Here is a 111195-nt window from a genome sequence, read left to right on the forward strand (position 1 = left end):
GGCAGGCGTTGTCGAAAATTGGCATCCAGGGCATTCACAACGGCCCGTTGAAAAAGTCCGGCGGGCTCGACGGTACGCGGCATACGCCGACCATCGATGGCAATTTCGACCGCATCAGCTTCGAGATCGACCCGCAACTGGGCACCGAGGCGCAGTTGCAGGCCCTGACGCGCATGGCCGCCGCGCACAATGCGGTGATCATCGATGATGTGATCCCATCCCACACCGGCAAGGGCGCGGACTTCCGCCTGGCCGAGATGGCGTATGAGGACTATCCGGGGCTCTACCACATGGTCGAGATCCGCGAGGAAGACTGGTCGCTGTTACCTGACGTCGCCGAAGGGCGTGATGCGCAGAACCTCAGCCCTGCGCAGGTGGATGCACTGCGCGACAAGCATTACATCGTCGGCCAGTTGCAGCGGGTGATTTTCTTCGAGCCGGGCGTCAAGGAAACCGACTGGAGCGCAACCCCGGTGGTCATTGGCGTGGACGCCAAGCCGCGCCGCTGGGTGTACCTGCATTACTTCAAGGAAGGCCAGCCGTCGCTGAACTGGCTGGACCCTTCGTTCGCCGCGCAGCAGATGATCATCGGCGACGCCCTGCATGCCATTGATGTAATGGGCGCCAAGATCTTGCGCTTGGACGCCAATGGCTTTCTCGGCGTGGAACGCAAGCTGGACGGCACCGCCTGGTCGGAAAGCCACCCACTGTCGATCACCGGTAACCAGTTGCTGGGCGGGGCGATTCGCAAGGCGGGCGGCTTCAGCTTTCAAGAGTTGAACCTCACCGTCGACGATATCGCCGCCATGTCCCATGGCGGTGCCGACCTGTCCTATGACTTCATCACGCGCCCGGCGTATCAGCACGCGTTGCTGATGGGCGACACCGAGTTTTTGCGCCTGATGCTGCGCGAGATGCACAGCCAGGGCATCGACCCTGGCTCCTTGATTCATGCGCTGCAAAACCACGATGAACTGACCCTGGAACTGGTGCATTTCTGGACCCTGCATGCCCACGACAGCTACCTCTACCAGGGCCAGACGTTCCCCGGCAACAGCCTGCGTGAGCATATCCGCGAGCAAATGTATGAGCGCCTGGCCGGCGAGCATGCGCCGTATAACCTCAAATTCGTCACCAATGGGGTTTCCTGCACCACCGCCAGCATCATCACGGCAGCCTTGGGCATCCGTGACCTGGAGGCGATCACGCCGGCCGATATCGAGCAGATCCGCCGTATCCATGTACTGCTGGTGATGTACAACGCCATGCAGCCTGGGGTGTTTGCCTTGTCCGGCTGGGACTTGGTCGGCGCGTTGCCGTTGGCGGCCGATGCAGTTTCTCACTTGATGGGCGATGGCGACACCCGCTGGATTCATCGCGGCGCCTATGACCTGGTGGATTTAAACCCGGATGCCGAACTGTCCGCGGGCCAGATGCCACGGGCGAAAACCCTCTACGGCAGCCTCAACAGCCAGTTGCAGGACCCGGACTCGTTCGCGTCCCAGTTGCAGAAAATTCTCGCCGTGCGCAACGCCTACGGAATCGCTGCCAGCCGCCAGATCCTGGTGCCGGATGTGGAGCATCCGGGGCTGCTGATCATGGTTCACGAGTTGCCGGCCGGGAAGGGCACGCAAATCACCGCGCTCAACTTCGGCAGTACCGCGCTGACCGAAACCCTGCACCTGCCCGACATTGCGCCAGGGCCGGTGGTGGACATTATCAATGAGCGGGTCGAGGGCGATCTTACTGCTGAGGGTGAGTTCACCATCACGTTGGACGCGTATGAGGGGCTGGCGCTGCGGGTGGTCAGCCTGTCGCCGATGCTTTAGGGGCCGAAGGCGTTCATGACCTGATCGATAAAATGCCGCAGCTTCGCCGTGCGCTGGCGGTCTGCCGGATAGATCAGGCTCATGGGTTTTGATGGCCCTTCATAGTTGGGCAACACCCGCACCAGTTGCCCACTGGCCAGCGCCGGGGCGAGCAGGTCGAGGGCGGCCATCACCATGCCGAAACCGGCGATGGCGGCCTTGAGTTGGGCATCGGCACTGTTGACCCGTAAACGGCTGGCGACCGATACCGGAAAGGCTTTGCCGTGGCGGGTGAACACCCATTCTTTGTCCATCACCCGGTCGGTGAACACATAGCCCAGGCACGCGTGGCTGGACAAATCACTGGGATGCACCGGTGTGCCGTGTGCCTGCAAGTAAGCCGGGGAAGCGCACACCAGCAGTTGGTAGGGGCGCAATGGGCGTACCACCAGGCTGGTGCTGTCGGCCACACCTGGCTCACCAATCCGAAAGGCGGCTTCGACGCCTTCGGCGATCAGGTCGACGTAGCGGTCCGTGAGGTCAAGGTCGATCTCCACCAAGGGGTGCTCGGCCAGGAACTGATTGATCACTGGCATCAGGCTTTGCGCCCCAAAGTTTTGCGGTGCGCTGATCTTCAGTGCGCCCATGGGCTGGGCATGGGTGTCCAGCGCCAGCGCATCAGCGGCTTCGACATCGGCCAACACACGCACGCAACGGGCGTAGTACGCGCGGCCGAACTCGGTGAGTTGCTGGCGTCGGGTGGTGCGGTTGAGCAGGCGCACTTGCAGGTGCTGTTCGAGGTGCTCGATGTAGCGCGCGATCATTTGCGGCGACAGCTGAAGCAGGTTGGCAGCGGCGGCGAAGGAGCCGGCATCGGTGGCGGTGACAAACACCTGCATGGCGCGAAACTTGTCCATCAGTCATCACTTTTGGTTGTGAATGTGACAATCATCGGTGCATTTATCCTTATAAGCGTGGTGAATAAGCTAGCACCTTTTCCAGGAGAGCTTCGATGAACGCGCCAGACATTTTCCAAGACATCGCCCGCAGCCGCCGTGTTACCCGTCAGTTTTTACCGACGCCCGTGAGCGAGCATCAACTCAATCGTGTCCTGCTGGATGCCCAGCACAGCCCGTCGAACTGCAACACTCAGCCATGGCAGGTGCACGTGGTGAGCGGCGCGGCCCGTGAGCGTCTCTCTGCAGCATTGCTGGCAGCCGATGATCGCCAACATTTCACCCCGGATTTTGAGTTCGATATGGCGGCCTACACCGGCGTGTTTGCCGAGCGTGCGCAGGCGAGTGGCCGCGCACGCTACGAGGCGATTGATATTGGCCGTGACGACCATGCCGCCCGCGCCGCCTGCTTGCGTCACAACCTGACCTTTTTCGATGCGCCCCATGTGGCCTTTCTGTTCATGCCCAAGATCAGCGATTACGTGCGCGCGGCGGGCGATATCGGCATGTATGCGCAGACTTTCCTGCTGTCGCTGCAGGCGCGCGGCCTGGGCGGGATTCCCCAGACGCTGTTGGGTATGTACGCCGAAACCGTGCGGGAAGTGCTGGGGGTGAGTGATGAATTGAAGCTAATGTTCGGCATTTCCTTCGGGCATGCCGACCCGCATTCGGCCTCGAACTTTGTCGACGTTGGGCGCGTGGCGCTGCAAGACAGTGTGGTGCGGCACAGCTGAATGCATGCTCTTACGGGGCATATGCGTGCTTATTACGGCTTTGTGCTGGAGAGTATTTAAAATGCGTAATTCGCATAATTAAATATAAAAATATGCGCTTGATGTATTTTGATGTTCGAGCTAGCGTAGTGCCAATGGCCACGTTTGAGCACCGGCCACTGACCTGCCGAGGAATTTCCCATGCCTTTAGTTCGAATCGACCTGGCCGCCGACACTTCCACTGAAACCGCCGCTGCGATTGGCGATGTGGTCTATGCCGCCATGACCAGCGTGGCCAACGTGCCTGAGCACGACAAATTCCAGATCATCAACCGTCACGCCAAGGATGAGCTGGTGTATCCGGCGGCGGGTTATCTGGGGATTACCTACACGCCGAACATCGTATTTATCCAGGTGACCTGGAGTGCCGGGCGCAGCATCGAGGTGAAAAAGGCTTTTTATAAATTTATCGCTGAGGGCATCCACGCCAAAACCGGGCTGCGCAAAGAAGATGTGTGGATCAGCCTTGTTGATGTAAAACGCGAAGATTGGTCGTTTGGCAACGGTGAGATGCAGTACGCGCCGACCGAGTGAGGCCAACAGGCACAAAAGGCGGCGACTCGTGAACGGGTCGCCGCCTTTTTTATTGGGCGTTCAACGCTTGTAGAAACTGGGTGTGTTTCAGCGTTTGCGAGAACATCGGCAGGGTGAAATTCTCGGCGGCTTGTTGTTGCTCATCACTGAAGGTGGCGGTGCAGTCGGTCAACGTCACCACGTCGTAGCCTTTCTCATAACCCGATCGAACCGTGCCTTCGACGCAGCAATTGGTCAAAAAGCCTGCGACGACTAGGTTCTGGATGCCGTTGTTGCGCAGCACCAGGTCAAGGCCGGTGGTGGCAAACGCATCCAGGCCACGTTTGCCCTCGATCAGGATGTCAGCCGGCTCACGGCTCAGCGCTTCGGTGATTTCGGCGCCCCAGCTGCCGGCGCGGAAGGCGCTGCCGTCTGCCACACCCTTGAGAATGCCGTAGGAACGGTGCGTCAGCTCAGGGTAGCCGTCAGCGAACTGGATCGGCATATGGATGATCTTCACACCGAGTTTTCGTGCTTGCTCAACCGTGGTTGCAGTGTTCGCCAGCATGTCGGTGCTGTGCATGACGCCTTTGACTGCGTCGTGAAACACGCCATCCGCAGTGGTGAAGTCGTTTTGGAATTCAATCAGGACCAGTGCGGTTTTTGTCGGGTTCATAGTGAGGCTCCGTCAGGTGGTTTTTTCACTACAGCAGTTATAGGCGCCAAATCCAAGGGCTGCACGCATCGTGTGGGAGCGGGCTTGCCCGCGAATGCGATGGATCAGTCAATACCCAGGTGTCTGGCACACCGTATTCGCGAGCAAGCCCGCTCCCACATGAAAGCAGAATCCCGACCGTTGACCGCATTCATTTGGCATCGTGAAAAATGATCCCCAACGTATGGCGCTCTCCACGATGCAGACGGCTCACACCATGACGTACGCTGACTTTGCAAAAACCACGCGCGGAACGTGCCGGGCGGCTGTTGACGGCAAAGATCAGTGCCTGGCCTTGTTCAAGGGGGACCACCTCAGCCCGTGCGGCTTTGCTGGAACCGGAGTGGGTGAGGACGAACTCACCGCCTTCGAAGTCCACACCTGGCTGGTCCAGCAGAAACACCACCTGAAACGGAAACACCTGCTCGCCATACAAGTCCTGATGCAGGCAGGTGTAGTCATCTTGCCGATAACGCAGCATCAGCGGCGTGGGCCTGCATTGGCCGGCCTGGTGACAGATCGCTTTGAACTCGACATGGGTGTCGGGGAATCGTTGATTGATCTTCAGCGCCGCGTGCCAGCGGTTGGCGACCGGTGCGAGGCGCTCGTACAGGCGCGAGCGCAGGCTGTCGACGAGTGCCGGCAGCGGGTAGCGAAAGTATTGGTATTCACCGCGCCCGAAAGCGTAGCGCTGCATGACAATGCGGCTGCGGAAATGGGTTTCATCGGCATAGAGTGCCGCGAGTTGCTGGCACGTTTGCCGAGTCAACAGTCGTGGCAACAGCGCGAAACCGTCGTTCATCAAGGCCGCTTCTATCGTTGGCCAATCGAGGTGTTCCAGGTGAGTGTTCATAAAGGCTGCTGAAGTTTCCATAGGCGATACTCGGCCGGCATGCACACGGCGCAAGGGCGATAGCCCGCAGCGATGGCGCTGGCTTGATTGAGGAAAAACACCCGGTGCTGCACATAGCCGCCACGGGCGATGGCGTGCAGCGCCGCGCGGCAATCCAGCAGGCCGTAGCGTTTGCCGCGTCGATGGCCACCCAGCGTGCCGGCTTGGGTGCTTGAGTAGGGTTGACCATCGCTGCCCAACAACCGCCATACACGCTCAGCTGTCATGGGGCGCCCCAGGGCCGAAGTGAAAACTGAGCAAAAAACCGCGCCGTTCGCCGCTTCGGACCGGGCTGATCGCGTGTTTTATATTCACCCGGTAGTAACCCTTGCTGCCCTTGAACGGTCGGTGCGCCGTGGTGATCACGGCCAGGTCGCCACGCTGCAACGGCAGCACCATCGGCCGCGATTGCATTCTGGGGCGTTGCTCGGTGAGGATAAATTCACCGCCGGTGAAGTCCTCGCCTGGAGCAGACAGCACGCCGACCAGTTGAAACGGAAATAGGTACTCACCCTCGGCATCCTGCCCCAGCGCCAGGTGTTCGTCTTCATGTAGGCACGTCAACCGAGACAGCTCTCGTTGCTGGCCGACGGCCCGGCACTGCGTGTGAAAGTCGGTGAGTTGTGGAGGGAAGCGGTAGGGCAGTTGCAGGATGTCATTCCACTGGTTGGAAACCTGTGCCAATGGCGGATAAAAGCTGTTTAGAAGGTTGCCGAACAAACCTGGAGCCTCAAGCCCGAACAGGCCGGGAAGCACGATAAACCCTTCGCGGTCGAGTTCCAGGCCGATGGATTGCCAGTCCAGGCGTTCCAGGGTGGCGGCAAGTGTGGTCATCAAAACCTCGGTCACTGTGCATTTGCGCCAGTGTAGGCGGGCGCCAAGTCGCTGAAACTCCGGTTCTTGCGACGCAATTCCCCACAGGCTGACCGAAGATTGATCTCGATCATGTGCCCCGCCTGGCAGGCCTTTTAACCTTGTGCTTCCATCAAAGGCCAGGGACGGCTCAATGCGAGCCTGTGGCCGTGCACCTCAAGGAAGAGTCTGCCATGCGATCATTGAAGATCATCTTGTTGTCCTCAGCATTCAACGGTCTGACCCAGCGGGCCTGGCTGGACTTGCGCCAGTCGGGGTTTGACCCTAGCGTGGTGCTGTTCACCGATGAAGCCTCGGTGTGCCGGCAAATCGAGGAATCCGACGCCGACCTGGTGATCTGCCCTTTCCTCAAGGACCGCGTGCCGCAGCAACTGTGGAGCAACCTCGACCGCCCGCTGGTGATCATTCATCCGGGGATTGTCGGTGACCGTGGCGCCAGCGCGCTGGACTGGGCCATCACCCAGCAGGCGCGTCGCTGGGGCGTCACCGCATTGCAGGCGGTGGAGGAGATGGACGCGGGGCCGGTGTGGTCAACCTGTGAATTCGACATGCCCGCCGAGGTGCGAAAGGCCGAGTTGTATAACGGCCTGGTGAGTGATGCGGCGATCACTTGCATCCGCGAGGTGGTGGAAAAATTCACCCGTGGTGTGCTCCCTGCGCCACTGGATTACACGCAACCCAGCGTCATCGGGCGCTTGCAGCCGAACATGAAGCAGGTAGACCGTGCCTTCAGCTGGCACGACTGCGCACGCTTCATCAAACGCAGCATCGACGCCGCCGACGGCCAGCCGGGTGTATTGGCCAGTATTCACGGCGAGCAGTATTACCTGTACGACGCGCACCTGGATGCACGCCGGGGCCTGCCGGGTGAAATGCTTGCGGTACAGGATGATGCGGTATTGGTCGCGGCCGGCGATCAAAGCGTGTGGGTCGGCTCACTTAAACGCAAGGCTCAGCCAGGCGAGGAAACCTTTAAGTTGCCGGCCCGTCACGTACTGGCCGGGCGCCTGGCGGGTGTGCCCGTACTGGACAGCTCGATTGCCCACCAAGCCTTCAATGCACAGGCCTATCAACCGATTCGCTACCGTGAATGCGGCCCTGTCGGCGAATTGACCTTCGAGTTCTACAACGGCGCCATGAGCACTGAACAATGCCAGCGGCTGGTCGTTGCACTGCGCTGGGCCAAGGCACGGAACACCCAGGTGCTGCTGATCAAAGGCGGGCGCGGCAGCTTTTCCAATGGCGTACACCTCAACGTCATCCAGGCCGCACCCGTGCCGGGGCTGGAGGCTTGGGCGAATATCCAGGCGATCGATGATGTGTGCCAGGAACTGCTGACCGCCCGGCAACTGGTGGTCAGTGGCCTGACTGGCAGTGCCGGTGCCGGCGGTGTGATGCTGGCCCTGGCGGCCGATATTGTTTTCGCCCGCGCCGGTGTGGTGCTTAACCCGCATTACAAGAGCATGGGGCTGTATGGCTCCGAATACTGGACCTACAGCCTGCCCCGCGCGGTGGGCAGTGAAATTGCCCATAAGCTCACCGAAGAGTGCCTGCCGATCAGCGCTATTCAGGCACAGCAGTGGGGCATGGTGCAGGACATTGGGCCACGTTGCCCGGAGGAGTTCAGTGCATGGTTGCTGCAAGCGGCCCAAGGCGCGCTGAGCGATGAGAAATACGCCGCGCAACGCGTGCGCAAAGCCACTATCGACCTTGAACCAATGGACCGCTGCCGCCAAAACGAGTTGGCCCAGATGGAACTGGACATGGTGCACAACCGCCAGCAGTTTGCCGAGAAGTGCCGCAACTTTGTGTTTAAGCGTAAAGCCTGCCAGACGCCGCAACGGTTGGTTGCGCCGTGGGCGTTGGCGCGTAAGGGCGAACTGGTTGACTGAGCGGTACTGCGGTTTTAGTCCCAGTCCTATTTGTTTCTGTTTTGGCGCTGATAAGCTTTTTTCCTGAAACAATCTCAGGAAATTTTTGTCATGATCCAAAATGCCGTCGTGCCCAACGAGTTCAGCGCGCTACGTGTCGTCACTTTGGCATCCGATGCTGCCTGTGCGCATCGGCTCGCCTTCGCCTTGAGCAGCATGGGGGTTACGCCGATCGCCAATATTGGCACCTTGAGCGCCGTTGAGGCTTGGCTGCGCGAGTCCCCGATCGACGTCATTGTCTGCGAAATTCGCCCAGAGTGCGGTGATGGGCTGATGTTGCCGAGCCTGCTCAGGGGGCTGCACGAAGCAGGCACACTGGCCCGGTTGCCCTGCATCTTCTGGACCGGAGAGACGGCCTTGGACGCGCCCGCGGGCGAGGTCGACGTGACCCGTAAAACGCCTGCAAGCCCGCTCTGGATCAAGTACATGGGCGGGGTTGCGGTCAGTGCGCTGGAGTCCCATGCGCGGTTGGCGCGAACGGCGGGGATCTCCGTGCAAATCCTGCGCGAAGGCGCAACCCTGGCGCTGGGCGACGCGTTGCGCGCGGTCGTGCTGACGCGTACGCAGCCGGACGCAAGGCTGAACATGAACACGTTCGATGACTTGGCCGAAGATGAGGTGATCAACGCGCTGACCACAGGCGAGGGCTTGCGCTTTGTGTTCCAACCGCAATTTGAGCTGCTGAGCCGGCGTATCGTGGGAGCCGAAGCGCTGGTGCGTTGGAAGCATCCACGGTTTGGGGAAATCCCTCCTTCGGTATTGATGCCCTTGGTCAACCGCCTGGGTCTGGACCTGCTGCTGTTCAGCCTGGTGGAGATGTGGACGATCAAGGCCATGCTCGCGCTCAAACGCGAACATATCGGCATTCCCATTGCTGTAAACGCGTCGGCAAAAACCATTTGCACCCCCGACTTCTCCGAGCGCCTGGCCGCGCGGATGCGCCAGGCCGGCCTGCCGAACCGGCTGCTGAAAATCGAACTTACAGAAGATGTGCCCGAACCGGATGAACTCTACCTGTCCGCCTCGTTGACGGCGATTCGGGCCAAGGGGTTCCAGGTATCGATGGACGACTTCGGCACGGGCGCGGCTACGTTGAACCTGTTGGCGAACCTTTCGTTTGATGAGATGAAAATTGACGGATCGTTTGTGCGTGGGGTTGAACAGCACTCGTCTTCACGCAAAGTCATTGCCGGTATCGTCAATTGGGCGCGACTGCTCAGTTTGAATTTGGTGGCTGAGGGCATCGAAGACGAGTCGACGATTGCGTTGCTCTATCGTTTGGGTTGCCGAGTGGGGCAGGGTTACGCGTTGGCTCGCCCAATGGAAATGGACGATTTCTTGAACTTTGTTATTCAGCGGGAAAATAGTGCTGGTGCTGGGCGCTTTTAGGAGTGATCTGATACCCGAATGAGTGCCCGTGCATTAACTTTCGCATCCACTCACTGTTTGAAAACTAGCGGTCACTGAGTGGGTTTGGCTGTTGTTATGTGTGTTATGTGCGATTGTTCAATATCACGGATGCCGTTGATTTTATAGGTTCGTCTGCGATGACGAGAACTTACTAAAGATGAGAATGTTGCAGGCCTCATCCTTTTGCTCGTTATAAAGAGTGCCTTCCACGTTATGAAATGCTTAAGAATCGCTTTGCTCGATGATCATGCAATCGTGCGGCACGGGTTAATCAATCGATTGCAGCAGGAACCTGATTTTGAGGTGGTGGGTGTCTACGCCCGCAGCCGTGAAGCGATGGCTGGGCTCGCGTTGCTGCCCGCCGATGTGCTGTTGCTGGATTTTGTGCTCGGGCCCAGTGAACTGGACGGCATCTTGTTGATTCGTGCGTTGCGAGTGAAGTACCCGCAATGCCGCATTCTGATGTTCTCCACGCATCACGATGCCGCCACTGTGATCCTGGCCCTGCGTGTCGGCGCGCGCGGGTTTCTTGGCAAAGGTGAAGATATCAACCAGTTGATCAGTGCGGTTCGGTTGGTGGCATCCGGGGAGGTCTACCTGAGCCCGGACATGGCCTACCGGGTAGCTGAAGCGACGGCGGTGAACCATATCGGTGACGAGCAAAACCGTGATGAAGCTTTGCGTTTTGTCAGTCTTTCCGCGCGTGAACAGGACGTGATTCGCTGTTACTTGACGGGTATGACCATTACCGATATCGCCGAAAAATTCAATCGCAGCATCAAGACCATCAGCTCACAAAAAGCCTCGGCGTTTCGCAAGTTGGGTGTGGTGTCGAACAATGAGTTGTTCAGGATCAAACACATTATTGATGGTATTTGATCCTCGTTCCCGACACCCAGGCACTAGCGGGGTGTGATTTACCGATCCTTGCTTATACTCAAAGACGGGTTGAACGTTGTAGCGGTGGGGTATCCCAGTATTCCGACAGCGTTGTGCCGAGTGGGTCGATCACGATGAAACCAATACGTATTGCTTTGCTGGATGATCACGCAGTTGTTCGACACGGGCTAGCCGCCACGTTGGCGGCCGAGGCGAACTTTGAAGTGGTTGGCATTTATGCGCGCAGCCGCGACCTGATCGCCGGCCTCGCCTCGGCGCCAGCAGACCTGCTGCTGCTGGACTTCTCCCTGAACCCTGACGAGCTGGACGGGGTCTCACTGATCCGCGCCTTGCGGGTCAAATTTCCCAGCTGTCATATCCTTGTTTTGTCCACGCATCACGACCCGGCGACGGTCAGCCTGGCCATGCGTGTCGGTGCCCGTGGCTTTGTCGGCAAGGGTGAAGAAATGGCGCAGTTGGTCAAGGCCATCCGCAAGGTGGCGGCGGGTGCGGTGTACCTGAGTACCGACATGACCTACCGCCTGGCGGAGACGGTGACCAGCGATACTGGCCAAGCCCGTGGCGATACGCCTGACGCGTTGGTGCAGGCGGAGTTGACCAGCCGTGAGCAGGAAGTCATTCGCTGTTACCTGGCGGGAATGACGGTGAGTGAGATTGCCGAGAAATTCAACCGCAGCATCAAAACCATCAGCACCCAGAAAACCGCAGCGTTTCGCAAGCTGGGGGTCACCTCGAACAACGAGCTGTTCAAGCTGAATAAACTCATCGGCACGCCATGACAATCGGGTTGTGCAAGGCAGTGCTACTGGCATTGATAATGCTGGGCTCGCCGCTCGCCTGGGCCGGTTCTGTCGCGTTGAGCGACGCGCAACTGCAGTGGATAGCGCTGCACCCGGTGCTGCGCGTCGGGGTGGTGGAGGGCTTGATTCCGTTCGAGTACATGAACGGTGGAGAACTGCGCGGGCGGTCCATGCAGTATTTACAGTTCGTGACGGCCGCTACGGGCCTTCGTTTCAGCTACGTGCCCGGAAATACAATGGCCGCACGCGAAAACATGCTGCTGGCAGGTCAGGTCGACCTGCTGTCCTCATACTTGCGCTTTCGCTCTGAGCCTGCAACCAAGGGCATTGTTGCGCTGGTTTACCACACCACCTCGCCGATCATCGTCACGCGTGTCGACAGCCCGGGTGTCTTCGACCTTGAACAACTACAGGGCAAAAACGTGATGATTCCCGATGTGGAATATTACGAGACGATATTCCGGGACAAGGCGACCAAGTCCCATCTGATCAGAAGCACCTCGGCTCTGCAGATGCTGACCATGGTGAAGGAGGGCAAGGCCGATGCGGTAGTGGCCTCGGAAACCTTTTTAATGCCTTACCTGTATCGACAATTCCAGGGCGTGCTGGAAGTTTCCGGCGTGGTCGGCAGCCAGATGCTGGATGTAAGCATGGCCGTGCGCGCTGATGACGTCATGCTGCGCTCCATACTTGAAAAGGTACTGGGCTCCATAACGGCGGAGCAGCGCAATGATATTTATGAGAATTGGTATCACGACCTGGAAGTGGACGTGCCGTCCCTGTCAAACATCTTCAATCATTATGCGCATGTGTTCATCCTCGGCGTGTTGGCGTTGGCCAGCTTGTGCGCGCTGGTCTATCGCGGTCATCGGTTGCGCCGGCGGGCGTTGCGCAACGAGCAAGAAAAATCCATGTTTCTGGCGGTCATGAACCATCAAATACGTTCGCCCATGAACGCAGTGCTGGCGGCGATGGAGTTACTGGGGCACACACGGCTCAATCAGCAACAACGCCACTTTGCGCAGCTGGCAAATAGTGGTGCCGACGCGATGCTGCATTTGCTGGACGATGTCCTTGAAACCTCCGGGTCGCAGGTCAAGCCGAAACGCCTGAAGGTCGAGTCGACCGATGTGACAGCGTTGGTGCAGGCAGTCGTCGGGCTGCATCGCCTGCGGGCCAGGGAAAAACGCCTGGAACTGAATGCGCATATCCAAGAGGCGTTGCCCCTGTTGATACTCGACAGTGCGCGCCTGACGCAAATCCTGCATAACCTGCTCTCAAATGCGATCAAGTTTACCGATGCGGGCAGTATTGATATCGACGTGCGCCAAGTTGGCCTGGACGCGAGCAACGGCCGCTTGCAGATCGAGGTCCGCGACACCGGCATCGGTATTTCGGCGGCGGTGCAGGCGTCGTTGTTTCGACCCTACGCGCAGCATAGCCAGTCATACAAACGCGCGGGCGGCTCAGGGTTGGGGCTGGTGATCTGCCAGCAGTTGGTCACCTTGATGCACGGGACGTTGACGCTCAGGAGCGCGCCGGGCACAGGCACCACGGTGACGATCTGCTTGCCCGCGGTATACGCCCCGCAACCCAGTGCATCGCAACCGCCAGAGGTGCCATTAACGGCAAAAGCGGGCAGGGCATTGCACATTCTTGTGGTGGAGGACACCCGGGCGAACCAGCAGGTGTTGGGCGCGCAAATCAACAGCTTCGGCAGCCTGCCGGTGATAGCCGGCGATGCCGCCCAAGCCCGCGCTTTGTTTGTGCACACCCGTTACGACCTGGTCCTGATGGACTGTGATCTGCCGGACCAGGATGGCTACAGCCTGACCCACGCGCTGCGCGCACACGAACAGCAAGTGGGCCGCCTGCGTTGCCCGATCATTGCCATCTCTGCCCTCACGGGCGAGCAACACCTTCAGCGCTGCCTGGCGGCGGGAATGGACGCGGTGTTGAGCAAGCCTATTCGCCTGGAGCCATTGCGCGGGGTGATTGAGCGTTGGTGCGACGTCACACTGGCAGACCCTCGGTTAAACCTGATGGCTCCCGTGTTGGACCAAGCCGGAATCAATCGCGAAGTAGCCGCTGACCTGGGCAGCCTGATCAAGGCGTTAGCGCTGTGCGATCGCTCATCCGCTCTGCACGTGACCCACCGTTTGCACGGCGCAGCGCTGATCATGGAATGGTCGGCGATGGGTGAGACTGCCGAGAACCTGCAGAACCTGCTGCGCGTGCAGACGGGATGGGATGACCCGGCGTATGCGCAGGCTTTGCGGTTGTTGCTCCAGCAATGGCGTGACTTGGGCGACGATATGCAGGTTGATGCACTGCCTGCCACTCGTTCGCACCGGATGCTGCCTTGATGTGGCGCTTGTTGGCGGTGTTGGCGCTGATGGGCCAGATTGGTCTGTGTGTTGCGCAGTCCAACGCGCCGGCGTTGGCGTTGGCGTTGACACCACAGGAACTCGATTGGATTGCAGCCCACCCGGTATTGCGTGTGGGGGTGTTCGATAACCTGTTGCCCTTTGAGTACATCAGCGGTGGCGAACTGCGAGGGCTGTCGGCCAAGTACCTGGACTTGATCGCACGGCGCACGGGGCTGCGTTTCAAGTCTGTGCCGACCACCTCACGCAGTGCGCGCAAAGACATGCTGCTCAGTGGCGAGGTGGATATCTTGTCCACCCGGCGCCGGTCGGACGACCCTATAGAAGATCGCGGCGTCCTCTATACCGCGCCTTACAACACCAGTTCGACCATCCTTATCAGCCGTTTTGACGATCAGCCGTTTGCCGAACTGGGCCAGCTCGCCGGCAAACGCCTGGTGATGTTGGGGCGTGAAGGCTATTCGGCGTTTTTACGTGAGCGGGTGCCGGGCATCACGATCATTTCGGCGCAGAATGCGATCGACATGATGGCAATGGTCAAGGACGGCGATGCGGACGCCGCCATTGCCTCGGAGTGGTTGCTGATCCCGTATCTGTCTCGTCAGTACCAGGGCGTGCTGCAGGTTTCCGGTGTGGTGCCCGAGCAGCGTACCGGGGTAAGCATGGCGGTGCGCGACAACGACGTGATTTTGCTATCGATTTTGCAGAAGGTACTGGGGTCCATCTCGGGCGATGAGCGCCAGGCGATCTACGATGCCTGGTTCGCGGACATGAACCTCGATATCCCGCCCATCAAGGCCATCCTTGATCACTACAAAAGTGAGTTGTGGTTGCTGCTCAGCAGCGTGCTGATACTCATCACGCTGGTGTGGCAAAGCCGCGTGCAACGCCGGCGCGCCATCCATAACGAACGAGAGAAGGCGATGTTCCTGGCGGTTATGAGCCACGAAGTTCGTTCGCCGATGAACGCGATACTGGCCGCTGTTGAGTTGCTGGAGCACACCGCACTTGATGAACAGCAACATCACTTTGCAGCCCTTGCGAACGACGGCGCCAATACCCTGTTGCGGTTGGTGGACGATGTGCTGGATATCTCCAGGATGGAGGCCGGGCAATTGACGCTGAATGTGGAGGCCGTGGACCTGGGCGCGCTGGTCCAGCGCGTGGTGGACAGCCAGCGCGCGTCTGCCGAGGCAAAAGGTCTTGAACTGACGGTAACGAGTGAGCACCTGCATGCCCCGTTATTGCTAGATGAACTGCGCGTGGCGCAGGTCTTGCGCAACCTGATCGTCAATGCCATCAAATTCTCCGACAGTGGCCAGGTAGAGGTTCGGCTTCAGGTACTTGAGGGCGATCAGCAACTGATGATTGAGGTCATCGACAATGGGATCGGGTTGCCCGACCAGGCACACGCCTCATTGCTGAGTGCATCCGCGCGTGCCAGGGGCAGTAACGGGCTGGGGTGGGTGATCTGCCAGCGGCTAGTGCAGTTGATGCGGGGCGAGTTGACGCTCAGCAGCCTCCAGGGCAAAGGCACCCGCGTGGGTGTGAGGTTGCCGGTTGAATGGGCTGCGCCGCTTGATTCACCCGCGCAGGCGATGCCTTCGCGCGATGAACCTGTGGGCTTGAGGGTGTTGGTGGTGGGAGCCAACAGGATCGATCAGCAGGGGCTGGTAACGCAACTGCATGCGTTAGGTTGCCAGCCATTGCCGATGGGCGACGCCAACCAGGGTTTAAGGTTTTTCAATACACACAAGGTTGATCTGATACTGATCGACTGCGACCTGCCAGCAGGCGATGGCTATAACCTGGCCGGCGAATTTCGGCAGGTGCAGAACCAACAACAGCGGCCACATTGCCCGATCATCGCTATCTCATCGGTTACCGGCAATGAGCTACTGGAGCGCTGCTTTGATGCGGGCATGGATGGCGCGCTGAGCAAGCCAATTGGCAAGGGCCTTCTGCGCGAAACCATTGAGCTGTGGTGCGAGGTCAATCTGCTGCAACCCGCATCGGCGCACGATACCAGCGGGCCTGAAATACTGCGCAAGCAGCTTGGCGAATTGCTTGAGGCGGTGGCTCTGCGTGATCGCGGCCTGGCGTTGCACGCCTCACATAACCTGCAGGCTGTCGCGTTAGCGGCGGGGTGGATGGATATCGCGACCACGGCCGACAGGGTCGATGTGGCGTTGCAGGATGAAGCCGCGTGGCCCACTGCAGTTATAGCCGGTCATCTGAGCCGTATGGTTGAACAGTGGGCAGCATTAAGCGCTTGAGTGTTGCCCTTGACTTGTTGGGGCGACGGCGTTGTTTTTAGGAGCACTCCTATTGACCAGAAAGTTGTCTGCGGAATAAAAAAACCTCATCGGTAGATAAATTTTATTGCGCCGCTATCACCAAGTTAATTAATTAAAATCTGCAGGGCTTAGTTGCTTTTTCGGAGCAGTCCTATTTGGGCAGCTCGGTGACTTCCTTACACTTAACTCCGCAACAACACAGCAGTTCTCCTGCAACAGGGAACTCACTCTCTTCTCAGCATCTTGCGCTCTTGGAGTTATTCATGGATTACAAAGCCCGCGTCCTCGCTGTACTGGTCGCCGCCACTGCCACCTCCGCCGCCATGGCGTCGGACGGTACTATCAACTTCAACGGTGAACTGAAAGCCGAAACTTGCCAAGTCGCAGTCAATGGTGCGGCAGGCTCAGCAGGCAGCACCGTCACGCTGCCGACGATTTCGACCGCTTCGCTGGCTGCACTGGGCCAAGTGGCGGGCCAGACCGGGTTCAGCATTCAACTGAGCAAGTGCTCTGCGGCGCTTAAAACCGCCTCTGCGTTCTTTGAAGCAGGTGGCTCGGTGGACCCGGCCAGCGGCAACTTGAAGAACTTGAGCGGCACCGCCACCAAGGCGCAACTGCAATTGGTTGACGCCTCGAATGGTAAAGCCATCAAAGCCGGTGATACCGGGCAAGTGGCGTCTACCAGCCGTATCAGCATCGATACAACAACACTGAGTGCCGACCTGCCTTACGCCGTTCAGTACTACGCCCAGGCCGCAACTACGCCAGGGACGGTTATCAGTAACGTGACGTACTCCATTAATTATCAGTAAGTCGTTCGCCAATGAACACACGCCCTGTGTGGTCGGTAAGGGCGTGTTTTCTGGCGGCGATGGGACACTGTCATGCTTTGCAAACTTCCACTTAAACAGATGCTGCTGACAAGCCTTATGGCCCTGGCAAGCGCCCAGGCCATTGCGGGTGTGGTGATTACCGGCACGCGGGTGATCTACCCGGCTGGCCAGAAGGAAGTCACCGTCAAACTCAATAACAACGGCACGCAGCCCGCGCTGATGCAAGCCTGGATCGATACTGGCAGTGTCGAGTCCACGCCCACCAGTTCCAAGGCGCCGTTTCTGCTTTCGCCGCCGGTGGCACGTATCGACCCGGCCAAAGGCCAAAGCCTGCGGGTATTGTTCACGGGGGCGGCGTTGGCCTCGGACAAGGAGTCGGTGTTCTGGCTGAACGTACTGGAAATTCCGCCCAAGCCCGAGGCGGGTGAGGACCTTAACACCCTGCAAATGGCATTTCGCTCGCGAATCAAGCTGTTCTATCGCCCCACCGAGTTGCCCGGAACCGCCACTGAAGCGATTGAACAGGTGCAATGGCAAGTGGTTTCCAGCCGTGATGGCTTGGGCCTGGCCTTGCAGGCGTTCAACCCGTCGGCCTTTTACGTGTCGCTGGTTGAACTGGAACTGGTGTCGGGCTCAGTACGTGATCGCAGTGAGGACGGCATGGTCGCTCCGGGTGAAACCCGACACTTCCCGCTGCCGACTCTCAAGACTCGGCCTGCCGCCGATGCCCAAGTGGAGTTCAACGCCATCAACGATTACGGCGCGCTGATCCCGACTCGGAAAGCACTCAAGCCTTGATCAACTCCTGACGTCTTTACACGCGAGTTAATTATGCAAACCTCTTCCAGCTCCAGGCTTGCCCTGCGGGCGCAGCCTCGCTTTGCCTTGAATCCGCTTACTACCTTGGTATTCAAGGTGCTGGCCATCGCGCCTGGTGCATGGGGCATACAGGGCGCATGGGCGCAAGAGGTGCAGTTCAACGACGCATTCCTGCCTGAGGACTCGCGTAACCTCGACCTTGATAAATACCAGACCGGCAATCCGGTGACGCCGGGGCAATACCGCGCCGATGTGTTGCTCAACGGCCAGTTGAACAGCCGCCAGGACATCCGCATCGAAGCGCAGCCCGACGGCAGCAAACCGGTGGTGTGCATGGACCATGGGTTGCTTGAACGTCAGGGCGTGGACATGTCCAAGCTGTCCGAACCGCTGGACACCACAGGCTGCGTGTCTTTGGGCAGTTTGATCCAACGTGCCAGTGCGAGTTTTTCACCGGAGAACCAGGCGCTCGACCTCAGCATTCCTCAGGCCGCCTTGAAGCGTAATTCCCGGGGTTACGTCAGCCCTGAGTTATGGGACCGCGGTGTAACCGCCGGCATGCTCAGTTATACCTTCAACGCCAACCGTAATCGCACCCGTACGGGCGACTATGACTCGGCGTTCATGGGCCTTAATGCCGGTCTCAACCTGGGCGACTGGCGCTTGCGCCACAACGCGTCGATGAGCTGGCAGTCGCGCCAGGGCAACAAGTACCAGGCTCTGGACACCTACGCTCAACGTGATGTGACGGCGCTGAAAAGCCAGTTGACGGTGGGGGAGTCCAACACCAGCGGCGAGATCTTCGACACCTTGTCGTTTCGCGGCGTGCAGTTGGCCAGCGATGACCGCATGCTGCCTGATTCCATGCGCGGTTATGCCCCGGTCATCCGTGGCATTGCCCGCACCAACGCTCGCGTGACCATTCGCCAGGCCGGCAACGTCCTGTTGGAGACTACCGTAGCGCCGGGTGCTTTCGTGATCGATGACCTGTACTCCACCGGCTACGGCGGTGACCTTAACGTGAGCGTTGCCGAGGCAGACGGCACCGAACAGAACTTTATCGTGCCCTATGCCTCGGTCAGCCAGTTGTTGCGCCCCGGTACCTCGCGGTTCAGCTTCACCGCCGGTGAAACCCGCAACAACTTTGTCGACCAACAGGCACGCGTGCTGCAAGGCACGCTGCAGTACGGCCTGAACAACACGTTCACAGGCTTCGGTGGCCTGCAGTCGAGCGACCACTACACGGCGCTGCTCACGGGCCTGGCGTTTGGCACGCCCATCGGCGCCATGGCGGTGGACGTGACTCACGCACAGACCGAGCTGGCTGCCGGGACGGCCAAAGGGCAGAGCATGCGCGTGTCCTATAGCAAGAATGTACTCAGTACCGGCAGCAACTTCTCGGTGGCGGCTTACCGTTTTTCTACCGGTGACTACCTGGATTTCAGCAATGCCGTGCAACTGGTGGATGCCGAGAAAAATGGTTGGGACACCCGCATGTTCGGGCGCCCGCGCAGCCGCCTGTCCATCACCGCAGACCAGACGTTGGGGCCTTGGGGCCAAGTGACCCTCAGCGGCTATGCGCAGAATTACTGGAACCAGCCGGGCAGTGATGTGCAGTACCAGTTCAGCTACAGCAAGCAATTCAATCGCGTGAGTTTCAGCGTGAACGCCAATCGCAGCCGCATGGGCCTGGGCGATATGGAGAACAGCTTCCTGCTGACTATGAGCATGCCCCTGGAGTTTGGTGGGTCTGGTTATGGCCCACAGGTGACGGCGCAGGTTGGCCGTGACACGCGCGGCAACTACAGCGAGCAGGCCGGCATCAGCGGCACCGCGGGCGACGATCGCCAGTACGGCTACGGCGCAACCTTCGGGCATGACGGTGGCAGCAATACCAAGAGTGTGGCGCTTAATGGGCAGTACACCGGCGCCCGGTCGATGCTCAGTGCCGCACTGGGGCGTGGCGACGGCTACACCAGTGCTTCCGTGGGTGCCAGCGGCACGCTGGTGGCCCATGCCGACGGTATGACCATGACGCCTTATCGCGGCGAGACCATGGCGGTGATCAGCGCGCCGGGTGCGCAGGGTGCCAAGGTGTCGGGCTATCCAGGTCTGAGGCTTGATGCAAGCGGTAACGCCGTGGTGCCGTATTTGCGCCCCTATGAATTGAACGAGGTCGCCATCGACCCGATCGGCAGTTCCCTGGACGTTGAATTCAACGAAACCAGCCAGCAGGTCGCGCCGCGTGCCGGCGCCGTAGTGCACCTCAAATACACCACCAACCAGGGGCGGGCAGTACTGCTCAATGTGCGCCTGGACGATGGCAACAGTTTGCCGTTCGGTGCCGGCGTAACGGACGGCGAAGGCGCCACGGTGGGCGTGGTCGGGCAGGGCGGTCAGCTCTACGCACGCATCAAGCCGGACACCCGCCAGTTGCTGATCAACTGGGGCAGCAAAGCGCATCAGCAGTGTGCGTTGGTCATTCCACCGGGCCCGGGCGAGGGCCAGCAGTTGCAGCAGCTGGACGCCGTGTGTGCGGCAGGCAAACAGGTCGCTGACCGCGTGCGGCCCAACACTATGCAAAAGGTACCGTTATGAACATCAGGGCGTTGATCAACTCGGGATTGGCAGTTATGGCGTTGTGGGCTGCAGCCAACACGGCCATGGCGGTCACGTGCACCTACATGAATGGCATCCAGCCAGCGAATGGCTCCATGCCGTTGCAAATATCGGCGATCACCGTCGGGCGCGATGTGCCGGTAGGCGCCGAAGTTTATCGACAGAAGTTCAGCATGGCCGCGGGCCAGGCGGTAAAGCTGGAGTGCCTGTATGCCCCATATGAACAGTCGACCGAGTTTACGGTTGATTCGGGCTATGGCCTGGCCAATGTGACCAGCGGGGTGTATGCCAACAAAGTCTACAGAACCAGCATTCAAGGACTAGGGGTCGCCTTCACTAGCACGGGCGGCCCTCTGCCAAGGGCAACGAGCAAAATTTGGACCTCGTGTACGCCGGGCTGGCGGTGCCTGGTCCCGTTTGACGGACCTTCCAATTTTGAATTGGTATTAATCAAACTGGGCGATGTGGAACCGGGCGTGTTGGTGGGCAATACGTTGCCGACCGTGAGCCTATTTGGCAGTTTTGGCGACGCCAGAATGCTGGGCTTCAAAATGGGTATCTCCGGCACTATCCAGATTGTCTCGCGCACCTGCAGCACGCCGGATGTGAACGTACCTATGGGTACACATCAGACCAAGACGTTTACCGGAGTAAACACTGCCAGCGCCTGGGTCGATTTTGCCATTCGATTAAATGATTGCCCGGCGTTTACGGGGACCTTCAGGACCACAGGTCCCGGTTGGATTTCCCAGAGTGGCAATTCACCCTCCGGCAGCAGCACGCCTGGCACCGTGGTCAATAACACCCTGCAATATCGCGTCGACCCAGCACGGGCAGCGATCAACGGCGGAAATGGCGTACTGAGCCTCGACCCTACAACGGGCCGCAGTGCACCCGCCGCCACAGGCGTAGGTGTGCAGGTCGCAACCCCCAACGGAATCGGCTTGCCTTTAGCGACGAATCAAAACAGTGGCCTGGCCCTGCGAGTGACCGAAAGCAGCTATTCAATCCCGTTGCGCGCCCGTTATCTGCAAACCCAGTCCAAGGTCACGCCGGGGCCGGCCAACGCGTCGGCGACGTTTACGATTATTTATCAGTGATGGAGTACGTAAGACTAATCGCGAGGATGCGAAAGATGCCAAATAAAGCACTCAGGATTCTGATCGCAGATGACCAGCATTTCTCCCGGTTGAGGATCGAGCGTGCCCTGAACCATCTGGGTTACTACCGGATTGCGCCGATGCACCGGCTGGAGGAGGTATTAAGCGCGCTGGAGTATGACTGCGAACCCTTGGACCTGCTGATCATCAACGCTTCACTGGTGAAAGGCGTGAAATTTGATCTGTTTTCGTTCTGCATGGACAACCCGTACTTGCGTTACGCATTGATCTACGATGAAAGGCAATCGGGTATCCCGGCGTTTCTGGTGTGCCGTCAGGACAAGGTATTGATCAGTGCATTGCCGTTGCCGGACCTCGACACGCTCACCCAGCTCATGGCCAGGGTTGATCCCAGCCTTGTGATACCTGCACGCAACAGAGAAGTGGGGGCGTAACTTCACTGTGGCTCTCCAGCTCTTGCGAGGGCCATATCCCCTGCGCGATGATCTGGCACCCTCAGCGCCTGGAGAACAGTGATGCAATCGCTACCCATCCCGCCCTCCATCAAGGGTGCGTTACTTGAGCTGCGCCCGCTGGAAGCCGGGGATTTCGAGGCCCTGTATGGCGTCGCCTGTGATCCGTTGATCTGGGCCCAGCACCCCAACCCAACGCGCTATCAGGAACTAGTGTTTCGCGAATGGTTCGAGCAGGCGCTGACTTCACCCAGCGTACTGGTGGTGATCGACCGTGAGAGCAGCAGGGTGGTGGGCAGCTCTCGTTACTACGACTTCAGTGAGCAGCAACGTGAGGTAGCCATCGGGTACACGTTTCTGGCGCGTGAAAAATGGGGCGGCGGGGCCAATGGCGAGCTTAAGCGCCTGATGCTCAAGCACGCCTTTCAGTGGGTCGATACCGTATGGTTCCACGTCGGCGCCGGCAACATTCGCTCGCAACGGGCAATGGAGAAAATCGGCGGGCAGCTTTCGCATACCTCAATAAAAACCTTCGCAGGGCGTTCGCAAGAGAATCGTTTTTATAAAGTTGAGCGGGCTGCATTTGAGCGGGCCGAAACAGGCAATTGAAACCAAAACCTGACGCCAGCCTAAATGGCAGGGCCTTTGAGCTCGATCCGATTATCATCCGGGTCATTGAAATATATCGACCAGCCTGTCCCGTCTGCGCCATAGCGCTTCTGCGCCTTTTCCGCGAACACACCCGCTTCAGCCAAGTGGCTGATAATGGCTGATTCATCAAAAGGCTCAACCCTGAGGCAGACGTGATCGACATTATGCCTTTGCTTGCCCGCCGGCTCGCCGCCTTCACGACCGATCGACCCATTCACATCGACCAGGTCAATCAGGGACGTCCCGGCACTCAGGTGGATCATGCCGAGGTCATCACGGCGCTTTTTGACCTCACAGCCCAGTACCGAGGTGTAAAACGCCAGGCTGCGGGTGATGTCTTTCACGCGTAAAACAACATGATCTATATGTTGGATTGAAAAAGTGCGCATTGCGATCATTCCTGTTTGATCATTGGTTTTGGTGTCGCCAAAGTCTTCAACTTAGCTGATTCTGGAAAACGAGTGCTGCATTTAACCCGTGGCATCGGCCCAGGACAGTCAGCCAACCCGCTTGGTGAATGCCAGGTTGGCTGCGTAGATCACTGATCTGACAAGGTTTTTCAGCTCAGGATGAGCACGATAAAGGTGCGCCTCGACCTTGCATCCAAGCGCCGGGGTCTATATATTCCCAACCCTGAAACACCGCGCTACCGCCCGAATGGCGAAACTGGTAGACGCATGGGACTTAAAATCCCCCGCTCGTAAGGGCGTCCCGGTTCGATTCCGGGTTCGGGCACCATATTACATTCCACTGGAAGCTGTTAAGTTCCCTGGAAGCCTTGAAAAACCTGCCTTCTGGCGGGTTTTTTTGTTTCTGCGTTCCGTCGAACTTTCGTCCGGTCTTCAGAAATCCGATGGTTTTAGGATGCGGAAAAGCGGATTGAAGACGTTAAGTCCACTATTAGTGACTGCACGCCGCTCCCTCCAAAGCCCGAAGACGAAGATGGCGAGTTCCCCTTGTAACTGAAGTATGAGATTTGCGAGCCCCGCCCTGCGCGGGGTTTTTATTGCCTCAAATTTGGCTGTAGCAGGAAAGCTCTCGGGAGGTCTGGACGCGGTATCGCCGGTAATGCAGCGGTATGAGAACTCGGCGGCCTAGCATCAATTGCCTGCTTCTAGCTTCAGTCTTTCAATTGCGCGAGTGCATCCATATTCGACGGCTTTATTGAGATAGGTGAGTTGTTCTTGTTTGAGATGCTGTCGTGACATCTCGGTCGAAACACTCATATAGAGGTTGGCGCGAAAACCCTTCTCATCAAGCAATGCAATTACATTGTTGTCGGAGGCGCGACTGCGATCGCAGCCTGGCATCAACGTTGGCAGGGGGTAGTACTTGCTGAACAAGGTATCACTGCCAGGCAGTGCGTCGATTAGCGATCGGAATCCTGGTGTTTTTGCTTCATCAAGGCAGTAATTGATCATTTGTACTCCGGCTGGAGTAAAGCCCTGGCTCAGGCTAGCCCTTAGAAGGGGGCAGACTTGATCGACAGCTTGCTCGTAAGGTTCAAAAAGCGAAGATATCCATGCTAACCGGTACTGCGCTGCTGGATTTCCCTCAGCTGCTGAACGCCGGAGCAGAGGCATTCCTGCCTCGAAGAGTGGCTTAATCTCACTCCTGAATTTTTCTTTTGTCTGCTCAGAGAGCGGCGTGCTGGCAGGTAGCTTGTTTCGAGTGTTCATGAGTTCATTTTGTGCATCGTCGATCTGTTTCAAGTAGGGCAATGCTTTGAAATAGAACTCTTCACTTTCGAGTGGGTGAATGACGTTTTCTGCGTATGTGAATGTTGAGAAAGACAACAGAAGCGCTAGCGAGAGGTGCTCGACGTTTGTTATTGCCACGGCTCCATCCTTTTCATGTTTGCATGGGCTAAGACAGTAAGGCGGGCCAGTTGCTCGCCACTGAAGTGGGTGCTTAATCACGCGGGTTCAACAGACAAGCCTAAACGCTTGCCCAGAGCCGCAAGGGCTTTCTCGATAGCTTCCATCTTGGACGAGTGGAGGAAGTCCACCAGGCGATCACCTTGTGTCTGAGCCAGGCCTAGGAGTCGGCACAGATCGGCCTTGCGCATATCTCGCGCCATCATCTCGTTCCAGAGGATGATCTTCGCCACGGTGACGGCTGGCAAGTAGATGACTTGTTCACCTGGCTCTGGTGCGGACGCCTCTGGAATAGCTCGGCGCTGATCCACGTAGATGGACAGAGTTGTTTCAATCGCGTCCACCGCTTCACTGATGGCGTGTTCTTTGTCGTCGCCGTAGCTGTTCAGCTCTGGCAGGTCGCGGCAGAACACGGCCAGCCCTGGTGCGCTGTCTTGCTCAAAGCGGGTTGCGTAGTTGTACATGGTCACTCCTTGGAGGTGATCGCCCAGCGTTCAGATGTGGTGAAGGGGCTCTCGGAGCCCCAGTTGTTTAATGAACGCCTTGCGGGTCGGTTTTGGCATTTCTTTACTGCCGTGATCCGCGAAGGTGCCTCTGTTGCCGTTTGGGGCGATGACTTTGAAGTGGCTCCCTTTGCCTGCTTCGAAGGTCACCCCTTGGGCCTTCAACCATCTTCTGAATTCGCTGGACTTCATCACCTCGCCTGGTTGTTTGGATGAATCCAGCATACAACGTTTTTGTGGTGGTACTACAATTTTGATTTATTTGAATTTGGAGTAACGATGGATCCTACTGACCTCGGCCCAGGCACAGCTACCTGGCTGGGCGGTAGCGCCACCGTAGTGCTGGGCGGCTTGCTTTGGCTGCGCCGATTCCTTTCCAAGGATGGGACCGATCGGGCAATGGACAGCGCCGACATCGGCACCCTAAAGCGGCTAAACGAACTCCTGAACCAGGAGCGCGCCGCCCGTAAAGAGGCCGAGGCCCTCGCCGATCAGTTTGCGAAGGAGCGGAATGACCTAGCCGCCGCAGTAGGCCGCATGGAAGGCAAGATCGAGGCCCTGACCAGTCAGGTCGCCCAATTCACTGACCGCGTTACGCAGCAGAGTGACGAAATCACTCGCCTGCGTACCAAGCTGGGAGGTATCGCCTGATGGAAAGATGCGCATTGGAATTTATCGCCCGCCGCTGGTGGCGCCGGACTGAGGTCTGGGCCATTGCCGTCGCGCTGGTGGGTGGCGGGTTGGTGCTGGGCTATCAGGCCGCCTACTGGTCGCTCGCCGAAAAGCAGAGCGACCAGGTGCGGGACATCCGCAAGGCCCACGACGCCGCGATGACCGAGCGCGACCGGTTGCTGGAAGAGCTGACCCGCAAGGCCGGAACTGCCGCTGACAAAGCCAACAAGGCCGCAACCACTGCCGCGCAGGCTGCCGATAAGGCAGATGAAGCCCTCAACCGGGCAACGCAGTAATCCGCGCCACGTTTTCGTAACTCACAAATTGTGGCGCGGAATGCACCGAGGACATCGCCATGGCTTCGAATACCAATTCCTCCAAGACTGTCACCCTGTTGGGCGGGATCGCGCCTGTGATCATCGTCCTGGCAGTGGCGGCCTTCAGCTTCGTGTGACGCTACGAAAGTAATCGTAACCAAGCTTCTGGGGGCGGCTGAGGTCGAGTTCCTGCGTAAGGGGGTGGTTGTTCACCGCGAGTGGTTCACCGGTAAGACCAACTCCCGGTAGCCATCCTGACATTTCCCCGATCCTTCGCGACCTTTGCTTTTACTCAGAGCAAAGCGGCAACGCGTTGATGCTTTGGTCGGTTTTTGTAACAGATTGTTTGCGGCGGGCGCAGAAACCTATAAAGTTAACCTTTCGGTCAGCTTTGCACTGTCAACTCCAGCCTTTTGCTTCCAGCGAAAGCGCTCCTGCAAGATCGAAACCCCAGAACATAACTAAAAGGGCGGACCCATAACCGCCCAGAGGATGATCCATGTCCAACCGTGATATTTCCCGGCGTTCGTTCCTTCAGGGCGGGCTGGTGGCGGGTGTGAGCGTGACGCTTACACCGCTCAGCACCCAGGCGCTGGCTGCCTTGATGGAAAACAGCGTGACCGTGCCGTCCGAGCAATGGCTCGGTAACAACGGCAAGGCGCGCTCGCGTAACGACGCCTTGTCCAAGGTCTGCGGCAGCAAGGTGTTTGCCCGCGACATCCGCGCCAAGGACATGCCAGGCTGGCCGCAGCAGCAGGGCCACGCCATGTTGCTGAAGATAACCAAGGCCGATCGCATCTACGCCGGCTACGATTTGTCGTGGCTCGGTGCTGACTTGCAGCCTGACCGCATTGTGACCGCCGCCGACCTGGACAAGGACGGTATCGTCTTCCCGGAAGAACACGCGCCGGATCCGCTGCTGCCGGAAGGCAAAGTGCCGATGTTCATCGGTCACCCTGTGGCGATCCTGATCTGGAACGACTTCGAGCGTTTCCGTCAGGCCAAGGCCAAACTCAAATTCAATGATAAAGCCATCCGTTACGGCGCCCAGGCGCCGTACTACGAACGTGACCCTTACGGCAGCTTCCGCTACGTGCGCGTCGGCGGTGCGACCTCGGCGGACGAGGATGAATTCGCCAGCCTCAAGGATTCGATCCTGTTCCCGATGCTGAAAAACCGTCGCCCGGTATGGAATTCCCAGCCGGACCTGCACGGCAACCTGACCGAGCGCGGGCTGTTTTACGCCGACCGGATGCAGCAGCAAATCGATGCGCCGCCCGACAACTGGCTGGTGTTCGACGAGCGCTACAAAACCCCGTCGATTGAACCGGCCGCGATGGAACCGGACAACGGCAACGGCTGGTACGACCCGGCCACCAAAACTTTGCACTTTGTTGTCGCGACCCAATGCCCGCTGGAAGCCGCCACCGAAACCGCGAAGATGATCGCCCCATCGCGCTTCGGCCTGGCGAATCTGAATATGCACCCGGGCTACACCGTCGGTTATGGTTCCAAGGACCACAACATTTTTGTCTACTACGCAGCCCTCGCGGCGTTGTACGGCGCCGGCGTGCCGGTGCGCCTGGCCAACGACCGCTATGAGCAGTTCCAGAGTGGCATCAAGCGTCACCCGTTCGACATCCGCTACCAATTGGCGGTGGACAAAAACGATCACAGTTTCCAGATTTTTCGCGCCGAGATGAATGTCGATGGCGGCGGGCGGATCAACTACAGCCCTTCGGTGGCAGCGGTTGGCGCCACGGCAGCGCAGTCTATCTACTATGTGCCGCAGAACGATTTGCAGGTCACTGCCTACCATTCCCGCGCGGTTGAAGCGGGTTCGATGCGCGGTTACGGCACCCTGCAGAGCATGGCCTCGACCGAGATGATGGTCGACGAAATCGCCGGGCGTCTGGGCATCGACGCCATCGACCTGCGCAAGAAAAACGCCCTGCTGTCGGGCATGAAAAACACCCAGGGCGCGGTGCCTGCCGGGGCGTTGCGCTTACACGAGATTCTCGACAAAGCGGCTGCCCACGACGTCTGGAAAAACCGCGACCAAATCAAAAAGACGCGCGAAGCCGCTGACCCGGATAACTGGTATGGCGTGGGTTTTGCCATCTGCCAAAAAGACTTCGGCACCGGTTCCGAGGCTCCGATGGCCAGCATCGAGTTCACCGCCGAAGGCCACGTGACGTTGCGCCATATCGGCATTGAAATCGGCACCGGCATGTCCACTTCGCAAGCGCTGGTGGTGGCGGATTTCATCGGCATCCCGGCCACGCAAGTGAAGACCGGCGAAACCGAATGGGAAGAGTTGCAACTGATCACGGGCGGCAACCCTTACGTGATGAGCCAGGCCGAACAGGATGGTTTCCTGCGCAACCCGCGTTGGGTCGGCAAATTGGCGTCGGCCTCGTCGGCGACCAACTCGGCGTACTACTTCAGCCACGCCACCCGTGAAGCCTCACGGGTGCTGTTCAACCACGGCCTGTGGCCGGCGGCGTTGCAGATCTGGGGCCAAGGCCCTTACGGCGGCCAGGCCAACCCGTATGTGGTGCGCCGCGAAGACGCGCATTGGGTTGACGGCAAGCTCACCGCCAATGGCATGCAGCCGCTGAGTTTTGCGCAATTAGCTAAACACGCGCATGAAAAAGGTCTGGTGACCGGCGCTACCGTGCACGGCTTCAACCGCTGGAGCTGGGCCGAGGCCGACTACAGCATCGACGGCGTGCGCGAGCGCCTGCCGCTCGACGGTCTGGCCGTGAAGTACGGCGACGGCGCGCCGAAGGCGAAACTGGCGCAGATGACCAGCAACGGTTTCCACTTGCTGGATCGCCAGAACGTCCACTACCCGGACACCCAGTTGAACAACGCGGCGGTGACTTACTACAGCCCGGTCGCAACACTGGTGGAATTGAAAGTGAACAAGGGCTCGGCCGAAGTGCAAGTGCTCAACCATCACTCGTGGGTCGAGTGCGGTCGGGTGCTGGTGGAAGAACTGGTCAAGGGCCAGCTTGAAGGCGGGATCGCCATGGGCATTGGCCATGCGTTGATGGAAGAGATGCCGCTGTATGAAGGCGGGCCGGGCGAGGGGGACTGGAATTTCAACCGTTACCGTTTGCCGATGGCCCGCCACGTTGCGGTGTGGAACCAGACGGCCGAAATCCTGCCGCCGCTGTCGCCGAGTGACCCGTCCAAGGGCATTGCCGAAGTGGTGATGATCCCGATTGTCGGCGCCATCGGTAACGCCGTGGCCCACGCCATTGGCAAACGTGTCCGCGACCTGCCTATCACTTCTGCGCGCATCAAGGAGGCCCTCAATGGCTAACCGTCCGTTTCAACTGACCCTCAACGGTCAATCCGTCGGCCCGGTGGACATCCCTGATGACCTGCCGATGATCGATTACCTGCACGAATACAAAAACCTCACCGGCTCGCGGCTCGGCTGTGGCCAGGGTATTTGCCACGCCTGTGTGGTGATCGTCGACAACCCGGACGGCACCAGCGAAGAAGTGCGCACCTGCATCACGGGAGCACACTATTTCGAAGGCAAAAAAGTCCGCACCATCGAAGGCCACGCAACCCGCGACGAGCAGGGCAAAGTCACTGAGCTGAACCCGATCCAGCAGCGTTTTGTCGATGAATTCGCCTTCCAGTGCAGCTACTGCGCGCCGGGTTTCGTGAATGCCGCGACCGTGCTGGTCGAGAAGCTGCAGCGTCAGCCCATCGTCAAAAGCCAGCTGGAAAAAGTCATCGAGGACAGCCTCGGCCACCACATCTGTCGCTGCACCGGCTACGTGCGTTACTACAACGCGACCCGCAATGTGCTGACCGATCTCGGCCTGGTCAAGGAGGGTTGAGCATGAAGCAACTACTTTCCCGCCTTGCGTTGGCGGTTGGCCTGGCTGCGCCTATGTTGTTGGCGCACGCGGACGATCAAGTCAAACGCGGTGAATACCTGGCCCGCGCCGCTGACTGCATGGCCTGCCACACCGCACCGGGTGGCGCACCGTTTGCAGGCGGTCTGCCGATTGTTTCGCCGTTCGGCACGATCTATGGCACCAACATCACCCCGAGCAAAGAGCACGGCATTGGTCTGTACAACGATGACGAATTCTTCGCCGCGCTCACCGAAGGCAAACGCCGGGATGGCGCGAATCTGTACCCGGCGATGCCGTACACCTCGTACCACCTGATGCCCCGTGCAGATTCGGACGCGATTCATGCGTACCTGAAAACCGTCGAGCCCATCGAGCGTGCGGCGCCGGTTACCCGCCTGAGCTTTCCGTTCAACGTGCGTCTGGGCTTGATGGGCTGGAACATGCTCTACGGCAAGGATGTGAAGCTTGCGCCGACCGAGGGCAAAAGCGCAGCGTTCCAGCGTGGCCAATACATGGTCGAAGTGCTCGGCCACTGCGGTGAATGCCACACGCCACGGGGGTTGCCCGGCGCAATGCAGCAGGATAAGCGCCTGAGCGGCGGTGTGCTCAATGGCTATCTGGCACCCAGCCTGTTAGCCACTGACCTGGCCGCTCGTGGCTGGAATCATCAGGACCTGAGCACGTTCCTCAAGCACGGCATGAGTGCCCAGGGCACGATGTTCAACGAGATGTTCCCGGTGTTCCACAACAGCACCCAGGGGCTCAGCGATCCGGACCTGGCCGCCATGGCGACCTTCCTGCTGGGCGATCAACCACCGGTGGCCAAGGTGCTGAGCGAGACTTCGCTGGACGCCATGAGCCCAAGCGCCCAGCGTGGTCGTCAGGACTACCTGAACGTGTGCGCCGGTTGCCACGCGCCGAACGGCGAGGGCAAGCCGCACATCGCGGTGGCCATGCGCGGCAACACCACATTGCGCCTGGAAGATCCGCGCAACCTGCTGCGGGTGATCGAGGACGGCATCGGCGAGCAGCAATTCACCGGGTTCGAACGCATGCAACCGATGCCGGGTTTTGCTGACAAGCTCAATCATCAACAGCTGACCGATCTGCTCAACTATCTGCGCCAGGGTTGGGGCGGCCAGTCGGGTGAGCTGGCGGTCAGCGACGTGCAGAAGCTTGCGGCCGATGCGCCGCCCGCCGAGCACAAGGCGCACTGACATGCAGCATCTCGATCTGCAAGTCATTCGCCGGGCGCTGGAATGGTCGACAGCGGGCCAGCAGGTTTGGCTGTGCACGGTACTCGCCACCTACGGTTCGGCGCCCCGTGCGCCGGGCTCGCTGTTGGCGGTGAACACTGGCGGGCAATGGATCGGCTCGCTGTCCGGTGGTTGCGTTGAGGAAGACTTCCTTGAACGGGTTGCCGAGGGCGCGTTTGCAGAGGCGGTGAGCGTTGTACGTTATGGCGACGGCGAGGCACCGCGCTCGCACGTGAGCCTGCCCTGTGGCGGCGTGCTTGATGTGCTGGTGGAGAAGCTTGAGCCCGATTGCTCGGTTCAGGTCCACTTGCGCGAGTTGCAAGCCGCGTTGCTGGGCCAGCGCCGATTAATTCGCGAGGTCGATCTGGCCAGCGGTGCGCGCAGTGTGTTTGCAGACAGTGAGCAAGGCGTGCGCGTCGAGCGTGAGATCGACCGGGTCCGTGTGCGCATTGGCGCGGCGCAGCGTTTACTGCTGGCAGGCTACTCCAGTGTTGCCCAGGCCTGCGCCGAGTTTGCCGTGGGCCTGGGTTTTGAGGTGATTCTGTGCGACCCCCGCGACGAAGTGCTGGAAGGCGTGGTGCTGCACCACGTCGAAATTCGTCGCCAGTTGCCGTCGGTGTTCATTGCCGAAGGCGGCTGCCATAGCGACACGGCGGTGGTCGCGTTGACGCATGATCCGCGCATTGATGATCTGGCCATGATGGAAGCCGTGCGCACCGACGCGTTTTACATCGGTGTCATGGGTTCGATGCAGACGTCACAAAAGCGCTTTGAGCGCTTGCGCCGAATTGGCGGCTTGGGCGAGGTCGAATTGGCGCGCATTCACGCGCCTATCGGTCTGAACCTGGGCAGCAAGACCCCGGCGGAAATCGCGTTGGCAGTGCTGGCCGATATTCTTCGGATTCGCAGCGGCATCGCGCGGGATCGACTCTGAGCGACCCGCGCGGCTCGCTCCCGCCACTTTTGCCAACAGTCCTGACAAAAACTGACACTGCCCTGAATTAAGGTACGCCCTCACATTCAGTGCAGGTCACGCCCATGAAATTCGCCTCTGTGCGCCTCGTCACCCAGCAATTCGAACAACTCGTACAGTTCTACCAGAACCTGTCCACCCTCGAGCCTCGGCGCCTTGCCGAGGGTTTTGCCGAGATTCACTTCGAGGGTGTGGTCCTGGCGATCAGCGATGAACGCTTGATCCGCCTGCACAACCAAGGTTTGGCCGTCGCGGCGAGTAATCGCTCGGCGATTCTGGAGTTTGAGGTGGCGGATGTGGCGGCGATGTTGCTCAAATTGCGCAGCGCAGACGTGTTGATGCCGGTGACGAAAATGCCTTGGGGCAATACGTCTGCGCTGCTGCAGGATCCCGATGGGAACCGGGTTAATCTGTTTTCAAAGCCTGATTAGCTCAGACAAATGGCTGCCCGCTGAAACCGCGTGGCAGGCGCTGCAGCCCAGGCAGGTCGGTGAGGCGTTGCGTCCAGGCACTGCGCCAGTCAACAGCGGTATGGGTTTTGGCCTTGCGCGCGGAACGGCGGGCGGCATTGCGCTGGGTGCGGCGCGCTTCTTTGTAGGCGTCGGTATTGCGGCAGGTGCGGCATTTGACTCGGTTCAGCTCCGTGCTGGACGTGAGGTTGGTGCCGTGATGGCCGCAAGCCAAATGCCCGGCGACCTTGAAGTGAGTGACCATGTAAGCGTCTCCTTCTTATGGGGGTACGCGCGGCCATGAAGCAGCGGCGGCGCGTGGGCAGGGCGCGGGCAAACAACCCGAGCCCTCAGGGTTGTGACCTCGCCCGCGGCGCGGCGTTCGGTTTTATTCCACGGCGGGTTCACGCTACCCTGTGGTGCCAACAATCATAAAAAGGAGTGAGTGATGAGCGTCGAAACCTTGCCGCTGGAAGGCAGTTGCCGTTGTAACCGGGTGCGTTTCAGTGTGAGTTTGCCGCCGGTAATCACCATGGCGTGCCATTGCAACGGCTGCCAGAAGATGACCGCCAGTGCGTTTTCCCTTAGCGCGTTGATTCCGGCCGCTGGCTTCACCGTGATCCAGGGTTGCCCGGTGATAGGTGGCTTGCACGGCGTGGACCGCCATTATTGCTGCCCGCACTGCATGAGCTGGCTGTTTACGCGCCCCCATGGCATTGATGAGTTCGTCAATGTGCGCGCGACTTTGCTGGAAAATGCCCGTGATTACGTGCCGTTCATGGAAACCTGGACCAGCGAAAAACTGCCGTGGGCCGCCACGCCGGCTGTCGAAAGCTTTGCGCAGTTGCCCGAGCCGCAGGACTTCCCGCGTTTGATGCAAGCCTACGCCGCGTTCAGTGCCAACTGAGTTCAATCAATCAGTGCCAGCAGGTCGGTATCACCGACGTCCACGCCCGCCTGGGTCAGCAACGTAGTTGCCTGACCTCGGTGGTGGGTCTGGTGGTTGAAAAAATGCACCAGCAGCGCGAAGAACGGCTTGTGGTGCGCCACGCCGCGCATGTTGTGGTAATGCAAGCGCTGGTCCAGATCGGGCTCGCGCAGGCTGTTGGCCCAGTCGATGATCAACTGGTCCAGCCAGGCGCGGCGGGCCGCCAGTTCGCGCAGATCGGCGAAAGCCAGTTGCTTCAAGTCAGAGGGCGTGGCAATCGACGTTAATGGCGCCAACTGGGCAAAGCCTGCCGGGTGCTCGGCAAATCGCTTGAGCCATACCGTATCACCCAGCGTCAGGTGGTTCAGTGTGCCAAGGATCGAGCCGAAGAAAGCCTGTCGATCCGCCGTCAACTCTGCGTCTGTAAGCCGGCCTGCGGCGTCATAGACCTTGCGGTTCATCCACTGGTTGTAGCGGGCCATCAACGTAATGTGCTCAAGACGGTTCACGTGGTTTCTCCTTCAACGTGGTGAGCCCATCATAAGGCGTGCCCGCCCGGCGGTCTTGGTGTTCCTGCGGTAGCGGGCTATGGTTGTTGAACGCTAATACTACGCTGCGGGAGAGTGACACCATGAATACCAGCAATTTACTTGAACAGCTGCTGCGCGCCAGCCAGCAAGGCGGCTCAGGCGGTGTGCAGGGCGGTGGGCTGGGTGGCCTGGGTGGTTTGCTGGGAGGTTTGTTGAACAGCTCCGGCAGCGGCAGCAACGCTGCGTCAGGTGGTGGTCTGGGTGGTTTGTTAGGTGGTCTGGGCGGATTGTTGGGCGGTGCGCCCGCCAGTGGCACTTCCCAAACACGCTCCGGCGGGATGAACTATGCGGCATTGGCCTCCTTGGGGATGGCGGCTTTCCAGGCGTATCAGGCCTGGCAACGCCAGCAGGCCAGCGCACCGCAGCAAGCCATCCAGACGGTTGACCAGCTTGACGGGCAGGAAGCTGAGGCCCATAGCCATGCGGTGTTACGCGCTCTGATTGCGGCAGCCAAAGCCGATGGCAGGATTGATGAAAACGAGCAGCAAATGATCTCAACCGAGATAGGCCGCCATACCGATGAGCCGCAGTTGAAGCAGTGGCTCGACGACGAAGTCGCCAAACCGCTGAATGCCGCCGATTTCGCCGAATATGCCGCTGATCCAGGGTTGGCGACCGAGGTCTACCTGGCCAGCTTGATGATGGTCAATGACCAGGCGCCAAAAGAACGCAGCTACCTGGACGATCTGGCGGCGCAGTTGCAACTCGCACCAGAGTTGCAACTGCACCTGGAGCAGCAAGTTAAAAAAGCTTAAAACCGCACAGTTGCGCCGGTGGTCAGCCATTGGTTGTGATCACCGGTAAGGCTCTGCCCAACCACCACATCCACATCCACCAGCTTGCCCACATGGAAGCGCGGCCCAGCCTGCCACGCCTGGTCACCGCCTTCCTGGCCATAGCGTTCACCGATCAGCGTGAGCGCGTCTGCCAACTGGTACTCAAAACCGGTGCCCCAAGTGAGCCGGTGGTTTTGCTCGCCGCCGTTGTAGGCATGGGTCCAGCCGCCATTGAGGCTCAGGCGCAATGCCTGCACCGGTTGCCAGGTCAACGGCACATTAAAGTCCGCGCCGTCGAATGCATGCTGGCGGTCCAGGGCAAAGTGGCTGGTGGCAGACACCGCGATCTGCAGCCCCAATGCTTCTTGCGACCACACTTGGGCCTTTACCTGCGGGCTGATCTGCGTCTCGGCTTCACCTGCATTGCTGGCGCGCGACAGTGCTGCGCTCCATTCCACGGCAGGTAGCGCGCTGAAGGTACACGCCGGGTTAAGCGTCTGGTTATGAATATTGCCTTGATGCCGATTGGCGGTGTACCAGGCGTCGACGCTGCACTCGCCCGGATCGTTGATCCCGCCGTCGTCGACCACATAGGAACCGCCGGCCGCCTGGGCTTTGGAAAACAGTGCGATGAGTAAGATAAGGCCCAGTGTGGTGCCGATAAAGATCAGGTTACGTTGCAGCGCACGACGTTTGGCCGGTGGCAGCAGCAACAGGGTATGGCGAGCGCCCCGGTAGTGACGTTCGCGGTATTTGGCAAACCCGTCCGGACGCTGTGGGCTGTGTTTTTTGTGCATGATGCACCTCGCTTGAATTCAGCTTTCTACGGTCAGCACCGAAATGCCGCTGGCTTTGGCCTGGCAGACCAGCTCCGAGGTGTCGTCACCACCCGGCAGGGCGATGATCACGTCGGGACGGCTGTCGGCGAGCATGAAATGGTTGCGCTGGCGTTCCGCCTGCTTGCCGTGGCGTTGCCAATTGGGTGGGTAGCGCACCACGTCGATGCGCATTTCCCGCGCCCATTCCTCGATGTCGCTGCCGAGGAACTGGTTGCCGCCGTGAATCAAAACCTGCACGGGGCGCAGGCGGTGGTAGGCGTCCAGCACTTGGCGGGACTTTTTGGTGTCAGCGTAATGACGACCTGCACAGATAAGCACGCGCATAGTCAGGGTCCTTGTGTTGCACGGTGGCGGCCGGGCGACCGCCACCGTTTAAACGGCGGGGGTGATCAGTACCACTGCTTGAAGCGGCGGATGTAGATCGTTTTCATCAGTTGTGCCACGCAGCAGTAGGCGAGCAGGGTGCCGACCAGCCATGGGAAGTAGGCCAGCGGCAACGGCTCCAGGCCCACCAGGGTGCCCAGCGGCGAGAACGGTACGTAGATCCCCAGCCCGATGACGATGGCGGTCATCATCAACACCGGCCAGGCGGCCGTGCTCTGGAAGAATGGGATCTTGCGGGTGCGCAACATATGCACCACCAGGGTTTGCGAGAGCAGGCCCTCGATAAACCAGCCGGACTGGAACAGCGTCTGCATTTCTACGCTGTTGGCACTGAACACGTACCACATCAGCGCAAACGTGGTGATGTCGAAGATCGACGAGGTTGGCCCGATCCAGATCATGAAGCGGCCGATGTTTTTTGCATCCCACTTGCGCGGTTTGGCCAGGTACTCCTTGTCCATTTTGTCCCATGGCAAGGCCAGCTGGGAGATGTCGTACATCAGGTTTTGCAGCAGCAGGTGAATCGCCAGCATCGGCATGAACGGGATGAACGCGCTGGCCACCAGCACCGAGAACACGTTGCCGAAGTTGGAGCTGGCGGTCATGTTCAGGTACTTCATGATGTTGCCGAAGGTTTCGCGGCCCTTGAGCACGCCTTCTTCCAGCACCATCAGGCTCTTTTCCAGCAGGATGATATCGGCCGATTCCTTGGCGATATCGGTGCCGCTGTCTACCGAGATACCCACGTCGGCATCACGCAGCGCCGGGGCATCGTTGATGCCGTCGCCGAGGAAGCCCACGGTGTGGCCGTTGGCTTGCAGGGCCTTGAGTACGCGGGATTTCTGCAGCGGCGTGAGCTTGGCGAACACTGTGCGCTCTTCCACACGGCGCAGCAGCGTGGCGTCGTCCATCGCTTCGATTTCCACGCCCAGCAGCGGCTGGCCGGGTTCCAGGCCGACTTGGCGGCAGATCTTGCTGGTGACCACCGCGTTGTCGCCGGTCAACACCTTTACGGCTACGCCGATTTGTTGCAGCGCGGCAATCGCCGGGCCCGCGGTTTCCTTGGGTGGGTCAAGGAAGGTCAGGAAGCCCTGGATCACCAGGTTGCGCTCATCGGCGGTGGTGTACTGCTGGCGCGCCATGGATTTAGGGATATTGCGCGTCGCGACCACCAAGACGCGGAAGCCGTCTTCGTTGTAGTCGTTGGCCAATGCCAACAGTTCTGCACGACGTTGATCATCCAGCGGCACGGCGGTGCCACCTTCGAGCATGTGCGTGGAGATGCTCAACATCTCTTCCACGGCGCCCTTGCACACCAGCAATTGGTCGCCGGCCGTGTCGCGCACCACAATCGACAAGCGACGGCGCACAAAGTCGAACGGCAGTTCATCGACCTTGCTGTAGGCCAGCGGCAACTGGAACTTGGGGTTCTGCTCCGAGAACTGCACCACGGCCTGGTCCATCAGGTTTTTCATACCGCTCTGGTGGAAGCTGTTGAGCCAGGCCAGGGACAGCACTGCGTCATCACGCTGGCCGAAGGCGTTGACGTGATGCTCAAGGATGATCTTGTCCTGGGTCAGCGTGCCGGTCTTATCGGTGCACAACACGTCCATCGAACCAAAGTTCTGGATCGCATTGAGGCGCTTGACCACCACTTTACGCTTGGCCATGGCCGTGGCGCCCTTGGCCAGGTTGGCACTGACGATCATCGGCAGCATTTCCGGGGTCAGGCCCACGGCAACCGCCAGGGCGAACAGGAACGCATCGCCCCAGTCGCCTTTGGAAAAGCCGTTGAGGAAGAACACGATCGGCACCATCACCAGCATGAAGCGGATCAACAGCCAGCTGACGCTGTTCACGCCACGGTCGAAGGCGGTTTGCACGCGGGAACCGACAATCGCCTTGGCCAGTGAGCCAAAGTAAGTGCGCGGCCCAGTGGCGACCACCACGGCCTTGGCGCGGCCGCTGACCACGTTGGTGCCCATAAAGCAGATGTTCGGCAGGTCCAGCAGGTTGCCTTGATCGGCCGCCAGCGTAGAGGCGGATTTTTGCGTGACATCGCCGAGGGTGTCGTACTTCTCCACCGGCAAGGCTTCGCCGGTCAACACGGCCTGGCTGATAAACAGGTCGCGGGATTCGATCAGGCGGATATCGGCCGGGATCATGTCGCCGGCAGACAGCTGCACGATGTCACCGGCGACCAGGTCACGCATCGGCACCTCGCGCAGGATCGGCTGGCTGCCGACTTGCTCGCGGCGCAATACGGTGGCGGTGGTGCGCACCATGGCTTTGAGGGCTTCGGCGGATTTGGCCGAGCGGTGTTCCTGCCAGAAACGCAGCAGGCTGCTGAGCAGCACCATGGTCATGATGATGATGACCTTGGTCAAATCGACTTCTTCACCGGCCTGCAACGGCAACCAATAGTCAGTGACAAAGCTGATCCCGGCAAGGGTCAGCAGTACATAGATGAACGGGTTGTTCAGTGCCTGCAGGAACTGGACGATGGCGTGAGGCGGCTTGTCGTGGGCCACTTCGTTGTAGCCTTCGCGTTGCAGACGCGCCGAGGCGTCCAGTTCGGTCAGGCCGTCTTGGGTGGCACGCACATTGGCGAGGGTGGCCGACAGGCCGTTCTGGGCTTCACGGGCGGCACGCATCGACAGTTTGGTGTCGGGGGCGGTGCCATTTTTCTTGTGCAGAGGCGTGTTTTTTACGGCGCTCATTGTCTGTACTCCTGTCGCCAATTCTCGACAAAACATACCCGGTACTTACCTGAATACAGGCGAGCGAAAGCATGCCGAGCCGCGGACTTCGCGATCGGTTTAAATAGGCTGTTCACATAACTTCTACAGTGCCCGCTTAGTGCGCGTTAGTTAACTGGCGCGCAGCGGGCTACTACTGGATGTGTTCATAACGAACTCCAGAATAATCATCAGGAAGTTGCTGTTTCCAGCTGGTTTAAGCGGCGCGGTTGCTCAGGTAAAACTCGAGCAACAGGCTGGCTTGAGCCAGGGTGGAAACCTGAGGTCTCTGCGGGTCTTGAGGGTCGGCGTGGTCCCAGTGCTGCAGCAATTGGCCGCTGGCAGGGCAGATACGCCAGTGCGCCAGCGGGGGAGCTGGGCGCGGTTGATCTTTGCTTGCATGAGGGAAGGGTGCAGCAAAGGTTGAGCGCGTAGGTGAAAAGCCTACAGGCTCGCGGCACAGCTTGGCGCGCAGGGCTGCGGCTAGCGTGCGAATGTCAGGCAAAACAATCAGTTGAAAGGTCATAACACACCTCGGGACCGGACGGGCGACCGGTGAGGCAGTTACGGTGGAGCATCAAGCTCTAGCGCAGCTTACCGGACCTGGAAGGCGAGTCCTGTCATATTCTGGGTTTGGCGCCCGATGCCCGCGTCAGCGGTGCTCGGACAGCGACTAGATACTGTGTCCATTGGCTTCTTTTGTGAGGTTTAAAAAAGGCCCCGGTTGTGGGCAGGGGCAATCTACTCAGCGGGCTACAAAATGTCAACGCATAGTTGGTTAAATACGTCGGTGTTCAGAGTTTATTCAGATAAGCCGCATCGACAAGTTGTGCGATATATAACTTCATATCCCGTGTGCGGCCAGAACTGCCAGATAGATCAATACCACACCGCAGGCGCCATAACTGATGCGTTGCCATAACGGTGAGGCATTCTTGCGCAGCAGGTTGACCAGCGCTGCAATCAGAAAGCACGACAACACTGAGGCCAGCATGAAACCTGCAAAAAACATCAACGTTTGCCCATGGCTGGGTGTGGTCCCAACGATGCCGGACAAGGCGCTGCCCAGCGCGCCCCAATAGACAATGTTTTTCGGATTGGCCAGGGAAATCGCCGCGCCCACCGCCAGCGCATTTTTCCCGGAGCTGGCGGGCGCGTTGCTCGCCTCCGGCAAATGCCAGGCATCGATCAAGCTGCGGATACCCAGCCAGGCCAGGTACAGCGCGCAGACCACCGTCAGCGGCACACGCACCGCGTCATGCTGGATCAGCAGGGCAATGCCGGTGAGGCCGATCACCGCCCACACCGCATCGCCTACCAATGAGCCGATCTGCACCAGCAAGGCCGGGGTAAAACCGTGCAGCAAGCCACGGCGCAACGTCTCTGCCAGCACGGCACCGGGCGAGAGGCAAAACACAAAACCGAATACCAGCGCGTAAAAGAAGATCGTCAACATGCCCGCGTTCCTTCAAGAAAGTGCAGGCAGTGTGGCGATGGGGAAAGGGTACGTCTTGAACCAGATTGCGCTGTTCAGCGCTTCAACACGCTTTGATAGCGGCCGGGCGTGATGCCATAAGCGGCGCGAAAATGCCGATTGAGGTGGCTTTGGTCAGCAAAGCCCAAGGCATGCGCGACTTCGCTGGCCGCCACCCCGTTGCGCAACAGGCCTTTGGCGCGGCGGGTGCGCAGTTGCATCGCCCATTGCCTAGGGCTGAGCCCGGTTTCCTTCTGGAAGGCGCGCAGCAGGTGAAATTTGGACAATCCCAGCTCATCGCCGAGTTGATCCAGAGGCAACACTTGATGCAAGTGCGCAGCGAGCAATTCCTGGGCGCGATTGATCATGCTTTTGCCCGTTGCTGTGCTGCCAGGCACACGCACACCACTGACACTCACCACCTCAGCCAGTCGCAACACCAACGCCTCTTCATTCAGGTCGCGCAGCAATGCGTCGGTACTTAAGGCGCCTTTCACCGCCGCAGCCAGGCGCTGCGCCAGATCAGGCTGAAAGCACATCGAGCGATCGAACTCCAGTTGCGCCAACCCAAGGTCAGCCGCCAACTGATCGGCCGTGGCATACAGGCTGACAAAGTGCCAAGGCGCGCCTTGCGCCGCGCCGCCGCCCTGAATCTGACCGGGGTTGTACAGTGTGATGCTGCCTGGCCCGGCTTCGAACTCGCGGCGGTCCAGCCAGACCTTTTCCTCACCGACCAGGTTTACGCCGATCACGCATTCATCATGGCTATGGCGGGCAAAGGTCAGGCCGGTGCAGGCGGTACTGCTGACTTCGTAGTTGCCCAGCCAGGCGTGGTGCAGAGTGCTCATGATTCAGCTCTGAATGCGGTTGGCATGAGCATACGCCAGCAGCGCCGCTCAAATCGACTGTTGGTTGACGCGCTGCGACAGCTCGTCGGCGCTTTCCTTGCGCTCCGAATAACGGTCCACCAAGTCTGGGCGATCACGCAGTAATACGGTGAACTTGACCAATTCTTCCATCACATCGACCACGCGATCGTAGAGCGCCGATGGCTTCATGCGGTCCTGGTCATCGAACTCCATGAATGCCTTGGGTACCGAGGATTGGTTGGGGATCGTGAACATGCGCATCCAGCGCCCCAGCACGCGCAGCTGATTAACAGTGTTGAACGATTGCGAGCCGCCGGACACCTGCATCACCGCCAGCGTTTTGCCCTGGGTCGGGCGAACGGCGCCGAGGGCCAGCGGCACCCAGTCGAGCTGGGCCTTGAACACCGCCGACATCGAACCGTGGCGCTCGGGTGAGCACCACACCTGGCCTTCAGACCACTGCATCAGGTCCAGCAGCTCCTGGACTTTAGGGTGATCGTTGGGTGCATCGTCGGGCAGCGGCAGGCCCGAAGGGTTGAAAATGCGCGTGTCGGCACCGAAGTGGCGCAACAGCCGCGCGGCTTCCTCCACCAGCAAACGGCTGAACGAACGCGGGCGCGTGGAGCCGTAAAGCAGCAGGATGCGCGGAGGGTGGCCGGACCCTGCAGGCAGTGGGCCTGCGAGGGTGCTGTTGAGGTTGGGCAGCGTGGTCATTATGTGCTCCGGTTAAAGCGCAGCTATGCGGGCCAGTTCTGCCTGCAACTCGGCAGCGCTGAGTTGGGCGAAGGGCAAGGCCAGGAACGCCTTGCAACGCCCTTCGATGGTGCTGAGCGTGGCCTTGAACGCGGCGTCCACGCGGGCCTCATCACCCTGAACATCCGACGGGTCTTCCAACCCCCAATGCGCCTTCACCGCCGGCCCGAAATACACCGGGCAAGCTTCGCCTGCGGCCTTGTCGCACACCGTAATCACCACATCCGGCGGGCTGCCCTCAAAGGCGTCATTGCCCTTGCTGTACAAACCTGCGGTGCTGATGCCCGCTGCCTGCAACGTGCTGAGGCTGCGCGGCAGCACCTGGCCCTTGGGGAAACTGCCGGAGCTGATCGCCTCGAAACCTGCCGGCGCCAGGTGATTGAACATTGCCTCGGACAAGATGCTGCGGCAGCTGTTGGCGGTACACATGAACAGGACTTTCACAGCGGTATCTCCTTCAGAGACTCAGGCGCAAGGCGAGGGCGGCGAGGGTGATCAACAGCACCGGCAAGGTCAGGACGATGCCGACCTTGAAGTAGTAACCCCAGGTGATGGTGATGCCTTTGCGCGCCAGGATATGCAGCCACAGCAAAGTGGCCAGGCTGCCGATCGGGGTGATTTTGGGGCCCAGGTCGCTGCCGATCACGTTGGCGTAGATCATCGCGTCCTTGACCACGCCCACGGCATGGCTGGACTCGATCGACAGTGCGCCGATCAGCACCGTCGGCAGGTTGTTCATCGCCGACGACAACAGCGCCGTCAGCACGCCGGTGCCCATGGCCGCGCCCCACACGCCATAGGTGGCAAAAGTGTCGAGCCAGGTCGCGAGGTAGGTGGTCAGGCCGGCGTTGCGCAGGCCGTAGACCACCAGGTACATGCCCAGGGAAAACACCACGATCTGCCACGGCGCTTCTTTCAACACTTTGCGCGTAGAGATCGTGTGGCCCTTGGCGGCGATCACCAGCAGCAACACGGCGCACACGGCAGAAATTGCACTGATGGGAATGCCCAGCGGCTCTAATGCGAAACAGCCCACCAGCAAGATCCCCAGCACCCACCAGCCGGCGCGAAAGGTCGCACGATCATGGATGGCGCTGGCGGGGTCTTCGAGGTCGGCCGGGTCGTAGGCTTGGGGAATGTCGCGGCGAAAGAACCACAGCAGTACCGCAAGGGTGGCCGCGACACTGACGAAGTTCACCGGCACCATCACCGCCGCGTATTCGTTGAAACCGATCTTGAAGTAATCCGCCGAGACGATGTTCACCAGGTTCGACACCACCAGCGGCAAGCTCGCGGTATCTGCGATAAACCCAGCACCCATGACAAACGCCAGGGTGGCCGCCGGGGAAAAGCGCAAGGCCAGCAGCATCGACATGACGATGGGCGTGAGGATCAACGCCGCGCCGTCGTTGGCAAACAGCGCCGAAACCAGCGCGCCGAGCAGCACCATATAGGCAAACAGCCGCCGGCCCCGCCCACGGCCCCAACGCGCCACGTGCAGGGCGGTCCAGGCAAAGAAGCCGGCTTCGTCGAGCAGCAGGCTGATGATGATCAGCGCAACAAAGGTGCCGGTGGCGTTCCAGATGATGTGCCACACCACCGGAATATCCGCCAGGCTGATCACCCCGCAGGCCAGCGCCAGAATGGCGCCCATGCTTGCACTCCAGCCGACACCGAGGCCTTTGGGCTGCCAGATGACCAGGACGATGGTGAAGATAAAAATGCCAATTGCGACAAGCATGAATAAACGCTCCGATGGCTCAGCAGCAGGTGCTGGCCCGTTGTGGTCGGTCGCCCATGGCATCAAGACGCTGCGCGTCGTGGTGCAACCAGGGTTGGTTGGCTTGCAAGGTGGTGTCCAGCACTTGAGTGACCCAGGCGGGCAGTGCCGGGTTGATGCGGTAGTAGACCCATTGGCCCTGACGACGATCCAGCAGCAACCCGCAACTGCGCAGTTGTGCCAGGTGACGGGAGATCTTTGGCTGGCTGTCGTCCAGAGCATGGATCAGTTCGCACACGCAAAGTTCGCCTTCGCGCAGGATCAATAACGTCAGGCGGGCGCGGGTGGCGTCGGCCAGGCATTTGAACAGGGTGGGCGGGGAGAAGAAGTCCGACATGATCAGGGGTCTTTTGCATATATGTGTATTCGAATATACGGATATTCGAATATGTAGGTCAATTCTTGAATTCGATTGATGTGGATCAAATCCTGCGCAATGCACCACAAGTGACTGAAATTAAAATGAAACACGAATGTCCTAAAGTGCCTGCCCATTGCTGATGAAGGATGAACCCGCGTGACCCGTGCCACTCGCAACCTGCGCAAGACCCTCGATTCCGTCGCGGACAACAACGAAACTGCGGCGTTTGACCTGATGCGCGCCGTCGAAAAACTCGGCGATGAAGTGCTGCGCCAACGCCTGCTCAATACCATTCACCGGCTCAACCAGGACGCCCATGAACTGCGTGAGGCGCGCGACTCGGTGGAGCAGGTATCGGTCAAGCTCGCCTGAGTGAGCAAGATCGTTCAAGACAACCCGCTTTAAAGGCTGGCATGCTTGTCGACTGTCTGTCGATGAGCCGTCTCCATGCATACTGCCTTACCGCATTACGCCTTCGCCCGCGGCGCCATTGCCGTTATTCCGTTATCCCTGGCCTGTGCGCCGTGGGGGCTACTCGCCGGCTCCATGGCCATTGACGCGCAATTTACCCCGCTGCAAGCCCAGGGTTTGTCCGCCATCGTGTTTGCCGGTGCTGCGCAGTTGGTGGCCATCGGCATGGTCAAGAGCGGCGCCAGCCTGATCTCGATTGTGTTGACCACGTTGCTGCTGACTTCCCAGCACTTGTTGTATGGCATGCACATGCGCCCGACACTCTCGTCACTCAACGCTCGCTGGCGCATGAGCTTGGGCTTTCTGCTGACCGATGAGTTCTTCGCGCTGGTTAACCACTATGACCGCGAGACGTTTAATCGCTGGTATGCGTTGGGGGTGGGGCTGACGTTTTACATCGCCTGGAACCTCTTTACTCTGGCCGGCATTGTGCTCGGCAAGAGCATTCCCGGGCTTGACCAGTTGGGTCTGGAGTTTTCGATTGCTGCGACCTTTATCGCGTTGATTACGCCGGTGGTGCGTGATGTGCCGACGGTGGTGTGTGTGGCGGTGTCGTTGCTGTTTTCGGTGTGGTTGAGCTTTTTGCACTGGGAATCGGCGGTGGTGGCGTCCGGGGTGTTGGGCATGACGGCGGGATTTGCATGCAAACGGCTGGGGGTAGGGCAGCGATGATCTACATCATGATTGTGGCCATGGGGCTGGTGGTCTTTCTCAACCGTTACCTGTTTATCGAGCCGCGTTTGCCGGTGCGGCTTAACCGTGGGGCGCGGGAGTTTCTGGGGTTCGCGGTGCCTGGGATGCTGACGGCGATTTGTGGGCCGATCATTTTTCTTGCCGACCATAAGTTGAATCTGAGCCTGGGTAATCCTTACTTGTTGGCGGGGGTCTGTGCGGTGGCGTTGATGTTCTGGACCCGTAGCGTGTTGATTACGGTGCTGTTGAGCATGGGGTTGTTCTATTTGTTTCGCTGGTGGTTTTGAGGGGGGGCTTTGGGGGCATATCCGTTGCTGCGGTCAGGGCTACTTAGGGTTCCGCCCTTACGGCGGGTCACTTTTGCAAGGACGCAAAAGTAACCAAAAGGTCCTCGCCCCACCACTCGGTGCCTCGCTTAGGCTCGGCATGCCCTCACTCCGGCTTGAATCCGTGGGCCGCCGCGATGGGCCATCCTTGGCCCAGCGCGGCTAACCCGGCGTCCTGCCGGGTTACCCACGGATTCAAGCCTGCGTTCGGCCAGCGTGGTTAACGGGGCGTCTCAGATCAAAATCAAGATCAAGATCTACAGCACGGCGGCCTGAAAGCCGACCTGAGTGGTTGAAGCAAAAGCCAGGTCAAGTGCAAAGCAAAAGCCTATCTGAATACACTGAAGAACTGCTTTTCTGTGGGAGCTGGCTTGCCTGCGATGCAGACACCTCGGTACATCAGGCACACTGAGTTGATGCTATCGCAGGCAAGCCAGCTCCTACCTTTGACCGAGTATGGCTCTGCTGTTGCTGTTGCTGTTGCTCTGGCCCTTACATCCTTTTCGATGACGAAGTCAGCGGTCTTTTGATCTGCGCTTTTGATCTTGATCTGAAATCGCCCCGTTAAACACGATGGCCGGAATCTGACAGGGATTTGGGGGGTAACCCGGCAGGGATGCCGGTTTAGCCGCGCTGGGCCAAGGATGGCCCATCGCGGCGGCCCCCCAAATCACTGTCGGATTGCGGGCATGCCGAGCCTAAGCGAGGCACCGAGTGTTGGGGCGAAGACTTTTTGGTTACTTTTGTGTCTTTACAAAAGTGACCCGCTGTAAGAGCGGAACCATAAGCCGCCGTTACCGCAGAAATGGATATGCCCCCAACAAACATCACCACCGCGCGCTCAACCGACCCCCAAAAAAACGCAGGCAAAAAAAAGCCCGCGGGAGAGCGGGCAGAAGGGAGACTTCTTAAAAATGAGCCTGCCGATTATAGGTGCCAAGCGCACCTTTCACAGTGAAACAAAGTTCATGCACGCATCAGACAATCAGCGGACAGTGGTAGAGTCGCAGTTTTTCCAAGGAAGCAATGGCATGCGAAAGCTGGTAATTGGCGCATTGGCAGTGGCCGCACTGTCCGGTTGTGCGGGCTCGAAGATGAAAGACGCGCGCAGCGGTCAGCCCTACAAGACCCTGGCGTCGGACAAGGCTACATTGGTGGTTGCCCAGTGCATCCAGTTCGGCTGGCAGGACGAGGCAGTGTTCGGCGTTGATGCCGGTGGCTTCAAAGAGCCGCTCGAAGCCGGTGGTTTTACCGTCTACACCACTGGCGGCGACTACTTTGCCGATGTGCGCGTAGCCGGTGCCGGTTCCAGCGTCAACTACTATGCCGCCCAGGACACGATGCCGGCCAAGCGTCGTTTGGCCGCACTGGCAACCTGTCTGTAGGCTGACTCCTTAGCATTTTTCGGAAAAGCCCGGCAGGACAGCCGCCGGGCATTGGCTTATCATTCCTCCCGCTCGCTCGACGTGATGGCTCTTTACCAGTACACGGACGTCGAGGCCTGAACGTCGAGCGGGCCTCGTTTGCTTCCTATCGCGGCATGTAGCCCAAATGCCAGCGCCGGGGAATCTTCAGTGACACCAGCCCCAGCACGGCGGCCAATGCACCACTGATCAGCAGCGCCTTGAGCCCGAGGTGATGCTCCAGCACGGCACCGATGACGGCGCCCACAAACATGCCGGCCCACGGCACCAGTTGCACCCGCCAACCATTGCGCCGCTCCCCCAGCATCCAGCGCCCCAGCCCGCGCCCAAAACGTGAGAGCGCGCCCGTCACATAAGTCAAGCCCACCGGCAAGCCGTTGACCTCTTCCACGGCGGCATTGAGCATGCCCATGGCCAGGATCGCCGCCAGCAGCGCCGGCAGAATATCCTCGAAAGGCCATAGCGCCGCGCCGCACAGCAAGGCAGCGATGCACAGCAGCAAAGGCAGCGCATGCCGGCGGCTGAAGCGGCTGACCACCACGCCCAGGGCGTTGCCCAGCACAAACACTGCCACCAGCAACAGCAGGCGCCCGGTCAGGCCCAGGTCACCGGCGCTGATCGCCACCGCCAGGCGCGTGGTGTTGCCGCTCATGAATGAAACAAAATCCCCGCTGGCCATAAAGCCAATCGCATCGGTCATGCCTGCCAGCACCGACAGGCTGGCCACCAGCATCAAGCCGACCCGCCCGCGCCAGCGTTGGCGATGGGCAAGCGCTGCATTGGCGTAAGGCCTTTGGGACGAGGGCAACATGGGACCGGGCTCCGCGTTGAGATTATTCGGCCACTACCGTAGGACGCTTCTGCAGCGTGTGCAATGACCTCAGACACTTTCCAGGCGCCAGCCGGTGGGCTGCCAGATCAAGTGGTGGGTCGGCCGGATCGCCTGAATGAACGCCTCGTCATGGGACACTGCGACAATGGCCCCGGTAAACCCGCGCAACGCCTGCTCAAAGGCCAGTACCGATTCCAGGTCCAGATGGTTGGTGGGCTCGTCCAGCAATAGCAGTTGCGCCGGGGAGTCGCGCCACAAGGCAATCGCCATGGCGGCTTTCAAGCGTTCGCCGCCGCTCAGTTGGCCGGTGGGTTGGGTGACGCGCAGGGCGTCCAGTTGCAACAAGGCCAGGCGCGTGCGCAGCTCGGCTTCGGCCAGTGGCGTGTCGAGCAAATTGAGTTGTCCGACGATGGAGCGCTCATCCGTCAGCAGTGCCAGGTGCTGATCGATATAGGCGGCGGGCACCGGCACCGTGCAGCTGCCGCTGACGGCTTGCCATTGGCCTGCCAGCAGCTTGAGCAGCGTGGACTTGCCGCAACCGTTCGGCCCCCGCACGGCCACGCGTACCGGGCCGATCAGGTTGAGCGTGAGGTAAGTCGCAGGCTGGTGCGGGTCGAGCCATGGCAGTTGGGCATGCTCCAGGGTGAGTACGTGTCGGCCATTGGGCAAGGCCGAGCCGGGCAGGGCGAGCAAGGTCGGGGTTTCATCGACGACACGCGCATAGGCTTGGCGCACCTGCGCATCCAGCTCATTCTTGTAGGCGTGGTGAGCGCTGCGCACCGTGCTGACGATTTCCTTGGCGGCGCCTTTCCAGCGGGCTTTGGTAAAGCGATCAACGTTGGCGGTTTCGGCATGCTTGCGTGAGCGGGCGGCATTGCGTTGCAGGCTGTCGTGATCTTTTTGCAGGCGCTTGCGTTCGCGGCTGCGTTGCAGGCGAGCGTGTTCAAGCGCCAGGGCGGCAGCGTGCTGTTCGGTATCGCGCTGCTGGCGATAGGCATCGTAGTTGCCGCCATACACACGCATGCCAAGGGGCGACAGTTCGACGATGCGTGACAGTGTATTGAGCAGCTGTCGATCATGGCTGACCACCACCAAACCGCCACGCCACTCGCTCAGAACGCGCAGCAGCCACTCGCGGCCATGGCTGTCGAGGTGGTTGGTGGGCTCATCCAACACTAGCAAATCCGGCGCCGCCAACAATGCGCCGATCACCGCAACCCTGGCCAGTTGGCCGCCACTCAGTTGATTGGCCGGGGCTTCAAAACCGAGCGCATGCAGGCCGGCGTCATCCAGTGCCGTGCGCAAGCGTTCGGCAAGGTCCCAGCGATCGTCAATCAGCTCAAGGTCACCGGCCCGGGCCTCGCCTCGGGCCATGCGCTCAAGTGCGGCCAATGCCTGGGCGGTGCCAGTCGCATGGGCAAGGCTTTCTCCAGAGTGCAGCGTCAGGCTCTGGGCGACGTAAGCTACGCGGGCCCTGCCGTCCAGCGTACCGGAAGAGGGCACAAGCACCCCGGCAAGCAGCTGCGCCAGGATACTTTTGCCGTGACCATTACGGCCGACAATCCCGGTGGGTGTGTAATCAATGGACAGGGTGAGGTCGTCCAGCAAGGTTTCGCCATTGGCGAACTGGAAACACACGTGTTGCAGGGAAACCAATACGGGCAGGCGTTTGACGTCAGTCATCAGCACCTCCAAAAAAATGTCGAACAGGCCAACAAGCGCGCCAGGCGGCTCGTTGCAGATACATTTTGGAAGGCTTAGTTGTTCACGTCGGCGCTCATCCCGTGAGTCAGAAGGGACCCGCAGGCTAACCCAGCTTCGCGCGCTTGGGCAAGTCGGCAGTCAATTGCTCCAGGAACATCGCCAGCGCGACTTCTTCGGCTTTAAGGCCTTTGCGCACCCGTGGCTTGGGCAGTTTGGACAGCTCGCCCAGGCTGAAATGCTCCAGTACGGCGGGGTGGATATAGCACTTGCGGCACACTGCCGGCGTATTGCCCAACTGCTTGGCGACATCTTTGACCATCGCCACCACGTGGCGCTTGGCATCGGATTCGGGCTGCCACTCCAATTCGCGCAACACCGCCAGCGCCATCGCGGTGCCGGCCCAGGTGCGGTAGTCCTTGGCGGTGAAGTCGGCGCCGGTAAGGCTGTGCAAATAGGCATTCACGTCGTGGGAACTGACGGTGTGGCGCTCGCCGTCTTCGTCCAGGTACTGAAACAGATTCTGCCCCGGCAACTCCAGGCAGCGCTTGACCACCGTGGCCAGGCGCCGGTCCTTGACGCTGATCTGATGCTCGACGCCACTCTTGCCGCGAAACTGGAACTGGATCTCGCTGCCCTTGATGTCCACATGGCGGTTGCGCAGGGTGGTCAACCCATAGGATTTGTTGTCGCGGGCGTATTGGGTGTTGCCGACGCGGATCAGCGTGGCGTCCAGCAGCATCACCACGGTGGCCAGGACTTTTTCACGGGTGAACCCCGGCGCGGCGATCTGCGCTTCCAACTGCTTGCGCAGTTTGGGCAAGGCATTGCCGAACTCTTGCAGGCGCGAGTACTTGTCGGTGTCGCGCACTTCGCGCCAGCGCGTGTGGTAGCGATACTGCTTGCGGCCTCGCGCATCACGGCCGGTGGCTTGCAGGTGGCCGTGTGGGTCGGCGCAGATCCACACGTCGGTGTAGGCCGGTGGCACGGCCAACGCATTCAGGCGCTTGATTTCATCGGCATCGGTGATGCGCTGGCCTTTGGGGTCGAGATACTGAAACTTGCCACGCAGCTTTTTACGGCGGATGCCGGGTTGGCTGTCGTCAACATAATGCAGGTCGCGGGGCAGGTCGGCAGGCAGCGCAGAGTCGGGCATGGTGCAAGTTCCTTGGCAATAGATCAGGCCGGTATACCTGATTGACCGCAGGGTTTTGCGCGCGTGCCAAATACTTACGCCAGCACCGCCACCGCCTTGATTTGCGCCCACAAGGCCTGGCCCGGATGCAGTTGCAGTTGATCGCGGGAGAAGCGTGTAATCCTCGCCAGCAACGGCGTACCGCCAGCGTCCAGGCGCACCAGTACATGGGCGCTGTTGTCCGCTGCTATTTCCTGGGTGACCGTCACCGGCAAGCGGTTGAGGATGCTGCTGGCTTCTTCGGCCTGCAGGCTGAGGCTGACGTCGCGCGCCTGCACCTTGACCCGCGAATGTTTACCCAACGCCAGCGGCGCATGGGCCACACGGATCTGCAAAGGGCTGTCGGGTAGCTGCAAGGTGAGCAATTGGTAGTGCGCGTCAAAGGCAACCACCGTGCCGTTGATGACCACACCGGCGTCATCGCCCAGCGCCATCGGCAAATCCAGGCGTGCCAGGGTTTCGCCGATGGGGCCGCTGGCCAGCGCCTTGCCGTCGCTTAATAGCACGATGTGATCGGCCAGGCGCGCGACTTCGTCCTGGGCATGGCTGACGTACAGCACGGGAATATCCAACTCATCGTGCAAGCGTTCGAGGTAGGGCAGAATCTCGCTTTTGCGCTTGCTGTCCAGGGCCGCCAGCGGCTCATCCATCAACAACAACTGCGGGCTGGTGAGCAGGGCGCGGGCGATGCCGACGCGCTGGCGTTCGCCGCCGGACAAGTGCTGCGGGTGGCGTTCAAGCAGGTGGCCGATACCCAGCAGTTCGGCGGCCTGGGCCATGTCCACACGGCGAAGCGCGCGGGCAATACGCTTGAGGCCGAACTCCAGATTGGCGCGCACCGACAGGTGAGGAAACAGGCTCGCTTCCTGGAACACATAGCCGAGTGCGCGTTTATGCGGCGGTACAAACACGCCATTGCGGCTGTCTTGCCAGACCTCTTCGTTGATCTGAATAAACCCGTCTTCAGCCCGCTCAAGCCCGGCGATACAGCGCAGGCACGTGGTCTTGCCAGAGCCGGAATGCCCGTACAGTGCGGTCACGCCACGGCCGGGCAGGTGCAGGTCCACGTCCAGAGCGAAGCCTGGGTACTTCAGGTTCAGGCGTACATCAATCATTGCGGTCAGCTCCAGCCCATCTTGGTTTTACGGCTGGAATAGAGCGCCAGCAATACGAGAAAAGCGAACACCACCATGGAACCGGCCAGCCAATGGGCCTGAGCGTATTCCATGGCTTCGACGTGGTCGTAGATCTGCACCGAGACCACACGGGTCTTGTCGGGGATATTGCCGCCGATCATCAACACCACGCCGAACTCACCGACGGTGTGGGCGAAGCCCAGAATCGAGGCGGTGATAAACCCCGGGCGGGCCAGGGGCAGGATCACCGTGAAAAACGTGTCCCAAGGATTGGCGCGCAACGTCGCCGCCACTTCCAATGGGCGCGTGCCAATGGCAGAGAAGGCGTTTTGCAACGGCTGCACCACAAATGGCATGGAATAGATCACCGAGCCGATCACCAGCCCGGCGAAACTGAAAGTCAGGGTGCCCAGGCCCAGCCATTGGGTGAACTGGCCGAAGTAGCCGTTGGGGCCCATGGTCAACAACAGGTAAAAGCCGATCACCGTCGGTGGCAACACCAACGGCAACGCGACAATCGCGCCTATGGGGCCGCGCCACCAGGAGCGGGTGCGCGCCAGCCACAGGGCGATCGGAGTGCCGATGATCAGCAGGATCACAGTCGTCAGTGACGCCAGTTTGATGGTCAACCAGATGGCGGAAAAATCGGCACTCGACAGCGGCATAGTCAGTTGGCCAATTCGTAACCGTAGGACTTGATCACCGCAGCGGCTTTTGGCCCCTTGAGGTATTCAACCAAGGCTTTGGCCGCAGCGCTGTCCTTGCCTTTGTTGAGGATCACCGCGTCTTGCTTGATCGGATCATGCATGGCCGCCGGGACGATCCACGCCGAACCGCTGGTGACCTTGCCGTCTTTGTAGATCTGCGACAACGCGACAAAACCCAGCTCGGCGTTACCGGTGGACACGAACTGATAGGCCTGGGTGATGTTCTGGCCTTCGACCAGCTTGTCCTTGACCTTCTCGGTCAGGCCTTCTTTAGCCAGCACTTGAGTGGCCGCCAGGCCATAAGGCGCGGCTTTCGGGTTGGCGATGGACAGGTGTTTGAAGTCGTTTTTCTTCAGCACGTCGCCTTTGGCATCCACGTAACCTTCTTTGGCCGACCACAGCGCCAGGGTGCCGACGGCGTAGGTGAAGCGCGAACCTTTGACCGTATCGCCTTCGGTTTCAAGTTTTTGCGGGGTGGTGTCATCGGCGCTGAGGAACACTTCAAACGGCGCACCGTTCTTGATCTGGGTATAGAACTGGCCAGTAGCGCCGTAGGCGGCGACCAGTTTGTGGCCAGTGTCTTTTTCGAAATCGGCGGCAATCGCCTGGATCGGCGCGGTGAAGTTGGCGGCGACAGCCACCTGGACTTCATCAGCGTGGGCTGAGCCAAAAGCAAAAGCGGCAATGAGGGTGGCCAGTGCAGTAGGGGCCAGGCGTGAGGCGCGGATCATCATGAAGCAGCTCCTTGGGGGTTGTACGGCTTGTTATAGGTAGAAGGCTTTACCGCTATGTATGGGAATATATAGCGGTTGGCCATTGCCGGTACAGTGCAAAGTTGCCCCAGGTGTCAGTTGCGGTTGAGCTTGGCCAGCGCCTGTTCGGCCAACTGACGGGTCAGGTCATAGCTGGAAATATCTTTACCCAGACGCAGCGCCTGGCCGGCCCAGAGATTGCTGAAGCCGGCTTCATCCTTGGCCTTGAGCGGCATCAGGGCGCCGCCAGAGGTAGGGAATGCCGGTGCCGCCTGGTTGATCGCACCGAGCTCACGCATCACTCGATTGACGATGCCGCGTGCCGGTCGGCCGGTGAACAGGTTGGTCAGCGCGGTTTCGCTGGCCTGGGCGTGACGCAGTGCATGCTGGTGGGAGGCGCTGACATTGGCTTCAGGGGTAAACAGGTAGGCAGTGCCGATTTGCACCGCCGAAGCACCCAGGGCCAATGCTGCGACGATGCCGCGAGCATCACCAATGCCGCCTGCGGCGATCACCGGCACCTTCACCGCGTCGACAATTTGCGGCACCAGCGCCATCAAGCCTATTTGCGTGTTGAGGTCGTCACTGAGGAAAATCCCTCGGTGCCCACCGGCTTCAATGCCCATCGCAATGATTGCATCGCAGCCATGCTGTTCGAGCCAAATGGCTTCTTCGACGGTGGTCGCCGAGGACAGCACTTTGGCGCCGGTGGCTTTTACCCGATCGAGCAAGGCTTGTTCCGGTAAACCAAAGTGAAAGCTCACCACCTCGGGGCGGAATTCTTCGACGACTGTGCAAGCAGCATCATTGAAGGGTGCCCGGTTGGATACGGGTGTCGGCGCGTCAAAGTCTGCGCCAAGCTCGTGGTAGTAGGGGTGCAGTAACTCTTTCCAGTGCCGGTCGCGACCTTCATCCGCCGCAGGTGATTGGTGGCAGAAAAAGTTGACGTTGATGGGGTCGGAACTGGCCTGGCGAATGGTGCTCAAGGCTTCGCGCAGTTGCTCGATGCTCAGCGCTGCGGCGGGCATTGAGCCCAAGGCGCCGGCCTGATTGGCGGCGATGACCATCGCAGGGGTGGTGGCGCCGGCCATCGGCGCCTGGATGATGGGTACGTCAATGCCCAGCAGGTCGAGAATGCGGGTGTCTGGCCAGGTGCTCATGGGATGCGTCTCCAGCGTCAGTAGGACATTGCGCTGTTTTAGCAGGGCCATTGGCACCCGGCCAGTCTGTTTTATTCACTGGACGAAGCGGTGGTTTCGTGCGCTCAGGTCAGTCGATGGCATGCCCCAGCACCGCGTGAATGCGCTCGGCAATATGCGCGGCGTGGGTTTCGAGGGCGAAGTGGCCGGTGTCCAACAGTTCGACCACGGCATTCGCGTTGTCGCCTGCGTAGGCATGGGCGCCAGGCGGAATGAAAAACGGGTCGTTCTGGCCCCAGATCACCAGCGTCGGTACCTGTGTGGCCTTGAAAAACGCCTGGAACGCCGGGTACAGCGTGAGGTTGTTGCGGTAATCAAGGAACAGGTCCAACTGGATCTCAGCGTTGCCTGGACGCTGCATCAACAGCACATCCAGCAGGTAAGACTCCGGTGCGACCAACTCAGGTTCAGTTACCCCATGCAGATACTGGTAGCGCGTGCCTTCGAGGCTGATCACCGCGTTGCGGATCACCTCGCGATTGGCCTGGCTGGGCTCGGCCCAATAGGCACGAATCGGTGCCCAGGCATCGCCCAGGCCTTCCAGGTAAGCGTTGCCATTTTGCGAGACCAGCGCGCTGACCCGTTGTGGATGCGCCACGGCCAGCCGCAGGCCAACCGGTGCGCCGTAATCGAATACGTACAGGGCGTAGCGCGTCAGGTTCAGCGCATCGACAAAATGCCCCACGGTGGTTGCCAGGTTATCGAAGTTGTAGTGGTAGTCACGTTCGGCGGGCACTTCGGTGAAGCCAAAGCCCGGCAAATCCGGCGCGATCACCCGAAAACGCGTCGCCAGCAGCGGGATCAGGTCACGGTACATATGCGAGGAACTTGGGAAGCCGTGCAGCAGCAAAATAACCGGGGCCGTGGGGTCGCCGGCTTCACGGTAGAACATGCGCACACCGTCGGCATCGACGTGGTGGTAGCGAACGACAGGGGCTTGGATAGACATGATCAGGGCGCCTTCTGTAACTTGATTGGGTGGTTATACGGGTTACTTATTAAAAAGCTGCGCCAAAATATGTAACCTGTCAAATTAATTAAACGGGTTACATTTTTGGTCTCTGTAACTATCCATAAGTGAAAATAGCGGTTACGATTGCGCGGTGATCAAGAGGACTCGTCATGGCCATTTCAACGCCCGCAACTGCACCGCCCGAACCCTATGTCTTGGCCGATGAACCGGTACTGGACATGCTCAATACCCTGGCGAACATCGACGGCGTGCCGTGGGATTTCTGGCAGGCAGACGCCGACGTGCAGCGCTGGCTGCTGCGCTTGCAGTGGGCTGAGGAGAGCGGCATGCCGGTATTTGCAGACGGCGCGTTGCTGCGTGCAGCGCGGGAGCTGCGTGAGGTGGTTCGTGAACTGGTCGCCGCGCGCAAGCTGGGCCAAGCGGCCAACCCGGCGGCCCTCAACGGCTTTTTGCGCAAGGCGGTGAGCCATCCGCAGCTGGTTTGGTCGGCATCCGGAGCGCCGCACTTGGAGCGCCAGCGCAAAGTGCAGACCGCCGAGCAATTTTTATCGCCGATTGCCGAAGCAGCGGCTGACTTATTGGTGGCCGGCGACTTCAACTTGATTCGCCGCTGCGAGCATCCGGAATGCATCCTGTGGTTTTATGATCGGACCAAGGCTCACAAGCGCCGCTGGTGCAGCATGGCGTTGTGTGGCAACCGGCATAAGGTGGCCGAATTCCGTAAACGAAAACTGGCGCTTTAAAGCAGGCAGCGCTGCAAGCGCTCAGATTGTCGCCGGTGTGTATATCGGCATTCGCTAGCGTTTCACCGACTGTTCGCGCTCCAGCAGTTGCCGCTTGCGCTCTACGCCCCAGCGGTAGCCCGACAGCGCTCCGTCGCTGCGCACCACGCGGTGGCAGGGAATCGCCACCGCCAGGCTGTTGGCGCCGCAGGCTTGGGCCACCGCACGAAACGACTTGGGCGCGCCGATCTGCGCAGCAATCTGCGCGTAGCTGGCGGTGCTGCCCACCGGGATGTCGCGCAGTGCCTGCCACACGCGCTCCTGAAAGGCGGTGCCGCGCAAATCCAGGGGCAAATTCAAACCCAGAGCAGGGGCTTCGATAAAACCCACGACCTGGGCGATCAACTGTTCGAACGCAGGGTCCGCGCCGACCAGTTCGGCATTGGGGAACTGGTCTTGCAGGTCGCGCAGCAGGGTGTCCGGGTCATCGCCCAATAAAATCGCACACACGCCGCGTTGGCTTTGCGCCACCAGAATCGCGCCCAGCGAGCATTGGCCCAGCGCAAAAAGAATCCTGCTGTTAGTGCCGCCAGCCTTGTAGTCGCTGGGCTTCATGCCGAGCAGCTGATCGGCGGATTCATAAAAGCGGCTGTTGGAATTAAAGCCCGCGTCATACAGCGCGTCTGTCACCGAATGCTCGCCCTTGAGGCTGTGGCGGACTTTGCGCGAACGCAAGGCGCTGGCGTAGGCCTTGGGTGTCAGGCCGGTGACGGCTTTGAACACGCGATGAAAATGGAATGCGCTTAACCCGGCGCCATGGGCGAGTGCTTCCAGGCTGGGCGGGGTTTCGGCCAGCTCGATCTGTCGGCACGCCTCAGCCACGAGTTGGGCATGGTGGGCGGCCAATTGAGTCTGGTCGCCGGCTGCGCGCTTGCTCGGGCGATAACCCGCTGCTTCGGCTTGCGCCGCCGTGTCGAAGAACTCGATGTTTTCCGGGCGTGGCAACCGCGAGGCGCTGCTGGGGCGGCAATACACGCCGGTGGTTTTCACACCATAGACAAACAGGCCGTCGGCCTTGGCATCACGGGCAACGATAGCGGCCCAGCGTGGGTCTTGTTCGGTGGTCATGGCCTGCACTCTTGACGGATCAGGGCCAGATTAACCGCGTTGCTGATGGCCGGCACTCTGAAGCTTGCGCTCAAATTAGCCGGCGGTGCGAAAGGTCAGGTTAATGCGTTGCGGGCCCATGATCGGATGCACGCCTTGCTTGATCGGCATCACCCCATGAAAACGCAAGCGATCGACACCGCCCCAGACCACTACGTCGCCATGGAACAGCGAGACTTTCTGGGTTTTGCTGCTGCGCTCGTGGCCGCCAAACAGGAATATCGCCGGCAAACCCAGGGAGATTGAAACGACTGGGGCGCTATAGCCACGTTCGTTTTTGTCTTGGTGCAGTGACATCTTGGCGCCCGGTACATAGCGGTTGATCAAGCAAGCGTCCGGGGCAAATGCGCTGAAGCCAGCTTCGGCTGCGGCAAGCGTGGCCAGTTCACGCAACGTCTCGGGCATTGCCGGCCACGGCTGCTGATTGCGTGGGTCGATGGGGCTGTAGCGGTAGCCGGCGCTATCGGTGGTCCAGCCCAGAGCGCCGCAACTGCTGAGTGCGGCCGACATGGTGAAGCCGCCGGGGGTGACCATTTGCCGAAACGGCGATTGGGCCAACACCCGTCGCAACTCAGGCAGCAGGCGTTCAATCCAGGGCAAGGCGAAGCCCCTTAGCACGTAGGACTCTTCGCCAATCTGCTCGCGCCCCGCCGGTTGCTGCAAGGCATCCTCAGCGAACAGATCAGCCGTCGGGCCTGGCATGGTTTAGAGCGCCTTGCTCACGGTGATGTCGGTGATTACATCGCTGGCATCGTGAATTTTTGCCAAGGCTTCTTTGGCTTCTTCAACGCTTCCCGATTGCAGCAGGGCGAATTCAAAGCGGCGTTCGCCATTGAGCTTGTATTTCATAACGTATTTGGTCACAACGGTTTTCCTGTCGAGGGTTCGGCTTAGCTCAGCTTGGTGCTGGTACGGCGAACGATACGGATCTTGTGGGACAATGCCGGTTTACGGGTCACGCTGATGGCGCGGCGCGTGACCACGTCCAGGGTGATGTTCCAGAACCCGGTGCTGGGGGCGGTGATTTTCGCCGGGAATTTGTCAAACGCGCCGCCGTGGTAAGTGTGGCGGCCACCGTTCTTGAAACTGCGGAAATTGGCATCGCTCATCAGGCGAATGTTGCAGGTCTGCGAGCATTCGATGACAACGATGTCGCCCTCGTTGAGGTGCTCGCGCTGGTGGATGAATTTCATGGGGGTGTCTCCAGAAGGGCTTTTTCTGAAAAATCAGAATGATACGTAGGTTAAGATAGAGTTTATCAGCCCTGACGTGATTATTATCGGGTCGTCGTCGACGACTTCGACAATTTAAAACAGTTATTTCCCGAGTTTTCAGAGATAAATCCTACATATGCGGGAGAAATTTCCTCTCTACGCTGTCGTAGGGTCTTTATCGGAGGTTTAAGTATGAAGTGGAGTGTGTTGGTTCTGGCCTTGGCGTTAGGTGGATGTGCTTCGGTTGCAGATATCAAGCAGACCCCGCCAACCTTAGTGGTTATTTCAGGCAAAAAACCGCCTGAATATGCCGCGTGTGTGGTCCGTAAACTGGAAGCGACCCGCAGGCCGTCGCAGATCGAACCGCATAAGGACGGCGTACAGGTAATTGTGCCGCAGAAATTCTCGGCCGACCCTTCGGCGATCTTCGAGATTGAAGATCGCTCCAGCGGCAGCAGTATCAAGCTCTATGAGAGCATGTCAAATGTGCCGATTCGCCCAGGCGATATCAAGAAAGCCGCGGAGGATTGCATCTCCGGCTAAGCCCTTGGTTTATCCGCTTACTGATCCCGATAGAAAAGCCCGACCCTGCCTTGGCAGGGTCGGGCTTTTTTTTGTGTTTATTTGAATGTTGTCGCCTAAGGATCATTGCCCTACTATTTGTAAGCTTATGCGTTTGTAGTCTAAGCATATAACTATAAGGAAGGAGCCGTGATGATGTCTCTGGAACGACTGTTGATAGGCAGCGCGTTGCTGTTGTTATTGGGCAATGCCCAGGCGCTGGAGGGAAAAAAGCTGTTTACCGAAGGCGGGTCGCAACCGGGCGCCATGCCCTGCGTGGCTTGCCACGGAGCCGATGGGTCGGGCCTGGCTGTCGCCGGTTTCCCCAGGCTCGCAGGGTTGCCGGCCGAATATGTGCGCAAACAATTGGCTGACTTCAGCAGCGGCGCGCGCAGCAATCCGGTGATGCAGCCGTTGGCCAAGGCGCTGACTGAAGAGGAAATGACGGCGGTCAGCCAGGCGGTGGCGGCGATGCCGTTTCCGGCCGTCGCAACGGCGTATCGCAGCGAAATGCCAGTGGGCGCCGCGCAAAAGCTGGCGCTGCAAGGTGCCTGGGAGCGTCAGATCCCCGCGTGCGTCAGTTGCCACGGGCCTGCCGGTGCTGGCGTGGGCGACGCATTCCCTCCGCTGGCGGGCCAGCCTGCCGCTTACCTGGCGGCGCAATTGATGGCCTGGCAGAACGGTAGCCGTCACAACGACCCGAATGACTTGATGGGCCATATCGCCAAGTCCCTGACGGCAGAAGAAGTGCAGGGCGTTGCCCAGTATTTTGCGGCGTTGAAGTTGGAGGCCAAGCCATGAAGCCATTCACGTTAGCGTCTATATTCGGCTTGCTGGCTGCATTGCCTGCCCATGCGGCACCAATTGCCATGCAAGACCAATCCCAGTTGCAGCTGTCGGCCAAGCCCGCAGCGGCCGATCAGTTCCAGCCACCGCAGGAAAGTGAGTTGCCCGATAATGCCTACGGCAAGCTGGTGCGCCAGGGCTACGCCTTGTTCGTCGACACCAAACGCCTGGCGCCACAGTTTGTCGGCAACGGGCTCAACTGCAGCAATTGCCACTTGGATCAGGGCCGCCTGGCCAACTCGGCGCCGCTATGGGGCGCATACCCGATGTACCCGGCGTATCGAAAGAAGAACGACAAGGTCAACACCTTTGCCGAGCGCTTGCAGGGCTGCTTCCAGTTCAGCATGAATGGCGGCACGCCACCGGCAGCCGACAGCCCGGAGATTACCGCGCTGTCAGTCTATTCCTATTGGTTAGCCAGCAAAGCGCCGCTGGGTGTGGAGCTTGCGGGGCGCGGCTACCCGGACGTGGCGCAACCGGCCAAGGGTTACAACCTGGGCCAGGGCGCCGACGTGTACAAGGGCCAATGCGCGGTGTGCCACGGCGGTGAAGGGCAGGGGCAAAAGGTCGGTGACAGCTATGTGATGCCGCCGCTTTGGGGGAAAGATTCGTACAACTGGGGCGCCGGCATGCATCGAATCAACACGGCTGCGTCGTTCATCAAGCACAACATGCCGTTGGGCAAGGGCGGCAGCCTGAGTGATCAGCAGGCGTGGGACGTGGCGGCCTACGTCAACAGCCATGAACGGCCGCAGGACCCGCGCCTGGTCGAAGGCTCGATAGAGAAGACCCGGGTCAAGTTCCACGCCAATGACGGGGTCAATCTTTACGGCCAGACGGTTGAGGGCGTGCTGATCGGGCAGGGCATCCGTTAAACTGTCGGCCATTCAATGCAAAGATGCCGCTCAAACCTTGGGTTTGCGCGGCATTTGTCCTTCCTGGAAAGCCCGTCATGAAAAGAGAACACGTCAAAGCCCGACATGCAGAAGGCCAAATATCGGCCACCCATGTCATCCAGAACCCCGCCGACCTGGGCGAGTGGATCGTATTTTTCAAGAAGAGCGGCGGTCGCAGTTACTTCCTGGTAGACGATCAGGACGAGGTTGAGTCATTCCCGCGCCTGGATGACCTGATCGAGACCTTGCGTGGCCTGGGCATCAAGTTCGCCGAAGTTCATCTGTAACCCGCAGGGTTACTTGCACACCACCACGACGCTGCGGCTTTTGAAGTTACCTACGTCTTTGCCCAGGGTCTTGTCGCTTTCCCTGAGTGCTGGTGTGCCTTCGGTGCCGACGATGCGGTAACCGGTGCCTGCACATGAAGCGTCAGCTTTTTCGTAGCAACTGGCCCACGAATTGGCCTCGCCCGAGCAATCGATGGTCAGGCCTTGCTCGCCGTTTTTAAGGTAGGTGTCGGACGTGGTGGTGCAGCCGGTCATCAGCGCCAGGGCCGCAGTCAGTGCCAGAATCTTGTTCATGAGTTGGGTCGTCGTCGAGGGTGTAGGAGGGGCGCAGACACTGTCGTGGGGCGTTTGCAGCAAGATTATAGCGAACGGCCATCAAGGTACAGACAAACACAAAAAAGCCCCGTCGACCGGGGCTTTGTGCGCGACGCAATAGCGCTTACTTTTTGTCCTTGGGGCGCTTGCTCGATGCATGGCCGGCTTCGTCCACAAACACTTCAGCCACCGCAATGGCCATGCTTTCGCTCGCGAATACCCCAGCGACGCTGTCGCCGTGGAAGTTGATCAGGTGCCAGCCGTCCGCTCGCTGGGTGATCAGGTAGCCGTTTACGCCTTTTGGTTCTGACATCTATCAATCTCGTGGTGTGGTTCAAGCGCGTAATGATAGCGCCAATTGGCCCTGGGGCGCGCAAGTTGTTGCAGGTCAGTGCCCTGCATCGAAAAGCATGCTAAAACCATTGAAGCCCTTTTAAGCAAAGGGGCAAAGGCTGGTTTAGCCGCGCCGTGAGTGAGTGCTCTTCGTAGGATCAGCGGAACTTACGCGCAGATTTTTTCTCTATGTTGACATCGCAACGCCAGCAGGACCCATTGTAAGGTGACTGCGGCCTGATTAGACTGCGCCGAATTCCGTACGCACAGCCCTTTGTAAGGACTTATATGATCAAGAAATGCTTGTTCCCAGCAGCCGGTTACGGCACTCGCTTCTTGCCAGCGACCAAAGCCATGCCCAAAGAGATGCTGCCGGTGGTGAACAAGCCACTGATTCAGTACGGCGTCGAAGAGGCACTGGATGCCGGCTTGAACGAAATCTCCATCGTTACCGGCCGTGGTAAGCGCGCGCTGGAAGACCACTTCGACATCAGCTACGAGCTGGAAAACCAGATCAAGGGCACCGACAAGGAAAAGTACCTGGTCGGCATCCGTAAACTGCTCGACGAGTGCTCGTTCTCCTACACCCGTCAAACCCAGATGAAAGGCCTTGGCCACGCCATCCTCACCGGCCGCCCGCTGATCGGTGACGAGCCGTTCGCCGTGGTCCTGGCTGACGACCTGTGCGTTAACCTGGAAGGCGACGGCGTACTGACCCAGATGGTCAAGCTGTACCAGAAATACCGTTGCACCATCGTTGCGGTTCAAGAGGTCGACCCTCAGGAAACCAACAAGTACGGCGTGATCGCCGGCGACGACATTGGTGATGGCCTGATTCGCGTGCGTGACATGGTTGAAAAACCAGCGCCGGAAGATGCACCTTCGAACTTGGCGATTATCGGTCGTTACATCCTGACGCCGGACATCTTCAAGTTGATCGAAGAAACCGAGCCAGGCAAAGGCGGCGAGATTCAAATCACCGACGCCCTGTTGAAGCAAGCCAAAGATGGCTGCGTGATTGCCTACAAATTCAAAGGCCGTCGCTTCGACTGCGGTGGCGCTGAAGGCTACATTGAGGCCACCAACTTCTGCTACGAGCACTTCTACAAGACCGGTAAGGCTTACTGATTCACAGTAGCTCGCCCAAAAAGCCACCTTCGGGTGGCTTTTTCGTTTTTCAGCCCCATGTAAGTCGGTATGCTGATGAGCTGCCGAGGAGAGTGAAATGGCCTACGATTTTGATCTGTATGTAATTGGCGCCGGTTCCGGCGGTGTCCGCGCGGCGCGCTTTGCCGCAGGTTTTGGCGCCAAGGTGGCGGTGGCGGAAAGCCGTTACCTGGGTGGTACGTGCGTGAACGTTGGTTGCGTGCCGAAAAAACTGCTGGTGTACGGCGCGCATTTCGCCGAAGACTTTGAACAGTCCAGCGGTTTTGGCTGGTCGTTGGGTGAAGCGAACTTTGACTGGGCGACCTTGATCGCCAACAAAGATCGTGAAATCAACCGCCTCAATGGTATCTATCGCAACCTGCTGGTGAACAGCGGCGTGACCCTGCACGAAGGGCACGCGCGTTTGGTTGATCCGCACCAAGTGGAGATCAATGGCGAGCGCTTTACGGCCAAGCACATCCTGATCGCGACAGGCGGCTGGCCGCAGATCCCGGAAATCCCGGGCCGTGAGCACGCTATAGGCTCCAACGAAGCGTTCTTCCTCAAAGAGCTGCCCAAGCGCGTGCTGGTAGTCGGCGGTGGCTACATCGCCGTTGAGTTTGCGGGCATCTTCCATGGCTTGGGCGCGCACACAACCTTGCTGTATCGCGGCGACCTGTTTCTGCGCGGGTTTGACGGCGCGGTGCGCACGCACCTGAAGGAAGAACTGACCAAGCGCGGCCTCGACCTGCAATTCAATGCTGATATCGAGCGCATCGACAAGCAGGCCGACGGCAGCCTCAAGGCCACCCTCAAAGACGGCCGCGTGCTGGAAGCCGATTGCGTGTTCTACGCCACCGGCCGCCGCCCAATGCTGGACAACCTGGGGTTGGAAAATACCGGCGTCAAATTGGATGAGCGTGGCTTTGTCGAAGTCGACGACCTGTACCAGACCGCCGAAGCCTCGATCCTGGCCATTGGTGATGTGATCGGGCGTGTGCAATTGACGCCCGTCGCGCTGGCCGAAGGCATGGCGGTTGCTCGTCGCCTGTTTAAGCCCGAGCAATACCGCCCGGTGGATTACGCGATGATCCCGACCGCGGTGTTCAGCTTGCCGAATATCGGCACGGTTGGCTTGAGCGAAGAAGACGCGAAGAAGAACGGCCATAAGGTGCAGATCTTCGAAAGCCGCTTCCGGCCGATGAAGCTGACGTTGACCGATTGCCAGGAAAAAACCTTGATGAAGCTGGTGGTCGACGCCGACACCGACAAAGTCTTGGGTTGCCACATGGTTGGGCCGGACGCCGGCGAGATCGTCCAGGGCCTGGCGATCGCGCTCAAGGCCGGCGCGACCAAGCAGCATTTCGATGAAACCATCGGCGTGCACCCTACGGCGGCGGAAGAGTTCGTCACCATGCGCACACCTGTGGCGGGCTGATCAGGGCTCGGCGGTTGCCTCTGGCGGCGTTGCAACGACGGCCGCCAGGCGCAATGCCTCGATACTGGCCTGGGCCTTGATCAGGTCCAGTTCCAGGGTTTTACTCACCTGCTGTTGCTCATTCAGCGCCGCCTGGCGCGCTTGACTTTCCTCTACCGCAACCCGCAAGCGCTCCTGAAGCAGGGTGCGTTCATTGTCTATCCGGCCCAGCTGTTCGCTGAGTGTTTGCCGCTGCGCCTGTTCCTTGCGTGATTGCTCTTGCAGGGCGGTCAACTCCTTGCTGGTCACGCGGTGCTCGATCAGTAGGCGCTCATTATCGCGATGCAGTTGGGTGATCTCATCCTGTCGCACCATGGCGCTTTGTTGCGCCTGGCGCAGTTCGGCCTGTACCTGCTGCAGTTGGCCCTCATGGCGCCGTTGTTCCTGCTCGCGTTGCTCCTTGACCGCATTGCGGTAGTGCTCGAGCGCGTCACGCGCGTGCAGGTGCTTGTCTTCCAGCGAGCGAATCTGCTCGTCCTTGTCATTAATGCGCAGCTCGTAATCGCTGCATGCCTGGCTCAGCCCCGCATTGCGGGTTTGCTCTGTTTGCAGGCTGGTGCTGGCGGTCTGCAAGGCAGCGCTTTCTTCGGCCAGTGCGGCGGCCTGGATATCCAATTGCTGCTTGAGCTGACTTTGATTCAGTTCCAGCGCTTCAATCTGAGCGAGCAGGGCGGCTTTTTGCTGTTCGAATTGCGCCAGCGCTAAGTCGATAGGCTCCTGCGCCTTCTCTTTAAGGCGCTGGGCTAAACGCGCGACCAACTCACCTAGCTCGTCGTCAATGGGCGCTTCAGTGATGGTCAGCCGGGTTTCGCTGTCATCGAGTTCCTTCAAATAGCGATGAATCGTGGTTTTCGAGCCGGTATTGCCCATCTCGATGCGCACTGCGTCGATACTGGGGTTTTCGCCGCGGGCCAGGATCGCCAGGCGTGCCGTTTGAACCACTGCTTTGTTTATGCCGCCGCGTGCCATGGGGTCTCCGTCGATTTAGTACTGTGGTACGTAGTATGTAAATACATACTCTATCACGAATAAAAAATCGTTTAAATTCATGATTTAACAGATGGGATATTGGCATATTATCCCGTGTCATCAGCGTTTTAACCGCTAATACACCCGCCAGCAGTACGAATAGGCCCTTCATGAGCGACTTGGACCGTTACCTCAACGCCGCCACCCGCGACAACACGCGGCGCAGCTATCGCGCGGCCATCGAGCATTTTGAAGTGAGTTGGGGCGGGTTCCTGCCGGCCACCAGCGACAGCGTGGCGCGCTACCTGGTGGCCCATGCCGGGGTGCTGGCGGTCAACACGCTGAAGTTGCGGCTCTCGGCATTGGCGCAATGGCACACCAGCCAGGGTTTCCCGGACCCGACCAAGGCGCCCGTGGTGCGCAAGGTGCTCAAGGGCATTCGGGCGGTGCACCCGGCACGAGAGAAGCAGGCCGAACCTTTGCAGCTCAAGCACCTTGAGCAGGTGGTGGCCTCACTGGAGGTTGACGCCAGGCAAGCACGTGAGGCGCAGGACCACCCGCGATTGCTGCGCGCCAAGCGCGACACCGCGTTAATCCTTCTGGGCTTCTGGCGTGGCTTTCGCAGCGACGAATTGTGTCGCCTGAGCATCGAACACGTGCAAGCGGTGCCCGGCGCCGGCATCAGCCTGTACCTGCCGCGCAGCAAAAGTGACCGCGACAACCTCGGCAAGACCTACCAGACCCCGGCACTGCTGCGGTTATGCCCCGTGCAGGCCTACAGCGAATGGCTGAGCGTTTCGGCCTTGGTGCGCGGCCCGGTGTTCCGTGCGGTAGACCGCTGGGGCAACCTGGGCGAGGAGGGCTTGCACCCCAACAGCGTGATCCCGCTGTTGCGCCAGGCCCTGGAGCGCGCGGGCATCCCCGCGGATCAATACACCAGCCACTCGTTGCGCCGTGGGTTTGCCACGTGGGCCCACCGCAGCGGCTGGGATTTGAAGTCGCTGATGAGTTACGTCGGCTGGAGCGACATGAAATCTGCGATGCGCTATGTTGAAGCGACACCCTTTTTGGGCATGACCTTGGCTACCCAACCGCTGCTTTGAGATTTCTTCTATTAATACAGACACCTGATAGGGAAAACCAATCATCAGCATGAGGTTTGCCAATGAGCCATCGAGGGTAAGAGTGAGTAGGATTCATCTCATCAACTTTTCAACCACTGACGGAGAGTCACCGATGCCTATCATCAACAGCCAAGTAAAACCGTTCAAAGCGACCGCCTACAAAAACGGCAACTTCGTAGATGTGACTGACGCTGACCTGAAAGGCAAATGGTCGGTAGTTTTCTTCTACCCAGCCGACTTCACCTTCGTTTGCCCAACCGAACTGGAAGACCTGGCTGACAACTACGCCGAATTCCAGAAACTGGGCGTCGAAATCTACAGTGTTTCCACCGACACCCACTTTGCTCACGCTGCCTGGCACAACACTTCGCCAGCCATCGGCAAAATCCAGTACACCATGATCGGCGACCCAACCCTGACCATCTCGCGCAACTTCGACGTACTGATCGAAGAAGCAGGCCTGGCAGACCGCGGCACGTTCGTGATCAACCCAGAAGGTCAGATCAAGATCGTTGAACTGAACGACGGCGGTGTTGGCCGTGACGCTTCCGAGCTGCTGCGCAAAATCAAGGCCGCTCAGTACGTCGCTGCTCACCCAGGTGAAGTCTGCCCAGCCAAGTGGAAAGAAGGCGAGGCTACTCTGGCTCCGTCCCTGGACCTGGTCGGCAAGATCTAAGTCTGTGAAACATCAAGGGCGGATTGCCGCACCTTAAGTAAGCTGCACCGCCCTCAAAACGCCCGGGCGAGATTCGCTCGGGCGTTTTTTTGTCTGCAATAAACCGAATTAATAGGAAATCGCCCGTATGTTGGACGCCAATCTTAAAGCTCAGTTGAAGTCATACCTGGAACGGGTCACCCAGCCGATCGAGATCGTCGCTTCCCTCGACGACGGTGCGAAATCCCAGGAAATGCTTGCCCTTTTGCAGGACGTAACCAGCCTTACTACGCTGATTACCCTCAAAACCGATGGCAGTGATGCGCGCAAGCCGTCGTTCTCCATCAACCGCCCGGGTGCCGATATCAGCCTGCGTTTTGCCGGCATCCCCATGGGCCATGAATTTACTTCGCTGGTGCTGGCCCTGCTGCAAGTCGGTGGCCACCCGTCGAAGGCCAGTGTCGAAGTGATTGAACAGATTCGCGCCTTGAAGGGCGAGTTCAGCTTTGAGACGTACTTCTCGCTGTCGTGCCAGAACTGCCCGGACGTGGTCCAGGCGCTGAACCTGATGGCCGTGCTTAACCCGAACATCCGCCACGTTGCCATCGACGGCGCGCTGTTCCAGGCTGAAGTCGATGAACGCCAGGTTATGGCGGTGCCCAGCGTGTACCTCAATGGCGTGAACTTCGGCCAGGGCCGCATGGGCCTGGAAGAGATCCTTGCCAAGCTCGACACCAGCGGTATCGAAAAAGCCGCCGAGAAAATCAGCGCCAAAGACGCCTTCGATGTACTTGTCGTCGGTGGTGGCCCGGCCGGGTCGGCGGCGGCTATCTATGCCGCACGTAAAGGCATTCGCACCGGCGTGGCAGCTGAGCGCTTCGGCGGCCAGGTGCTGGACACCATGTCCATCGAAAACTTCATCTCCGTGCAGGAGACCGAAGGGCCGAAGCTGGCCAGCGCCCTGGAGGCGCATGTGCGTCAGTACGACGTGGACATCATGAACCTGCAACGTGCCAGCAGCCTGGTCCCGGCAAAAAATGCCGGTGAGCTGCACGAAATTCGCTTTGAAAGCGGTGCGACCCTCAAGTCCAAAACCGTGATTCTGGCCACCGGTGCCCGCTGGCGCGAAATGGGTGTGCCGGGCGAGCAGGAATATAAAGCCCGCGGCGTGTGCTTCTGCCCGCACTGCGACGGCCCACTGTTCAAAGGCAAGCGCGTAGCCGTCATCGGTGGCGGTAACTCCGGCGTTGAAGCGGCCATTGACCTGGCCGGCATCGTCAGTCACGTGACCTTGCTCGAGTTCGACAGCAAATTGCGCGCCGATGCCGTGTTGCAGCGCAAGCTCTACAGCCTGCCGAACGTTGACGTGATCACCAGTGCGCTGACCAGTGAAGTCAAAGGCGATGGCCAGAAGGTCACCGGCCTGGCGTACAAGGATCGCGACAGCGGCGAGTTCAAGACCATCGAACTGGAAGGTATTTTTGTCCAGATCGGCTTGCTGCCCAACACCGACTGGCTCAAAGGTACGGTGGAATTGACCCCGCGTGGCGAGATCATTGTCGATGCGCGTGGCGAAACCTCACTGCCGGGCGTGTTTGCTGCCGGTGACGTGACGACCGTGCCGTACAAGCAGATCGTGATTGCGATAGGCGAGGGCGCGAAGGCTTCGCTGAGTGCTTTTGATCACCTGATCCGCACCTCGGCACCCGCTTAAATCCGGCTGCGCACATAAAAAACCCCATGAGTGATCATGGGGTTTTTCGTTTCCACGTACTACGTGCAAATGCATCCGGTGACGCTTAGCGTCACGCAGAGCGCTTACAGCGGCGCTGGCTGAATAATCTCAACCCAGTAAGCATCCGGGTCTTTGATGAACGCCAGGCTTTTCATGCGGCCATCGCTCAGGCGCTTCTGGAAATCACAGCCCAACGCTTCAAAGCGCTCGCAGGCCGCGACGATATCCGGCACCGAAATGCAGATATGGCCAAAGCCACGCGGGTCGGTGTTGCCGTTGTGGTAAGCAAAGTCGGCATCGTTTTCGGTGCCATGGTTGTGGGTCAATTCGAGGATGCCCGGGATCGACTTCATCCACTGCGTACGCGCGGCGGCGTCGGCCGGGATCTGGGCCTTGTCCACCAGGGCCAGGAAGTACAGGCTGAATTCGGCTTCCGGGAAGTCGCGCTTTTCAACCAGGGAAAAGCCGAGGACGCGAGTGTAGAAATCCAGCGACTTGGTGATGTCCTTGACCCGCAACATGGTGTGGTTGAACACGAAGTTCGCGGTGGCGGTGTCAGGTTGGGCGGTGACGCCCGGGAAAGTGTTCAGATCGTGCAGGCTCATGGGCCCTCCAGAAAAAATGGGGCAAACGCGACTCGTGACTTGAGTGGTCCCTTGGCTTGCGGCCGGCATCCGTGCCGCACCGCCATGATACGCAAGCGGTGCCGGCCGAGCCAAATGAAAAAGGTCACTGAGCCCTTGCGAGCCAAGGGTGTCAAGCTCAAACTTCGACGCTTGAACCTTGGGTGTTTTTCTTGATGATTGAATTTCGTAAACCGCTGTTGAGCGCTGTGTGTGTGTTGCTGGGCAGCCCCTTTGTGTTGGCGGCCGACCCTGAAATTCATTGGCCCAGCGGCTGGCAAGTCGAGGAAGTAGTGCCCGACGACGAAGCGCCGGTAAAACCCCAGGCGGTGTCCCGCCAACGGGCAATCAAGAATGATGAAAACGGCAACACCTTGATGGTCATGGAATTGACCGGCACACCGATTGAGGCGGGCCATAAAGTTAATCTTCAAGGCGTATTGCTGGAAATGCGCAAATCCATCCAGAAAGATTTTGCCGGCAGCGGTTATCAAAGCGTGTGCACCAAGATGCACACCACCACATTGAGCCGTCTTGAGGCGCTGGAAACTACGTGCGTGATTACTGAGAACGGGCGGCACATATTGTCACAGACATTGGTCGGTGCAGTTGATACCGATAAAGCCTATGTCTTTTCTTTCGCCGGTCAGGCCGAGGCCTATGAAGCCAGTAAGGATGAAGTCAGTTCAGTGCGCGATAGCCTTAAACTTTGAGCGGGTTATCGCACTCGTTTTTGAACAAAGTGAACACTTGATTAAGTTCGTTTTCGAAGCAAAAAAAACCCCGCATCAGCGGGGTTTTTTGCAAGCGTATTTCGATCAGCCGCGCAACCAGGAATCTACAGTGGCAGCGCCATACTGCTCTTTCCAGGCTTTCAGGCCGCGATGGTTGCCGCCTTTGGTTTCGATCAGTTCGCCGGTGTGCGGGTTGTGGTAAACCTTGACCACGCGTGCGCGGCGCTGTTTTGGTGCAGCAGCAGCGCTGGCTTTGCCAGGGTTAGGATCAAGGATCGAGATGATGTCACGCAGGCCTTTGCCGTAGTGCTTCATCAGCCCTTGCAGCTTTTCTTCGAATTCGATTTCTTTTTTCAGGCCAGCGTCGTTCTTCAAGGATTCCAGCTGGGCCAGCTGTTCTTGAAGGGCTTTTTCTGCTGCGCGAAATTCGGCGAGTCTGGACAAAATCTATACTCCAATAGTGTAGTTGGCTGACATCAACTGCAGATAAAGCGTGTAGGCCAAGAGCTTTAAGGTAACTCAAAGAAAGTGGCCTTTCTGCGAGTTCAGCACAGGCAGGAAAAATTGTAGTAGTTAATGCCGCACGAGTAAATCACGGCGTTACCTAAATAAGATTATTTCATCCAGCGCACTAGATGGCTTCAATGGCTGGTCAGCGACTTAATGAATTCTTCACAGGGTAACGGTTTGCCGAACAGGTAGCCCTGCAGGAAATCCACACCTTGGGCCGCGAGGTATTCGCATTGCTCTGCTGTTTCCACGCCCTCGGCCACTATACCCAGGTCCAGCTTGCCGCTGAGTTCTATGATGCTGTCCAGAATATGCCGTGAGAGTGCGTCGGCGCCAATCATGGCGACAAAGCTTTGATCGATCTTCAAGTAATCGACATTGAAGTTGCGTAAGTAACCCAGGCTGGAGTGGCCGGTGCCGAAGTCATCAATCGCGATCATCACCCCCAGTTGATGCAGGGCGTCGAACAGGCGGGCGGTGATGTCGGTGGGCTGAATCAGTTCACGCTCGGTCAACTCCAATACCAGCGTCACCTGGCCAGGCACGAAAGCGGCGAGAAACTCCCGGCAGTCCTGCACCAGGTCCAGATCCTGGCAGTGACTGGCAGTAATGTTCACGCCGATATGGAAGCCCGGAGTGAAGCGCTCGGCATGCGGCGCCAGTTGTGCGGCGGTCTGGCGCAGTAGCGAGCGGGTCATTGGCACAATCAGGCCGGAATGTTCGGCCAACGGGATGAACAGGTCGGGACGCACCAGGCCTTCCTTTGGGTGCCGCCAGCGCATCAACACTTCACAGCCGGCCCACTCACGGGTGTCACCCCGCACCACCGGTTGGAAATACGGCACAAATTCGTTGGCCCCCAACGCGCGTTGCAATTCATGGGTCGGCGCCGACGAGCGCTTTTGCAGCCAGTGCGCCAGCACGCCCGCCAAGACACCAAAAAATACCAGCAAGCTGAACAGTGCCGGGTAGCGCGCCTCCATGTATCGCCACACCTCACCGTCGGGCATGCCGGCATCGACGCTGTACCGATAACGCTCAGAGGCCAGGTGCTGATGGGCCACCGCAAACTGCGGCACCGCCGTGGTATGCACCTTGCCGTCGTCGTCCAGCCAGTTGGGCCCCACTTGCAGGATCAGATCCGCATAGCGGCTGATCAGGCGCAAGGCGTTGGTCAGGTGATAACCGTCAACCGAGGCAAACGCGGCTTTATCGCCATCGACCAGGCGGTACACCAACAGCGCGGTATCCGGCGTTACCGGATTGCCGTTCATCAGCCACAGCGTGCCATCGACGTAATCGTCCGGGTTGACGGGCGACTGGTAATTGCCGCCGAACAACGAGCTGCAATAGATGTTCTTCTGCCAGGACAAGGTGGTAGCCCGCACAAAGGGGCGCCGCGTGACCTGTTCGCGCAGTGCCAGTTGCGCGCCGTTGTCGCACGGTTGGCCGGCCAGTGGCAGCAAGGCTTGGGCGGCGAGGGCGGTGTTGTCCAGCATCAAATCGAATTGGCGTACTGCTTCCAGGGCGGTTTGGGCGGTGCTTTGTTCCAGGGTGCGTTCGGCTTGCCAGTGAAGAATCACAACCCCCAATAAAACGGGGAGCAGACCGCAAACGCTGCTGAAGAAAGCGCGTGCGGCTCGGCTTCGGGGGCCTTTGGCGGTGAGGGGCATAGGGGCAGCCAATAACGGAATAAAAAGGAGAGGTGTGTGCCGATGATAGATGGCATTACGCAGTGGCGCTCACTTGAATGGCCTGACCACGGTTACACGGGTTTATCGGTGACCCACTTCTGCGCAAGAGCGAGGAACGCCAGGGTTGCCGGAGAGGCTTGGCGGCGGTCCAGCACCGCCAGGCCGATCCGGCACGGTACCGGCGGCGACAACGGGCGCGCGACATAACGACTGTCGGCTTGTTCCGGCAGCGATGCCTGCGCCACGATACTCAAGCCGTCGCCACGGCTGACGGCGGCCAGTGTGCTGAGCAATTGCGCGCAGCGATAACGCACGTTGGGCCGCAAACGGGCGACGCTGAACAAGCGCATCACCAACTCCGACGAACCCGCCTCGGTGAGAATGAACGGATCATCACACAGTGCCTTCAACGGCACTGACGTGCTGGCAACCAGCGCATGCTTGGCCGGCAACAGCGCGACCAGTTGATCCTCAAATAACGCCACGGTGTCGAAGCGTTCGCTGTCTGTTGGCGTGTCGGCGAGCACCACAAAACCCACGTCAACGCGCCGCTCGTCCAGCCACTGGATTACTTGGCGGTCAGGCCCCTCGTCCACATGCACCTCTATGCCAGGGTAGGCCTGCCGAAAATGGCTGAGGATTGCCGGCAACAAGCGCACCGACGCGGTAGGCCCAAAGGAGCCGATGCGCAGGGTGCCACGCTTCATCCCGCGGGCGTCGGCGGCTTCCTGCTGCAAGGTTGCGGCCAGGCCGAGCATGGCACGGGCGCGCCCGAGTAACTGCGCGCCGATATCGCTCAGTTCCACCTGTGTCTGGTGGCGCCGGAACAACGCCACGCCCAACTCCTGCTCCAAGGCCTTGACGGCATGGGACACCGCTGACTGGCTGATGCCCAGGCGGTGAGCCGCACTGGTGAATCCTTGCAGTTCGGCCACCAGGGAAAAAATTTCCAGTTGGGTCAAAGTCATGAGTAAAGGCTCATTTTACGATTACTGAACATTAGTAGAAGAATATGCCAATCCTGTCGCCTGTCGAGCAATGCCCATGTACCCTCTGTCTGATCGCTTCACATACTTCAAGCTTGGCGCGGTGACCATGATCTGGGGTGGCACTTTTGTCGCCGGACGTTACCTGGCCAATCAAGTCGACCCACTGCTGGCTGCCAGCCTACGGTTTATCCTCGCCAGCCTGGCGCTGCTGCTGTTCATGCTGTGCGCACGCATCCCGCTAGCGCGGCCACGTCCCCGGCAACTGCTGCGTCTGGCGGTACTGGGGTTTTTCGGAATTTTTTTCTACAACCTGTGTTTTTTCTACGGCCTGCATTACATCAACGCCTCGCGCGCCTCGTTGATCGTGACGTTGAACCCGGCCGTGATCGGCCTGGCTTCATGGTGGTTGTTCAAAGAGCGCCTCGGCGCTGCCAAGGTCGTGGGCATCGCCGTGTGCCTGGCCGGCGCTGCGACGGTGATCGTCAGTCGCAACCCGCTGGTGCTGCAAGGTGCATCGAGTACCTGGCGGGGTGACGTACTGATTTTTGGCTGTGTGCTGGGGTGGGGGATTTACTCGTTGTTTTCCCGGGCGCTGAATCAAAGCCTGGGGCCGTTGCAAACCGTCACGTGGTCAGTGTTGCTCGGTACTCTGATGCTGACGCTGGTCACTGCGCTCACCGGGCGCTTCACCGTTGAAGGGTTCGCCAGCCTGCACGGGCCGCAGATCGTGAGCCTGTTGTATTTGGGCGTACTCGGCTCCGCGCTGGCGTACATCGGCTATTACGATGGCATCCGGCGTATCGGCGCGACCCGCGCTGGTGTGTTCATCGCGCTGAACCCACTGACGGCGGTGGTCTGCGGTGCGCTGCTGCTCGGCGAGCAACTGACGTTGCCCATGGTGCTGGGCGGCGCAGTGATCCTGTTGGGCATCTATCTATGCAACAAACCGCTTGCGCAGCCAAAGCCAATAGGGATTTGATAAGAGTACGGACAAATACTGTTACGCTGTGTAGAATCGATTTACGCATACAAGAATATGGACTTGCGCTCACGCAAGCCTCGGCCGTCAGAGACTGATGTAATCATGAAGCTACTCGGCTCCCCCCTCATTTTTGGTGACTTCCTCGCCCGCAGCGTGCGGGGCCTGTCGTGTGCGCCACCGTGCAACCTCATCCTTGCCTGTAATTGACTGCTTGCTACTTACAAGAATGATGAGGTGCCGAAATGGCCGACCAATACGAAAACCCAATGGGCCTGATGGGCTTTGAATTTATCGAATTCGCATCGCCGACTCCGGGCACCCTGGAGCCGATCTTCGAGATCATGGGCTTCACCAAAGTGGCGACCCACCGCTCCAAGAACGTGCACCTGTACCGCCAGGGCGAAATCAACCTGATCCTCAACAACCAGCCCGACAGCCTGGCGTCGTACTTTGCCGCCGAACACGGCCCGTCGGTGTGCGGCATGGCGTTCCGCGTCAAAGACTCGCAGCAAGCCTACAACCGCGCGTTGGAACTGGGCGCCCAGCCGATTCATATCGAAACCGGCCCGATGGAACTCAACCTGCCGGCCATCAAGGGCATCGGCGGTGCGCCGCTGTACCTGATCGACCGTTTTGGCGAAGGCAGTTCGATCTATGACATCGACTTCGTGTACCTCGAAGGTGTCGACCGCAACCCGGTAGGGGCGGGCCTCAAGGTCATCGACCACCTGACCCACAACGTGTATCGCGGCCGCATGGTCTACTGGGCCAACTTCTACGAGAAACTGTTCAACTTCCGTGAAGCACGCTACTTCGACATCAAGGGCGAATACACCGGCCTGACGTCCAAGGCCATGAGCGCCCCGGACGGCATGATCCGCATCCCGCTGAACGAGGAATCGTCCAAAGGCGCCGGCCAGATCGAAGAGTTCCTGATGCAGTTCAACGGCGAAGGCATCCAGCACGTGGCGTTCCTCACCGAAGACCTGGTCAAGACCTGGGATGCGCTGAAGAAGATCGGTATGCGCTTCATGACCGCGCCGCCAGACACCTACTACGAAATGCTCGAAGGCCGCCTGCCCAACCACGGCGAACCGGTGGACCAACTGCAGGCACGCGGTATTCTGCTCGACGGTTCCTCGATCGAGGGCGACAAGCGTCTGCTGCTGCAGATCTTCTCGGAAACCCTGATGGGGCCAGTGTTCTTCGAATTCATCCAGCGCAAAGGCGACGATGGTTTTGGCGAGGGCAACTTCAAGGCGCTGTTCGAGTCGATCGAGCGTGACCAGGTACGACGCGGTGTACTGACCACCGACTAAGGGTCAGCAACCAAAAAGCCCGGCTGAGAGGGTTCTCAGCCGGGCTTTTTAGTGTCTGCACATTTTAAGCTTTACGCTGACGCACCAAATGTTTGAAGCCTTCATACACCAGCACCATCACGGCCAGCCAGATCGGGATATACGTCAGCCACTGGCCGCCCTTGATGCCTTCACCCAGCAACAAGGCCACGAAGAGCAGCAACACCGGCTCCACGTAGCTGAGCAGCCCGAACAGGCTAAAGGCCAATAGGCGGCTGGCAATGATATAGCTCACCAGCGCCGAGGCACTGATCAAACCCAGCATCGGAATCAACGCATACAGCTTGGGGTGCACATCGAGTACGGCAAAGCCTTGTTCGCCATGCTGCACAAACCACCAGGCCACCGGCAACATCAGCGCCATGTCCAGCCACAACCCACCCAGGTGATCGGTGCGCAGGTATTTACGCACTACGAAGTACACCGGGTAGCCGATGATCACCACCAGGGTCGCCCAGGAAAAACCACCGGCCTGGTACAGCTCATTGAGCACCCCGAGCGCGGCAAAAAATACCGCGATCTGCTGCAAACGCGACAAGCGTTCGCCGTACACCAGGCGCCCGGTCAGCACCATGGTCAGTGGCAGCAGGAAATAGCCCACGGACACATCCAGGCTGCGCCCATTGAGCGGCGCCCACATAAACAGCCACAACTGCACGCCCAGCAGGGCGGACGACAGCACCACGCCGCCGATCAGCCGTGGGCTGGCCGCCAGCATTCGCAGCAACTCCCACACGCGCCGCCATTCACCGCTGACGATCATGAATACGGTCATGCACGGCACGGTCAGCAGCATGCGCCAACCAAAAATCTCCAGGCCGCTCAAGGGTGTGAGCAGCGAGGTGAAGTAGTACATCACGGCAAACAACACCGAGGCCAAGACCGATAAAACAACACCTTTAGACACACTTTCCTCGCAAAGCTGGTTTTTACAGAAGATTCGGAAACTTAGGTGGGGAATATAGTGTTCGCGACATTATTTGTCACGTCGATTAAGTCGGTGTAATGGAACATATTCCCACGTTCGGCCCACACAAGTACGACTTCGCTTGGCTAGCATGACTACGCTTAGTTCCGCACGGAAAGTTTTGCACGGTTTATCAAAGCCCTGCCAAAGCATCAACTAATGGAAAGAAGTTAGTACGCGCGACTTCTAGGGGGGCATCACTGCGTGATGATAACCCTGGCTCTGGCAGGGAAGAGTGCAGGGGGGTTGCAGACTAAGACATTAAATAACGAGGCCTACGCTATGCACCGCTTCTCCCCCTATTACGGTTCTTCACCCGCTACCTTCAACGGCTTGCCCGGCATTATAGGCAGGTTCGGCGAAAGCACTGCATTTCCGAAAGGTGACACACCTGCCTGGCAAAAACTTGAAGTCTATAAGACTTTTTCCGAGTCGGTCGCGCGCGATACCAACAGTGGTGCACTCACGGCGCACGGCAAAACATTACTGGAAGCGGCTGCCTGTTCAGACACCTCTAAACAACCTCGCGTGAGTACTTATAACTTCAACGTCGGCCGTTATCCGGCCAAGCAGAGTTTCATCGTCAAGCGCGAACCGATCGTGCCGGGCGCGGTGAATTTTGTGTTATGGATGCCGGAGAAGGACTTTAAATCAAGTTATGAGTTTAAAAGTTATAAGGCAATCGACGATTTTCTGAGAAACCTGACGAAACAGCCTGAGGCCTTTCACGCGTTTCTTGCGCATTTTGGCGACAAAACAGCGTCTTCCCCTGTCAGAACAGCGTTACAGGAGCTGGCATCCGCAACCGAAGGCAGTACACCCAAAAAGCTGATGGGGCCAGGCAAGCAGATCGTCGGGAATCTGTTTGAGCACTTGGATCGAACCAGTGAAAATCCCACGACAATTATTTTGGTCAATGGCCTGGTCAATCAGCAACTGGAATCGGTCGATGCAGGCCGGCCGACCTACAGCGGTGTGCGACCCGATGGCGAGACAGTGGTCTATCGGTATGACGTTCATGGCAATTTGCTAGGTTCCGGTGACAAGGGCAATTTTTACTTCCTTAGAAACGGCGCTCATAGTCAACTGCCACTGGAGCCCATCACATTGCCACAACTCAGAGCACTCGCCTTCAAGGGAAATGGTGATCTGAATTCTGTCGTCAACGCCTTCGCCAACTTCCTGGAAAGTCCTTTTTCCGGCGTCTCAACGCTTCTGCAAGCGCTTGGCGTGGACAAAGCAACTGCCGATACCGTCGAGCGAAGCCTGGATAACCCGGTCAATGCGGTGTTGCTTTTCTTGAATAAGAACAACGATATCGGCAGGGTATTCGGTCTGCCAAAAAGCGAAATGAACGAGATACTGACCTACTTCGCTACTACCGTTCAGGGGTTCGTGCCTACCTACGGTACTTACCGATCTGTCGCGGCCGTAATGGCGAAGATATTGAAACAACTGCCTGTGACCCAAGAAGAGGCCAGAGAAGCCGCCAATGGGTTAGGTGTCAAAGTCGATATAAAACTCTAGGCTGGCAAGCGGCAAACCCGCCCACAGTGGAGACTGCGGGCGGGTTATGACTATCGGCTAATCCGCCCCGACACAAAATGGCCCACATCATTGAACCCAGGCGTCGACGAATGCCCCGGCGTCACCAGTGAGTCAATAAACGCCTCGTCTTCTGCCGTGATCTTCACCTTCAGCGCGCCGGTGTAAGCGTCCCACTGCGCCTCGGTACGCGGCCCGACAATCGCCGAACTCACCGCCGAGTTGTTCAGCACCCAAGCAATCGCAAACTCGACTATTCCTACGCCGCGCCCTTGGGTGTACTGCTGGATCTGCTGGGCGATGCGCAGCGACTCCGGCCGCCATTCGGTTTCCAGGATGCGTTTGTCATGGCGCGCCGCACGGCTGCCGGCTTCGGGCGTCACGTCGGGCGCGTATTTGCCACTGAGTACCCCTCGCGCCAATGGGCTGTAAGGCACCACGCCCAAGCCATAGGCCGCGGCTGCGGTGATTTGCTCGACTTCAGCCTGACGGTTGACGATGTTGTACAGCGGCTGGCTGATAACAGGTTTGTCGACACCCAGACGTTCGGCCAGGCGAATCACTTCGGCGATACGCCAGCCCCGGTAGTTGGACAGGCCCCAATAGCGGATCTTGCCTTGGCGGATCAGGTCGCCAATCGCCGACACGGTGACCTCCAGCGGCGTGTCGTGGTCCTCGCGGTGCAGGTAGTAGATGTCCAGGTAGTCGGTGTCCAGGCGTGTCAGGCTGGCTTCCAACGCATTGAAAATGCGCTTGCGGCTCAAGCCACTGCGGTTGGGCAAGCCGTCTGCCGGGCCGAAACCGACTTTGGACGCCACCACCCAATCCGCCCGATGGCGGGTGATCGCTTCGCCGACGATTTCTTCGGAACGCCCGCCGGTATAGACGTCGGCGGTGTCGATAAAATTGATGCCCTGGTCCCAGGCCTTGTCGATGATGCGCAGCGAGTCTTCCGTGTTGGTCTGCTCGCCAAACATCATGGTGCCCAAGGTCAGCGCGCTGACCTTCAACCCGGACTCGCCCAATGTGCGGTAAATCATGCAAAGCTCCTCATGGCAGGAAAACGTTAACCATGCAATACCAGACTCGACGGCTCTGGAACAAGCCCTGCGCGTGTTTCTTCATGCACTCAGCAAGGTCTGGCAACGCTGTTGTAAAAAACCATGCAGCACTTTCACTCGTTCCGACACCTGCAAGCGGTGCGGGCACATCAGGTTGAACGGCGTGGGTTCGCCTTGCCAGTCGGGCAGCAACGGCACCAACCGCCCGGCCTTGATATCGCCGGCAATATCCAGATTGGCCTTATAGGCGATGCCGTGGCCGGCCAGCGCCCAGCGCCGCACAATTTCGCCGTCGTCACTCAGGTAGTCGCCCGACACCTCGACCTCTTGCAGCAAGGCACCCTGGCGAAAGTACCAGGTGCTATTCGCCTGCCCACGGCGCATGTAGCGCAGCGTGCTGTGCTGCGCCAGGTCAGCCGGCGTGCGCGGTGTGCCACGGCGCGCCAGGTAGTCGGGGCTGGCGCAGGGAATGCGACGGTGGCCAGGCACCACGGGCAGCGCCACCAAGCTGGAATCCCTTGGCACACCAAAGCGCAGGGCGATGTCGACAGTGTCGCGGAACAGATCCGCGTTGCTGTCGTTAAGCAGCAACTGCAGGCGGATAGTCGGGTGTTCGAGCTTGAACTCATCCAGCCAACCCAGCAGTACGTTGCGGCCGAAGTCCGAAGGTGCCGCCAGTTGCAATAACCCACTCAGGCTCTGGCCTTGTTGCTTGATTGCCTGTTCACCTTCGGCCAGCGCTTCGAGGGCCACGCGCACGCTGTCCAGGTAGCGCCGGCCTTCTTCGGTCAGGCGCATGCTGCGCGTGGAGCGGGCCAGCAGGCGAATGCCCAGCCGGGTTTCCAGGCGCTTGAGCGCGATACTCGCTGCGGCCGGGGTGAGGTTGAGGCTGCGCGCGGCGGCCGAGAGGCTGCCGGTGTCGGCGGTACGCACGAACACTTCAAGGTCCAGGGTCGAGCTCATTTGTAAAAATCCTTTAAAGATCTTGTCGTTTTACCGGGATTTTTCGCCGATTGCCAAGCTGAGAAGATCAACGCTCACTTTCTTAGTCAGGTAGTAACCCCATGACATCTCCCCTCAGCGGTAAAACCGTCATCGTGATCGGCGGCAGCAGCGGCATCGGTGCTGCCGTGGCCAAGGCCGCCACCGCCCGTGGCGCACACGTGGTGCTGGCCGGGCGGCGTTTGACCTCCGGGGCGGACAATGGCGTACGCAGCGAACCGGTCGACGTAACAGACAGGGCTTCGCTGCAACGGTTGTTCGAAACGGTCGGGCGCTTCGACCATCTGGTGTACACCTCTGGCCCGTCGGTGCAGGCCAAGCCGCTGATCGAGACTGATCTGGATGAGGCCCAGGACAATTTCAACGTGAAACTCTGGGGCGCATTGCGTGCCATCCAGCAGGCACTGCCATTTTTGGCTGAGCACGGCAGCATCAGCCTCACCTCGGGCCAGCTGGGGCGTAAGTTGATGGCGGGGCAGTTCATCAAGACGGGTATCAATGCTGCGACTGAAGCGCTGGGCAAGCAGCTCGCAAAAGAACTGGCACCACGGCGCGTCAACGTGATCAGCCCAGGCGTGATCGATACGCCGGCGTATGCGGGGCTGGCAGAAGAGCAACGGCTGGCGATGTTTGCCAAGGCTGGAACGGCGTTGCCGGTCGGGCGAGTGGGGCAGGCAGAGGAGGTTGCGGCGGGCTATGTGCTGGCGATGGAAAATGGCTTTGTGACAGGCGCCGTGTTGGATATCGACGGTGGCGGCCTGTTGTAAACACAGAATAGAAATGTGGGACCTGCTTGTGTGGGAGCTGGCTTGCCTGCGATGCAGACACCTCGGTGTATCAGGTACACCGAGTTGATGCCATCGCAGGCAAGCCAGCTCCCACAGAAGAGGCCAGCTCCCACAGAGGCCGGGTTATACCTTCAAAGTGCGCGTCATACGCAACGCCAACACACTGCCGGCCACGATCACCGCCGCCAGCAGATACAACGCCATGTCCGTCGACCCGGTGGCATCCTTCACAAAACCGACGATATACGGGCTCAAGAACCCCGCCATTTGGCCCATGGAGTTGATCAGCGCCAACCCGCCTGCCGCCGCACCCGCACTGAGCAGGGCAGTGGGCACCGGCCAAAACATCGGCAAGCCGGTGAGGGCGCCCATGGTGGCGATGGTCAGGCCGAGAATGGCAATGGCCGGGGTGGTGGCGAAGTTCACCGCAATCACCAAGCCAATCGCGCCCATCAACATCGGCACCACCAAGTGCCAGCGACGTTCCTTGCGCAAGTCAGCGGAGCGGCCCACCAGCAGCATGAACACGGCGGCCAGCAGGTACGGGATCGCGCTGAGCCAGCCAATCACCAGGTTATCGCTGAAGCCCAGGTTCTTGATGATCGACGGCAGCCAGAAGTTGATGGCGTAGACGCCGCTTTGGATGCAGAAGTAGATCAGGCCGAACGCCCAGATCGCCGGGTTCTTGAACACTTCGCCGAGTGAATCGGTCGTGGTTTTCGGCTTGTTGGCCAGGTCCGTCGCCTGATCGGCTTCCAGCACGGCACGCTCATGGGGCGTGAGCCACTTGGCGTTGGCAAAGCTGTCGCTGAGCAGGAAGTAGGCGAGGGCGCCGAGGATTACCGTGGGAATGCCTTGCAGCAGGAACATCCACTGCCAGCCTGCCAAGCCGCCTTGGCCGGCGGCGAAGTGGTTGAGGATCCAGCCGGAAAACGGGCTGCCAAGCAGGCCGGACACCGGAATGGCCGACATGAACAACGCCATGATCCGCCCACGGCGAAAGGTCGGGAACCACTGCGAGAGGTACAGCACCACGCCGGGGAAGAAGCCGGCTTCTGCGGCACCGGTCAACAGGCGCAAGCCATAGAAGTGGCTGGGCGTGGTGACGAACAGCAGGCTGTAGGTTGCAACACAACGCCGCCAAGATTATGCTTCGTTTCACATTGAGTCAATCGGATTGTGAAAATGTCCAAAGCCCTCCAAACGCAACCTATTCAGGCTATCAGCTACATTCGTTTCAGCTCTGCCAAGCAGGGCACGGGTAGCTCTGTTGAGCGTCAGGAAGCCATGTTAGGGGCTTGGCTACAGCGTCACCCTGATTACGTGCTGTCTTCCATAAAATACGCTGACTACGGCAAGTCAGGGTTTAAGGGTGAGCATCTAGAAAACGGGTTCGGCAAGCTTCAGGCTGCTATTGACTTCGGAGTCATTCCCAAAGGCTCTGTAGTGCTGGTAGAGGCTATTGACAGGGCGGGGCGACTGGCGCCACTCAAAATGATTGAAGTGCTTTCACGCATTCTGACAGCTGGTGTTCACATTGTGACATTGGATGATGAAGTGATGTACACAGAGGAAAGCGTAAACGGCCCACACTTGTTCCTCCTGGCTGCCAAGATTCAACAAGCCAATACATATAGTGAAAACCTCTCACGTCGCGTATCAGCCAGCTACAAGAGTAGGGAAGTCAAAGCCAAAGCAGGGGAGGCGATTAGACGCTCTGTGCCAATGTGGCTACATCCAGACGGCACACTCAACGAAGCTGTAGCCCCATACATGAAACAAGCCTTTGAAGATGCAGCCGTGGGCATGGGAGAACGTAGAATCCTACGCCGGTTGTGTGAAGCTTCTCCCGTTTTTGAGGGTATCACCAGCACCACGCTTAAACGCTGGATGCGAAACAAAACAGCTATCGGCTATTGGCCTGCAATGGTAGACAAAAATGGGAATGTAGTTCGTGACAGCCACGGGAATGTAGTACGGGATGATATCCCAAATGTCTATCCGCCAGTTGTAGAAGCAGATTTGTTCTACCGTGTTCAATCTGTATTCAATGCTCGCAAGAAATACGCTGCACCTACATCCAATTTCTTGACAGGGCTTGTTCGTTGCTCTGAATGCGGGAGTAACTTCAATAAACAAATCAGCTCACGTAATCCAGGTGTGATGGACACAATGAAGTGTGGGCAATTCAACAGGGAGAACGGCAAGCCTTGTGTGAATAATACGTCTATCCCAATCCTTGTATTGGAGTGGATTGTTAAGACTACGTGCCTACACGCTGTCAGAACAGCTCTCAAGTCTCAGCACTTGTCAGACAATGGCAAGCGTTTGATTGCGATTGACGTAGAGCTACAAGACGTGGAGAAGGGGTTAGGTAATCTGGCTTCAGCTATCGCGTCTGTAGGTGCTGTACCAGAGATTGTAGCCAAACTGGATGTGTTCAGAAGTCAGCGTGAAGCCTTGCAAGCTGAAAAGGCGTTGTTGTCTGGTGATACTGTAGAACTTGATATTACACCAGAGAGCGTAGAAGCAGCTTTAGCTAGCGGTGACATACTTCGGCTTAACGCCATGCTTCAAAGCGTCTCCTACGTCCTTACAGCGGCTGAAAGAAACGTAAGTGTAGGATTGAAGACGTACAGGTATGGCGGGATTGACAGGAAGTCAGGAAATTTCAAGATTCACCACAAGGGTGAGGTGATAATGCTGTATCCGCTCCACGAACCCCACATTCCAAACGAATAGCTGACAGCTGATGCTGTGCTCCCGATTTCCCTCAGGAGCCCGCAACCATGATGCGTCCCGACGCCAAGGTCGAAAAAGTCTATCTCTACCCCAAACCTGTCGACTTCCGAAAATCCATCGACGGCCTCGCCGCCTTGGTCGAATTGGATATCAAAGTGGCGGTGTTCGACCCCGTGCTTTTTGTTTTTCTGAATCGCCCCCGTAATCGGGTGAAAATACTTTATTGGGAGCGCAACGGCTTCTGCCTTTGGCTCAAGCGCCTCGAATCCGAACGATTCAAAACGTCCCCTGACGATACGGATGAAGCCATTGTCCTGACGGTTCAGGAACTGAACTGGCTGCTCGACGGTTTTGATCTCTGGCGCAACCGTCCGCATCAGGTTTTGACGCCGCGATTCGTCGCTTGATTGGGTATAATCCGGGCCATGATTTCCATGCCCGACGACCTCCCCGATGATCCGGTTCTGCTCAAGCAAATGCTTGTGCAGATGCTCAGTGAGCGTCAGGTGGACAAAGACCAGATTGTTGATCTGAAAGAACAGATCCGGCTATGGCGTGAACGTTTTTTCGGGCGTAAATCAGAACAAACCGTCGATCCGCAGACGCCACAGCTCGCGCTCTTTAATGAACCTGAAAGTCTCGCTGTTCCGGTCTGCGACGAGTCTGACGAAGAAGCCGTTGCGCCTACCAAGCGCCGTGGCAAGCGCAAGCCGTTGTCGACTGACTTGCCGCGCATCGAAGTTATCCACGAACTTCCAGAGCACGAACTGACCTGCGCCTGCGGCTGTCGCAAACACGTCATTGGCGAAGAAACCAGCGAACAGCTGGAGATCGTGCCGATGCAGATCCGCGTACTCAAACACATCCGCAAAGTGTACGGTTGCCGCAGTTGTGAAACCGCGCCGGTCACCGCTGACAAACCCGCTCAGATAATCGAAAAGAGCATGGCCAGCCCCAGTGTGCTGGCGATGTTGTTGACCACCAAGTATGTCGATGGTCTGCCGCTGCATCGTTTTGAAAGTGTACTGAGTCGACACGGCGTCGATATTCCACGGCAAACCCTGGCGCGTTGGGTGATCCAGTGCAGTGAACACTTTCAGCCACTGCTGAACCTGATGCGTGATCGATTACTGGAAAGTCCGGTGATCCACTGCGACGAAACCCGCGTCCAGGTACTCAAGGAACCGGATCGAGACCCGACCAGCCAATCCTGGATGTGGGTGCAAGCCAGCGGCCCGCCAGAGCGGCCAGTGATCCTTTTTGACTACACCACCAGCCGAGCGCAGGAGGTGCCGTTGCGCCTGCTCGGCGACTATCGCGGCTACGTGATGACCGATGATTATGCGGGTTACAACGCATTGGCGTTGCAACCCGGAGTTGAGCGTTTGGCGTGTATGGTCCATGCGCGACGCAAGTTCGTCGAAGCGCAGAAGGTACAGCCCAAGGGCAAGACCGGTCGCGCCGATATCGTGCTGGCGATGATGAGCAAGTTGTATGGCATCGAACGCGAGCTCAAGGATGCTTGCGATGAACAGCGGTTTATCGGTCGGCAGGAGAGAAGCTTGCCGGTACTCGCCGAGTTGAAAAGTTGGCTGGAGAAAACACAGTCCCAAGTCACGCCGCAAAGTGTGCTGGGCAAGGCGGTGAATTACCTGGCGAACAACTGGAGCCGGTTGGAGCGCTATGTGGAGGCCGGCCATTTGCCGATCGATAACAACTTGGCGGAGCGTGCGATAAAGCCGTTTGTTATTGGGCGCAAGGCGTGGCTGTTCAGTGACACGCCTAAAGGCGCCACGGCCAGTGCGCAGATCTACAGTTTGGTCGAGACAGCCAAGGTCAACGGCCAAGAGCCCTATACGTGGCTGCGCCACGTACTGGAGCGATTGCCGCACGCCTCGTCAGTAGAAGATTACGAAGCGCTGCTGCCGTGGAACTGCTCGCCACAGATGCCACGGTAAACCGAGGTTACATCTTGTGGTAGGTGGGGTTTGTGGATCGCACTCATAATGCTAGAACGCACATTGAACCAGATTGCATAACGCGTAATACGCTGAAAGTGGCTGTAATGCCCCTAGAAGGTTTTCAGACAGTAAAGGTACACACTGGCCTGCCTAATACGCTTAAAACGTCTCCTACGCCCTCACAGCGCCTCTTGCACACTCTTGTACGTCCTCACACTCTACCTCAAGCGTATCCACGCTCCACCCTGATTTAATTAGTGCAGCAATATCTATTCGAAGCATTCCTTAGTGATTTCTCAAGGGGGTTTACCAAGGAGATTTCTATAGAGAACCCTAAGAGACTACCAAAGGAAAAGCAGAGGGTAGGGTAGAGGTGTACATGAGTGTATGAAGTCTCTAGTAGTATTATAGATATAATATATAGAGTAATAGAGTAGAAAGTAAGGGTATAGGTGTGTGTACTAATTCCCCTTCAAGCCCCTAAAGCCATTACACATTATTTTTAAGAAGTCAAGTCTTTTGTGCAAATAAAGCTTGACAAATCAGACTTACATGCTATAATATACACACAAGGTTAACGAAATAAATAGATTATCTGTTCACCCAAGTGTGACACACGATTGAGTCATCAGTCAAATCCTCCCCTTGAAAGATTTTCCAATTTCCTGCGTCTCTCCAGTCGCAGTGGAAACCGGCAGGGATGCCGCTGAGTTTGGTCTACTCAACTCTCCGTGCAACAGACCGAAGGCGTGCGTACATTGGTTGTGCTTTGTACGTTCCAACGACTCGCCCCCATCGAGGCCACAATGGGGATTAATTCAAAGTTTAAAAGGTATGGCAATGCCTTTTCTAGCAACCGTCCAGCCGGGTTTAAATAGCTGGGTTCCAATTCTCTACTTTCCTTGTCTCCTTACAAATATGGGAAATAGGTTCAAGGGTGTGTTTCACATCCTAGTAGCGCTTAGTCAGGTGTGAGCCGAATGACTACATACAGCCCCGGTGAAATTCAAAAGTCACTGGGGTTTTTTGTAGTCTAAGCAAAGAATCCGAACAAACTAGCAACACCCTCGCCAAACAACTACTAAAGCTAATCCCCCCCTAACCACTCAATAAGGAGGTAGTCCCGTGGCTATTACGAATATTTCCTGTGTAGTGTGTGGTTGTTCCTGTACTGCACGTAGTGCTAAACGTCGCTATTGTTCTGACAAGTGCCGTATGCGTCTAAAGCGTTCTGAACAACGTACACCAGCATTTGTAGCAAATATGATGAACATGCAACACAACAAGAGCAAGTAAATATGACACTCGCAGAAAAACTAAGAGCCAAGAAAGCAGAGCGTGACTTGTGGAAGCCACAGTCAGTTACCAAGAAGAAAGTTAAGCCAGCTTTGAAGCCAGCTGAACAGAAAGCTAATAAAGAAGCTGCTGAAGGTTGGGCCAAATACGTGATGAATTGTATTGAAGCTGAAACCAAAACCCAACGTAAAAAATTTCTTGAGTCAATTCCTACTAACTGCCACATCCAATTCCTACCAGAAGCCACACCAGATTGTGTAGTGGATTGGGATGAATTCCAAATCAGAAGCGTAGCCCACCCAGCTACATTCTTTTACGTGTAACACAGCAACACCTACTGTAATACCTACTACTAAAGCCGCAAGGCAACCCAAACATAAGGAAAACAAATTATGAAGTTCGCAACTTACCAAGACTTGATTGATAACCCTGAAGCTTTTGCAGACGTACCACAAGAAGCGTTCCTGCAACGTAGCCATAAAGGTGCGGACGAAGAACGTCACGCCGCTATGATGGCTCTAGCCCGTGTAGAGCAAGAGTAATGACACAGCCCGCCAAATTCATTGCTAGCGTCTACACCCAAGAAGAAATTGAAGCTTTGCGTATTAAGAACATGGCAGAGTTTCAAGCAATCAAAGAAAGGGTGGCAGCATCACTAGCTGAAGAAGCAGCTGCTGCACCACAAGAAGTGCCCTATAACGCCTCACAGCCAGAATTTAAAATGTCCCGTGAAGCAATGCTAGGCATTGTTAACCAGACGCTACACAACATCAAAGGTAATTAATATGTTCAACGAAGATCAATACACCATTGCAAAACTGAAAGCCCAGGTTGAACAACTTGAATTTGAGCTAGCTGCCCAACACTTTGCAGCCTCTTACGGTGTATCAAGTCTTTTGCTCACACAACGTGGCATGGTGCTAGACCAATACGATATTAAAGACATGTGGACACAGAGTTTCGGAGATATTCCGTTTGATCCTGTAATTGTCCAACAAGTAAAAGACCAACACATAGACGTAGTATCACTTACATCCTGAACAACTGAAGGGGGTGGACAATGCACAATACAAACACATGGCTTGAAAGACTCGATACCACAACAAGGGTTCTTGCTCGCTGCCAAGCCAATCCTGACAACTACGATGCAGAAGACGTTGCTTTTCTTAAACAATATGTAGCTGACGTTACTACCCGGATCAACCAAAAGGATGATGAATACTATGAGTAACCTTCTTACAGGGCAAGCCCACTTTGAAGCAATCCTAAAACACAAACGCGGGATTGAAAGAGCCTTGCAAAACCACAGCGACGGGATTGACGTTCTGACAGAAGAAGAATTGAGAGTGTTGAAATCACTTCACGCAGCTCTTGCCCGAAAGCTTGACACACTAGATTGGTAATCAATCTGTACAGCAACACATACTACTAAAGGAAAGAAACGATGCACCAAACATTCCCATTTGAACTAGACAGTGATTTGTTCGAGACGCTGTTGAATACAGCCACAACGCGAGAGCTTGACCAAATTGCGATTACAACTCGCTCTCCAGCGTTCCGCAAGCTCACTACAGAGTTCGCTAAAGACTTCATTGATATTCGTGTAGCCACAGGTGAAACGCTCACCTCTGAAGACTTCAAAAACGCTGCTGTAGCTGGATTGAAGAAGGCAATTGTTTACCATGTATGACACTGACACCCAGGATACACGCGACGACAGGCTAGACAGAAAAGATCGTTACGCTAAACGCAAGTCTCCAAACAACAAAACCAAACAACGCCCCGCAACACGTAACGAGCGCCGTTACTCGTAAAGCACAAACACAGGGTAGTAGAGAACTTATAGTGGTATTACACCACAAAACACCTCCACAGCCCTGATTCCACAAGGCTTACAAGTTTTGAGCCGTGGTTATTTTACCTCTACTGAAACCAATATCCGCTGGCGGAATACTGCTAGCTATTACCCCAATATAAGGAACCAAACAAATGACTAAACACGACAATCTGACAATCAACTATAAATTCAACCAAGCCGAGCTAGACGCCCGTGTCTTTCATGCTGAAGTTGAATACGAAGCCCACATCCAGGGTAGCCAACGTTACGACTACGAAGCAGGTAAAGAAGTTGTTGTAACTGATGCCGCTAAAGTCCGTGTATTTGAGAACAGCTTGGCTGAAGCTCTATACGCATTCGCCGCCAACCATGCAGCAGGTTACACGCTAATCAACACTGTACATGACTTTCCAATCGCTATCACAGGTCACGGTACACAACCAACAGTGGCTATGACTATGCGTAAACCTCAAGAAGTAATTGACGCTCGCTTGGCTGAAATCGCTAAAGAAATTGAAGCGGCCTACCGTGCAGAACTTGAAGCTAAACACGCTGTATTCATTGAAGCCCTGGCGGAACGTGAAGTAGCCCGTGAAGAACAAAAAGAACGTGAAGCTCTGGAAGCAATTCAAGCAGAAAAAGCTGTAGTTCGTGGTCAACGTGTAGCCGCTCTTAAAGCAGAGCTTGCAAAGTCTCACACAATTGAAGACGCACCAAAGACAACCAAAGCAAAGGCTAAGTAATTAGCCTTTCCCAAAGACATAGGAGATACACACAACATGGCAATCCAACAAAAACAAGTAACTGTAAAAGGTACAGAGTATTTGCTTTCAAGCTTTCCGACAGGTCGCGGAATGATCGTTCTTAAGCAGCTTGGGCAAATTGCAGGGCCGGCAGTAGCAGCTGTAGAGACAGGTGGTGTATCCGCTCTGATTTCCGCTGTAATACAAAACCTGGAAACAATCGACGTAGAAAATTTGAGCAAGCAGATTGTTTCAGGGGCCACAACTAAAAGTGGTATGCCTCTGCAATTTGATGTTGAGTTCTCAGGTGAATATGACCGCCTGTTTATGCTGATGAAAGAAGTGGTTGAATTCAACTACAGCAGCGTACTTAGCATGGTGAGTGGTGTAACAGCTCTAGAAGCTCCAGCCGCTGACTAATACAACGACAATGAACATACAAAGGGCTACGGCCCTTTTTATTGGTCTGTAGAAAGACATCACTACTAAAAAAGGAAACAAGACAATGGAATACAAAGAAATCAAAGAAGTTAAGAGCCGTAACATCCCTTACGCCACACGTCACCCAGACACAACGCTTCTTAACCCACGTAGGTTGCCTATCTGCACAGCTACTTGGACTGTCAGCCCCACAATCAAATCCCTCTTGAACTGGAACTAATTAAAGTGGCTATCGAGACGAAGAAAATCACCATCAGTGGTCAAGCTTACGAGTTTAAGCAGTATTCAGCAGCTAAGGGCTTTCCAGTGATGAACAAGATGCTTCGTCTAATTGGCCCAACACTTGAGGCTCATACACAGAGAGATACGAAGCTTGTAGCCACTACGCTTCTAGATCAACTCTTTGACCCAGAAGTAGAAGAACTATTCAAAGAACTTGTAGCAACAGCCACTGTAGACGGTGAGCCTGTTGATTTTGATACAGAGTTCTCAGGTGCTTACGATCATCTATTTAAGTTTGTTATGTACGCCATTCAGTTTCAGTTTGGCGATGCCCTGTTCAAGCCACGCTATACACGTACAGAAGTATCAACACAAGTTCAGACAAACGAAGATGGTAGCCAACAAGCAGGCAACCCACGCTTGATGAAGGTAGAAAAGAATTTCTCTCAAGATTTCAACCTTTACTTGATTTGTACTTCAACACCGCAGCTTGCCACCCTTCATGAGCTTCAGACCATCTACAACGTAGGTGATGCTTTTGACCTCATTGAATTCATTCAAGCACACATTACTTTCCAAGAAGAAGCTAATAAAGCCGCTCAAACATGAGAATTTAAAATATGACTTTCGTACTTACCCAAACCAAAGCGCACGCAAAACACCTCCTAAGCAGATTTGATGAAGTCTTCACATTGATTGAAGGTTTCTCTGATTACTACGTCAGCAACAAGGGCAACGTCTTCTCTGTAAAACGTCGCACCATCCTAATGCCAGCCAAATCAGCTAATGGACGTATGAAAGTAATCCTACGTAGTGATGAATCAGGCGTTAAACAACTCTGGGTTCACCGCTTGGTTGCTAAAGCTTTCCTTGCCAACCCTAACGACTTCCCAAACGTTGGACACGCTAACAGCAATCCAGCAGATAACAATATGACTAACTTGGTCTGGGGCGTCCGTCCTTCTCCACGTAAACTACAAGGATAACAAGCAATGCTTGAGAAAGAGATTGCTAAACTCTACGGTACGCTACAGTTCAGGGCTGATTATTCGCAACTGATGCGTTTCCGTAAAATGCTACAACAAACACAGCGCCAGATGGACCGACTAAACAAGTCAGCAAATATGAAGTTCAAATCTGCATTTGGACCTACTAAAACTGACGTAGCCAAACAAGAAGCCGTTGTAAAGAAGCTTCACGCTGTAGCCGCTCAAGCTCAGGCAAAGGCAGACACTGCCAAGGCCAAAGGGCAGATGGAAATTGCCAAGATCGGACAACAACACATTGCAGCACAGGCCAGAGGCACAGGCGCTCTGTTGCGACTAGACGCACAACGTCAACGTAACATTCAAGCTTCTAACAAAGCATCCATCATTGCCCAACAAGCCCAGGTCAAGCTTGAACAAGATAGACAACGCCTAGTACAACGTACAGCTCAAGCCCAAGCCGCCCAGGCTCGCCTAGAAGCCTTTCACGCCCGTGCAAGAGCAACTGCTGAACGTGCAGCTAGCAAAGTGTCGAAGGGTGGCCCTCATGGCCGTGGCTTTGCAGGTCGATTCCTTGGCAGCGTAGACACACTAGGTGGTGGTATGCGAGCCGGATTTGCTGGCGGGCTACCAATGGCCGGTATGATGGCTAGCGGCCCTGTATTGGCCCTTACAGCTCTTGCTACGGCAGCAGCGGCAGCAGCTCTTAAAGGGTTTGGCAACGCGGCTGTAGCAGCAGCAGAGCGAGACGCTGCAAAGATGGTTCAGTTCAACGCTATCTTTGATGGTGACAAACAACTGGCGGAAGGGGAGAACAAACGTTTCCTGGCTTACGCCGATAAAGTTGGTGCCAACGCTGCTGACATTGCCCCAGATTACACAAAGGCTCTGATGGGTATCAAAGATGGTGGCAGCACTATTGATGCTTCACGGGCGCTTGTACAGGGCGTAATGGCTCTTAACACTGCCAGTGGTGGTAGCGGTGAAACACTAAAAGGTGCATTCAAAGCTCTGACACAAGCTAGCGGGAAAGGGCAACTGTACTCTGAAGAATGGACACAGCAATTTGCGGAACACATGCCAGGGGCTAAGAAACTTGGCGCTCAAGCATGGCAAGAAGCGACAGGCGGTAAGCTAACAGGTACTGAAGCTGGTGCAGCATTCTCTAAAGACATGCAAGCCGGATTGATTAAAGGCGACGCACTTACTAAATTCTTTAACGCTCTTGGGCCAAAGCTACTAGCTGAAGCCAACCGAGGCGGACGACTTGAAGCGATGGGCAACACCCACTCAGCTATGCAAGCCCGTCAACAGAACGCACTCAATGCTAACTACCTGCAATCCTACAGAGCTAATGACGGTAAACTTCAAAAGTCTCAGTTCTCACTAGATCGTTCAATGCTAGATTTGATCAAGGCTTCATCCGGGTTTATGGATAGGCTTGCATCTAGTGCAGCAGACCTAAACAACTGGCTGGCAGAGGCACTTGACCACGTAACTGTGTTCATGGATTACCTAGACGGAAATAAAGACGCTCTTGATGGGATTGTTGATCCAAAGAAACTAGCAACATTTGAGTTGTTTGTAGATACAGTGAAAACTGGCTTCAACACAATCAAAGAAACTGTGAGCCTTATCGGTAGTTTGCTTGACGGCGGAATGGGTAGTTTGTTTCTCGACACAATCAACATTGCTTTGAAAGTAGTACGTGAGATTTTCACGATGCTTACAGAAGCTATCAGTGGTGTTCGTGGGCTAGCTGAAAAAGTTGGGCTGATCAAGCCCCAAGAGAAAGAAGGTGTAACGCCTCCTACCAAGTTCACTGGCGATGCTGGTTATGTTCCTGATAACAAAGAAGAACGTGAATACTTGTTTAACTACGATGGCATTCCGCTTGGCTCGATTCAGACTACACGCAATGGTGGTGTGCCTCTCACACAAGAGGAAATTGCACAGACCAAAGCAGACTATCTGAAAGCTCTAAGTAGCCAAGCTGTTGACCCTGCACCGTTTCAAGCCAAAGTAACTACAGACACAGCCGCTAAGGCGTCTAAGACTCCACCAGAAGACAAGAAAGAACGTAGTGCCACAGTTGATGTAGATCATCCGTTTGATGCTTCTAAAGCTCCTACAGCGACTCCTACAGCAATGCAGGTACCAGCCACTATTCACCTAAACGTCAAGATTGATAATAACGGACTAGGTGAAGAAGCGACTAAGCGTGTTGTAGTTGATGCTCTACACGATGTTATTAATTCTTCAATTTCTGACTCTGGCAGCGCCAAATAATAGAGGGGTAGCAATACCCCCTAACTCAAGGACAATTCATAATGACAGTAGCAATCAAACGCCGCAATGGCGACTTGATTTGGTTTGACGCTATTCTAGGTTGGGGACAACAGTATAGTGCCACAGTAACCAAGCACCCAATTGAAGGTGGTGGACAAATCACAGACCACACCACAATTGACAATCCAAAACTAACAATCCAAGGTGTTGTTTCAGACGCTGACTTCAACATGACACGACCTATTATCAGTTCACATGATGCTGATAACTACGGGATCACTCAGAAGCAGTTTGTAAACAACTCCCCTGTGACGTCTTCACCAGAAATCACCTACTCTGCTAGTAAATACGCAAAGTTTCTCCCTGAAGAAGCTCAGAAGTTCCTCACACAAAACTCACCTACAGTGTTTGTACCTGACTCGCCTAAAGTTATGCAGTCTGCCTTCATTGAAAACATGCTCACTACCATGTGGGGTGAAACTGAAGAATTTGAGTTGGTAGAGTTCCAGGACGACACAATTAAACGTGTATTCGTACAATGCGTTTTCACAAACGTCTCTTTTGCTGAAGACCCAGATTCAGGTGCAGCCCTCTACGCAAATTTGAGCATTGAGCAAGTGAAGTTCGCCACAAGCGTTAACGTCAAGATTCCTCAACGTGTCAGTGATGCAATGAAGCCTAAGACAGCAGAGCAACGCAACAAGGGCAAGCAAGCTGTTAAAGGGGATCAGGTTGAAACAACAGAAGCTGATAAAGGTAACGCCCCAAGTTCAGCTAGCGATGCTCGTGGCCGTATTAAAACACACGACTACGGCAACACTACAGGTAAACCACAATGACAGTAATCACAAAAGTTCCTCTTTTCTCTGAAGAAATCTACCGCTATTCCGTTGTCCTGGCTGGGCAAGTCCGCTACTTGCGTTTCTATTTCAACGAACGCACAAAGTTTTGGAACATGGATATTGAAAACGAAGGCCACTACAAGGTTATGTCTGGCATCAAACTTATCCCTAACTTCCCAATTCTACAAGACTACGCGCTAGAGAATTGGGAGGGGCACTTCTGGCTTCTGCCAAAGAGCAACATGTCTAAGGATATTCAGTCAGACCGTTTTGCAATGGCTGAACACTTCGATCTATATCACTTCTACGTTCAACCAGAATAAGGGCAATACCCATGCAACAGAAAAACCGTATCTACAGTTTGACTTTGGGCAACACTGAAACCGGCGAAGGTGTAGAGATTAACAATCTACAGGTACGGTTTAACGTTTCAAAGTCTGCTGACAACAAAAAGAAGCCTTCGTCTGCCACAGTTGAAGTCTACAACCTCTCACATAATACGCTGAACTTGCTTTCAGATAAATTCGTGAGTTGTATCTTGAAAGTGGGTTATGAGTCTTCAGGGCTTGTAGCCATCTTGACAGGCAACGTCAAAGAGCTGCAAACCACTCAGCAAGGTACAGATAGAGTGACAGTGCTACAGCTTGGTGAAGCCTTCTCTAAACTGAACCATCAAAAGATCAATACAATTGTACCTCCAGGGGCAACGGTGAATGACGTTATTGACACAGTCCGTAAGTACATGCCAGAGGTCGCCAGAGGCAACTACACAGGCGGTAAGCTCAACTCCCCGCTACCATATGGGTACAGCCTCAACGGCACCCCTAGAGAGCTTCTGACGAAGCTGTGTAAAGAAAAACGTATGGAGTGGCGTGTAGATGGTGACGCCTTGTATGTGTGCGATGAAAACGGACTAGTAAGCACAGAGACACAAAGCGCTCCACATATTTCAGCAGCTACAGGAATGGTGGGTGTTCCTTATAGAGCATCAGAGCCAGCTACCAAACTTCCTAAAGACAAGTCCGCTCGCAAAGGGCTGAAGGTGACAACGCTTCTTAACCCGAACATTGTACCGGGTAAGATTGTTCACGTTGATTCACCAGATGTAAAAGGGTGGTATCGGGTTAATGATGTAACTTTTGTAGGTGATTTCAGAGGCAACGACTGGTATTCAGATTGTTTCTGTACGTTCCTTTCAGAGTCAGAAGCAGAGCTACTGCCTGTAGCCACCTAAGATTGCTCGTATTAGCACATTACACTCTACGCGTCTATATCGACAATGTCGCGATAGAGACATAATCATACATGAATGAGACATTTGTGCAAATAAGTCTTGACAAATCACACTTTGCATGCGATACTTCTTATGTAGGTCAAGTAAAGCATTCGCTGCCAAATGAATGCCCGTCTTCTAGTCCTATTAGTTGCTTAGCCTCTACGCAACGCACCTCAAAGAATCCCGTGTTGTATCCTCCTGCACACGGGTTTTCTTTTACCCTCGTAAAGAAGTGTTACACCCTCCCACATAAATAAAGGTACACCATGAACACTAAACGCAGACCTTGCGTAGTGTGTGGTGTGCTGCTAGGTATTAAGGCCCGTCCTCATAAGAAAACGTGTTCCATTAAGTGCCGTGTAGCTCACCACCGCCGCAACAAAAAGGAATCAGAAGATGCAATCACCTGATTTCGGACTACTAATTAATACTCTCATTGATCGTAAAGCAGCAGAAACAGCGGGGCCAATCCCGTGTGTTGTAGTCGCTGTAGACCTTCCCAAAAGCCGCTGTGATGTACGTCCACTAATTAGTACGCTCTACCAAGATGATACATACGATGAACGTCCTATCGTAATGGGTGTACCTATCGTTTGGCCTACAGCGGGCCGCTCTGCTATGACTTTCCCAATTCGTGTTGGTGACACTGTGATGTGTATTCCAGCAGAAGTTAACATGGATCAATTCAAAGCAGGCAACGGGCAACCATTCCCGCCAGATGATCACCGCCGTAGCAGTGAACAAGACTACATTGCAGTGCCAGGGCTAGCACCTTTTGCTAAGTCAGTGAACAACCCAGTTATTAGAAATTGGGAACACAACGTAAATGACTTCGTAATCAGCCATAATCTAAGCACAGGCGATGAAGTAGAAATCAGGCTCACAGAGAGCGGCGAAGTCTATATCAACTCAAAACATAAAGTTCACCTAAAAGCTGAACACATTGAGCTTGAGTCTGAAACGATGGCTATCAACGTAGGCCAAACCACATGGAAAGGAAACATCAGCCACACAGGCAACTATACAATGACTGGTGTAGCTACTTTCAATGGTATTAACTTCGCCACACACAAACACTTGGGCGTCACACCGGGCAACGGTGTCTCAGGTATCGCAACAGCATAAAGCGGGGCGGCAACGCCCCATCTACTAAAGGAACTTCAACCAATGAAACTCAAAGAATTCTTCGCCGCATGTGTTCTAAGCGCTGCTATTACACTTCCTGCATTGGGCTTTATCTCTTATCAAGCCTCCAGCATTAACAACAACATCGTAGCCCAGACAGAAGAAATCAAATCAATCAAGCAACAAACACAACAACTTGTAGCTCAGATGGATATTGACCGTGCAGCAGCCAACAAGAGATTTGAAGAACTTGCAGCTATTAATAACCAACGCACAGCAGAGTTTGAACAGCGACACGCTAAACAAACCTTGCTAGTCCGCTACCCATAAGGAGGTAACACGCTATGAAGACATGCACTTGCCGTAATTGCGGTAAACAGTACACCAAGACAAGGCCACAGCCATTTTGCTCTAGCCTTTGCAGAAACACATTTAACGCTACAAATAAAACCAATTCCCCAGCAATCCAGACCGGAGCTAATACAGATGAAAGCAACAACCCTAACCAAGACTAAAACCAAAGCAAACGATCCAGCCGCTAAACCTTCGATTCGCCGCTACTGCAAACACTGTAAAATTCGTTTCACTACCAAGCTGAAAACTAAACTGTACTGTTCAGACAAATGCAAAGCAGCTTCTACCTACCAACGTAGAGCTAACAGCGTTGAAAAACGTATTTTCCGTGCCCAAGGTTCAGCATTCTTTTACTGGGTAGCTCAACAAGCCATTCGTGCTAGCACTCTGCAAATTCTTGAAGGTCACACAGTAGAATCTATGGTTTCCCTATACAACCTGTTCAAAGATTCTATTCGTATGAACGGTACAGGCAGCACAGAGCGTCTGTATGTTCTTTCGCACATTTACGCCGCTTGCCCTGACAACTCGTCTAACGGTGTAGGTCAGCTTTTCGCTGATAACCTAATCATTGTTCCAGCCCTGGACAACCAACGCCACGGCAACGCCTTTAAAGAAGGCACAGGCCGTTCTATTGCACGTCGCTCTTTGAAGCTGAAGCATCACGTTCACAACGATGAAACACCTAAAGAAGTTATTAAACGTCTTGTTGATTTTCTGGGTGAAGACTTCGTAGAGAAAGTGGTAGTCAAAGCAAAGATTCAGCCAACAGCACGTATCAAACTCTTTGCATGGTTTGAAGCTAACGGAATCAAAACCCCATCTGAAAAGCTTTCTACTCAACAACTCCAAGCTCTGAAAGATGAACACATGGGAAAAGAAGGCGGTAAGGGCTTCACATTCAAACTAAAAGCCTACACACCAACTGAAGTATACGCTGCTGAACTGGAACGTCTTAACGCTTCTGAAGAAGCTCAGCTTTACCTGAAGGGTGTTATCTGGCTAAACCTTAGCAACATTCCTCATGATGTAATCGCCAAAGCCCACATGGTTTGCTTCAAGTTTCTTCACCAAGAAATCCCTGACGCTACACCACACCTTGTTCACTTCCTGAAGCCATACATTGATATCACTACTTTGGTAGATGATACAGACTACTCAGATTTGAACGTAGCTTGCCCATTCTAAGCAAGCACAGGGTAATAGAGAATTTATAGTGGTTTTTACCATCAAATATGCTCTCTAAGTCACGGCCTATAAGGCTTTCAACAATTATCAATTGGTTAAAAGAAAGCCACCCTCTATTGAACAACAACCGGCGACAGCTGGGAACACATAACGCTATAGGAACAATTGCCATGCAACACAACATTCTAAACGGTGATAAATTCTCACCATTCGACAACACACCGGCTTCAACCACCAACATCAGCTTGAACGTGACACACGATGATTACAGAGAAATCAAACCTTCTCGCTCAGTAGCTCCAACCAAAGCAGAAATCATTGCAGTAGCTGTTAACGCAGCCAATTCACCTATTATTAGAAAGGGATGGGCTATCACACACAAACTAGCTCGCGCCGTACAAGTTCCTGTAGAGCTTGCTAGCATGCTTCAAGCTCAAGACCTTATGTCTGTACCGCTTGCTATCGTAGAGTGGCAAGAGCGCTCACAGAAAGCCCCAGGTAAGTACAAAGCAATGCCAGAAGCCACAGTGTTGTTGCTGATGGGTTGGCTACGTAAGTACGGAGTTACGACACTTCCTGTACGGCCTAAAGGGCGGTTTACTCACATTAAGTGACGCTCACGCTAGTGACCCTCGCATCAAGTGAAAAGCACAGACACTCAGTAGTAAGTTTTTCAAACTCCGTAAACTTCAATCATCAATAACGCTAACGGAATTTGAAAAGCTTATTACGCTAAAAACTTCGGACAAATCAAAACTAATCCGCTTAACATGGGAGAAATATTTCAATGAAAATTCAACACGCACTATCTGCCGCATGGGCTAGCACATCCAAAGGTTTCAGAATTGGTTTGGGTGTAGTTGCCTTTGCCCTCGCTCTTAATGCTGTGAACGTACTTACACCAGCTCCAGAGGCAGCAGCACAGGCAACTCATGCAGCACAGCCAGTGGTTGTAGATCCTTGGGCGTCCAAGGTAGAAAATGGTTACTTCATCACAGGTTACGGGGCTTACCCTCTGGAACATAACCAACGCACAATGTTTATGTTTTTCAAGTTCTGTGACCGCTACACAGAAGACAAGGCAGAGGCTGGGGATCGAATGGCCGCCCGCTGTGACACAATCATTCATGAGTACCGTACAAAGGTTATGGTGGCTACCAAGGAATATGCTGCAAAGCATGGCATGCCGAAGGGCTGTAAGATTGCCCCACCTGACGTTGTAGATGATCACCGCCTACTGTATGAGGTGCTAGAACCTTTTAAAGCATCTGCTTCATTCAACAAAATTTCAGCAAATGAATTCATCCCACGTATTCTGGCTAGCACTTCAGGTTGTGAAGTAATTCCCGACTTGGAAATTCCAGGCTAGGCAAATGCGAAAGCACATAGCTCCACCGAGAGGGAAGGCACCCAAAATGCTTTCCCTTTTTAACGTCTGAAATTCAGCAACACACTACTAAATCCCAAGGAAACGACACAATGAAACATATGAATCAAGAAGAAATCAAAGCCTTTGCCCAAGCCATTACTGGTGTAGTGACAGCGAAGTCTAAGGGCAAGACAGAGAAGCTGAAATCACTCACTGTTAAAGCTCGCCCACTTACAGAAGCAGAGCAAGCAGAACAGAAACATCAAGCTCACCTTGCAAAGCGACGTGAGCAAGTACGTAAACGTAAAGAGCGTAAAGCCCTTGAAGCAGCTCTACAGTCTGCCTAATCCCAATCCCACACATACACACAACAATGAGGCGTAAAGCGCTCACAGAGGCTCCCAATGACTAACAAGCTATACAACACAATCAAAGAGTACGCTAAGGCAGCAGCCCTAGTTGCAGCTTGCTCACTCCCTTCAATCCTGGCCGTTAACTATGTAGACAGTCGGCTCACAGCACAGAATGAGTTCCAAGAGAATCGAATGCACACAGTGAGTGAGGCATTGAAAGCTGTTCAAACTGTTGAAACACGTTCAATTGAAGCCGCTACAAGTCGAGCAAACATTGTTGAGCTACGTATTAGCTCTGACGTAGCTCAAAAACTAGGCGAAGTAAACCGCCGTTTGTTTGTTCTAGAGAATGATACTCAAAACAAACGCTAAGCAGCGCTTCCCGCCTAGATACTGAATTCCCGCAATGGGAATCTAAAGGGTACACCCGTACTCTTGATACGACGGAAACTAAAGCCCCTTAACGCAGCACACCCATGCCTTGGCCTACAGCTGGGACTCTTTATTATCTACAGTTTTCTTTCTCTCTGCTCCATGACATTCTTTCCAAGCCGAGGACATCTCGAAGACTAAGCTAGTGGACGATCTAGGATCGTCTTTAATTAGGAGGTTGCCGTGAGTCAAGAGAGTGACATTGATAGCCTCAAGCGCTTCACACACAGAGCAGGAAGAATAATTTCAAGCGAATTCTGGATCTGGATGACACGCAAGCGTGGACAGTCTGATATGGCTCGCATCATCGCCGGTGAGTGGCTCGCTCATGACGGATTGAATATAGACGAGCTTGAGGCTTTCTGTCTTAACCTTCGTTTATTGATACAAGGTAGAGATGGGTTCTGTATTCGTGATATTGGTCTTATCTCAGACGGGTGGGGGTCTAAACATGACGACTTGAAAAAAACCATCAAAGACGCCCGCGCTGAGCTACACAAAAATCTTGCTGCCCCTAGCATGGCAAACATCAAGGAGGCAGGGGAGGTCACCACAAATGCCGAATTATTCGATTTGGTTTTTTACGGCGGATTAGTTCATGAAGACAAGGTAATGCGGCATGAGTTTGACCGGCTGGTAAAATCTGGTGTGTTCTCGTTCTTCTTGTTCCAATCATTCAGAGGTGTTCTATTTCATTATCGTAACTGTATCGTTCGTGTTGGAAAGGCTTCCCTAGAGTGGCTCGAGCGTGAAGGGCATGCGAACGATGGCTGAACCCATATGTCTGTGGCACAATGCCTACATAACCGCATCGCATGGAGCAAAATTAATGAGCGACACAGATTTTCTAACAGCACAACAATTTTGTGTTGAGACGCCGCTATATAAAGCGTTTCCTGTGACGGAAGATAACTTTGATAGTTATAGGAGGTTTGTGTCCTATGGTGGTGCGATAGAGAGCTACTGTGCGGAATGTGGTAAGGGTACCATTTTTAATATTGAAGTAAGTGATTACGGGTTGCGTGTTGGTAATTTTGATAATTGGATGGTGAATAATAAATACTTTTTTATACGGGCTCGCTGCTCAAGAAACAAAGAGCATTTGGCTTGTTATTACTTTAGGCTTGATGAGATTGAAGGTATAACTAAGGTTGGCCAATATCCATCTATGGCGGATGCGGATGGGGTCAAGCTGAAGAAATATCGTGCAGTTTTAGGTAAAGAACTTCATTCTGGTTTTTCTAAAGCTGTGGGGTTAGTGTCGCATGGGGTGGGTGCAGGTGCTTTAGTTTATTTGCGGAGAATTTTTGAGTCTCTAATAGAGGATTCCCATGTCGAGGCCAAAAAGGATGCTGCTTGGTTCGCGTTGCATGAAACTGAATATGCAAATGGTCGTGTCGCTGATAGGGTTAGATGTCTAAAAAATTATCTCCCATCCTATCTGGTAGATCATCATACTATGTATGGAGTTTTGTCTTCTGGTGTCCACAACATGTCAGAGCAAGAGTGTTTGGAGTTGTTTCCTACTTTGAAAATTGGAATTGAATTGATTTTAGATCAGAAAATCCAAAAGAAAGAAGAAGCTGAAAAAGTAGCAATGCTTAAAAAAATGCTCGATGAAAAGTCTTCAAGTGCAAGCCGTTAGCCGCAAATTGACTTCGATTAACAGAGGTGGCACCAGGATATAAACGCTTGATCCTATGTGATCTCTGCAAGAACTCGTATTCAGAGAGGCCCAATCACACGTTACCATCTCTACATATTAATATTTTTTATGGTCTATACCAATCTAGCCCGACACGCCAACGCCCCGGCCTTACAGCTGGGGCTTTCTTTTGCCTGTAGGAAAGGATACTCGTGTTGTGGCATAATGCCTGTATCGCCACATAGCACGGAGCATTCCCAATGTCAGAAACTGATTTTCCTCCACCGCAAGAATTCATCCTGTCATCAGGGCTTTATCAGAATTATCCGTTGACTGACGCAACTTTTCCTAAAATTTCAAAGTTTGTATACTACACGGGAACACTGGATACATTTTGTGTGGAGTGCGGGAGTGAAAGCGTTTTCAAGATTGTACCTACAGGGTTGGCAAACACCAACGATAGGTATTTAAGGGCGGAGCTTGATGATACACATATTCACTTGGTAAAAGCTGAATGCTCCCGTCAAAGTAGTCATGTGGCCTGCTATATCTTCCGAATGGGGCAGGACGCTGGGGTTACCAAGATAGGTCAATTCCCCTCAAAATCTGATGCAGACAAAGAAGCCCTAAAGAAATACCGTAAAGTATTGAGTGATGAACACCAAACTAGCTTAGCTACTGCTGTAGGTTTGTTCTCTCACGGTGTTGGTGCTGGCTCGATTGTCTATCTCAGAAAGATTTTTGAAGCTCTCATTGAGGAAGCACACGCAGAAGCTTGTGAGGACCCGTCTTGGGTAGCTGCACATGAGGCGGGTTATAAGAAGCTCAACAAGATGCGGGATAAGGTAGAGGCACTAGAAGCTTTCTTGCCATCTGACCTCGTTAGTCACCCACGGCTCTACAGTTTCCTTTCTGTTGGGCTTCACACATTGACAGAGCAAAAATGCAAAGCTCTATTTCCTATGCTGAAGTTAGCTATTGAATTCATCCTCGATCAAAAGCTTGATAAATACTCTCAAAAAATCAAACGTGTCAAGCTTGATAAGCTGCTAAGTGGTACGCAGCTGTAAGCATCCCAAGCTGAAAGGGTGACCATGTTTTTATTAGTGCAGCAATATACTATCACGAAGGTGGTTACTCGTTGAGGAAGCCCAGAAGGGCTAGTCTAAAGCTGTAATCTGAAAGGTATTTAGCAAGAAGCCCTATACGGCCGCTAGCGGCTGTTGAAGTCTCTGTGTATTCGCTAGTATGGGTGTGTCAGCGGACGCACTCAGTAAAGCCACAGAGAAGCTTACAGAGGGGTTCTAATGAATATCTACAGAGAGTGACAACAGAGAAAATTAACAGAGGTGATACAGGGAGGACAATTCCTGTTCTGATGAGAAGTATATAGAGAGAGTACAGAGGAAACCCCTGATTCCATTGGGGATGGAAGTAGTGAGTTGTGATGGTTGTTAAGCCTACCCATTCGTCAATGTCGAGTTATAAGTTCAAAATTGTTGAAAATGGTTTCTTTCTAGTTTTTTATGATTGATTTTCTCATATGTCTAGTGATTTCTATCAATTAATACTCTACATAAAATAGTTCTAGTCTATGACTGGAGTCGCAGCTAGTTTTAAGCATTCCCTACTGAGTCCCTGGACAGAGAACTATCAAGAAGGGGCGCATGGGGTAGTAGAGGATTTATAGTGGTATTTCATAAAGCAATAAAGCCTGTAGCTCTTGTATTACGTGGCCTACAGAGGTTTCACTAGTGGTTAAAATTGGTTATTGGCAGGCCATTCTTTATGTGTTTCTCACTGGGGTTCTCTACTGATCCAATAGCCGCTAGCGGCCAACCCTCTCATTGAGCGGTAGCACAAGTAATCACTCCAGCTTGTGGCTAAAAGGTTTATTACTCTTTACTGTCTTAACAGCTACACATTCACGCGAACTTGAGAAATTCATTCCTGCCACCGAGAGCGATAGCGATGCCACAGAACACAGATGCCCAGATAGCGATAGCAGACGTATTAACGCTGCTTCTACATAACCAGCATGCTTTGGCTGCTGCAATCGAAGATATAGCTGTGTGGGTTCAGGCAAGTGGGTCTAGTGAAATCCGCGAAAACGTAGTTGGCGCTCTGGAGACTCTCGACATGAATGCATCTGCTATCTCTGCTGGGATTCTCAAAATTCGTGAGCTGTAGAGGTTGGTGTGTCCATTTGAGTACACCCTAGAGACCACTCGTCTGTGACTACGGATGCTGTATTCAATAGGCTTGATTTTGGTTGTGAATACAGTCAGAATCTAATTGTCTAGAGCCTAATGAATACGGAGTGCCTCAAATGTCCCAAGTCGGTTATGTACGTGTGTCGTCTGTTGATCAGAACACAGCTCGCCAGCTTGATGGTATTGCTTGTGATGAGTTGTTCACTGACAAAGTGAGTGGTGCTACCACTGAGCGTCCTGCATTGCAGGAAATGCTTCGATTCGTTCGGAAGGGTGATACGGTCCATGTCCACAGTATTGATAGGCTGGCCCGCTCACTGGAAGACCTGCTATCACTGGTAAAGGGTTTGATTGCCAAGGGGGTTGGTGTCCAGTTCCACAAGGAGCAGCTTCACTTCACAGGCGAAGCTAACCCCATGCAGGAACTGATGCTCTCTCTACTAGGTAGTGTTGCTCAGTTTGAGCGGAGCATGATCAAGGAGCGTCAACGTGAGGGCATTGCCAAGGCTAAGGAAGCAGGTGTTTACAAGGGGCGAGTGAAGTCCGTTGATGATGCTGCAATACGCTCTAGCATTGCGTTAGGCGTTTCTTACCGGGATACAGCTAAAGCCCTAGGGGTGTCACTCAGTACAGTTCAACGAGCTATGAAGATCGCCTAAGCGTTGCCCTGGAGCGCTTCAAAGCGCTCATAGATATTTTTATTTTACGTAGCTTCAGCATTAGCCTCTCCGTGGCCTGTTAAGAACCTCGACTAGAAATCCAGAATCCAAAATTATGTGCCCTCCACAGATATTATTTCTGCTGGTGTTGTAGTCATTTGAACAATCGTAGGTCTTTTCTGACGGCGGGGAGGGTGGGTTATTCCCGAATTGGCCTGTGATATCATGACGCCTCCACAGGAAGGGGCGTGAAATGAGTATTGACGACGTTGATGGTGATTTTAAGAAGGCTAGGGCGTTTCTGCTTGCATACTCAACGTTGATTTTACTTTTGTGGTATTTCTCAGTTGATTTGAGAGCCTTCAGTTTCTTAGGTGTACCGATTGGTATAAGAGACAATATAAAAAATGTTCATTTAGTCGCTGCGATAGGGAATGCCTATTTTCTGCTACGCTTTCTCCAAAAGGCACCTAAAGGAAGTTTCAAGTTGAATGAGGAAATGACCTCAGTCTTTGAGTCGGCATTGAAAACTCTCGTGCCTTATGCCTACATTTTCAAGTTCTATTCATGGATGCGCTCAGTCGCAAACTCAACTGATGCCATTATTCATTCTAGCAGAATTGAAAGAAAAGTAACTATGGGGCATCAATTGTCGGAAAATAGAACTTCAATAATTAATTTTTGGTGCTGGAGAGATTCGGAACTTGCTCGCCGTGTAGAAGTGTCTATCGACATTGCCTTTTTGTATACGAAGGATGGGCATAAACAAATCGGGCACGTACTTGATAAGAGAATTATTCCTGCCTATGCGCTGGTTTTGATTTGCCAAACTTACGCATTCGTCAAAGGTTCGTTAACTACTTCTTGGTTTACAGACTACATCCTTCCCATTGTGTACGCTTTAGCTGCCATAGTCGTCTTCGTTGGCACATGGTGGCGGATCAATCATGTGTTGCTGATTTGTTGAGACCCTTTCTTCATATGAAAAGCCCCAGCTTGTTAGGCTAGGGCTTTGATTGCAATATGTCTGTGGTTTAGGTGCGAGTGGTTCAGCCTTTACACGGGTAAGCTATTTCTAGCGCTACAACCAACCCGAAAGCCGGTGTTATTTCTTCCCAACTTCCTTGTTTCATTACGTCTTTGAGGTTGGGCATCACACTGTTAAGAATCTGAACATTCTTTGCATTATCGGGAATGCAAATGTCCTTGAAAGCTACTGCATCTTTTCCCATTTCCACTAGCTGTGTGGTCGTAGTGAGAATGTTGTAGCAATGCCCATTCATGATGTTCTCTGTGCCAGAGGTAACAGCTTTCGTTGTTTTGGTATTCAATGCCCACGTTTTCTGAAGTGATTCACAAGACTTCACGAATATTTCCATGGGCGTGTACACCTTTGCACTCTCTACGGCTTGAGCGGGGAGGGTAGCCAAAGCAAAGAGAGAAGCCAGAGCTAGCGTTGCCTTTTTCATTGTGTAACGTCCTTGGTAATCATTCTGTAGATTGTAACTGAAATGATTGCGATTATGTTGTGAGTAGCTCAGCTTTTGCATGGGAAGGCTTTAGCGAATGCCTCTACAGTAGCCATTGCTGGTTCATAATCTGGCAAGTCTGTATCCATTTTAGAAGTAGCAAGGAATGGATACACCTTATTCAGAATTTGCCTGTGTGTTAGCCCTTCTGGCTTGCAAATGTCCTGTAGCTGTATTGAATCATCTGCCATTGTTATCATGGTGAGCGTAGCAAAGAAGATAGCTCTGCAATGAGCATTCGAGTTTCTTTCTTCCTGAGTCTGAAGTGCGTCCTTCAAGTCAGGGATGTTCCAAGTATGGTGTAGCGTCTTGCAAGACTTGACATAGCTTTCTAGTTCGGTATCCGCTTTGACTGCTGTAGTGGTGAGGGCAGCAAGGGATAGAGCGGCTATTGCAAAGGTATTCTTCATCGTTGTGTTCCGTTTCATGTTCCGTAGGCTCCTTTTATCGCTGGGTATAATGTAGCAGCTATCACAGCTATGGTGATACACCACCAAAGTAGGTATTTGATTGCATCCCATATTGTAAGTGAGGAATTTTCTAGCTCACCATGAATGTCTCTGATTCGTAAGAGGTGTTTATCTTCCCGCTTACGCTTGGACATAAAACCCTTCTCGCTCTGGTTCCTTGTCTTCCCAGCTCTTGTAGAGAGGTACTACAGTCTCCACCATCGTTAGGCTACCGCCTGCTAAATACTCAACAGCAGCAGGACTAGTGATAGCTTGTATTCTCCAGAGGGCTAGAGAGTGTGTAGCCTCATTACAACGCTCTCTCACTTTCCAGACACGCCCGTCTTTAACTACGTATTCATCTTTTCTGAGAGAGGTAATAGCTTTCCGTGTGACATTGATAGTCATGTTCTTTTCTACCCATAGGGTAGTAGAGATATTATAGTGGTATTTTACCTTAGTGATTCGGCTACAGCCCTGATTGCATAAGGGCTACAGCGTATTTCATTGAGGCTAAAATTGGTTAATTCTTCTTAGAAATCCCCACTACTACTCTCTACTAATCCTCATCGTATTCATTAGCCGCTAGCGGCAAGCCATACAGCGTGGTGGGGCTACATGCGTTAAAGCTTGTGTTGGTAGAGCCATTGCAGGGTGTGCCATTCTTCATCCTGCCTAATGGTTGTTCCACCGGCACGGCTCACAATGGCCGCTCTCTTTACACCTGCTTCACGGGTAGCTTTTTGTCGTACAGCTTTACGAATAACGACAAGCACACGTTTCAACGAGCTACGGGCGTCAGGTGTGCCCTGCTTAGGGCGTGGTGTGTTCCACATGCTCTACATCCTCTGGTTTCAGTGGGTGTTGAGCTGCAACTATTTACAGGCAGGTCGACAGCGTGCCCCAGACGATCATCATCAGCGCAATCCAGCGCCGTGGGCCGAATTTGGTCAGCGCCAGGTTGCTCGGCACGCCGCACAGCACGTAGCCGATGAAGAAGATCCCGGCGCCCAGGCCGTACACCGTCTCACTGAATTTCAATGCATCGAGCATCTGCAACTTGGCAAAGCCAACGTTTACCCGGTCCAGGTAGTTGAACAAGTAGCAGATAAAAATGAAGGGGATCAGGCGCAGGGTAATGCGCTTGTAGATGGCGTTTTTATCGTCATCGGTGGCCAGTGTGGCAGCGGCGCTCTGTGACATGGCAGTCTCTCTTTATTATGATTTTTCGCGATGCGAGGGTAACGTTGATCGCCCAAAGAGTCTCGGCCACCTTGCCGGGTGCTGTCTTTGTGCCTGCGCACAGTCGGGCAGGCTTTGCGCTGTGCTTGTGAACAACAGCATGAACGGCAGCATGAACAACCCACGTATTCGAGGAACTTAGCCCCATGTTCGAGCTGGATCATGACCTGGCGCAGGATATCGTCAATCGCTCCATGGCGATCCTGCCCTATAACGTCAACGTCATGGACAGCCAGGGCCTGATTCTGGGCAGCGGCGAACCGGAGCGCATCAACACCCGGCATGAAGGTGCGCAGTTGGTGTTGGCCAATGGCAGGGTCGTGGAAATCGACGGCCAGACCGCCAAACACCTGAAGGGCGTGCAGCCTGGCATCAACTTGCCGCTGATGCACGACCAGCGCCTGATCGGCGTGCTGGGCATCACCGGCGAGCCTGAGTTGTTGCGCACCTACGCGCAATTAGTGCGCATGACAGCCGAAATGCTCGTCAGCCATCGCCATCAACAAGCCGAGCAACAGTGGCGGCGTCAGCGCTGTGATGACCTGCTGGCCCTGCTGCTGGCTGACAGCGGTGACTCACCGCGCCTGATCGATGAAGCCCGGCAGTTGGGGCTCAAACCCCAGTTGGCCCGCACGCCCTACCTGTTCGAGCTGGGCGTAGGCCAATCAGCGGAGGCCTTGAGTGCCTGGCTGAGCAGCCGGTTCCCGGACAGCTGGTGCGTCAGTTCTGCACAGTTTTCCTTGCTGTGGTGCAGGCCTGCGGCGACCCAAGTGGATAACCCAAAACTGCTGGAAAAACTTCACGGCCTGGGCTGGAAGATCTTGCGCGTGGCGGTTGGCGGCCAAGCCGATGGCCTGGCTGGGCTGCGTCGTTGCTACCGCCGCGTCACAGACTTGCTGGCCTATGGTCGCGACATCCTGCCGCAATCGCAGCTGTTGACCCTCAATCGCTATCGCTTGCCGGTGATGCTCTGGCGCCACCGCAATGACGACGCCTTGGACGAATTGCTCAACCCCTTGCGCAAGGTCCTGGCCAAGGACAGCAACGGCCAACTGTTAGGCACCTTGCGCAGTTGGTGTGAGCACGACGGCCAAAGCCAGGCCTGCGCCGACGCCCTGGGCATTCACCGCAACAGCTTGCGTTACCGCATGGAACGCATTGCGCAGTTGAGTGGAGTCGACCCATTGACCCTCGACGGCATGCTTGCGCTGTACCTTGGCGTACAGCTATTGCCCCCGTGCGAAACCTAAATATTCAGGCGCCGCTTTAACTTTCTTCCAACGGCCGGGGTTTGGGCTTCTCGAAGCTGGCGATGAACTCATCGAGGATGCGTTTGCTTTCAGCCGCCTCTTCAGCGCTGGGGCCGCGATAGTTGGCCCATGGGTCCGGCTTGGGCGCGACGGAGCCGTAACGGATACGTACCGACTTGAGGATCGCATCCCACACGGCCATGGCTTCGTAGTCGGTGAGTGAAGGGTTGATGGGTTCTGGGCTTGCGGGTTGTTGCCAGAGCGGTAGGTCGTAGCCTTTGTTGGCGAACTGGGGAAGGGTCCAGCGCACCAGGTCCTCGGGCTCATTCGGATCGTCAGGTCCGGTTTTCATCCCGCCTGCCGATAAGCGAAAGCTCATGGCAGGCCGGCTTAGGGAAGGATCGGCTCGGTAGTTTTCACTCACGAAGAGTATTTGACGGTGAGTGTCGTCACTGAAACCGATCAGGGACTCCTCGGCTTGCATTTCAGCCAGTGTGATTTTTCCAGCGCGTAAGTTTTCATAATCGCCAGCGAGAAAAATCTGTGTGTCTTTTTGGGTGCGAACGTGCAAGCGCTCGTCGTCATCCGGTGACAGCGCGTTGATATAGATACTCAGCGAGACATCCGAAGCAGGTGGGCTGAAATCAAAGCTGGCAATCTCCTGATCGTGATGACTTCTGATCACCACAGGTCCCAACGCAAAGCCTGCTCCTGCGTTTTCCGGCGCAACCTTGAATATTTCCTTGGACAGCTTCAACAGCCGGGCCTCAACGGGAGCTGTGTTGCCGTTGTAGGACTCGGCGCGGAGCATGACGTAGGCATCGCCTACCAGCAGGTGGAATTCGTGAACGAACGTATCCGGGAGTTCGGTGCTCTCGAAATACTGCAGCGTTACACTCTGCGGCGAGAGCCGTACTGCCGACACCAGCATGGATGCATCCTGCATTTCATCGTTTTTAATTGCCGCGATTCGATGCGCACGCTCATTCAAGGCGGCGTCAAATCGTTGTTGCGTCACGCCTTCTCCCAACACCCGCACGTCAACCGACGAATGATCGGCGCCGAGCCCGTAGTACAGCTTCACATCGCCGCCGCCAGTCCAGTTGGCCGGTATATCAATCAGGCCCCGGCCCAACGCCCAGGTGCGCATGTGGGTAGTCATTTCGCTCACGTTATGTTTCTCCTGTTCGCTGGGTTGTTTGAAGGCGGTACATGCGCTGAGTGGCCCGAGCACCAGGCAGGCAAAAAAAACGGTCATCCGGCGCACAGGGGCTCCTTGGCTTTCGCCGCAATTTTGATGATTGAATAAAGGGTGAATTGCTGTGTTAACGGATTGGTATAGGACGCTTCATGATCAAAGCCTGGGGCCTTGATTTGCTGGCGAACGCCACCATAAGGCGCCTGTTTTATCGGCGCGCTGCCCGAACTGACCGGCACGGTGCCGTCGCCGGAGCCGTCCTGCATTTTGCA

123 protein-coding genes, 1 tRNA gene and 2 pseudogenes (2 of these 126 running past the window's edge) are annotated in these 111195 nt (G+C 56.3%); 75 read left to right on the forward strand and 51 right to left on the reverse strand.

The annotated features are described in order from the left end of the window. A protein-coding gene (gene treS, locus P5706_RS15080; protein ID WP_200432163.1) for a maltose alpha-D-glucosyltransferase crosses the window boundary here: on the forward strand, window positions 1–1829 show its 3' portion. Its footprint begins 238 nt before the window's first position; 1829 of the gene's 2067 nt are visible here — the last part of the coding sequence; the start codon falls outside the window, past its left edge; it ends in the stop codon at window positions 1827–1829. Here treS and P5706_RS15085 read toward each other — a convergent pair. Next, complete coding sequence (locus tag P5706_RS15085) at window positions 1826–2725, reverse strand: LysR family transcriptional regulator (RefSeq protein ID WP_285679742.1); 900 nt, start codon at window positions 2723–2725, stop codon at window positions 1826–1828. The genes treS and P5706_RS15085 overlap by 4 nt on opposite strands. A gap of 95 nt (window positions 2726–2820) precedes the next feature. Here P5706_RS15085 and P5706_RS15090 point away from each other — a divergent pair, with 95 nt between their 5' ends. Together P5706_RS15090 and P5706_RS15095 are read left to right on the forward strand one after the other, a co-directional pair. Continuing rightward, the gene (locus P5706_RS15090; protein WP_285679744.1) at window positions 2821–3498 is read left to right on the forward strand and encodes a nitroreductase; all 678 of its coding nucleotides are present in this window, start codon (window positions 2821–2823) and stop codon (window positions 3496–3498) included. A 180-nt stretch (window positions 3499–3678) separates the two neighbouring features. Beyond that, complete coding sequence (locus P5706_RS15095; protein WP_285679746.1) at window positions 3679–4071, forward strand: tautomerase family protein; 393 nt, start codon at window positions 3679–3681, stop codon at window positions 4069–4071. A gap of 49 nt (window positions 4072–4120) precedes the next feature. Here the strand turns inward: P5706_RS15095 and P5706_RS15100 are convergent, their stop codons facing one another. The 4 genes from P5706_RS15100 to P5706_RS15115 form a co-directional block, all read right to left on the reverse strand. Beyond that, window positions 4121–4726 carry a cysteine hydrolase family protein gene (locus tag P5706_RS15100; protein WP_285679749.1) on the reverse strand — a complete coding sequence of 202 codons (606 nt, stop codon included), beginning with the start codon at window positions 4724–4726 and terminating at the stop codon, window positions 4121–4123. Window positions 4727–4916: 190 nt separating this feature from the next. Then, complete coding sequence (locus tag P5706_RS15105) at window positions 4917–5618, reverse strand: 2OG-Fe(II) oxygenase (RefSeq protein WP_285679751.1); 702 nt, start codon at window positions 5616–5618, stop codon at window positions 4917–4919. Then, window positions 5615–5884 (reverse strand): Ada metal-binding domain-containing protein, encoded by a 270-nt coding sequence (locus P5706_RS15110; RefSeq protein ID WP_285679752.1) that lies wholly within the window; start codon window positions 5882–5884, stop codon window positions 5615–5617. Before P5706_RS15110 ends, P5706_RS15105 begins: the two co-directional genes overlap by 4 nt. Then, complete coding sequence (locus P5706_RS15115) at window positions 5874–6491, reverse strand: 2OG-Fe(II) oxygenase (protein WP_285679753.1); 618 nt, start codon at window positions 6489–6491, stop codon at window positions 5874–5876. Before P5706_RS15115 ends, P5706_RS15110 begins: the two co-directional genes overlap by 11 nt. A gap of 212 nt (window positions 6492–6703) precedes the next feature. On the opposite strand from P5706_RS15115, the gene P5706_RS15120 reads away from it, so the two are divergent. From P5706_RS15120 to P5706_RS15175, 12 genes are all read left to right on the forward strand, one after another. Continuing rightward, entirely contained in the window at window positions 6704–8422 is a 1719-nt protein-coding gene (locus P5706_RS15120) for a hydrogenase maturation protein (RefSeq protein WP_285679755.1), read from the forward strand. A gap of 90 nt (window positions 8423–8512) precedes the next feature. Then, window positions 8513–9850 (forward strand): EAL domain-containing protein, encoded by a 1338-nt coding sequence (locus P5706_RS15125; protein ID WP_285679757.1) that lies wholly within the window; start codon window positions 8513–8515, stop codon window positions 9848–9850. A gap of 234 nt (window positions 9851–10084) precedes the next feature. Then, complete coding sequence (locus P5706_RS15130; protein ID WP_170037525.1) at window positions 10085–10750, forward strand: response regulator transcription factor; 666 nt, start codon at window positions 10085–10087, stop codon at window positions 10748–10750. 134 nt (window positions 10751–10884) lie between these two features. Next, window positions 10885–11550: a response regulator transcription factor gene (locus P5706_RS15135; protein ID WP_285679762.1), complete on the forward strand. Its 666-nt coding sequence runs from the start codon at window positions 10885–10887 to the stop codon at window positions 11548–11550. Window positions 11551–11588: 38 nt separating this feature from the next. After that, complete coding sequence (locus tag P5706_RS15140; protein ID WP_285679764.1) at window positions 11589–13937, forward strand: ATP-binding protein; 2349 nt, start codon at window positions 11589–11591, stop codon at window positions 13935–13937. Next, window positions 13937–16234: an ATP-binding protein gene (locus tag P5706_RS15145; RefSeq protein WP_285679766.1), complete on the forward strand. Its 2298-nt coding sequence runs from the start codon at window positions 13937–13939 to the stop codon at window positions 16232–16234. The genes P5706_RS15140 and P5706_RS15145 overlap by 1 nt, the downstream gene beginning before the upstream one ends. Window positions 16235–16518: 284 nt before the next feature. Further along, window positions 16519–17067: a fimbrial protein gene (locus P5706_RS15150; RefSeq protein ID WP_285679768.1), complete on the forward strand. Its 549-nt coding sequence runs from the start codon at window positions 16519–16521 to the stop codon at window positions 17065–17067. A gap of 72 nt (window positions 17068–17139) precedes the next feature. Beyond that, window positions 17140–17886: a fimbrial biogenesis chaperone gene (locus P5706_RS15155; protein ID WP_285679771.1), complete on the forward strand. Its 747-nt coding sequence runs from the start codon at window positions 17140–17142 to the stop codon at window positions 17884–17886. A gap of 33 nt (window positions 17887–17919) precedes the next feature. Continuing rightward, window positions 17920–20505, forward strand: coding sequence for a fimbria/pilus outer membrane usher protein (locus P5706_RS15160; RefSeq protein ID WP_285679773.1), 2586 nt, complete (start codon window positions 17920–17922; stop codon window positions 20503–20505). After that, window positions 20502–21626 (forward strand): fimbrial protein, encoded by a 1125-nt coding sequence (locus tag P5706_RS15165; protein ID WP_285679774.1) that lies wholly within the window; start codon window positions 20502–20504, stop codon window positions 21624–21626. Before P5706_RS15160 ends, P5706_RS15165 begins: the two co-directional genes overlap by 4 nt. A gap of 35 nt (window positions 21627–21661) precedes the next feature. Then, entirely contained in the window at window positions 21662–22081 is a 420-nt protein-coding gene (locus tag P5706_RS15170; protein WP_285679776.1) for a response regulator, read from the forward strand. An 81-nt stretch (window positions 22082–22162) separates the two neighbouring features. Further along, window positions 22163–22708 (forward strand): GNAT family N-acetyltransferase, encoded by a 546-nt coding sequence (locus tag P5706_RS15175; protein ID WP_285679779.1) that lies wholly within the window; start codon window positions 22163–22165, stop codon window positions 22706–22708. Window positions 22709–22728: 20 nt separating this feature from the next. Here P5706_RS15175 and P5706_RS15180 read toward each other — a convergent pair whose 3' ends face one another. Continuing rightward, window positions 22729–23139: a VOC family protein gene (locus P5706_RS15180; RefSeq protein WP_285679782.1), complete on the reverse strand. Its 411-nt coding sequence runs from the start codon at window positions 23137–23139 to the stop codon at window positions 22729–22731. A gap of 262 nt (window positions 23140–23401) precedes the next feature. On the opposite strand from P5706_RS15180, the gene P5706_RS15185 reads away from it, so the two are divergent. After that, window positions 23402–23488, forward strand: a tRNA-Leu gene (locus P5706_RS15185). A 362-nt stretch (window positions 23489–23850) separates the two neighbouring features. Here the strand turns inward: P5706_RS15185 and P5706_RS15190 are convergent. The 3 genes from P5706_RS15190 to P5706_RS15200 form a co-directional block, all read right to left on the reverse strand. Then, the gene (locus tag P5706_RS15190) at window positions 23851–24588 is read right to left on the reverse strand and encodes a hypothetical protein (RefSeq protein WP_285679784.1); all 738 of its coding nucleotides are present in this window, start codon (window positions 24586–24588) and stop codon (window positions 23851–23853) included. Window positions 24589–24665: 77 nt separating this feature from the next. Then, window positions 24666–25091 carry a type II toxin-antitoxin system HicB family antitoxin gene (locus P5706_RS15195; RefSeq protein ID WP_285679786.1) on the reverse strand — a complete coding sequence of 142 codons (426 nt, stop codon included), beginning with the start codon at window positions 25089–25091 and terminating at the stop codon, window positions 24666–24668. Between the two features lie 30 nt (window positions 25092–25121). Continuing rightward, on the reverse strand, window positions 25122–25322 hold the full coding sequence (locus P5706_RS15200; protein ID WP_285679788.1) for a type II toxin-antitoxin system HicA family toxin: 201 nt from the start codon (window positions 25320–25322) through the stop codon (window positions 25122–25124). 87 nt (window positions 25323–25409) lie between these two features. Here P5706_RS15200 and P5706_RS15205 point away from each other — a divergent pair, with 87 nt between their 5' ends. The 7 genes from P5706_RS15205 to P5706_RS15235 all read left to right on the forward strand — a co-directional run bounded on the left by P5706_RS15205 (window position 25410) and on the right by P5706_RS15235 (window position 32663). Then, window positions 25410–25781, forward strand: coding sequence for a chemotaxis protein (locus P5706_RS15205; RefSeq protein WP_285679790.1), 372 nt, complete (start codon window positions 25410–25412; stop codon window positions 25779–25781). Beyond that, complete coding sequence (locus P5706_RS15210) at window positions 25781–26098, forward strand: hypothetical protein (protein ID WP_285679792.1); 318 nt, start codon at window positions 25781–25783, stop codon at window positions 26096–26098. Before P5706_RS15205 ends, P5706_RS15210 begins: the two co-directional genes overlap by 1 nt. Before the next feature lie 520 nt (window positions 26099–26618). Continuing rightward, window positions 26619–29450, forward strand: coding sequence for a xanthine dehydrogenase family protein molybdopterin-binding subunit (locus P5706_RS15215; RefSeq protein ID WP_285679794.1), 2832 nt, complete (start codon window positions 26619–26621; stop codon window positions 29448–29450). Then, the gene (locus tag P5706_RS15220; protein WP_138817807.1) at window positions 29443–29982 is read left to right on the forward strand and encodes a (2Fe-2S)-binding protein; all 540 of its coding nucleotides are present in this window, start codon (window positions 29443–29445) and stop codon (window positions 29980–29982) included. The genes P5706_RS15215 and P5706_RS15220 overlap by 8 nt, the downstream gene beginning before the upstream one ends. 2 nt (window positions 29983–29984) lie before the next feature. Beyond that, the gene (locus P5706_RS15225) at window positions 29985–31220 is read left to right on the forward strand and encodes a c-type cytochrome (protein ID WP_285679799.1); all 1236 of its coding nucleotides are present in this window, start codon (window positions 29985–29987) and stop codon (window positions 31218–31220) included. A gap of 1 nt (window position 31221) precedes the next feature. Next, window positions 31222–32193, forward strand: a complete 972-nt coding sequence (locus P5706_RS15230; protein WP_285679802.1) for an XdhC family protein — start codon at window positions 31222–31224, stop codon at window positions 32191–32193. 104 nt (window positions 32194–32297) lie between these two features. Beyond that, window positions 32298–32663: a VOC family protein gene (locus tag P5706_RS15235; protein ID WP_285679804.1), complete on the forward strand. Its 366-nt coding sequence runs from the start codon at window positions 32298–32300 to the stop codon at window positions 32661–32663. Window position 32664: 1 nt separating this feature from the next. Here the strand turns inward: P5706_RS15235 and P5706_RS15240 are convergent, their stop codons facing one another. Beyond that, window positions 32665–32946: a hypothetical protein gene (locus P5706_RS15240; protein ID WP_017138846.1), complete on the reverse strand. Its 282-nt coding sequence runs from the start codon at window positions 32944–32946 to the stop codon at window positions 32665–32667. A 183-nt stretch (window positions 32947–33129) separates the two neighbouring features. On the opposite strand from P5706_RS15240, the gene P5706_RS15245 reads away from it, so the two are divergent. After that, window positions 33130–33588, forward strand: coding sequence for a GFA family protein (locus P5706_RS15245; protein WP_285679807.1), 459 nt, complete (start codon window positions 33130–33132; stop codon window positions 33586–33588). A 2-nt stretch (window positions 33589–33590) separates the two neighbouring features. Here the strand turns inward: P5706_RS15245 and P5706_RS15250 are convergent, their stop codons facing one another. Continuing rightward, the gene (locus P5706_RS15250) at window positions 33591–34118 is read right to left on the reverse strand and encodes a DinB family protein (protein ID WP_285679809.1); all 528 of its coding nucleotides are present in this window, start codon (window positions 34116–34118) and stop codon (window positions 33591–33593) included. A 122-nt stretch (window positions 34119–34240) separates the two neighbouring features. Between P5706_RS15250 and P5706_RS15255 the strand changes: the two genes are divergently transcribed. After that, the gene (locus P5706_RS15255) at window positions 34241–34954 is read left to right on the forward strand and encodes a tellurite resistance TerB family protein (RefSeq protein WP_285679811.1); all 714 of its coding nucleotides are present in this window, start codon (window positions 34241–34243) and stop codon (window positions 34952–34954) included. Here the strand turns inward: P5706_RS15255 and P5706_RS15260 are convergent. The 10 genes from P5706_RS15260 to P5706_RS15305 all read right to left on the reverse strand — a co-directional run bounded on the left by P5706_RS15260 (window position 34951) and on the right by P5706_RS15305 (window position 44149). Continuing rightward, entirely contained in the window at window positions 34951–35772 is an 822-nt protein-coding gene (locus P5706_RS15260; RefSeq protein WP_200432129.1) for a PA4824 family protein, read from the reverse strand. The genes P5706_RS15255 and P5706_RS15260 overlap by 4 nt on opposite strands. An 18-nt stretch (window positions 35773–35790) precedes the next feature. After that, window positions 35791–36138, reverse strand: coding sequence for a DUF2493 domain-containing protein (locus P5706_RS15265; protein WP_058420367.1), 348 nt, complete (start codon window positions 36136–36138; stop codon window positions 35791–35793). 65 nt (window positions 36139–36203) lie between these two features. Then, window positions 36204–38918 carry a magnesium-translocating P-type ATPase gene (gene mgtA, locus P5706_RS15270; RefSeq protein WP_285679815.1) on the reverse strand — a complete coding sequence of 905 codons (2715 nt, stop codon included), beginning with the start codon at window positions 38916–38918 and terminating at the stop codon, window positions 36204–36206. Between the two features lie 235 nt (window positions 38919–39153). Then, the gene (locus P5706_RS15275; protein ID WP_200432127.1) at window positions 39154–39462 is read right to left on the reverse strand and encodes a hypothetical protein; all 309 of its coding nucleotides are present in this window, start codon (window positions 39460–39462) and stop codon (window positions 39154–39156) included. A 318-nt stretch (window positions 39463–39780) separates the two neighbouring features. Further along, on the reverse strand, window positions 39781–40392 hold the full coding sequence (locus P5706_RS15280; RefSeq protein WP_200432126.1) for a LysE family transporter: 612 nt from the start codon (window positions 40390–40392) through the stop codon (window positions 39781–39783). Window positions 40393–40466: 74 nt separating this feature from the next. Then, on the reverse strand, window positions 40467–41258 hold the full coding sequence (locus tag P5706_RS15285) for an AraC family transcriptional regulator (RefSeq protein ID WP_200432125.1): 792 nt from the start codon (window positions 41256–41258) through the stop codon (window positions 40467–40469). Between the two features lie 48 nt (window positions 41259–41306). After that, window positions 41307–41996 (reverse strand): arsenical resistance protein ArsH, encoded by a 690-nt coding sequence (arsH, locus tag P5706_RS15290; protein ID WP_285682741.1) that lies wholly within the window; start codon window positions 41994–41996, stop codon window positions 41307–41309. Between the two features lie 9 nt (window positions 41997–42005). Further along, window positions 42006–42476, reverse strand: a complete 471-nt coding sequence (locus tag P5706_RS15295; RefSeq protein WP_285679818.1) for an arsenate reductase ArsC — start codon at window positions 42474–42476, stop codon at window positions 42006–42008. 13 nt (window positions 42477–42489) lie between these two features. Further along, a complete protein-coding gene (locus P5706_RS15300) occupies window positions 42490–43773 on the reverse strand; it encodes an arsenic transporter (protein ID WP_285679820.1) in 1284 nt (427 codons plus the stop codon). Window positions 43774–43792: 19 nt separating this feature from the next. Further along, entirely contained in the window at window positions 43793–44149 is a 357-nt protein-coding gene (locus tag P5706_RS15305) for a metalloregulator ArsR/SmtB family transcription factor (RefSeq protein WP_200432123.1), read from the reverse strand. Between the two features lie 180 nt (window positions 44150–44329). On the opposite strand from P5706_RS15305, the gene P5706_RS15310 reads away from it, so the two are divergent. From P5706_RS15310 to P5706_RS15325, 4 genes are all read left to right on the forward strand, one after another. Beyond that, a complete protein-coding gene (locus P5706_RS15310; RefSeq protein ID WP_017138831.1) occupies window positions 44330–44545 on the forward strand; it encodes a hypothetical protein in 216 nt (71 codons plus the stop codon). A gap of 75 nt (window positions 44546–44620) precedes the next feature. Then, window positions 44621–45316 carry an AzlC family ABC transporter permease gene (locus P5706_RS15315; protein ID WP_285679824.1) on the forward strand — a complete coding sequence of 232 codons (696 nt, stop codon included), beginning with the start codon at window positions 44621–44623 and terminating at the stop codon, window positions 45314–45316. After that, a complete protein-coding gene (locus tag P5706_RS15320; RefSeq protein WP_285679825.1) occupies window positions 45313–45624 on the forward strand; it encodes an AzlD domain-containing protein in 312 nt (103 codons plus the stop codon). The genes P5706_RS15315 and P5706_RS15320 overlap by 4 nt, the downstream gene beginning before the upstream one ends. A gap of 1070 nt (window positions 45625–46694) precedes the next feature. Next, entirely contained in the window at window positions 46695–47048 is a 354-nt protein-coding gene (locus tag P5706_RS15325) for a lipoprotein (protein ID WP_099489116.1), read from the forward strand. 145 nt (window positions 47049–47193) lie between these two features. Here the strand turns inward: P5706_RS15325 and P5706_RS15330 are convergent, their stop codons facing one another. The 8 genes from P5706_RS15330 to P5706_RS15365 form a co-directional block, all read right to left on the reverse strand. Then, window positions 47194–47898 (reverse strand): YoaK family protein, encoded by a 705-nt coding sequence (locus tag P5706_RS15330; RefSeq protein WP_200433929.1) that lies wholly within the window; start codon window positions 47896–47898, stop codon window positions 47194–47196. 69 nt (window positions 47899–47967) lie between these two features. Next, entirely contained in the window at window positions 47968–49602 is a 1635-nt protein-coding gene (locus tag P5706_RS15335; protein WP_285679829.1) for an ABC-F family ATP-binding cassette domain-containing protein, read from the reverse strand. Between the two features lie 124 nt (window positions 49603–49726). Continuing rightward, window positions 49727–50776 carry a DNA topoisomerase IB gene (locus P5706_RS15340; protein ID WP_285679831.1) on the reverse strand — a complete coding sequence of 350 codons (1050 nt, stop codon included), beginning with the start codon at window positions 50774–50776 and terminating at the stop codon, window positions 49727–49729. A 74-nt stretch (window positions 50777–50850) separates the two neighbouring features. Continuing rightward, window positions 50851–51930, reverse strand: a complete 1080-nt coding sequence (modC, locus tag P5706_RS15345) for a molybdenum ABC transporter ATP-binding protein (protein WP_285679833.1) — start codon at window positions 51928–51930, stop codon at window positions 50851–50853. 5 nt (window positions 51931–51935) lie between these two features. Then, window positions 51936–52622 carry a molybdate ABC transporter permease subunit gene (gene modB, locus P5706_RS15350; protein ID WP_285682743.1) on the reverse strand — a complete coding sequence of 229 codons (687 nt, stop codon included), beginning with the start codon at window positions 52620–52622 and terminating at the stop codon, window positions 51936–51938. Next, window positions 52619–53392 carry a molybdate ABC transporter substrate-binding protein gene (modA, locus tag P5706_RS15355; RefSeq protein WP_200433933.1) on the reverse strand — a complete coding sequence of 258 codons (774 nt, stop codon included), beginning with the start codon at window positions 53390–53392 and terminating at the stop codon, window positions 52619–52621. Before modA ends, modB begins: the two co-directional genes overlap by 4 nt. Window positions 53393–53505: 113 nt before the next feature. Continuing rightward, complete coding sequence (locus P5706_RS15360) at window positions 53506–54570, reverse strand: NAD(P)H-dependent flavin oxidoreductase (RefSeq protein ID WP_285679835.1); 1065 nt, start codon at window positions 54568–54570, stop codon at window positions 53506–53508. A gap of 109 nt (window positions 54571–54679) precedes the next feature. Beyond that, entirely contained in the window at window positions 54680–55558 is an 879-nt protein-coding gene (locus tag P5706_RS15365; protein ID WP_285679837.1) for an alpha/beta fold hydrolase, read from the reverse strand. Window positions 55559–55731: 173 nt separating this feature from the next. Here P5706_RS15365 and P5706_RS15370 point away from each other — a divergent pair, with 173 nt between their 5' ends. Beyond that, a complete protein-coding gene (locus P5706_RS15370) occupies window positions 55732–56325 on the forward strand; it encodes a CGNR zinc finger domain-containing protein (RefSeq protein ID WP_285679839.1) in 594 nt (197 codons plus the stop codon). A 54-nt stretch (window positions 56326–56379) separates the two neighbouring features. Here the strand turns inward: P5706_RS15370 and ada are convergent, their stop codons facing one another. The 4 genes from ada to P5706_RS15390 form a co-directional block, all read right to left on the reverse strand. Further along, a complete protein-coding gene (gene ada, locus P5706_RS15375; RefSeq protein WP_285679841.1) occupies window positions 56380–57432 on the reverse strand; it encodes a bifunctional DNA-binding transcriptional regulator/O6-methylguanine-DNA methyltransferase Ada in 1053 nt (350 codons plus the stop codon). 75 nt (window positions 57433–57507) lie between these two features. Further along, entirely contained in the window at window positions 57508–58173 is a 666-nt protein-coding gene (gene alkB / locus P5706_RS15380; RefSeq protein ID WP_200433938.1) for a DNA oxidative demethylase AlkB, read from the reverse strand. A gap of 3 nt (window positions 58174–58176) precedes the next feature. Further along, window positions 58177–58335: a hypothetical protein gene (locus tag P5706_RS15385; protein ID WP_200433958.1), complete on the reverse strand. Its 159-nt coding sequence runs from the start codon at window positions 58333–58335 to the stop codon at window positions 58177–58179. A gap of 26 nt (window positions 58336–58361) precedes the next feature. Continuing rightward, on the reverse strand, window positions 58362–58664 hold the full coding sequence (locus P5706_RS15390; protein ID WP_003173824.1) for a DUF1883 domain-containing protein: 303 nt from the start codon (window positions 58662–58664) through the stop codon (window positions 58362–58364). 213 nt (window positions 58665–58877) lie between these two features. On the opposite strand from P5706_RS15390, the gene P5706_RS15395 reads away from it, so the two are divergent. From P5706_RS15395 to P5706_RS15410, 4 genes are all read left to right on the forward strand, one after another. Continuing rightward, the gene (locus tag P5706_RS15395) at window positions 58878–59228 is read left to right on the forward strand and encodes a hypothetical protein (RefSeq protein WP_200433939.1); all 351 of its coding nucleotides are present in this window, start codon (window positions 58878–58880) and stop codon (window positions 59226–59228) included. Window positions 59229–59399: 171 nt separating this feature from the next. Beyond that, window positions 59400–60047 (forward strand): c-type cytochrome, encoded by a 648-nt coding sequence (locus P5706_RS15400; protein ID WP_285679849.1) that lies wholly within the window; start codon window positions 59400–59402, stop codon window positions 60045–60047. Then, entirely contained in the window at window positions 60044–60967 is a 924-nt protein-coding gene (locus P5706_RS15405; protein ID WP_285679851.1) for a c-type cytochrome, read from the forward strand. The genes P5706_RS15400 and P5706_RS15405 overlap by 4 nt, the downstream gene beginning before the upstream one ends. Window positions 60968–61044: 77 nt before the next feature. Further along, entirely contained in the window at window positions 61045–61275 is a 231-nt protein-coding gene (locus tag P5706_RS15410) for a hypothetical protein (RefSeq protein WP_138817751.1), read from the forward strand. A 9-nt stretch (window positions 61276–61284) separates the two neighbouring features. On the opposite strand, the gene P5706_RS15415 is transcribed toward P5706_RS15410, so the two are convergent. Beyond that, window positions 61285–61569, reverse strand: a complete 285-nt coding sequence (locus P5706_RS15415; protein ID WP_285679854.1) for a hypothetical protein — start codon at window positions 61567–61569, stop codon at window positions 61285–61287. A gap of 145 nt (window positions 61570–61714) precedes the next feature. Next, window positions 61715–61903 (reverse strand): aromatic amino acid lyase, encoded by a 189-nt coding sequence (locus P5706_RS15420; RefSeq protein ID WP_138817750.1) that lies wholly within the window; start codon window positions 61901–61903, stop codon window positions 61715–61717. 308 nt (window positions 61904–62211) lie between these two features. Between P5706_RS15420 and galU the strand changes: the two genes are divergently transcribed. Then, on the forward strand, window positions 62212–63051 hold the full coding sequence (galU, locus tag P5706_RS15425) for a UTP--glucose-1-phosphate uridylyltransferase GalU (RefSeq protein WP_003212579.1): 840 nt from the start codon (window positions 62212–62214) through the stop codon (window positions 63049–63051). Between the two features lie 97 nt (window positions 63052–63148). Beyond that, complete coding sequence (gene gorA / locus P5706_RS15430) at window positions 63149–64507, forward strand: glutathione-disulfide reductase (RefSeq protein ID WP_285679860.1); 1359 nt, start codon at window positions 63149–63151, stop codon at window positions 64505–64507. Here the strand turns inward: gorA and P5706_RS15435 are convergent, their stop codons facing one another. Then, entirely contained in the window at window positions 64508–65515 is a 1008-nt protein-coding gene (locus P5706_RS15435) for a DNA-binding protein (RefSeq protein ID WP_285679862.1), read from the reverse strand. Window positions 65516–65685: 170 nt separating this feature from the next. Here P5706_RS15435 and P5706_RS15440 point away from each other — a divergent pair, with 170 nt between their 5' ends. The 3 genes from P5706_RS15440 to ahpF all read left to right on the forward strand — a co-directional run bounded on the left by P5706_RS15440 (window position 65686) and on the right by ahpF (window position 69008). Continuing rightward, window positions 65686–66618: a site-specific integrase gene (locus P5706_RS15440; RefSeq protein ID WP_200433944.1), complete on the forward strand. Its 933-nt coding sequence runs from the start codon at window positions 65686–65688 to the stop codon at window positions 66616–66618. 133 nt (window positions 66619–66751) lie between these two features. After that, window positions 66752–67315 (forward strand): alkyl hydroperoxide reductase subunit C, encoded by a 564-nt coding sequence (gene ahpC / locus P5706_RS15445; protein WP_003173835.1) that lies wholly within the window; start codon window positions 66752–66754, stop codon window positions 67313–67315. 127 nt (window positions 67316–67442) lie between these two features. Next, on the forward strand, window positions 67443–69008 hold the full coding sequence (gene ahpF / locus P5706_RS15450; RefSeq protein WP_285679867.1) for an alkyl hydroperoxide reductase subunit F: 1566 nt from the start codon (window positions 67443–67445) through the stop codon (window positions 69006–69008). 104 nt (window positions 69009–69112) lie between these two features. On the opposite strand, the gene gloA is transcribed toward ahpF, so the two are convergent. Continuing rightward, a complete protein-coding gene (gloA, locus tag P5706_RS15455) occupies window positions 69113–69634 on the reverse strand; it encodes a lactoylglutathione lyase (RefSeq protein ID WP_078742582.1) in 522 nt (173 codons plus the stop codon). A gap of 194 nt (window positions 69635–69828) precedes the next feature. Here gloA and P5706_RS15460 point away from each other — a divergent pair, with 194 nt between their 5' ends. Next, window positions 69829–70365, forward strand: coding sequence for a DUF4946 domain-containing protein (locus P5706_RS15460; protein WP_285679871.1), 537 nt, complete (start codon window positions 69829–69831; stop codon window positions 70363–70365). Between the two features lie 105 nt (window positions 70366–70470). On the opposite strand, the gene P5706_RS15465 is transcribed toward P5706_RS15460, so the two are convergent. The 3 genes from P5706_RS15465 to P5706_RS15475 all read right to left on the reverse strand — a co-directional run bounded on the left by P5706_RS15465 (window position 70471) and on the right by P5706_RS15475 (window position 73558). After that, window positions 70471–70830 (reverse strand): histone-like nucleoid-structuring protein, MvaT/MvaU family, encoded by a 360-nt coding sequence (locus P5706_RS15465; protein WP_200433948.1) that lies wholly within the window; start codon window positions 70828–70830, stop codon window positions 70471–70473. Window positions 70831–71027: 197 nt separating this feature from the next. Then, entirely contained in the window at window positions 71028–72569 is a 1542-nt protein-coding gene (locus tag P5706_RS15470) for an EAL domain-containing protein (RefSeq protein ID WP_285679873.1), read from the reverse strand. A 92-nt stretch (window positions 72570–72661) separates the two neighbouring features. Beyond that, window positions 72662–73558 (reverse strand): LysR family transcriptional regulator, encoded by an 897-nt coding sequence (locus tag P5706_RS15475; RefSeq protein WP_285679875.1) that lies wholly within the window; start codon window positions 73556–73558, stop codon window positions 72662–72664. Between the two features lie 76 nt (window positions 73559–73634). Here P5706_RS15475 and P5706_RS15480 point away from each other — a divergent pair, with 76 nt between their 5' ends. Together P5706_RS15480 and hppD are read left to right on the forward strand one after the other, a co-directional pair. Beyond that, window positions 73635–74558 (forward strand): DMT family transporter, encoded by a 924-nt coding sequence (locus P5706_RS15480; protein ID WP_285679877.1) that lies wholly within the window; start codon window positions 73635–73637, stop codon window positions 74556–74558. Window positions 74559–74803: 245 nt separating this feature from the next. Next, window positions 74804–75880, forward strand: a complete 1077-nt coding sequence (hppD, locus tag P5706_RS15485; protein WP_017135508.1) for a 4-hydroxyphenylpyruvate dioxygenase — start codon at window positions 74804–74806, stop codon at window positions 75878–75880. Window positions 75881–75944: 64 nt separating this feature from the next. On the opposite strand, the gene rarD is transcribed toward hppD, so the two are convergent. Beyond that, entirely contained in the window at window positions 75945–76826 is an 882-nt protein-coding gene (gene rarD / locus P5706_RS15490; RefSeq protein WP_200433952.1) for an EamA family transporter RarD, read from the reverse strand. Between the two features lie 342 nt (window positions 76827–77168). Between rarD and P5706_RS15495 the strand changes: the two genes are divergently transcribed. Further along, the gene (locus P5706_RS15495; RefSeq protein WP_285679881.1) at window positions 77169–78413 is read left to right on the forward strand and encodes a dermonecrotic toxin domain-containing protein; all 1245 of its coding nucleotides are present in this window, start codon (window positions 77169–77171) and stop codon (window positions 78411–78413) included. 50 nt (window positions 78414–78463) lie between these two features. On the opposite strand, the gene P5706_RS15500 is transcribed toward P5706_RS15495, so the two are convergent. Both P5706_RS15500 and P5706_RS15505 read right to left on the reverse strand, forming a co-directional pair. After that, window positions 78464–79471 carry an aldo/keto reductase gene (locus P5706_RS15500; RefSeq protein WP_285679883.1) on the reverse strand — a complete coding sequence of 336 codons (1008 nt, stop codon included), beginning with the start codon at window positions 79469–79471 and terminating at the stop codon, window positions 78464–78466. Window positions 79472–79552: 81 nt separating this feature from the next. Next, window positions 79553–80455, reverse strand: a complete 903-nt coding sequence (locus tag P5706_RS15505) for a LysR family transcriptional regulator (RefSeq protein ID WP_200433955.1) — start codon at window positions 80453–80455, stop codon at window positions 79553–79555. Window positions 80456–80556: 101 nt separating this feature from the next. On the opposite strand from P5706_RS15505, the gene P5706_RS15510 reads away from it, so the two are divergent. Then, window positions 80557–81261: an SDR family oxidoreductase gene (locus tag P5706_RS15510; RefSeq protein WP_285679886.1), complete on the forward strand. Its 705-nt coding sequence runs from the start codon at window positions 80557–80559 to the stop codon at window positions 81259–81261. Window positions 81262–81405: 144 nt separating this feature from the next. On the opposite strand, the pseudogene P5706_RS15515 reads toward P5706_RS15510, so the two are convergent. After that, window positions 81406–82401 (reverse strand): annotated as a pseudogene (locus tag P5706_RS15515) (MFS transporter); the annotation flags it as partial. Between the two features lie 66 nt (window positions 82402–82467). Here P5706_RS15515 and P5706_RS15520 point away from each other — a divergent pair. The 30 genes from P5706_RS15520 (at window position 82468) to P5706_RS15670 (ending at window position 106222) form a co-directional block, all read left to right on the forward strand. Continuing rightward, window positions 82468–84024: a recombinase family protein gene (locus tag P5706_RS15520; protein ID WP_285679888.1), complete on the forward strand. Its 1557-nt coding sequence runs from the start codon at window positions 82468–82470 to the stop codon at window positions 84022–84024. A gap of 47 nt (window positions 84025–84071) precedes the next feature. After that, window positions 84072–84431, forward strand: coding sequence for an IS66 family insertion sequence element accessory protein TnpB (gene tnpB, locus P5706_RS15525; RefSeq protein ID WP_060766773.1), 360 nt, complete (start codon window positions 84072–84074; stop codon window positions 84429–84431). An 18-nt stretch (window positions 84432–84449) separates the two neighbouring features. Then, window positions 84450–85982, forward strand: a complete 1533-nt coding sequence (gene tnpC, locus P5706_RS15530; RefSeq protein ID WP_060766772.1) for an IS66 family transposase — start codon at window positions 84450–84452, stop codon at window positions 85980–85982. 1301 nt (window positions 85983–87283) lie between these two features. Beyond that, window positions 87284–87604 (forward strand): hypothetical protein, encoded by a 321-nt coding sequence (locus P5706_RS15535; protein ID WP_285679890.1) that lies wholly within the window; start codon window positions 87284–87286, stop codon window positions 87602–87604. A 69-nt stretch (window positions 87605–87673) separates the two neighbouring features. Beyond that, window positions 87674–87823 (forward strand): hypothetical protein, encoded by a 150-nt coding sequence (locus P5706_RS15540; RefSeq protein ID WP_285679893.1) that lies wholly within the window; start codon window positions 87674–87676, stop codon window positions 87821–87823. After that, window positions 87823–88065, forward strand: a complete 243-nt coding sequence (locus P5706_RS15545) for a hypothetical protein (protein WP_285679894.1) — start codon at window positions 87823–87825, stop codon at window positions 88063–88065. The genes P5706_RS15540 and P5706_RS15545 overlap by 1 nt, the downstream gene beginning before the upstream one ends. 1 nt (window position 88066) lies before the next feature. Next, the gene (locus tag P5706_RS15550) at window positions 88067–88321 is read left to right on the forward strand and encodes a hypothetical protein (protein ID WP_285679895.1); all 255 of its coding nucleotides are present in this window, start codon (window positions 88067–88069) and stop codon (window positions 88319–88321) included. Window positions 88322–88341: 20 nt separating this feature from the next. Then, entirely contained in the window at window positions 88342–88512 is a 171-nt protein-coding gene (locus P5706_RS15555) for a hypothetical protein (protein WP_285679898.1), read from the forward strand. Continuing rightward, entirely contained in the window at window positions 88505–88684 is a 180-nt protein-coding gene (locus tag P5706_RS15560; RefSeq protein WP_285679900.1) for a hypothetical protein, read from the forward strand. The genes P5706_RS15555 and P5706_RS15560 overlap by 8 nt, the downstream gene beginning before the upstream one ends. 41 nt (window positions 88685–88725) lie before the next feature. Further along, window positions 88726–88971: a hypothetical protein gene (locus P5706_RS15565; protein WP_285679902.1), complete on the forward strand. Its 246-nt coding sequence runs from the start codon at window positions 88726–88728 to the stop codon at window positions 88969–88971. Window positions 88972–89270: 299 nt separating this feature from the next. Further along, complete coding sequence (locus P5706_RS15570) at window positions 89271–89861, forward strand: hypothetical protein (protein WP_285679904.1); 591 nt, start codon at window positions 89271–89273, stop codon at window positions 89859–89861. Window positions 89862–89897: 36 nt separating this feature from the next. Next, window positions 89898–90281 carry a phage tail assembly chaperone gene (locus P5706_RS15575; RefSeq protein ID WP_285679906.1) on the forward strand — a complete coding sequence of 128 codons (384 nt, stop codon included), beginning with the start codon at window positions 89898–89900 and terminating at the stop codon, window positions 90279–90281. A gap of 246 nt (window positions 90282–90527) precedes the next feature. After that, entirely contained in the window at window positions 90528–91133 is a 606-nt protein-coding gene (locus tag P5706_RS15580; protein WP_285679908.1) for a phage tail assembly chaperone, read from the forward strand. Window positions 91134–91144: 11 nt separating this feature from the next. Next, on the forward strand, window positions 91145–91510 hold the full coding sequence (locus P5706_RS15585; RefSeq protein WP_285679910.1) for an NUMOD4 domain-containing protein: 366 nt from the start codon (window positions 91145–91147) through the stop codon (window positions 91508–91510). 6 nt (window positions 91511–91516) lie between these two features. After that, complete coding sequence (locus P5706_RS15590) at window positions 91517–93799, forward strand: tape measure protein (RefSeq protein WP_285679912.1); 2283 nt, start codon at window positions 91517–91519, stop codon at window positions 93797–93799. Between the two features lie 41 nt (window positions 93800–93840). Beyond that, a complete protein-coding gene (locus P5706_RS15595; protein WP_285679914.1) occupies window positions 93841–94638 on the forward strand; it encodes a phage baseplate protein in 798 nt (265 codons plus the stop codon). Continuing rightward, window positions 94635–94964, forward strand: coding sequence for a phage baseplate plug family protein (locus P5706_RS15600; RefSeq protein ID WP_285679916.1), 330 nt, complete (start codon window positions 94635–94637; stop codon window positions 94962–94964). Before P5706_RS15595 ends, P5706_RS15600 begins: the two co-directional genes overlap by 4 nt. An 11-nt stretch (window positions 94965–94975) precedes the next feature. Beyond that, complete coding sequence (locus tag P5706_RS15605; RefSeq protein ID WP_285679918.1) at window positions 94976–95875, forward strand: phage protein; 900 nt, start codon at window positions 94976–94978, stop codon at window positions 95873–95875. A 438-nt stretch (window positions 95876–96313) separates the two neighbouring features. Continuing rightward, complete coding sequence (locus tag P5706_RS15610) at window positions 96314–97042, forward strand: Gp138 family membrane-puncturing spike protein (protein ID WP_285679920.1); 729 nt, start codon at window positions 96314–96316, stop codon at window positions 97040–97042. Window positions 97043–97084: 42 nt separating this feature from the next. Beyond that, window positions 97085–97372: a hypothetical protein gene (locus P5706_RS15615; protein WP_285679922.1), complete on the forward strand. Its 288-nt coding sequence runs from the start codon at window positions 97085–97087 to the stop codon at window positions 97370–97372. A gap of 156 nt (window positions 97373–97528) precedes the next feature. After that, window positions 97529–98584, forward strand: a complete 1056-nt coding sequence (locus P5706_RS15620) for a hypothetical protein (protein ID WP_285679924.1) — start codon at window positions 97529–97531, stop codon at window positions 98582–98584. A 170-nt stretch (window positions 98585–98754) separates the two neighbouring features. Then, window positions 98755–99198: a hypothetical protein gene (locus P5706_RS15625; protein ID WP_285679926.1), complete on the forward strand. Its 444-nt coding sequence runs from the start codon at window positions 98755–98757 to the stop codon at window positions 99196–99198. Window positions 99199–99371: 173 nt separating this feature from the next. Further along, window positions 99372–99953 carry a hypothetical protein gene (locus tag P5706_RS15630; protein ID WP_285679928.1) on the forward strand — a complete coding sequence of 194 codons (582 nt, stop codon included), beginning with the start codon at window positions 99372–99374 and terminating at the stop codon, window positions 99951–99953. Between the two features lie 110 nt (window positions 99954–100063). Next, the gene (locus P5706_RS15635; RefSeq protein ID WP_285679930.1) at window positions 100064–100300 is read left to right on the forward strand and encodes a hypothetical protein; all 237 of its coding nucleotides are present in this window, start codon (window positions 100064–100066) and stop codon (window positions 100298–100300) included. Between the two features lie 57 nt (window positions 100301–100357). Continuing rightward, window positions 100358–100678, forward strand: coding sequence for a hypothetical protein (locus P5706_RS15640; RefSeq protein WP_285679932.1), 321 nt, complete (start codon window positions 100358–100360; stop codon window positions 100676–100678). A 243-nt stretch (window positions 100679–100921) separates the two neighbouring features. Beyond that, on the forward strand, window positions 100922–101512 hold the full coding sequence (locus P5706_RS15645) for a hypothetical protein (protein ID WP_285679934.1): 591 nt from the start codon (window positions 100922–100924) through the stop codon (window positions 101510–101512). 55 nt (window positions 101513–101567) lie between these two features. Further along, on the forward strand, window positions 101568–102383 hold the full coding sequence (locus tag P5706_RS15650; protein WP_285679936.1) for a hypothetical protein: 816 nt from the start codon (window positions 101568–101570) through the stop codon (window positions 102381–102383). A gap of 260 nt (window positions 102384–102643) precedes the next feature. Beyond that, a complete protein-coding gene (locus P5706_RS15655) occupies window positions 102644–103453 on the forward strand; it encodes a hypothetical protein (protein WP_285679940.1) in 810 nt (269 codons plus the stop codon). A gap of 1259 nt (window positions 103454–104712) precedes the next feature. Further along, complete coding sequence (locus P5706_RS15665; RefSeq protein WP_285679944.1) at window positions 104713–105255, forward strand: recombinase family protein; 543 nt, start codon at window positions 104713–104715, stop codon at window positions 105253–105255. Between the two features lie 253 nt (window positions 105256–105508). Beyond that, window positions 105509–106222, forward strand: a complete 714-nt coding sequence (locus P5706_RS15670) for a hypothetical protein (RefSeq protein WP_285679946.1) — start codon at window positions 105509–105511, stop codon at window positions 106220–106222. An 82-nt stretch (window positions 106223–106304) separates the two neighbouring features. Here the strand turns inward: P5706_RS15670 and P5706_RS15675 are convergent, their stop codons facing one another. From P5706_RS15675 to P5706_RS15695, 5 genes and pseudogenes are all read right to left on the reverse strand, one after another. Further along, window positions 106305–106724, reverse strand: a complete 420-nt coding sequence (locus P5706_RS15675; RefSeq protein WP_285679948.1) for a hypothetical protein — start codon at window positions 106722–106724, stop codon at window positions 106305–106307. A 68-nt stretch (window positions 106725–106792) separates the two neighbouring features. Further along, window positions 106793–107194 carry a Rap1a/Tai family immunity protein gene (locus tag P5706_RS15680; RefSeq protein ID WP_285679949.1) on the reverse strand — a complete coding sequence of 134 codons (402 nt, stop codon included), beginning with the start codon at window positions 107192–107194 and terminating at the stop codon, window positions 106793–106795. 180 nt (window positions 107195–107374) lie between these two features. After that, complete coding sequence (locus P5706_RS15685) at window positions 107375–107641, reverse strand: hypothetical protein (RefSeq protein ID WP_285679951.1); 267 nt, start codon at window positions 107639–107641, stop codon at window positions 107375–107377. Between the two features lie 215 nt (window positions 107642–107856). Then, window positions 107857–108069, reverse strand: a complete 213-nt coding sequence (locus P5706_RS15690) for a hypothetical protein (protein WP_285679952.1) — start codon at window positions 108067–108069, stop codon at window positions 107857–107859. A 46-nt stretch (window positions 108070–108115) separates the two neighbouring features. Further along, window positions 108116–108436 (reverse strand): annotated as a pseudogene (locus P5706_RS15695) (MFS transporter); the annotation flags it as partial. Window positions 108437–108621: 185 nt separating this feature from the next. Between P5706_RS15695 and P5706_RS15700 the strand changes: the two are divergent. Continuing rightward, window positions 108622–109725, forward strand: coding sequence for a sugar diacid recognition domain-containing protein (locus tag P5706_RS15700; protein WP_285679954.1), 1104 nt, complete (start codon window positions 108622–108624; stop codon window positions 109723–109725). A 16-nt stretch (window positions 109726–109741) separates the two neighbouring features. On the opposite strand, the gene P5706_RS15705 is transcribed toward P5706_RS15700, so the two are convergent. Both P5706_RS15705 and P5706_RS15710 read right to left on the reverse strand, forming a co-directional pair. Continuing rightward, window positions 109742–110983 carry a T6SS immunity protein Tli4 family protein gene (locus P5706_RS15705; protein WP_285682745.1) on the reverse strand — a complete coding sequence of 414 codons (1242 nt, stop codon included), beginning with the start codon at window positions 110981–110983 and terminating at the stop codon, window positions 109742–109744. After that, on the reverse strand, window positions 110980–111195 hold the end of the coding sequence (locus P5706_RS15710) for an esterase/lipase family protein (RefSeq protein ID WP_285679956.1). Its footprint extends 1581 nt past the window's final position; only the last 216 of its 1797 coding nucleotides appear in the window; the start codon falls outside the window, past its right edge; the stop codon is at window positions 110980–110982. The genes P5706_RS15705 and P5706_RS15710 overlap by 4 nt, the downstream gene beginning before the upstream one ends.

The organism is Pseudomonas sp. ChxA (genome assembly GCF_030263855.1).
GTDB classification, from domain to species: Bacteria; Pseudomonadota; Gammaproteobacteria; order Pseudomonadales; family Pseudomonadaceae; genus Aquipseudomonas; species Aquipseudomonas fluorescens_CB.

Coding starts and splice junctions, on each gene's coding strand:
- P5706_RS15120 (WP_285679755.1), top strand. CDS start 6,704: ATGCGATCATTGAAGATCATCTTGTTGTCCTCAGCATTCAACGGTCTG.
- P5706_RS15390 (WP_003173824.1), bottom strand. CDS start 58,664: ATGAAATTCATCCACCAGCGCGAGCACCTCAACGAGGGCGACATCGTT.
- P5706_RS15235 (WP_285679804.1), top strand. CDS start 32,298: ATGAAATTCGCCTCTGTGCGCCTCGTCACCCAGCAATTCGAACAACTC.
- P5706_RS15635 (WP_285679930.1), top strand. CDS start 100,064: ATGAAACATATGAATCAAGAAGAAATCAAAGCCTTTGCCCAAGCCATT.
- galU (WP_003212579.1), top strand. CDS start 62,212: ATGATCAAGAAATGCTTGTTCCCAGCAGCCGGTTACGGCACTCGCTTC.
- P5706_RS15165 (WP_285679774.1), top strand. CDS start 20,502: ATGAACATCAGGGCGTTGATCAACTCGGGATTGGCAGTTATGGCGTTG.
- P5706_RS15110 (WP_285679752.1), bottom strand. CDS start 5,884: ATGACAGCTGAGCGTGTATGGCGGTTGTTGGGCAGCGATGGTCAACCC.
- P5706_RS15330 (WP_200433929.1), bottom strand. CDS start 47,898: ATGTTGCCCTCGTCCCAAAGGCCTTACGCCAATGCAGCGCTTGCCCAT.
- P5706_RS15410 (WP_138817751.1), top strand. CDS start 61,045: ATGAAAAGAGAACACGTCAAAGCCCGACATGCAGAAGGCCAAATATCG.
- P5706_RS15170 (WP_285679776.1), top strand. CDS start 21,662: ATGCCAAATAAAGCACTCAGGATTCTGATCGCAGATGACCAGCATTTC.
- P5706_RS15305 (WP_200432123.1), bottom strand. CDS start 44,149: ATGTCGGACTTCTTCTCCCCGCCCACCCTGTTCAAATGCCTGGCCGAC.
- P5706_RS15280 (WP_200432126.1), bottom strand. CDS start 40,392: ATGTTGACGATCTTCTTTTACGCGCTGGTATTCGGTTTTGTGTTTTGC.
- P5706_RS15275 (WP_200432127.1), bottom strand. CDS start 39,462: ATGACCTTTCAACTGATTGTTTTGCCTGACATTCGCACGCTAGCCGCA.
- P5706_RS15125 (WP_285679757.1), top strand. CDS start 8,513: ATGATCCAAAATGCCGTCGTGCCCAACGAGTTCAGCGCGCTACGTGTC.
- P5706_RS15420 (WP_138817750.1), bottom strand. CDS start 61,903: ATGTCAGAACCAAAAGGCGTAAACGGCTACCTGATCACCCAGCGAGCG.
- P5706_RS15130 (WP_170037525.1), top strand. CDS start 10,085: ATGAAATGCTTAAGAATCGCTTTGCTCGATGATCATGCAATCGTGCGG.
- P5706_RS15115 (WP_285679753.1), bottom strand. CDS start 6,491: ATGACCACACTTGCCGCCACCCTGGAACGCCTGGACTGGCAATCCATC.
- P5706_RS15320 (WP_285679825.1), top strand. CDS start 45,313: ATGATCTACATCATGATTGTGGCCATGGGGCTGGTGGTCTTTCTCAAC.
- ada (WP_285679841.1), bottom strand. CDS start 57,432: ATGACCACCGAACAAGACCCACGCTGGGCCGCTATCGTTGCCCGTGAT.
- P5706_RS15215 (WP_285679794.1), top strand. CDS start 26,619: ATGTCCAACCGTGATATTTCCCGGCGTTCGTTCCTTCAGGGCGGGCTG.
- P5706_RS15195 (WP_285679786.1), bottom strand. CDS start 25,091: ATGTACAACTACGCAACCCGCTTTGAGCAAGACAGCGCACCAGGGCTG.
- tnpB (WP_060766773.1), top strand. CDS start 84,072: ATGATGCGTCCCGACGCCAAGGTCGAAAAAGTCTATCTCTACCCCAAA.
- P5706_RS15625 (WP_285679926.1), top strand. CDS start 98,755: ATGCAACACAACATTCTAAACGGTGATAAATTCTCACCATTCGACAAC.
- P5706_RS15440 (WP_200433944.1), top strand. CDS start 65,686: ATGAGCGACTTGGACCGTTACCTCAACGCCGCCACCCGCGACAACACG.
- P5706_RS15360 (WP_285679835.1), bottom strand. CDS start 54,570: ATGAGCACCTGGCCAGACACCCGCATTCTCGACCTGCTGGGCATTGAC.
- P5706_RS15510 (WP_285679886.1), top strand. CDS start 80,557: ATGACATCTCCCCTCAGCGGTAAAACCGTCATCGTGATCGGCGGCAGC.
- P5706_RS15265 (WP_058420367.1), bottom strand. CDS start 36,138: ATGCGCGTGCTTATCTGTGCAGGTCGTCATTACGCTGACACCAAAAAG.
- P5706_RS15655 (WP_285679940.1), top strand. CDS start 102,644: ATGTCAGAAACTGATTTTCCTCCACCGCAAGAATTCATCCTGTCATCA.
- P5706_RS15180 (WP_285679782.1), bottom strand. CDS start 23,139: ATGCGCACTTTTTCAATCCAACATATAGATCATGTTGTTTTACGCGTG.
- P5706_RS15335 (WP_285679829.1), bottom strand. CDS start 49,602: ATGACTGACGTCAAACGCCTGCCCGTATTGGTTTCCCTGCAACACGTG.
- P5706_RS15565 (WP_285679902.1), top strand. CDS start 88,726: ATGCACCAAACATTCCCATTTGAACTAGACAGTGATTTGTTCGAGACG.
- P5706_RS15460 (WP_285679871.1), top strand. CDS start 69,829: ATGATTGAATTTCGTAAACCGCTGTTGAGCGCTGTGTGTGTGTTGCTG.
- P5706_RS15260 (WP_200432129.1), bottom strand. CDS start 35,772: ATGCACAAAAAACACAGCCCACAGCGTCCGGACGGGTTTGCCAAATAC.
- P5706_RS15475 (WP_285679875.1), bottom strand. CDS start 73,558: ATGACTTTGACCCAACTGGAAATTTTTTCCCTGGTGGCCGAACTGCAA.
- P5706_RS15175 (WP_285679779.1), top strand. CDS start 22,163: ATGCAATCGCTACCCATCCCGCCCTCCATCAAGGGTGCGTTACTTGAG.
- modC (WP_285679833.1), bottom strand. CDS start 51,930: ATGATTGATGTACGCCTGAACCTGAAGTACCCAGGCTTCGCTCTGGAC.
- P5706_RS15610 (WP_285679920.1), top strand. CDS start 96,314: ATGCAATCACCTGATTTCGGACTACTAATTAATACTCTCATTGATCGT.
- P5706_RS15700 (WP_285679954.1), top strand. CDS start 108,622: ATGTTCGAGCTGGATCATGACCTGGCGCAGGATATCGTCAATCGCTCC.
- P5706_RS15545 (WP_285679894.1), top strand. CDS start 87,823: ATGACACAGCCCGCCAAATTCATTGCTAGCGTCTACACCCAAGAAGAA.
- P5706_RS15630 (WP_285679928.1), top strand. CDS start 99,372: ATGAAAATTCAACACGCACTATCTGCCGCATGGGCTAGCACATCCAAA.
- P5706_RS15415 (WP_285679854.1), bottom strand. CDS start 61,569: ATGAACAAGATTCTGGCACTGACTGCGGCCCTGGCGCTGATGACCGGC.
- P5706_RS15220 (WP_138817807.1), top strand. CDS start 29,443: ATGGCTAACCGTCCGTTTCAACTGACCCTCAACGGTCAATCCGTCGGC.
- P5706_RS15540 (WP_285679893.1), top strand. CDS start 87,674: ATGAAGTTCGCAACTTACCAAGACTTGATTGATAACCCTGAAGCTTTT.
- modA (WP_200433933.1), bottom strand. CDS start 53,392: ATGATGATCCGCGCCTCACGCCTGGCCCCTACTGCACTGGCCACCCTC.
- P5706_RS15690 (WP_285679952.1), bottom strand. CDS start 108,069: ATGTGGAACACACCACGCCCTAAGCAGGGCACACCTGACGCCCGTAGC.
- P5706_RS15230 (WP_285679802.1), top strand. CDS start 31,222: ATGCAGCATCTCGATCTGCAAGTCATTCGCCGGGCGCTGGAATGGTCG.
- P5706_RS15370 (WP_285679839.1), top strand. CDS start 55,732: ATGGCCATTTCAACGCCCGCAACTGCACCGCCCGAACCCTATGTCTTG.
- P5706_RS15570 (WP_285679904.1), top strand. CDS start 89,271: ATGACTAAACACGACAATCTGACAATCAACTATAAATTCAACCAAGCC.
- P5706_RS15150 (WP_285679768.1), top strand. CDS start 16,519: ATGGATTACAAAGCCCGCGTCCTCGCTGTACTGGTCGCCGCCACTGCC.
- P5706_RS15665 (WP_285679944.1), top strand. CDS start 104,713: ATGTCCCAAGTCGGTTATGTACGTGTGTCGTCTGTTGATCAGAACACA.
- P5706_RS15650 (WP_285679936.1), top strand. CDS start 101,568: ATGAGCGACACAGATTTTCTAACAGCACAACAATTTTGTGTTGAGACG.
- P5706_RS15640 (WP_285679932.1), top strand. CDS start 100,358: ATGACTAACAAGCTATACAACACAATCAAAGAGTACGCTAAGGCAGCA.
- gloA (WP_078742582.1), bottom strand. CDS start 69,634: ATGAGCCTGCACGATCTGAACACTTTCCCGGGCGTCACCGCCCAACCT.
- P5706_RS15200 (WP_285679788.1), bottom strand. CDS start 25,322: ATGAAGTCCAGCGAATTCAGAAGATGGTTGAAGGCCCAAGGGGTGACC.
- P5706_RS15325 (WP_099489116.1), top strand. CDS start 46,695: ATGCGAAAGCTGGTAATTGGCGCATTGGCAGTGGCCGCACTGTCCGGT.
- P5706_RS15135 (WP_285679762.1), top strand. CDS start 10,885: ATGAAACCAATACGTATTGCTTTGCTGGATGATCACGCAGTTGTTCGA.
- P5706_RS15495 (WP_285679881.1), top strand. CDS start 77,169: ATGCACCGCTTCTCCCCCTATTACGGTTCTTCACCCGCTACCTTCAAC.
- P5706_RS15245 (WP_285679807.1), top strand. CDS start 33,130: ATGAGCGTCGAAACCTTGCCGCTGGAAGGCAGTTGCCGTTGTAACCGG.
- P5706_RS15585 (WP_285679910.1), top strand. CDS start 91,145: ATGACTTTCGTACTTACCCAAACCAAAGCGCACGCAAAACACCTCCTA.
- P5706_RS15095 (WP_285679746.1), top strand. CDS start 3,679: ATGCCTTTAGTTCGAATCGACCTGGCCGCCGACACTTCCACTGAAACC.
- P5706_RS15340 (WP_285679831.1), bottom strand. CDS start 50,776: ATGCCCGACTCTGCGCTGCCTGCCGACCTGCCCCGCGACCTGCATTAT.
- gorA (WP_285679860.1), top strand. CDS start 63,149: ATGGCCTACGATTTTGATCTGTATGTAATTGGCGCCGGTTCCGGCGGT.
- P5706_RS15550 (WP_285679895.1), top strand. CDS start 88,067: ATGTTCAACGAAGATCAATACACCATTGCAAAACTGAAAGCCCAGGTT.
- P5706_RS15240 (WP_017138846.1), bottom strand. CDS start 32,946: ATGGTCACTCACTTCAAGGTCGCCGGGCATTTGGCTTGCGGCCATCAC.
- ahpF (WP_285679867.1), top strand. CDS start 67,443: ATGTTGGACGCCAATCTTAAAGCTCAGTTGAAGTCATACCTGGAACGG.
- P5706_RS15160 (WP_285679773.1), top strand. CDS start 17,920: ATGCAAACCTCTTCCAGCTCCAGGCTTGCCCTGCGGGCGCAGCCTCGC.
- P5706_RS15400 (WP_285679849.1), top strand. CDS start 59,400: ATGATGTCTCTGGAACGACTGTTGATAGGCAGCGCGTTGCTGTTGTTA.
- P5706_RS15685 (WP_285679951.1), bottom strand. CDS start 107,641: ATGACTATCAATGTCACACGGAAAGCTATTACCTCTCTCAGAAAAGAT.
- P5706_RS15210 (WP_285679792.1), top strand. CDS start 25,781: ATGGAAAGATGCGCATTGGAATTTATCGCCCGCCGCTGGTGGCGCCGG.
- ahpC (WP_003173835.1), top strand. CDS start 66,752: ATGCCTATCATCAACAGCCAAGTAAAACCGTTCAAAGCGACCGCCTAC.
- P5706_RS15470 (WP_285679873.1), bottom strand. CDS start 72,569: ATGCCCCTCACCGCCAAAGGCCCCCGAAGCCGAGCCGCACGCGCTTTC.
- P5706_RS15480 (WP_285679877.1), top strand. CDS start 73,635: ATGTACCCTCTGTCTGATCGCTTCACATACTTCAAGCTTGGCGCGGTG.
- P5706_RS15365 (WP_285679837.1), bottom strand. CDS start 55,558: ATGTCTATCCAAGCCCCTGTCGTTCGCTACCACCACGTCGATGCCGAC.
- alkB (WP_200433938.1), bottom strand. CDS start 58,173: ATGCCAGGCCCGACGGCTGATCTGTTCGCTGAGGATGCCTTGCAGCAA.
- P5706_RS15520 (WP_285679888.1), top strand. CDS start 82,468: ATGTCCAAAGCCCTCCAAACGCAACCTATTCAGGCTATCAGCTACATT.
- P5706_RS15620 (WP_285679924.1), top strand. CDS start 97,529: ATGAAAGCAACAACCCTAACCAAGACTAAAACCAAAGCAAACGATCCA.
- P5706_RS15225 (WP_285679799.1), top strand. CDS start 29,985: ATGAAGCAACTACTTTCCCGCCTTGCGTTGGCGGTTGGCCTGGCTGCG.
- P5706_RS15405 (WP_285679851.1), top strand. CDS start 60,044: ATGAAGCCATTCACGTTAGCGTCTATATTCGGCTTGCTGGCTGCATTG.
- P5706_RS15675 (WP_285679948.1), bottom strand. CDS start 106,724: ATGAAAAAGGCAACGCTAGCTCTGGCTTCTCTCTTTGCTTTGGCTACC.
- tnpC (WP_060766772.1), top strand. CDS start 84,450: ATGATTTCCATGCCCGACGACCTCCCCGATGATCCGGTTCTGCTCAAG.
- P5706_RS15555 (WP_285679898.1), top strand. CDS start 88,342: ATGCACAATACAAACACATGGCTTGAAAGACTCGATACCACAACAAGG.
- P5706_RS15140 (WP_285679764.1), top strand. CDS start 11,589: ATGCTGGGCTCGCCGCTCGCCTGGGCCGGTTCTGTCGCGTTGAGCGAC.
- P5706_RS15670 (WP_285679946.1), top strand. CDS start 105,509: ATGAGTATTGACGACGTTGATGGTGATTTTAAGAAGGCTAGGGCGTTT.
- P5706_RS15255 (WP_285679811.1), top strand. CDS start 34,241: ATGAATACCAGCAATTTACTTGAACAGCTGCTGCGCGCCAGCCAGCAA.
- P5706_RS15100 (WP_285679749.1), bottom strand. CDS start 4,726: ATGAACCCGACAAAAACCGCACTGGTCCTGATTGAATTCCAAAACGAC.
- P5706_RS15205 (WP_285679790.1), top strand. CDS start 25,410: ATGGATCCTACTGACCTCGGCCCAGGCACAGCTACCTGGCTGGGCGGT.
- P5706_RS15090 (WP_285679744.1), top strand. CDS start 2,821: ATGAACGCGCCAGACATTTTCCAAGACATCGCCCGCAGCCGCCGTGTT.
- P5706_RS15105 (WP_285679751.1), bottom strand. CDS start 5,618: ATGAACACTCACCTGGAACACCTCGATTGGCCAACGATAGAAGCGGCC.
- P5706_RS15500 (WP_285679883.1), bottom strand. CDS start 79,471: ATGATTTACCGCACATTGGGCGAGTCCGGGTTGAAGGTCAGCGCGCTG.
- P5706_RS15595 (WP_285679914.1), top strand. CDS start 93,841: ATGACAGTAGCAATCAAACGCCGCAATGGCGACTTGATTTGGTTTGAC.
- P5706_RS15395 (WP_200433939.1), top strand. CDS start 58,878: ATGAAGTGGAGTGTGTTGGTTCTGGCCTTGGCGTTAGGTGGATGTGCT.
- P5706_RS15560 (WP_285679900.1), top strand. CDS start 88,505: ATGAGTAACCTTCTTACAGGGCAAGCCCACTTTGAAGCAATCCTAAAA.
- P5706_RS15605 (WP_285679918.1), top strand. CDS start 94,976: ATGCAACAGAAAAACCGTATCTACAGTTTGACTTTGGGCAACACTGAA.
- mgtA (WP_285679815.1), bottom strand. CDS start 38,918: ATGAGCGCCGTAAAAAACACGCCTCTGCACAAGAAAAATGGCACCGCC.
- P5706_RS15435 (WP_285679862.1), bottom strand. CDS start 65,515: ATGGCACGCGGCGGCATAAACAAAGCAGTGGTTCAAACGGCACGCCTG.
- P5706_RS15680 (WP_285679949.1), bottom strand. CDS start 107,194: ATGAAGAATACCTTTGCAATAGCCGCTCTATCCCTTGCTGCCCTCACC.
- P5706_RS15300 (WP_285679820.1), bottom strand. CDS start 43,773: ATGCTTGTCGCAATTGGCATTTTTATCTTCACCATCGTCCTGGTCATC.
- P5706_RS15590 (WP_285679912.1), top strand. CDS start 91,517: ATGCTTGAGAAAGAGATTGCTAAACTCTACGGTACGCTACAGTTCAGG.
- P5706_RS15600 (WP_285679916.1), top strand. CDS start 94,635: ATGACAGTAATCACAAAAGTTCCTCTTTTCTCTGAAGAAATCTACCGC.
- P5706_RS15615 (WP_285679922.1), top strand. CDS start 97,085: ATGAAACTCAAAGAATTCTTCGCCGCATGTGTTCTAAGCGCTGCTATT.
- P5706_RS15085 (WP_285679742.1), bottom strand. CDS start 2,725: ATGGACAAGTTTCGCGCCATGCAGGTGTTTGTCACCGCCACCGATGCC.
- P5706_RS15145 (WP_285679766.1), top strand. CDS start 13,937: ATGTGGCGCTTGTTGGCGGTGTTGGCGCTGATGGGCCAGATTGGTCTG.
- P5706_RS15575 (WP_285679906.1), top strand. CDS start 89,898: ATGGCAATCCAACAAAAACAAGTAACTGTAAAAGGTACAGAGTATTTG.
- P5706_RS15155 (WP_285679771.1), top strand. CDS start 17,140: ATGCTTTGCAAACTTCCACTTAAACAGATGCTGCTGACAAGCCTTATG.
- P5706_RS15705 (WP_285682745.1), bottom strand. CDS start 110,983: ATGACCGTTTTTTTTGCCTGCCTGGTGCTCGGGCCACTCAGCGCATGT.
- P5706_RS15535 (WP_285679890.1), top strand. CDS start 87,284: ATGACACTCGCAGAAAAACTAAGAGCCAAGAAAGCAGAGCGTGACTTG.
- P5706_RS15315 (WP_285679824.1), top strand. CDS start 44,621: ATGCATACTGCCTTACCGCATTACGCCTTCGCCCGCGGCGCCATTGCC.
- P5706_RS15505 (WP_200433955.1), bottom strand. CDS start 80,455: ATGAGCTCGACCCTGGACCTTGAAGTGTTCGTGCGTACCGCCGACACC.
- P5706_RS15285 (WP_200432125.1), bottom strand. CDS start 41,258: ATGAGCACTCTGCACCACGCCTGGCTGGGCAACTACGAAGTCAGCAGT.
- hppD (WP_017135508.1), top strand. CDS start 74,804: ATGGCCGACCAATACGAAAACCCAATGGGCCTGATGGGCTTTGAATTT.